107 protein-coding genes and 1 riboswitch (2 of these 108 only partly in view) are annotated in these 115,343 nt (G+C 39.4%); of the genes, 54 read left to right on the forward strand and 53 right to left on the reverse strand.

Going from position 1 to position 115,343, the window contains the following annotated elements:
• From L0668_RS07175 to L0668_RS07195, 5 genes are all read right to left on the reverse strand, one after another.
• Positions 1–759, reverse strand: partial view of an alkaline phosphatase D family protein gene (locus L0668_RS07175; RefSeq protein ID WP_235311413.1) — the 5' portion only. Its footprint begins 279 nt before the window's first position; 759 of the gene's 1,038 nt are visible here — the first part of the coding sequence; its start codon is at positions 757–759; the stop codon falls past the left edge of the window.
• Between the two features lie 8 nt (positions 760–767).
• Complete coding sequence (locus L0668_RS07180; RefSeq protein ID WP_235311414.1) at positions 768–1,886, reverse strand: alkaline phosphatase family protein; 1,119 nt, start codon at positions 1,884–1,886, stop codon at positions 768–770.
• 80 nt (positions 1,887–1,966) lie between these two features.
• The gene (locus tag L0668_RS07185) at positions 1,967–4,294 is read right to left on the reverse strand and encodes a TonB-dependent receptor (RefSeq protein ID WP_235311415.1); all 2,328 of its coding nucleotides are present in this window, start codon (positions 4,292–4,294) and stop codon (positions 1,967–1,969) included.
• Positions 4,295–4,482: 188 nt separating this feature from the next.
• A complete protein-coding gene (rraB, locus tag L0668_RS07190; protein WP_235311416.1) occupies positions 4,483–4,848 on the reverse strand; it encodes a ribonuclease E inhibitor RraB in 366 nt (121 codons plus the stop codon).
• Between the two features lie 9 nt (positions 4,849–4,857).
• On the reverse strand, positions 4,858–5,577 hold the full coding sequence (locus L0668_RS07195; RefSeq protein WP_235311417.1) for a 1-acylglycerol-3-phosphate O-acyltransferase: 720 nt from the start codon (positions 5,575–5,577) through the stop codon (positions 4,858–4,860).
• A gap of 164 nt (positions 5,578–5,741) precedes the next feature.
• Between L0668_RS07195 and L0668_RS07200 the strand changes: the two genes are divergently transcribed.
• Positions 5,742–6,881, forward strand: a complete 1,140-nt coding sequence (locus L0668_RS07200) for an HD domain-containing phosphohydrolase (protein WP_235311418.1) — start codon at positions 5,742–5,744, stop codon at positions 6,879–6,881.
• A gap of 75 nt (positions 6,882–6,956) precedes the next feature.
• On the opposite strand, the gene L0668_RS07205 is transcribed toward L0668_RS07200, so the two are convergent.
• On the reverse strand, positions 6,957–8,516 hold the full coding sequence (locus L0668_RS07205) for a sulfatase family protein (protein WP_235311419.1): 1,560 nt from the start codon (positions 8,514–8,516) through the stop codon (positions 6,957–6,959).
• A 188-nt stretch (positions 8,517–8,704) separates the two neighbouring features.
• Between L0668_RS07205 and L0668_RS20695 the strand changes: the two genes are divergently transcribed.
• Together L0668_RS20695 and L0668_RS20700 are read left to right on the forward strand one after the other, a co-directional pair.
• Positions 8,705–9,250, forward strand: coding sequence for a sulfatase-like hydrolase/transferase (locus tag L0668_RS20695; protein ID WP_349815632.1), 546 nt, complete (start codon positions 8,705–8,707; stop codon positions 9,248–9,250).
• The gene (locus L0668_RS20700; protein ID WP_268820235.1) at positions 9,247–10,290 is read left to right on the forward strand and encodes a sulfatase-like hydrolase/transferase; all 1,044 of its coding nucleotides are present in this window, start codon (positions 9,247–9,249) and stop codon (positions 10,288–10,290) included. Before L0668_RS20695 ends, L0668_RS20700 begins: the two co-directional genes overlap by 4 nt.
• A 32-nt stretch (positions 10,291–10,322) precedes the next feature.
• Here the strand turns inward: L0668_RS20700 and L0668_RS07220 are convergent, their stop codons facing one another.
• Positions 10,323–11,855 carry a methyl-accepting chemotaxis protein gene (locus tag L0668_RS07220; protein ID WP_235311420.1) on the reverse strand — a complete coding sequence of 511 codons (1,533 nt, stop codon included), beginning with the start codon at positions 11,853–11,855 and terminating at the stop codon, positions 10,323–10,325.
• Positions 11,856–11,970: 115 nt separating this feature from the next.
• Positions 11,971–12,723 (reverse strand): sulfite exporter TauE/SafE family protein, encoded by a 753-nt coding sequence (locus L0668_RS07225; RefSeq protein WP_235311421.1) that lies wholly within the window; start codon positions 12,721–12,723, stop codon positions 11,971–11,973.
• Positions 12,724–13,289: 566 nt separating this feature from the next.
• Here L0668_RS07225 and L0668_RS07230 point away from each other — a divergent pair.
• Positions 13,290–15,728 (forward strand): DUF4982 domain-containing protein, encoded by a 2,439-nt coding sequence (locus L0668_RS07230; protein WP_235311422.1) that lies wholly within the window; start codon positions 13,290–13,292, stop codon positions 15,726–15,728.
• A 75-nt stretch (positions 15,729–15,803) separates the two neighbouring features.
• On the forward strand, positions 15,804–17,378 hold the full coding sequence (locus L0668_RS07235; protein WP_235311423.1) for a sulfatase family protein: 1,575 nt from the start codon (positions 15,804–15,806) through the stop codon (positions 17,376–17,378).
• 94 nt (positions 17,379–17,472) lie between these two features.
• On the opposite strand, the gene L0668_RS07240 is transcribed toward L0668_RS07235, so the two are convergent.
• Entirely contained in the window at positions 17,473–17,703 is a 231-nt protein-coding gene (locus L0668_RS07240; RefSeq protein ID WP_235311424.1) for a DUF1059 domain-containing protein, read from the reverse strand.
• A gap of 193 nt (positions 17,704–17,896) precedes the next feature.
• Positions 17,897–19,537: a cation:proton antiporter domain-containing protein gene (locus L0668_RS07245; RefSeq protein WP_235311425.1), complete on the reverse strand. Its 1,641-nt coding sequence runs from the start codon at positions 19,535–19,537 to the stop codon at positions 17,897–17,899.
• Between the two features lie 185 nt (positions 19,538–19,722).
• Here L0668_RS07245 and L0668_RS07250 point away from each other — a divergent pair, with 185 nt between their 5' ends.
• Positions 19,723–20,727, forward strand: coding sequence for a 2-hydroxyacid dehydrogenase (locus tag L0668_RS07250; protein ID WP_235311426.1), 1,005 nt, complete (start codon positions 19,723–19,725; stop codon positions 20,725–20,727).
• Between the two features lie 118 nt (positions 20,728–20,845).
• Positions 20,846–21,241 (forward strand): DUF3718 domain-containing protein, encoded by a 396-nt coding sequence (locus L0668_RS07255; protein WP_235311427.1) that lies wholly within the window; start codon positions 20,846–20,848, stop codon positions 21,239–21,241.
• Positions 21,242–21,359: 118 nt separating this feature from the next.
• Here the strand turns inward: L0668_RS07255 and L0668_RS07260 are convergent, their stop codons facing one another.
• The 3 genes from L0668_RS07260 to L0668_RS07270 are packed head-to-tail and all read right to left on the reverse strand — an operon-like array spanning position 21,360 to position 24,715.
• A complete protein-coding gene (locus tag L0668_RS07260; RefSeq protein ID WP_235311428.1) occupies positions 21,360–23,060 on the reverse strand; it encodes a GMC oxidoreductase in 1,701 nt (566 codons plus the stop codon).
• Between the two features lie 25 nt (positions 23,061–23,085).
• Entirely contained in the window at positions 23,086–23,736 is a 651-nt protein-coding gene (locus L0668_RS07265; RefSeq protein WP_235311429.1) for a gluconate 2-dehydrogenase subunit 3 family protein, read from the reverse strand.
• A gap of 46 nt (positions 23,737–23,782) precedes the next feature.
• The gene (locus tag L0668_RS07270; protein ID WP_235311430.1) at positions 23,783–24,715 is read right to left on the reverse strand and encodes a hydroxypyruvate isomerase family protein; all 933 of its coding nucleotides are present in this window, start codon (positions 24,713–24,715) and stop codon (positions 23,783–23,785) included.
• A 304-nt stretch (positions 24,716–25,019) separates the two neighbouring features.
• Between L0668_RS07270 and L0668_RS07275 the strand changes: the two genes are divergently transcribed.
• On the forward strand, positions 25,020–25,724 hold the full coding sequence (locus tag L0668_RS07275) for a DUF445 domain-containing protein (protein ID WP_235311431.1): 705 nt from the start codon (positions 25,020–25,022) through the stop codon (positions 25,722–25,724).
• Positions 25,725–25,758: 34 nt separating this feature from the next.
• Here L0668_RS07275 and L0668_RS07280 read toward each other — a convergent pair whose 3' ends face one another.
• From L0668_RS07280 to L0668_RS07290, 3 genes are all read right to left on the reverse strand, one after another.
• Positions 25,759–26,427 carry an RluA family pseudouridine synthase gene (locus tag L0668_RS07280; protein ID WP_235311700.1) on the reverse strand — a complete coding sequence of 223 codons (669 nt, stop codon included), beginning with the start codon at positions 26,425–26,427 and terminating at the stop codon, positions 25,759–25,761.
• Between the two features lie 138 nt (positions 26,428–26,565).
• Entirely contained in the window at positions 26,566–28,407 is a 1,842-nt protein-coding gene (locus L0668_RS07285; RefSeq protein WP_235311432.1) for an ABC transporter ATP-binding protein, read from the reverse strand.
• A gap of 163 nt (positions 28,408–28,570) precedes the next feature.
• Positions 28,571–29,749, reverse strand: a complete 1,179-nt coding sequence (locus L0668_RS07290) for an aldo/keto reductase (RefSeq protein WP_235311433.1) — start codon at positions 29,747–29,749, stop codon at positions 28,571–28,573.
• Positions 29,750–29,906: 157 nt separating this feature from the next.
• Here L0668_RS07290 and L0668_RS07295 point away from each other — a divergent pair, with 157 nt between their 5' ends.
• Positions 29,907–31,004, forward strand: coding sequence for a glycoside hydrolase family protein (locus L0668_RS07295; protein WP_235311434.1), 1,098 nt, complete (start codon positions 29,907–29,909; stop codon positions 31,002–31,004).
• A gap of 126 nt (positions 31,005–31,130) precedes the next feature.
• Here the strand turns inward: L0668_RS07295 and L0668_RS07300 are convergent, their stop codons facing one another.
• From L0668_RS07300 to L0668_RS07315, 4 genes are all read right to left on the reverse strand, one after another.
• Positions 31,131–31,544 carry an MAPEG family protein gene (locus L0668_RS07300; protein ID WP_235311435.1) on the reverse strand — a complete coding sequence of 138 codons (414 nt, stop codon included), beginning with the start codon at positions 31,542–31,544 and terminating at the stop codon, positions 31,131–31,133.
• An 81-nt stretch (positions 31,545–31,625) separates the two neighbouring features.
• Positions 31,626–34,139, reverse strand: coding sequence for an ABC transporter permease (locus L0668_RS07305; protein ID WP_235311436.1), 2,514 nt, complete (start codon positions 34,137–34,139; stop codon positions 31,626–31,628).
• A gap of 27 nt (positions 34,140–34,166) precedes the next feature.
• On the reverse strand, positions 34,167–34,847 hold the full coding sequence (locus L0668_RS07310) for an ABC transporter ATP-binding protein (RefSeq protein ID WP_235311437.1): 681 nt from the start codon (positions 34,845–34,847) through the stop codon (positions 34,167–34,169).
• 33 nt (positions 34,848–34,880) lie between these two features.
• Positions 34,881–36,218: an efflux RND transporter periplasmic adaptor subunit gene (locus tag L0668_RS07315; RefSeq protein ID WP_235311438.1), complete on the reverse strand. Its 1,338-nt coding sequence runs from the start codon at positions 36,216–36,218 to the stop codon at positions 34,881–34,883.
• A gap of 204 nt (positions 36,219–36,422) precedes the next feature.
• On the opposite strand from L0668_RS07315, the gene L0668_RS07320 reads away from it, so the two are divergent.
• The 3 genes from L0668_RS07320 to L0668_RS07330 all read left to right on the forward strand — a co-directional run bounded on the left by L0668_RS07320 (position 36,423) and on the right by L0668_RS07330 (position 41,525).
• Positions 36,423–37,826 carry a sigma-54-dependent transcriptional regulator gene (locus L0668_RS07320; RefSeq protein ID WP_235311439.1) on the forward strand — a complete coding sequence of 468 codons (1,404 nt, stop codon included), beginning with the start codon at positions 36,423–36,425 and terminating at the stop codon, positions 37,824–37,826.
• 40 nt (positions 37,827–37,866) lie between these two features.
• Positions 37,867–39,168 (forward strand): sensor histidine kinase, encoded by a 1,302-nt coding sequence (locus L0668_RS07325; RefSeq protein WP_235311440.1) that lies wholly within the window; start codon positions 37,867–37,869, stop codon positions 39,166–39,168.
• A gap of 122 nt (positions 39,169–39,290) precedes the next feature.
• On the forward strand, positions 39,291–41,525 hold the full coding sequence (locus L0668_RS07330; protein ID WP_235311441.1) for a TonB-dependent receptor: 2,235 nt from the start codon (positions 39,291–39,293) through the stop codon (positions 41,523–41,525).
• Between the two features lie 242 nt (positions 41,526–41,767).
• On the opposite strand, the gene L0668_RS07335 is transcribed toward L0668_RS07330, so the two are convergent.
• Both L0668_RS07335 and lspA read right to left on the reverse strand, forming a co-directional pair.
• A complete protein-coding gene (locus tag L0668_RS07335) occupies positions 41,768–42,505 on the reverse strand; it encodes a 3-keto-disaccharide hydrolase (RefSeq protein ID WP_370659890.1) in 738 nt (245 codons plus the stop codon).
• Between the two features lie 121 nt (positions 42,506–42,626).
• On the reverse strand, positions 42,627–43,130 hold the full coding sequence (gene lspA / locus L0668_RS07340; RefSeq protein WP_235311443.1) for a signal peptidase II: 504 nt from the start codon (positions 43,128–43,130) through the stop codon (positions 42,627–42,629).
• Between the two features lie 204 nt (positions 43,131–43,334).
• Between lspA and L0668_RS07345 the strand changes: the two genes are divergently transcribed.
• The 6 genes from L0668_RS07345 (at position 43,335) to L0668_RS20885 (ending at position 47,831) form a co-directional block, all read left to right on the forward strand.
• Positions 43,335–43,673: a P-II family nitrogen regulator gene (locus tag L0668_RS07345; RefSeq protein WP_235311444.1), complete on the forward strand. Its 339-nt coding sequence runs from the start codon at positions 43,335–43,337 to the stop codon at positions 43,671–43,673.
• Between the two features lie 69 nt (positions 43,674–43,742).
• Positions 43,743–44,951: an ammonium transporter gene (locus tag L0668_RS07350; RefSeq protein ID WP_235311445.1), complete on the forward strand. Its 1,209-nt coding sequence runs from the start codon at positions 43,743–43,745 to the stop codon at positions 44,949–44,951.
• A gap of 155 nt (positions 44,952–45,106) precedes the next feature.
• Positions 45,107–45,442, forward strand: coding sequence for a VOC family protein (locus L0668_RS07355; protein ID WP_235311446.1), 336 nt, complete (start codon positions 45,107–45,109; stop codon positions 45,440–45,442).
• Between the two features lie 17 nt (positions 45,443–45,459).
• A complete protein-coding gene (locus L0668_RS07360) occupies positions 45,460–45,837 on the forward strand; it encodes a hypothetical protein (protein WP_235311447.1) in 378 nt (125 codons plus the stop codon).
• A 36-nt stretch (positions 45,838–45,873) separates the two neighbouring features.
• Positions 45,874–46,359 carry a GNAT family N-acetyltransferase gene (locus L0668_RS07365; protein ID WP_235311448.1) on the forward strand — a complete coding sequence of 162 codons (486 nt, stop codon included), beginning with the start codon at positions 45,874–45,876 and terminating at the stop codon, positions 46,357–46,359.
• A gap of 104 nt (positions 46,360–46,463) precedes the next feature.
• Positions 46,464–47,831 carry a sensor histidine kinase gene (locus tag L0668_RS20885; protein WP_235311449.1) on the forward strand — a complete coding sequence of 456 codons (1,368 nt, stop codon included), beginning with the start codon at positions 46,464–46,466 and terminating at the stop codon, positions 47,829–47,831.
• 21 nt (positions 47,832–47,852) lie between these two features.
• On the opposite strand, the gene L0668_RS07375 is transcribed toward L0668_RS20885, so the two are convergent.
• The gene (locus L0668_RS07375; protein WP_235311450.1) at positions 47,853–48,389 is read right to left on the reverse strand and encodes a DUF4403 family protein; all 537 of its coding nucleotides are present in this window, start codon (positions 48,387–48,389) and stop codon (positions 47,853–47,855) included.
• A 17-nt stretch (positions 48,390–48,406) separates the two neighbouring features.
• Complete coding sequence (locus L0668_RS07380) at positions 48,407–49,000, reverse strand: hypothetical protein (RefSeq protein WP_235311451.1); 594 nt, start codon at positions 48,998–49,000, stop codon at positions 48,407–48,409.
• 597 nt (positions 49,001–49,597) lie between these two features.
• On the opposite strand from L0668_RS07380, the gene L0668_RS07385 reads away from it, so the two are divergent.
• Positions 49,598–50,407: a transporter substrate-binding domain-containing protein gene (locus tag L0668_RS07385; protein ID WP_268820239.1), complete on the forward strand. Its 810-nt coding sequence runs from the start codon at positions 49,598–49,600 to the stop codon at positions 50,405–50,407.
• 59 nt (positions 50,408–50,466) lie between these two features.
• Here the strand turns inward: L0668_RS07385 and L0668_RS07390 are convergent, their stop codons facing one another.
• Positions 50,467–53,655, reverse strand: a complete 3,189-nt coding sequence (locus tag L0668_RS07390) for a glycoside hydrolase family 15 protein (RefSeq protein ID WP_235311452.1) — start codon at positions 53,653–53,655, stop codon at positions 50,467–50,469.
• A gap of 332 nt (positions 53,656–53,987) precedes the next feature.
• Here L0668_RS07390 and L0668_RS07395 point away from each other — a divergent pair, with 332 nt between their 5' ends.
• Positions 53,988–54,947: an alpha/beta fold hydrolase gene (locus L0668_RS07395; protein ID WP_235311453.1), complete on the forward strand. Its 960-nt coding sequence runs from the start codon at positions 53,988–53,990 to the stop codon at positions 54,945–54,947.
• Here L0668_RS07395 and L0668_RS07400 read toward each other — a convergent pair.
• Positions 54,940–55,719 (reverse strand): DUF599 domain-containing protein, encoded by a 780-nt coding sequence (locus L0668_RS07400; RefSeq protein WP_235311454.1) that lies wholly within the window; start codon positions 55,717–55,719, stop codon positions 54,940–54,942. The two genes, L0668_RS07395 and L0668_RS07400, sit on opposite strands and share 8 nt — an antisense overlap.
• A gap of 210 nt (positions 55,720–55,929) precedes the next feature.
• Here L0668_RS07400 and L0668_RS07405 point away from each other — a divergent pair, with 210 nt between their 5' ends.
• From L0668_RS07405 to L0668_RS07430, 6 genes are all read left to right on the forward strand, one after another.
• The gene (locus L0668_RS07405) at positions 55,930–56,994 is read left to right on the forward strand and encodes a glycosyltransferase family 4 protein (RefSeq protein WP_235311455.1); all 1,065 of its coding nucleotides are present in this window, start codon (positions 55,930–55,932) and stop codon (positions 56,992–56,994) included.
• Complete coding sequence (locus tag L0668_RS07410; RefSeq protein ID WP_235311456.1) at positions 56,991–57,647, forward strand: glycosyltransferase family 29 protein; 657 nt, start codon at positions 56,991–56,993, stop codon at positions 57,645–57,647. The genes L0668_RS07405 and L0668_RS07410 overlap by 4 nt, the downstream gene beginning before the upstream one ends.
• 234 nt (positions 57,648–57,881) lie before the next feature.
• On the forward strand, positions 57,882–58,667 hold the full coding sequence (locus L0668_RS07415; protein WP_235311457.1) for an EAL domain-containing protein: 786 nt from the start codon (positions 57,882–57,884) through the stop codon (positions 58,665–58,667).
• Between the two features lie 419 nt (positions 58,668–59,086).
• Positions 59,087–59,719, forward strand: a complete 633-nt coding sequence (locus tag L0668_RS07420; protein WP_235311458.1) for a hypothetical protein — start codon at positions 59,087–59,089, stop codon at positions 59,717–59,719.
• 335 nt (positions 59,720–60,054) lie between these two features.
• A complete protein-coding gene (locus L0668_RS07425) occupies positions 60,055–60,927 on the forward strand; it encodes a hypothetical protein (RefSeq protein ID WP_235311459.1) in 873 nt (290 codons plus the stop codon).
• 597 nt (positions 60,928–61,524) lie between these two features.
• Positions 61,525–61,764, forward strand: a complete 240-nt coding sequence (locus L0668_RS07430; RefSeq protein ID WP_235311460.1) for a hypothetical protein — start codon at positions 61,525–61,527, stop codon at positions 61,762–61,764.
• A 199-nt stretch (positions 61,765–61,963) separates the two neighbouring features.
• On the opposite strand, the gene L0668_RS07435 is transcribed toward L0668_RS07430, so the two are convergent.
• The 14 genes from L0668_RS07435 to L0668_RS07500 all read right to left on the reverse strand — a co-directional run bounded on the left by L0668_RS07435 (position 61,964) and on the right by L0668_RS07500 (position 74,475).
• Complete coding sequence (locus L0668_RS07435) at positions 61,964–62,167, reverse strand: hypothetical protein (RefSeq protein WP_235311461.1); 204 nt, start codon at positions 62,165–62,167, stop codon at positions 61,964–61,966.
• 94 nt (positions 62,168–62,261) lie between these two features.
• Complete coding sequence (ureG, locus tag L0668_RS07440) at positions 62,262–62,876, reverse strand: urease accessory protein UreG (protein WP_235311462.1); 615 nt, start codon at positions 62,874–62,876, stop codon at positions 62,262–62,264.
• A 70-nt stretch (positions 62,877–62,946) separates the two neighbouring features.
• A complete protein-coding gene (locus L0668_RS07445) occupies positions 62,947–63,660 on the reverse strand; it encodes an urease accessory protein UreF (protein ID WP_235311463.1) in 714 nt (237 codons plus the stop codon).
• Positions 63,632–64,096, reverse strand: coding sequence for an urease accessory protein UreE (locus L0668_RS07450; RefSeq protein ID WP_235311464.1), 465 nt, complete (start codon positions 64,094–64,096; stop codon positions 63,632–63,634). Before L0668_RS07450 ends, L0668_RS07445 begins: the two co-directional genes overlap by 29 nt.
• Positions 64,097–64,158: 62 nt before the next feature.
• Positions 64,159–65,862, reverse strand: coding sequence for an urease subunit alpha (ureC, locus tag L0668_RS07455; RefSeq protein ID WP_235311465.1), 1,704 nt, complete (start codon positions 65,860–65,862; stop codon positions 64,159–64,161).
• Between the two features lie 2 nt (positions 65,863–65,864).
• Positions 65,865–66,170, reverse strand: a complete 306-nt coding sequence (locus tag L0668_RS07460; protein WP_235311704.1) for an urease subunit beta — start codon at positions 66,168–66,170, stop codon at positions 65,865–65,867.
• Positions 66,171–66,224: 54 nt separating this feature from the next.
• Entirely contained in the window at positions 66,225–66,527 is a 303-nt protein-coding gene (gene ureA, locus L0668_RS07465) for an urease subunit gamma (RefSeq protein WP_235311466.1), read from the reverse strand.
• Positions 66,528–66,563: 36 nt separating this feature from the next.
• Entirely contained in the window at positions 66,564–67,463 is a 900-nt protein-coding gene (locus L0668_RS07470) for an urease accessory protein UreD (RefSeq protein ID WP_235311467.1), read from the reverse strand.
• Positions 67,464–67,538: 75 nt separating this feature from the next.
• Entirely contained in the window at positions 67,539–68,234 is a 696-nt protein-coding gene (gene urtE / locus L0668_RS07475) for an urea ABC transporter ATP-binding subunit UrtE (RefSeq protein ID WP_235311468.1), read from the reverse strand.
• Positions 68,234–69,043, reverse strand: a complete 810-nt coding sequence (gene urtD / locus L0668_RS07480) for an urea ABC transporter ATP-binding protein UrtD (protein ID WP_235311469.1) — start codon at positions 69,041–69,043, stop codon at positions 68,234–68,236. The genes urtE and urtD overlap by 1 nt, the downstream gene beginning before the upstream one ends.
• Positions 69,040–70,215, reverse strand: coding sequence for an urea ABC transporter permease subunit UrtC (gene urtC, locus L0668_RS07485; protein WP_235311706.1), 1,176 nt, complete (start codon positions 70,213–70,215; stop codon positions 69,040–69,042). Before urtC ends, urtD begins: the two co-directional genes overlap by 4 nt.
• Positions 70,216–70,268: 53 nt before the next feature.
• Positions 70,269–71,951, reverse strand: a complete 1,683-nt coding sequence (urtB, locus tag L0668_RS07490) for an urea ABC transporter permease subunit UrtB (RefSeq protein WP_370659887.1) — start codon at positions 71,949–71,951, stop codon at positions 70,269–70,271.
• 213 nt (positions 71,952–72,164) lie between these two features.
• Complete coding sequence (gene urtA, locus L0668_RS07495; protein ID WP_235311470.1) at positions 72,165–73,448, reverse strand: urea ABC transporter substrate-binding protein; 1,284 nt, start codon at positions 73,446–73,448, stop codon at positions 72,165–72,167.
• 94 nt (positions 73,449–73,542) lie between these two features.
• Entirely contained in the window at positions 73,543–74,475 is a 933-nt protein-coding gene (locus tag L0668_RS07500; RefSeq protein ID WP_235311471.1) for a porin, read from the reverse strand.
• A gap of 887 nt (positions 74,476–75,362) precedes the next feature.
• Between L0668_RS07500 and L0668_RS07505 the strand changes: the two genes are divergently transcribed.
• A complete protein-coding gene (locus L0668_RS07505; protein WP_235311472.1) occupies positions 75,363–75,797 on the forward strand; it encodes a hypothetical protein in 435 nt (144 codons plus the stop codon).
• Between the two features lie 118 nt (positions 75,798–75,915).
• Here the strand turns inward: L0668_RS07505 and L0668_RS07510 are convergent, their stop codons facing one another.
• The 6 genes from L0668_RS07510 to L0668_RS07535 form a co-directional block, all read right to left on the reverse strand.
• Positions 75,916–76,185 (reverse strand): Txe/YoeB family addiction module toxin, encoded by a 270-nt coding sequence (locus L0668_RS07510; protein ID WP_235311473.1) that lies wholly within the window; start codon positions 76,183–76,185, stop codon positions 75,916–75,918.
• On the reverse strand, positions 76,166–76,438 hold the full coding sequence (locus L0668_RS07515; protein ID WP_235311474.1) for a type II toxin-antitoxin system Phd/YefM family antitoxin: 273 nt from the start codon (positions 76,436–76,438) through the stop codon (positions 76,166–76,168). The genes L0668_RS07510 and L0668_RS07515 overlap by 20 nt, the downstream gene beginning before the upstream one ends.
• Before the next feature lie 146 nt (positions 76,439–76,584).
• Complete coding sequence (locus L0668_RS07520; RefSeq protein WP_235311476.1) at positions 76,585–76,920, reverse strand: type II toxin-antitoxin system HicB family antitoxin; 336 nt, start codon at positions 76,918–76,920, stop codon at positions 76,585–76,587.
• Complete coding sequence (locus L0668_RS07525) at positions 76,917–77,171, reverse strand: type II toxin-antitoxin system HicA family toxin (protein ID WP_235311477.1); 255 nt, start codon at positions 77,169–77,171, stop codon at positions 76,917–76,919. The genes L0668_RS07520 and L0668_RS07525 overlap by 4 nt, the downstream gene beginning before the upstream one ends.
• Before the next feature lie 181 nt (positions 77,172–77,352).
• Positions 77,353–77,994, reverse strand: coding sequence for a 2-dehydro-3-deoxy-6-phosphogalactonate aldolase (locus L0668_RS07530; protein ID WP_235311478.1), 642 nt, complete (start codon positions 77,992–77,994; stop codon positions 77,353–77,355).
• Between the two features lie 17 nt (positions 77,995–78,011).
• Positions 78,012–78,920, reverse strand: coding sequence for a 2-dehydro-3-deoxygalactonokinase (locus L0668_RS07535; RefSeq protein WP_235311479.1), 909 nt, complete (start codon positions 78,918–78,920; stop codon positions 78,012–78,014).
• Positions 78,921–79,178: 258 nt separating this feature from the next.
• Here L0668_RS07535 and L0668_RS07540 point away from each other — a divergent pair, with 258 nt between their 5' ends.
• A complete protein-coding gene (locus tag L0668_RS07540) occupies positions 79,179–79,898 on the forward strand; it encodes a polysaccharide deacetylase family protein (RefSeq protein ID WP_235311480.1) in 720 nt (239 codons plus the stop codon).
• Positions 79,899–80,080: 182 nt separating this feature from the next.
• Here the strand turns inward: L0668_RS07540 and L0668_RS07545 are convergent, their stop codons facing one another.
• Positions 80,081–80,704, reverse strand: coding sequence for a hypothetical protein (locus L0668_RS07545; RefSeq protein ID WP_235311482.1), 624 nt, complete (start codon positions 80,702–80,704; stop codon positions 80,081–80,083).
• Positions 80,705–80,870: 166 nt separating this feature from the next.
• Here L0668_RS07545 and L0668_RS07550 point away from each other — a divergent pair, with 166 nt between their 5' ends.
• Complete coding sequence (locus L0668_RS07550) at positions 80,871–81,341, forward strand: YcxB family protein (RefSeq protein WP_235311484.1); 471 nt, start codon at positions 80,871–80,873, stop codon at positions 81,339–81,341.
• Positions 81,342–81,425: 84 nt separating this feature from the next.
• On the opposite strand, the gene L0668_RS07555 is transcribed toward L0668_RS07550, so the two are convergent.
• The gene (locus L0668_RS07555; protein ID WP_235311486.1) at positions 81,426–82,163 is read right to left on the reverse strand and encodes a substrate-binding periplasmic protein; all 738 of its coding nucleotides are present in this window, start codon (positions 82,161–82,163) and stop codon (positions 81,426–81,428) included.
• 61 nt (positions 82,164–82,224) lie between these two features.
• A complete protein-coding gene (locus tag L0668_RS07560) occupies positions 82,225–83,118 on the reverse strand; it encodes a LysR substrate-binding domain-containing protein (RefSeq protein WP_235311487.1) in 894 nt (297 codons plus the stop codon).
• A 106-nt stretch (positions 83,119–83,224) separates the two neighbouring features.
• Between L0668_RS07560 and L0668_RS07565 the strand changes: the two genes are divergently transcribed.
• From L0668_RS07565 to L0668_RS07590, 6 genes are all read left to right on the forward strand, one after another.
• Positions 83,225–83,368, forward strand: a complete 144-nt coding sequence (locus tag L0668_RS07565) for a hypothetical protein (RefSeq protein ID WP_235311489.1) — start codon at positions 83,225–83,227, stop codon at positions 83,366–83,368.
• 33 nt (positions 83,369–83,401) lie between these two features.
• Complete coding sequence (locus tag L0668_RS07570; protein WP_235311491.1) at positions 83,402–83,848, forward strand: GNAT family N-acetyltransferase; 447 nt, start codon at positions 83,402–83,404, stop codon at positions 83,846–83,848.
• 49 nt (positions 83,849–83,897) lie between these two features.
• Positions 83,898–85,256: a M24 family metallopeptidase gene (locus tag L0668_RS07575; RefSeq protein WP_235311493.1), complete on the forward strand. Its 1,359-nt coding sequence runs from the start codon at positions 83,898–83,900 to the stop codon at positions 85,254–85,256.
• A gap of 42 nt (positions 85,257–85,298) precedes the next feature.
• On the forward strand, positions 85,299–87,044 hold the full coding sequence (locus L0668_RS07580; protein ID WP_235311495.1) for a DUF885 domain-containing protein: 1,746 nt from the start codon (positions 85,299–85,301) through the stop codon (positions 87,042–87,044).
• Positions 87,041–87,697, forward strand: a complete 657-nt coding sequence (locus L0668_RS07585) for a platelet-activating factor acetylhydrolase IB subunit (RefSeq protein ID WP_235311497.1) — start codon at positions 87,041–87,043, stop codon at positions 87,695–87,697. The genes L0668_RS07580 and L0668_RS07585 overlap by 4 nt, the downstream gene beginning before the upstream one ends.
• A gap of 194 nt (positions 87,698–87,891) precedes the next feature.
• On the forward strand, positions 87,892–89,274 hold the full coding sequence (locus tag L0668_RS07590) for an MATE family efflux transporter (RefSeq protein ID WP_235311498.1): 1,383 nt from the start codon (positions 87,892–87,894) through the stop codon (positions 89,272–89,274).
• On the opposite strand, the gene L0668_RS07595 is transcribed toward L0668_RS07590, so the two are convergent.
• Positions 89,275–90,009: a transporter substrate-binding domain-containing protein gene (locus L0668_RS07595; protein ID WP_235311499.1), complete on the reverse strand. Its 735-nt coding sequence runs from the start codon at positions 90,007–90,009 to the stop codon at positions 89,275–89,277.
• 420 nt (positions 90,010–90,429) lie between these two features.
• On the opposite strand from L0668_RS07595, the gene L0668_RS07600 reads away from it, so the two are divergent.
• From L0668_RS07600 to L0668_RS07660, 13 genes are all read left to right on the forward strand, one after another.
• On the forward strand, positions 90,430–93,816 hold the full coding sequence (locus L0668_RS07600) for an ATP-binding protein (protein ID WP_235311500.1): 3,387 nt from the start codon (positions 90,430–90,432) through the stop codon (positions 93,814–93,816).
• The gene (locus tag L0668_RS07605) at positions 93,806–94,693 is read left to right on the forward strand and encodes a response regulator transcription factor (RefSeq protein WP_235311501.1); all 888 of its coding nucleotides are present in this window, start codon (positions 93,806–93,808) and stop codon (positions 94,691–94,693) included. Before L0668_RS07600 ends, L0668_RS07605 begins: the two co-directional genes overlap by 11 nt.
• Positions 94,694–94,822: 129 nt before the next feature.
• The gene (locus tag L0668_RS07610) at positions 94,823–95,719 is read left to right on the forward strand and encodes a LysR family transcriptional regulator (RefSeq protein WP_235311502.1); all 897 of its coding nucleotides are present in this window, start codon (positions 94,823–94,825) and stop codon (positions 95,717–95,719) included.
• A 230-nt stretch (positions 95,720–95,949) separates the two neighbouring features.
• Positions 95,950–96,079, forward strand: a riboswitch (guanidine-I (ykkC/yxkD leader).
• A 56-nt stretch (positions 96,080–96,135) separates the two neighbouring features.
• Complete coding sequence (locus L0668_RS07615; protein WP_235311503.1) at positions 96,136–97,188, forward strand: putative urea ABC transporter substrate-binding protein; 1,053 nt, start codon at positions 96,136–96,138, stop codon at positions 97,186–97,188.
• A gap of 93 nt (positions 97,189–97,281) precedes the next feature.
• Positions 97,282–98,106: an ABC transporter permease gene (locus tag L0668_RS07620; protein ID WP_235311505.1), complete on the forward strand. Its 825-nt coding sequence runs from the start codon at positions 97,282–97,284 to the stop codon at positions 98,104–98,106.
• 9 nt (positions 98,107–98,115) lie between these two features.
• A complete protein-coding gene (locus L0668_RS07625) occupies positions 98,116–98,886 on the forward strand; it encodes an ABC transporter ATP-binding protein (protein ID WP_235311506.1) in 771 nt (256 codons plus the stop codon).
• 2 nt (positions 98,887–98,888) lie between these two features.
• The gene (locus L0668_RS07630; protein WP_235311507.1) at positions 98,889–99,623 is read left to right on the forward strand and encodes an urea amidolyase associated protein UAAP1; all 735 of its coding nucleotides are present in this window, start codon (positions 98,889–98,891) and stop codon (positions 99,621–99,623) included.
• Positions 99,624–99,650: 27 nt separating this feature from the next.
• On the forward strand, positions 99,651–100,304 hold the full coding sequence (locus tag L0668_RS07635; protein ID WP_235311508.1) for an urea amidolyase associated protein UAAP2: 654 nt from the start codon (positions 99,651–99,653) through the stop codon (positions 100,302–100,304).
• Between the two features lie 86 nt (positions 100,305–100,390).
• The gene (uca, locus tag L0668_RS07640; RefSeq protein WP_235311509.1) at positions 100,391–104,053 is read left to right on the forward strand and encodes an urea carboxylase; all 3,663 of its coding nucleotides are present in this window, start codon (positions 100,391–100,393) and stop codon (positions 104,051–104,053) included.
• A 9-nt stretch (positions 104,054–104,062) separates the two neighbouring features.
• Entirely contained in the window at positions 104,063–105,853 is a 1,791-nt protein-coding gene (gene atzF / locus L0668_RS07645; RefSeq protein ID WP_235311510.1) for an allophanate hydrolase, read from the forward strand.
• A gap of 829 nt (positions 105,854–106,682) precedes the next feature.
• Positions 106,683–107,198 (forward strand): Pycsar system effector family protein, encoded by a 516-nt coding sequence (locus L0668_RS07650; RefSeq protein ID WP_235311511.1) that lies wholly within the window; start codon positions 106,683–106,685, stop codon positions 107,196–107,198.
• A 2-nt stretch (positions 107,199–107,200) separates the two neighbouring features.
• Complete coding sequence (locus tag L0668_RS07655) at positions 107,201–107,914, forward strand: adenylate/guanylate cyclase domain-containing protein (protein WP_235311513.1); 714 nt, start codon at positions 107,201–107,203, stop codon at positions 107,912–107,914.
• Positions 107,915–108,006: 92 nt separating this feature from the next.
• Positions 108,007–108,744 carry a hypothetical protein gene (locus L0668_RS07660; protein ID WP_235311515.1) on the forward strand — a complete coding sequence of 246 codons (738 nt, stop codon included), beginning with the start codon at positions 108,007–108,009 and terminating at the stop codon, positions 108,742–108,744.
• A 370-nt stretch (positions 108,745–109,114) separates the two neighbouring features.
• Here L0668_RS07660 and L0668_RS07665 read toward each other — a convergent pair whose 3' ends face one another.
• On the reverse strand, positions 109,115–110,182 hold the full coding sequence (locus tag L0668_RS07665) for a hypothetical protein (RefSeq protein WP_235311517.1): 1,068 nt from the start codon (positions 110,180–110,182) through the stop codon (positions 109,115–109,117).
• Positions 110,183–110,643: 461 nt separating this feature from the next.
• On the opposite strand from L0668_RS07665, the gene L0668_RS07670 reads away from it, so the two are divergent.
• Together L0668_RS07670 and L0668_RS07675 are read left to right on the forward strand one after the other, a co-directional pair.
• Positions 110,644–110,889 (forward strand): type II toxin-antitoxin system CcdA family antitoxin, encoded by a 246-nt coding sequence (locus tag L0668_RS07670; protein WP_235311518.1) that lies wholly within the window; start codon positions 110,644–110,646, stop codon positions 110,887–110,889.
• Entirely contained in the window at positions 110,889–111,188 is a 300-nt protein-coding gene (locus tag L0668_RS07675) for a CcdB family protein (protein WP_235311519.1), read from the forward strand. Before L0668_RS07670 ends, L0668_RS07675 begins: the two co-directional genes overlap by 1 nt.
• Positions 111,189–111,629: 441 nt before the next feature.
• Here the strand turns inward: L0668_RS07675 and L0668_RS07680 are convergent, their stop codons facing one another.
• Positions 111,630–112,088, reverse strand: a complete 459-nt coding sequence (locus L0668_RS07680; protein ID WP_235311520.1) for a transporter substrate-binding domain-containing protein — start codon at positions 112,086–112,088, stop codon at positions 111,630–111,632.
• Between the two features lie 20 nt (positions 112,089–112,108).
• The gene (locus L0668_RS07685; RefSeq protein WP_235311521.1) at positions 112,109–112,372 is read right to left on the reverse strand and encodes a transporter substrate-binding domain-containing protein; all 264 of its coding nucleotides are present in this window, start codon (positions 112,370–112,372) and stop codon (positions 112,109–112,111) included.
• A gap of 241 nt (positions 112,373–112,613) precedes the next feature.
• On the opposite strand from L0668_RS07685, the gene L0668_RS07690 reads away from it, so the two are divergent.
• The 4 genes in view from L0668_RS07690 to napA are tightly spaced (at most 11 nt apart) and all read left to right on the forward strand, a layout consistent with a single transcriptional unit that may run on beyond the window.
• Positions 112,614–112,757, forward strand: coding sequence for a periplasmic nitrate reductase, NapE protein (locus L0668_RS07690; RefSeq protein ID WP_235311522.1), 144 nt, complete (start codon positions 112,614–112,616; stop codon positions 112,755–112,757).
• Positions 112,758–112,766: 9 nt separating this feature from the next.
• Positions 112,767–113,294 carry a ferredoxin-type protein NapF gene (gene napF / locus L0668_RS07695; protein WP_235311523.1) on the forward strand — a complete coding sequence of 176 codons (528 nt, stop codon included), beginning with the start codon at positions 112,767–112,769 and terminating at the stop codon, positions 113,292–113,294.
• Complete coding sequence (locus L0668_RS07700) at positions 113,287–113,538, forward strand: chaperone NapD (protein WP_235311525.1); 252 nt, start codon at positions 113,287–113,289, stop codon at positions 113,536–113,538. Before napF ends, L0668_RS07700 begins: the two co-directional genes overlap by 8 nt.
• An 11-nt stretch (positions 113,539–113,549) precedes the next feature.
• Positions 113,550–115,343, forward strand: partial view of a nitrate reductase catalytic subunit NapA gene (gene napA, locus L0668_RS07705; RefSeq protein WP_235311526.1) — the 5' portion only. It continues 702 nt past the right edge of the window; only the first 1,794 of its 2,496 coding nucleotides appear in the window; it begins with the start codon at positions 113,550–113,552; its stop codon lies beyond the right edge, outside the window.

Consider the following 115,343-nt stretch of genomic DNA (forward strand, 5'->3'; position numbering starts at 1 on the left):
CTCATCTAATAAATCTAAAAATCGCTGCCTTTCTCGCGGAAAATTAGCCCAAGATTCCCATCCAGTAAATTCAGGTAAAAGCTGTAAACTTGAGGCCATAATTCGAATATCGGCTGGCTGCTGTAGCTGTTTTTCAAGCCATTGCCATTGGGACTCGCCTAACATAGAGGCTAACTTATCTTGCTGCGGCTCGTAAGGGCCTAGATTTTTTGGTGCTTTACTGGTTAGATAAGTTTGTTTGTCCACTGATTTTAGCTTAGTTCTATTCCAGCGTAGATCAGGCAAAATCACTTGTATACGCATAGGTGCTTGGCCAAAAATATAGCTAGTGTATATGCCGTCAGGTCGGGTACGCCTCAAGCTATTTGAAGGCTCTTTAAAAAAATCGAGCATGATTTGCCGTGACTTTTCTTTTGGCGGATATTCAAGACCCGCATCGTTTTCGCCAAAGTCATGATCATCCCAAATGCCTATCATGGGAGTGTTGACTAACATGGTTTGCATACCAGGTTTTTGCCACTGTTTGCTATACTTGGCCTGTAACTCGGCCATATCTTCGGTATCGCCGTATACGTTATCACCTAGCAACACCAACAAATCTGCTTGTTCAGCGTTCATTGCGTGCCAAATTGGCTGCTCTTTGTCTTGATGTAAACAAGAGCCAAACAAAATCTTAAATGGCTGATTACCTTTTGAAATAGCGGCTGAAGAAGTGAATAAAAATAAACTGCACAATAATAAAGTAAATATTCTTAACATTGGGCGACTTACCTTTTAATTACGGATAAAGGTTTACCCATGTCTTTTGCATATGACGGATATTCAAAATCCAACAACTGCAAAGCAGTGGCGGCTACTTGGTTAAGCTGATGGTTTTCGCCACCAGACACCTCCCCCTTGTTTTTGATATTAGGTCCTATTGCGGCAAACCAAACTTGCTCGGCTCCCACTATGCCTTCAGGATATTTATTTAAGCCGTTAAGGTAACCTTTTACGGCTTTAGGGCTAGCATGATGCTGCCAAGTTTCAGCATTTTCACCACGGCCATGATCGACAGTAATAACTAGGTTGGTATTATTTTTATACTGAGGAATTTGTTGTAACTGTTGCCATAAATTTTCAATAATTTGGTCGCTTCTTCTAGCGCCTTTTAAATACTCTGGATAATTTCCTTGATGGGCGTAATCGTCGGTTTCACCTAAGGCTAAATAAATTACTTTTGGCAAATGTGCATCTATGTATTCAAAGGCAAAGCCAGAAGTAAAAGCGTCTAGTCTAACGTTATGCCAAGGACTAGGTATCTGTTTTTGTAACTGATTTAACCATTTTGCTTTTTCAGACAAGTTAGGCCAATTGGCAGATTCAAAACCTGCATTAATCGGTAAACCACTTCTTCCACGGTTAATAATGGCGGGGAACACATCCCAACTGCCAAAGGCTGCCACTTTACCTTGATAACTTGGTTGTTGGTTAAGCCATTCTAAAATGGTCACATTAGGGTTGGGAATAGCCTTATTTGAATCAATATTTGGATCAGCTTTACCCGTTAATAGTTCGTTGTAACCTGGGTACGAAAACCACATGTCGTTAGTTAAAGACATGTTTGAATTAAGATCGCGATTACCCAATAGAATGCCGTTTTTGGCTATGCTATCCCACAAAAAAGGCATGAGTTTTGATCGTTTTATTTGTTTAGTTTCACCGCCAAATTCTACTGTTAGCTGTTCTTTTTGTTTTTTAAAGTCTGCTAAATTCAACACATCATCTTGGTATCCACGAAACACTTCTTGCCACCGTAAGCCGTCAATACTGACTATCACTAGGTTATCTGCAGCAAAAATTTTTGTACTGGCCAAGGTGACAAACATTATGAATAAATATTTCATGGTTCTCTTCTTTTTCTTTTAAAGGTAGATATAAAAAAGGCGAGCTTTTGCCCGCCTCAGATAAGATAAACTTAATTCAATTAGAATTTAGCCGTTACATTGATTGCTGCAGTGCGAGGTGCGCCAATCCAAGCGGATTGACCTGCAATACCACCTAAGTAACTTTCGTCAAACATGTTATTTACTGTAAGACGTACTTCTAAACCTTGAATACCTTTTACCGGTGAATCCACCGCTACACCTGCATATAAATCAGTCACAAAATAAGCATCAGCAATTTGGGTATTAGCTGAATCGATAAAACGTTCACCTACCCATTTAGTAGACAAACCTGCGAAACGTGTGTCTTTTTGCCAATCAAGCGATACAACCGTCATATTCTCTACTGAACCAAACACTGTATTTCCAGCAGGGAAACCAATTGAGCCTTCAGTATATTCAGAATCATTATGGGTAAAGGCACCATAAACTGAAATAGTATCAGTTAAGCTAATTGTTAAAGAGGCTTCAACACCGGTCGACTCAATACCACCTACGTTGACATAACTACCGTTAGTGCCGATTAGGTAATCAATACCATCTGGCGAGTCAGGTGCTATAAAGGTTAAGCGGTCTTCGAAAGTAATACTGTAGTAAGTTAGACTAGCGTTGACACTTTGCGATACAAAACGCAAACCTAAGTCGACGTTTTCTGCTGACTCAGGCGTAACTAAATCTAGGGTTGAAGCATCACGCTCTAATACCGTGTCTTTGATTGCGGCAAAATTTTCAGCATAACCAGCAAACAACTCTAATCCGTCTACCGGCATAGGCACAACCACACCAGCGGTAATTAACAGGTCAGAATCTGAAGAAACTTTGGCCGCATTATTTGCATCAAAGTTATCCACGCGCTCTAAATCTACTAAGAACTTTTTAGCGCCAAGACGCAGGTTAGCAAATCCCATGTCTAATTCATTTTCTAAATACAACATAGTGGTTTCAACTGGGAAAGTACGTTCGTATTGAACCCAATATGGTGTCTGGTCAAATTCAGCACTGGTGCGAGAGTCTAAAATTTTATGCCAATCACGAGATTCTTCGCGATTATAATCTTCATACCAAATGCCACCTCTAAGGGTGTTGTCCATGTCATTGAATTGGGTAAAGTAGGCAAAATCAGCGTTAAAGCCAACACGCTCTTTTTCATAATGAGTATGACGATAAGAGCCAACTGGCACAGCGCCAGCCGCGTAACAAGCTGGGTCGAAATGGGCATCTGCACCACCATATGGGAAAGTAATCGAGCTTTCACAACCAGCTATTGGTTCAACCGCCATACCCGCTTTATCTACAAAATATAATTGTCCAATGGCTGCACCGCCATATACAGTTGAACCAGTGGTTAATTCTGAGTGCGGAGCGTTAGTGCCATCGGCTTTTACATCAACAACATATTGCGGAACCCAGTCACCACGGCCTTCGTTATTGTGATAATAAAGATTGGCATTTAGCTCTAAGTTGTCACCTTTGTACTCGGCTGACACATAACCAAATAAGTTTTCACGTAAGGTTGACCAAGCTTGACGATAAACTTGGTCAACATAAGGAATGCCTACCCACTCACCTAATAAACCATCTGAGTCAGGATTTTGTTCAAATCCAGCCAAACTTACACGCTGATAGTTATCTTCGTGAGTATCATCCCAAGAAGCATAAGCCGTGACTTCAACATCGCCTACTAAGCTAACCACTTTAGCGGCTAAATGATCACGAGTATTTTCCGCTGTGCCCGTTATCCAATCACTATTTTGGCTATTTGATACACTGACCCAAGCGTAAGTATCTTTAGCTATTTCGCCGGTATCGTATCTAACGAAGAATTTTTGTGCATCAAAATTGCCCTGCGACCAACTTAGCGTGGTTTGTTCAGTGTCGTTTGGGGCAATAGTGGTAAAGTTTAATGTACCACCTAAGGCTTCATTTGAACGTGATGCAATATCACCTGTACCTTGAGAGACTTCAACCGCGCCTAAGTTTTCAGTATCAATATAACGATTCGCTTTAGCACCACCACCATAGTTAGAATTACCATTAGCAATGCCATCAACTGTGATACCAATTTGTTGTTGATCTAAACTCAGTTGAAAACCACGAATTGATACAGTAGTAGACCAATCGTCAGAGCCAAAGGTATCACCTTCGTTAATTAACACACCAGGCAAGTTATCAATAACGGCCAATACACTAGTCAGGTTGCTTTGCTGCTTGACCATTTCATCAGACGTCATGTTATTGGCGTAAGAAACGCTTTTACCCACCACAGTGATGGCTTCCATTTGTGCTTCAGCTTCTTCAGCATTTACGAAGTTAACAGCAGCGCTCAAGGCAATAGATATGGCCAAAGCTAGTTTAGTTTTACAGTTCATTTGTGTTGTCCCATTAGGTTTTAGTAATGGGGCGATAATGTGCACTGGTTAGATGAAACTGACGTGTAACTTTATTGACACTTGGATGATGGTTTTAATACAGATTTAAGTCTTTTTTGTGACGTAACAAATTTTAGATGGTAGAAAGAACCTCCAGTTTAGACTAACTGGAGGAACAAATGACGAGACTATTCTTGCTCAATAAAATAAGTGCCCCAGCCGTCGTAATGTACTTTGTGTTTTTCAGCAACGGCAAACAATTTATCTGTATCTTGATTGATCAACAGTGGCTCTAACATGCGCTCTACTACTGCATCAAAACACCAGACTTCGCCACCATCGTCTAACTCTAACTCTTCAGCATCGCCTACTTCAAAACCTGCTTTAAATGCGTCAACCGCAGCTTTTTCTAGGGCTTCAAAATCAGTACTAGCAAAATGATATTCAATAATATGTGCTTGCGACACATCACTACCATCTTCTTTTAAGGCATCGATAGTTTCTTGATTAAATTCATACCATTCAACCAACTCTGGATTAATTTTTGTGCTCATATCTTTACCTTAATTAGCTCGATCAGTTAATTCTTGATTTAACTGGTTTATCTTGTTTTTCATTTTAGCATGGAAATGTTGTATATTTTCTTGTGTAGACAAATCTGAATGTAAACTTTCTGGTTCGCTCACATCAATGATAAGTGTGCCGTTTGACCAACGGTTAAGCTTAATTTTATTGTTTAATTCGCTCACGGCGACTACCACTAACTTTGCTTTGGTTGCTTTTGCGATTCGAAAAGCACCTGATTTAAACGGTAATAAACCGCGACCATAACTTCTTGTTCCTTCAGGAAAAAACCACACTGATAGTGAACGTTTTAACATTTTATGTGCAGTTTTTTTAAGAGTATCGCTAGAGCTTCCTTTATTTTTACGATCAATCAGAATATTACCCGACAACCAATAAAGCCAACCAAAAATTGGGATCCACACTAAGCTTTTCTTACCAACTGACACTGTGCCCTTTACGACCGCAGCACCTACAGTAATTAAATCAAAACTATTTTGATGATTAGCTATAAATACATAAGGCTCACCTGATTTAACACTTTGTGGCAATCTAAGGTCAATTTTAAGCCCTAAAAAATACGACATAGTAGAATACAATCTTGCCGCCATATACACATTATTGCGATGGAAAGGGCGCAAAATACACAAGCTTAATAAAACAATATTTATCAATAAAAAATATACAAATATCGTGACTATTCTAATTAAAGCAATCACAAAATATCCTATCAATGACTCAAGCGGCAGAGTATACGTGTTTTTCTATGATCTAAAAAACTAAGACTCACTGTTTAGCGAAATATTTATCTTAAAATCAATGAATAAATAAATATTTTAGCCGATACTAAACCAATAACCTTTTCTAAAAGACACTCAATTATATGCAAATATTTAAACATGAAGATCTAGATGAAGACATTCTCACCGACTTGTTGGAAGAAATTAACGAACTTTATGAAGCCAGTGAACAAGTATTAATTGAGTTAGAACTCAAACCTGAAGATAACGAATTACAACGATCTCTATTCCGCTCTATTCATACTATTAAAGGCGACTTAGGTTTAGTTAATTTTTCACCACTCATTCCACTATTACAATATTCAGAAGACCTTCTAGATTACTTGCGTAAAGGCCAAATTAAATACACCAGTAATATGAGTGATCTAGTTTTACTAATCATGGATAGAGTCAAAGTATTTGTACAAGGCTGTATTCAAAATGGACAAGCTGAATATGACGCAGAGCTATTTGCTAAACTAGTTGAGCAAATAAAACGTATCACCCCAGACAATCCAGATAAACATGAACGCCTATTAGGGGAGGCAGCGCAGTTATTAGATCCTAGCTTAGATATAGGTCTAGATGATGAACAAACAACAGAAGACAAACCTGTAGAAGCCCCAGCAAGTATTGCCACCACAGGCATTCCAAAATCCACTACAGACCAAGAACGTATAGATTTAGTATTCTTTCGCGAGTTAATGAAACCCATTGAAAAACGTTCCATGTACTGGGAAGGCCGTGGTGATCGCATTGCTAAACTTGCTGGTTACATTAATAAAATTGCAGGCTCTCCAGTCAACGAAGTGCAGTTAGCCGTTGCATGTTATATGCATGACTTTGGAATGGCATTTATGCCAGTAGATATATTGCATAAAAAAGAAAAATTAGCCGACAATGAATTTAATTTAATGCGTTCGCACGTATATAAAAGTGCTCGTTTATTAGAAAATTTAAACCAATGGAACGAAGCTCGCAAAATTGTCATGCAACATCACGAACGTATAGATGGTTCTGGATATCCACTTGGCCTCAAAGAGGATGACATATGTGATGGCGCTAAACTTCTGGCTATTTTAGACACCTTTGATGCCATCACTCACGCTAGAGCCCATGAAGGGCATCTACAACGCCCTAAGAAAAAAGCAGTGATTGAAATAAACCGCATAGCTAAAGGCCAATTCAGTACAAAATGGATGCAAGCCTTTAACTCAGGCATGGCAGCTGTGTTAACTAAATAATAACTGGATAGTGTCTATATACATTCCAAACTGGACATAACAAATAACTCTTTGTCCAGTTCATAAATTCACTAGTTAACGTGTTGTTTTTGCTTCCAGTTGCTGTAACTTAGCTTCCATTATTGCCACTCTATCTGCATATATAGAGGCCAGATTAGTTTGTTCACTCGGATCCTTTGCTAGGTTAAACAATTGAGGTTTACTTGATGTGCCAGTTTCTAATTGTTTACGCTGCCAAGTGTATTGTGCTCGTTTCTCACCGTTTATCATAGGACGTATGTATTTCCATTGTCCGTCTCGTAAACTTAAAGTTGCAGATTCTTCAGCTAGTTCTTGTCGCCCCCCTTTATCAGCATTTAACCAAGCTTGAGTGTGAATTTCGCTGTCAATGGCTTCGTTATCAGCTAAATCAATATCTAAGTAATTAGCTAAAGAAGCATAAATATCAATTTGACTCATTAGCGCATCACTCACGCCCGGTTTAACTTGATTTGGAAAATGTACAATAGTGGGCACTCGAGTACCTGCTTCATAGGCACTGTATTTACCACCACGATATATGCCGTTTGCTTGGTGTTCACCGACTAACTCAATAGCCCGGTCTTCATATCCATCAGATAAAACCGCACCATTGTCGCTGGTAAAGATAATAAGAGTGTTATCTAGCACACCTTTAGATTTAAGCTGATTAACCACTTGGCCTGTGATCCAATCCATTTGTACTATTGCATCCCCTCTTAACCCCATATCACTTTTACCTTGGAATTTTTTATTGGGTAAGCGAGGTACATGAATATCGTGGAAAGAGAAAAACAAGAAAAATGGCTTGTCAGAGTTATTAGCAATAAAGTTATTCGCTTTATTAGTAAAGACTTGATAAAAATTTTCATCTACCCATTCAGCACTCTTTCCGCCAGCCATCCAGCCCATGCGACTAATCCCATTAATAATCGTTTTGCTATGGCCATCGTCTGATGGTAATTGGCGCACTAACTCTGGATTTTCATTACCAGTAGGCCGATTTCCGATTTTATTTTTATAATTGACGCTGATAGGATCATCTTTGGATAAATTCAGTACGTGATGATTCTGCATATATACGGTTGGCACTCTGTCGCCCGTGGCAGGTAATAAAAAGCTATAATCAAACCCAATTTCCAAAGGTCCTGGTTTAATAGCTTGATTCCAATCCACATTGCCATTACCTAAACCTAAATGCCATTTACCGACCACGGCCGTTTTATATCCTGCTTTTTTAAGCATACGAGGTAAAGTTGGTTGGTCGATGCCAATTAATAGTGGCGCATCACCTTTTAAAATCCGCGCGTTTTTACGAAAAGCATGCTCACCGGCCAATAAAGAATAACGAGACGGCGTGCAAGTTGAGGCTGAGGTATGTGCGTCAGTAAAACGAATACCATTCTCGGCTAAGGCGTCTACATTAGGTGTTTCTACTCCCTTAGCCCCATAAACACCTAAATCTCCGTACCCCAAGTCATCTACATAAAAAATCACCACATTAGGTTTAGTTGCTAAAGCGGAGTTTGCTGGGGAGTCAGGTTGAGTTGGTTGTTCTATTTGACCACAGGCGCTTAATATAAAGGCGGATAACAGGCTAACTTTACAGAATTTCATGATCATAATTAATTTTTTATATTAGAAAGTGAATTGACTGGTCGCTTACTGAAACACTCATAGACCAACTTGGTGTATAACTGGCAATCAGTCTAGCCAACTTACACATAATTTACATTTAAACTATACATTTAATATTTAAACAAAGTTATCCTATTACATAAAGTCGGTTTCTAATAGGTGAATAAGTGAAAAATCTATTTAAATGGTGGCAATTAAATTTAATAATCGCGACTTTGATCTTAAGTAGTTGTCATAATTTTCCTCTTGAGCAAAGTTCAGCTAATTCAACAAAATTAACTGCCGGCCCACAGCCAAACATAATATTCTTTTTTACTGACGATCAGGCATATGACACCATTCGTGCTTTTGGAAATCCAGACGCCATCACCCCCAATATAGATAAACTAGCCAACCAAGGCCTTGTCTTTAGTCGTCATTACAACACCACTTCAATTTGTATGGCCAGTCGAGCCAGTGTTATGACCGGCATGTACGAGTACAAACATGGTACTAATTTTCAACATGGCCCCATGGCTAAATCTATTTGGCAAGCGTCATACCCTATACTGCTCAAACAAGCAGGTTATCAAGTAGGCTTTGCTGGAAAGTTTGGCTTTCCAGTAGCAGATATGTCGATTCATCCATTGAACGATGAAGAAGGGAAACTTGCTCAAGACGATTTTGTTTTTGGGCAGGTGGCCCAGGGCAGACCCATTATAAAACGGCTTTGAATCCGACCATTAGTAGATATGCCAAACAATATCCGCATTCAAGTTTGGCCTATGGCGCAGCCAGTATTGACTTCATTCAAGAGTCGGTCAAAGCAGAGAAACCTTTTTCCATGAGTGTATTTTATAAAGCCCCACATAGGCCTGTTTTACCCGACCCCAAGTTTAATCATGTATACAAAGATACCGTTTTTAGAAAGTTACCCAACTATGGCCGAAAGGCTGGAGAACACTTTTCACAACATGTGAAATTTGGCCGCCAATATCCTAGATTCGAAGAATGGGGCTATGCCAATGAGCAAACCTACCAGCAAGCTTTAAGAAAGTATCACCAGCTTATTCATGGCATAGATCAATCCATAGGTTTGGTTTTAGATGAATTAGAAAAGCAAAATATTGCTGACAACACCGTCATTATTTTTGCCTCAGACAATGGTTATTTTAATGGCTCTCATGGGTTAGGTAGTAAAGTATTACCATATGAAGAAGGTGCCCGGGTACCTTTAATTATTTATGATCCACGAATTAAACACAGCGGTAAAATGCGTATCACCCAATCTCTCACAGGTGGGGTAGATATCAGTGCAACTATCTTAGATCTTGCTAATGTAGAAAAACCAAAAACTTGGGATGGAGTGAGTTTATTACCTATATTGCAGGATAATAAAAAACAGGTTCGTACAAGTTTGCCACATATTCAAGTGTGGGGCCCAGAGCCCACACGTAATCTAGCCTTATTAGATGGAAGATATAAATATATTTACTGGTATTACCAAGATGAAGCTCTTGGCCTAACACCTACAGAAGAGTTATATGATCTACAAAATGATCCATTTGAATTAACTAACATAGCAAATCACAGTACCCACAGTCAGACTCTAAAAAACATGCGGAAACTGTATGATCAGCAGATACAGCAGTGGCAACACCAAACATTAAACTACAACGAATATGCTGAATATGGCCACTTGCTAAATCGAGATTTATCTTGGAGTGAAAAACTCAAAATTTTACAAATTAAGGGGATTGCCGATAAAAGTTGAATCGGCTTACCCTCTATGGCTACAGGCTTAGGTTAACCAAAAGTTGAACCTAAACTAGTTAATAATTTGGCTCTTTCCTCAATTTTTAAGGACTCTTCTTCAACAATTTCGGCTTGACGTAAATTATTATCAGAAACCTCTTTTACATTAACAATATTTCGACTAATTTCTTGAGACACAGCGCTTTGTTGCTCTGAGGCGACAGATATTTGAGTAGTAAGATCAGAAATTTCAGAAACCACTTCATACACTTGGTTCACTATATCTCTAGTACTTTCGGTATCAATTACGCACTCGTCTGCAGCCGCTTTTCCATCCAAAAGAGTCTTTGACCAAGTGGTTAAAGTGGATTGAATTTCTCCCACTGAAGACTGAATTTGCTCAGTAGCAGCATGGGTTCGACTAGATAAAGCACGTACTTCATCTGCCACCACAGAAAAACCTCGGCCATGTTCCCCAGCACGAGCAGCTTCAATCGCTGCATTTAGGGCCAATAAGTTAGTTTGGTCAGCAATACCTTGAATTTCTTGCATAATACCATCAATTTTTTCAGCTTCGGATGCCAAATTACTGGCTGTATTGGCCGACGTAGAAACATCATGCGCTAAAGCAGACACTTTGGACATTGTAAGAGTCATTGAATCAGTCGCTTGTTTACAATCTTGATGAACTGCAGATACTTTTGAAGAGGCGACAGCTGTATTATTAGCAACCTCTGAATTTGTAGCTACCATTTGCTCTACTGCGACAGAAACTTGATTTAATTCATCTGCCTCCTGCTCAACACCGGATTTAGCTTGTTGAGAAACCTTTTTTAATAGCTCACTGCCAACTTGTAATGCTGCTGTACTATCTATTACTCGACCAATAATAGTTTTAATCCGTCCTTCTTGCATTTTTTTCATAAAGTCCACAATACTTTTCTGTCCACTTCCAGAAAAAACCGTACGTGAAAGACTGTCGTATTTTTTTTGTTCTTGTCCAATATACTGACGCAATGACACCAATTCATCTTTAAAAATAAGGAAGGGTAACAATACAATTAAAAACGATAACCAAGAAAAACTTAAGGAAGCAACAGACAACCCCAAACCTAGAGCAATAAATAAAATATTTTTACTCTTTTGGTTACTATATATTGAGGTTTTGATATCACCTTCGTTAGCTTGAGCATACAACTTCTCAGCTCTTGCTCTATATTCAGAACTTAATATCGTCCGAACAGATTGGTACCCCAATAATTCACCATTTTCATATAAAGGAGTAACAAAAGCATCAACCCAATAATATCTACCGTCCTTACAGCGGTTTTTGACTGCTCCACGCCATGCTTGTTTGGCTTTCAACTTAGTCCACATATCAGCAAATGCAGCCTTTGGCATATCTGGATGCCTTACAATACTATGATTTTGCCCTTCCAGCTCTTCTAAACTAAAACCGGCCACACGACAAAAAGCATCATTAGCATATTTGATTACACCTTTTGTATCAGTTACTGAAACCAGTTCTTCATCAGAAGAGAATTTTACTTCTTCGTTAACTAGGGTTTGAGGGGCTCGTGACATTACAAAAACCTTAATAATAGTAGGTGTATATTTCATACCAGAATAGACTCTGGTAATCAAAATTCAAGTGCTTAATATCAATCCTGATAAATCATTTAAATATTATCGACTTAAGTTAAATATTCATTAATACTGCAGCAACAGCAGTCATGCCAATTACAAACCAACGATATTGTTTATCTGGAATACGTTTAACAATATAAATACCACACACAGCCCCCACTGCGATAAACGGCAAACTGAGTAAATTTAGCAAAAAGGAGTTTTGATCGATACTTTCCCAGCTATAAATATGGAATGGCACTTTAAATAAGTTAATGATCAAGAAAAACCAAGCAGCGGTGCCAATGTATTCATTTTTAGGTAGGCGCATACTCAACAAGTATAATCCCATAATTGGCCCAGCAAGATTGCCAATCATAGTACTAACTCCGCCTAACAAGCCCATCAGTACGGCAAACCACAAAAAATCTGGGATCGCTTTTTTATCGGCTTTTTCCATCACTATCATCACAAGCAGGCTCACAAAAATGATCACACTCATGATCATTCTAAAAACATGATCATCCACTAAATTTCCCAACCAAGTACCTAACAGCACACCTACTGCAGCAGACGGAAAAAGTTTAATTAAATAGTTCCAATTTGCATGTCTGTGGTAGTACTTTACTGCACACAAGTCAGCCATAATTAACATGGGTAGCATTAATCCAGCTGATGCTTTACCACCAAAAATAACGGCTAAAACAGGCACAGCTAACATTGAAATACCATGTACTCCGGTTTTGGCCATGCCCACAAAAAATGCCACTAAAAATACAAAACTTAGAGTTTGATACGACAGGGAATAATCAAAAAGCTCGAACATAGATACAAGGGGACCTATAGGGTTTAAACGCCTAACTAAATGAGCATATTACACTATTCCATCTCACTATGGGACTGCTCAGAAAGGCAAGTGAGTAAGGTAAAATAGCATTAAACTGATGCGGTATTTAGTCAAACACTCTCCATATCAGTTTCAGTTGAGCGGAACACTCTATTAAATAATATAATACAACAAATAAAAATATAACCAGAAAAAGTGCTGTAAACCAGCCAGGATAAAACCTAATGCATTGATATATAATAAAAATAATTTCATTGGCTAAGTATGTTTAGCTTGTTAATGATATAAATTAACAATCCATAACAAATATTAACAATATTTTTTGTACTATTTATCCATGAAAAACATGTCACAATTTTGTTAAATAGCTTGCTATTCAATAAGTTAAACCTATCATATACAACAAATTAAAATTATATATAAATTAACAATCCAGTTTTGAGACGATTATCTTTATGAATATTTTCCGTACTTTTCAGGGTACAACAATAGCTTCGATTACATTGTGCAGCATCTTATCTATTCTTTCTCCGAAGGCCCTAGCTGTGAGTTATTATCAAGCAGACAAACTAGGCCAAAAACAAACCTTTAATCACAACTGGTTATTCAGCAAGGGCAAACAAGTCGATGCTGAAAAAACAGCATTTGACGACAGCAGTTGGCAAGCGGTTAGCTTACCTCACGACTGGGCAATTGAAGGCCCATTTGAAAACAAATACAACGCTCGAAATGGCGGTTTACCTTTTCATGGTGATGGTTGGTACCGGAAATCATTTAAAATATCTGCAGCAGACAAAGATAAATTTGTATCCGTAACATTTGATGGCGCTATGTATGATGCCCATGTTTATATTAATGGCGAGTTTATAGGACGTCGTCCTTTTGGTTACTTGGCGGTGAATTACGACCTCACTCCACATCTGAACTATGGCGATAAAGAAAATGTAATTGCCGTATCACTTTCTCCTAAGGATTTATCCACACGTTGGTACCCAGGCGCAGGTTTATATCGCCACACATGGTTAGAAATAAACGATCCCGTACATGTAGCTAAATGGGGAACATACGTTACCACGCCAGAAGTCACACGTGAAAAAGCCACCGTAGATTTGGAAACCAAAATCAATAATTTTGGTGGTCAAGCAAAATCAGAATTACAGACACAAATTATTGCAGCTGATGGTACTGTGGTTTTAAATGCGTCTAAAAATTTAGGTAAGTTAGCCAAAGGTACTAAAACAGTTAATCAGAGTTTTACCATCAATAACCCTATTCTTTGGGACACTGAAAATCCTCATCAATATAAAATATTATCCAGCATTATTAAAAATGGTGTGACGGTAGATCAACATACTACCCCTCTTGGTGTGCGTCATTTAGAATTTAAACCTGACGATGGGTTTTGGTTGAACTGGCGCCGCGTACAAATTAATGGCGTGTGTTTACATCATGACAATGGCCCAATTGGCGCTATTGCTAACCGCCGAGCCATTCAGCGTAAACTAGAAATCATGCAGTCTATGGGCGTTAACTCAATTCGTACCTCACACAACCCTCCTTCCCCCGAAATGGTAGAGCTGGCAGATGAAATGGGCATATTAATGCAAGTTGAATCCTTCGACGTGTGGGGCATTCAAAAACAATCAGTACACAATGGTTACCAAGTATTCTTTGACGAATGGCATGAGCGCGATTTAACCGACATGATCATCCAATACCGAAATAACCCCTCTGTTTACATGTGGAGTATTGGTAACGAAATAATGGAGCAAAGAGAAAAACACGGTGGTGCAGTAGCTGAAATGTTAACAAAAATTGCCCACAAAGTAGATCCTAGTCGTTTAGTCAGTGCTGGTTTTAACAATCCGCCTGGTGCAATTAAAAATGGATTAGCTGCTGCTGTAGATATTCCTGGTTTAAACTACAAACCTTTAAGTTATGCACAACGTCACAAAGATCACCCCACCTGGCCACTTGTAGCTAGTGAAACCTCGTCTATTACAAGTACTCGCGGGGTTTACCATTTTCCTATCGAGAAATACAAAACCCATGATTCTCGCCATGTAACTAGCTACGATATTATTGGCCCACCTTGGGCATATCCACCAGAAATCGAATTTGAATACTTAGCCAAAACACCAGCAGTGATGGGTGAATACATGTGGACCGGCTTTGATTATTTAGGCGAGCCGACTCCCTATGGTGGTAAAGATCATAGTGGTGACGGATATTGGAATGCCGATTGGCCTGTTCGCAGCTCTTCCTTTGGCGCAGTAGATTTAGTGGGCTTTCCAAAAGATAGGTATTATTTATACCAAAGTCAGTGGACAACTAAACCTATGGTGCATGTTTTACCTCATTGGAATTGGCAAAACAAAATTGGTGAAGTTATTCCAGTCATGGCCTACACCAACGCCGAACAAGTTGAATTGTTCGTAAATGGTAAATCAATGGGCCGTAAAACCAAAGGTGTCGATAAAGCCGATTTACCAGTTAACTTCTTACGTTGGGAAGGTGAAAAACGCGAAAACTATCAATCAGGGTATCGCTTACGTTGGGACGTAAAATATCAGCCCGGCGAAATCAAAGTAGTGGCTTATACCAAAGGCAAAGTGGCAGCCGAGCAAGTAGTTAAAACCGCTGGATTACCCGCACAAGTAGAATTAATTCCAGATCGCACTGAAATAGACGCAGATGGTCAAGATTTGTCTTACATCACAGTGTTGGTAAAAGATAAAGATGGCAATATTTGTCCAACAGCAGATAATCAAATCCGTTTCTTCGTAGAAGGAGCTGGTGTAATAGAAGCGGTTGGTAATGGCAACTCAGCTACTGTCGCTCCCTTCAAAGCCGACTATCGCCGTGCATTTAACGGTAAAGCTATGTTAATTGTACAAAGTAAAAAGGGTGAGGTGGGTGATATCAATATTAGAGTTTACTCAGATCAACTTAAGAGCAAACCAATCGTGATTAAAGCAAAGTAATCTGATTTTTGGTTAAATAAATACTTAGCTTTTAATCTTGAAATGAAGAATTTAATTAAGGATAGAGCAAAAAATATGAAAAAAATAAAAATATCAGCACTCATCCCAATGGCATTAATGGCTACTTTGTCACTTATGAGTTGTTCAGTGGCTAAACAAGAAACAACTACTGCGCCAGTCGTAGACAAAGCGACCACCAGCAAAACATCTGACAAACCTAACATTTTGTTTATTTTTGCTGATGATCAATCCCCTAAAACGCTAGGCGCTTATGGTAATCAGCATATAAAAACTCCTAATCTTGATAAACTTGCCCAAAATGGAGTTAACTTTAACAATGCATACAACATGGGCGCATGGAATGGCGCGGTATGTCAGGCATCTCGTGCAATGCTTAACTCTGGCCGTTCGGTATGGCAAGCCCATAAAATGGATCGCCAATTTGCCCAAGGTAAAGGCGTTGAAACAACTTGGGCTAAGTTACTCGAAAAAGAAGGTTATGACACCTATATGGCAGGTAAATGGCACGTAGCTGCTAGCGCAGAAAAAGTGTTTCAAAATGCCAAACACGTTCGCCCAGGTATGCCGGATGACGCATACGACCATGCTAGTCAACAAAAGATCTACGATGACTTTATGGCGGGTAAAACTGACTATAAAAGCCCTGGCGACTTTTTACCGGTTGGTTACAACCGCCCATTAAGTAAAAATGATGACTCATGGTCACCCACTGACCCTAAATTCACTGGTTTTTGGAAAGGTGGCAAACACTGGAGCGAAGTATTAAAAGATGACACTCTTGGTTTTATTGAGCAAGCCAAAGCTAGTGACAACCCATTCTTCATGTACGTAGCGTTTAACGCCCCCCATGACCCTAGACAAGCTCCACAGGCTTATCAAGACATGTACGACGAAGAATCGTTACCACTCCCCTCTAATTGGGCTGACAACTACCCAGAAAGAGACTTTATTGGAAACAGCGCTAGATTACGTGATGCCGCATTGGCGCCTTTTCCTCGTACCGAATATGCCACTCGTGTGCACTTAAAAGAGTACTACGCATTGATCAGCCACTTAGATACTCAAGTTGGCGAAATATTAGCCGTACTAAAAGCCAGCGGCAAAATGGATAATACCTATATTATTTACACAGCCGATCACGGTTTAGCCGTAGGTGAGCGTGGTTTATTTGGTAAACAAAATATGTATGAAGAAAGTGTACGTGCTCCGTTTATCATTTGGGGACCAGGCATAGAAGGCGGCCAAACTGTCGATGCAGATATTTACTTACAAGACGTAATGGCTACCAGCTTAGAAATAGCCGGAGCTGAAAAACCTGACTATGTGTTTTTCAACTCAATCATAGATTTAGCTAAAGGTAAAACCACTAACAGCCATTACGACGCTATTTATGGCGCTTATATTGATAGCCAACGTATGATCAAAAAAGATGGTTTTAAACTACTGGTTTACCCACTTGCCAACACTATTAAATTATTTGATTTAGCAGCTGACCCTGACGAAGTGACAAACCTAGCCAACCAAGCTAAATATAAATCTAAAGTACGCAACTTGTTTGCTGAGCTAATTAAATTACAAGCTGATTTAGAAGATGAGATGGACTTAACAGCTATGTATCAAGCGTTGTAATAGCAACAAACTAAATCAAAGCGTGTGTTAATTTAGTTAACGCGCGCTGCTTAATCAGACTACTCTTTTAAGTTTATGGATTAAAATATTAATCCTAAGGCAAGGCATCAAACTCTGCACGTTTAGCATCCATAAATTCTTGCATAGCTTGAGGGTTGGCCATTAACGCTTGTACTTTTGCCATAGCGGCCATATGTTGCGGATCTTGCAGTTGGAACATTTGCATGCCATGTATTTTACTCTGAGTGACGATTTCTTCAAATGTTTCGGCTGAGAATGCTAAATCGCACACGCCACCTAATTGTTTACAAGTCATAGTTTTCATATTGGTTCCTTATTTATACTCAAGCCAGCAATTGAATAATTTGAGTGTACCAAATAAATGCAAGTTTCCCATTACTGTGCGTCTAATAAAATGTAAGTATCGTTGGATTTGCTTTGCCACCAGTTTTTAAAACAAATAAAAATTTTAATTAATGTGTATTTATCAAAATGATAGTGCCAATGGCGAACCATATTTAGCTTTTATTCTCTGTGCTCAAAACTTGGTTTAAGTTTGAATGTTTGACACTACTTTGCACTAACAATCTAGCCGTTTCTTGATAAGCATGCACAAAATCCGTAATGCCTATACCAGCAAGCGCTTCTTGCTCTGCTAAACTGGTTATTTTTACAATAACCTGAGCACTAGGGTGATAGGCCAACACAGCCTGACAGATAATCTTTTTAGTCAATAAACTGGTTACTGTGACTATCACACTCGCCGCTTGTTCAACTTTTAACGACTCAAGTACTGGACGCTTATCTAAATGCCCAAAGTAGGCTTTATAGCCTCGCTCTCGGGCTAACAATACATGCTGTAAATTGTCAGAAATAATCACAAAGTTAACATTCTGTTTAGTTAGTTCTTTGGCGACTATTCGTCCGGTAACAGCAAAACCACATATCACAGTGTGCTGACTTTGATTGATGGGCGAAATCTTGTCTGATTCATAAAATTCCTTAGCGAAATAGGAAGCCAACTTGTAAATATTATTCACCATAAATGGCGTGACTATCATAGACAATACAGTCACCAAGATTAAAAAACTGCCCAGTTCAGCTGATAGAATTTTTTCACTTAAAGCCAATGAGAATATAGCAAAAGAAAACTCTCCGATTTGGCACAAGGCAATGGCGGTTTTGACAGAATCACTTTTATTGGATTTACGTCTAATCAGCACAAATACAATTAGTGCCTTAACTAGCATGGCCAAGGCCAATACAGCTAATACAGCCAAAAACTCTTGATAAAAATACACAAAATCGATCTTGGTACCTATGGAGAAAAAGAAGGCCCCCAGCAACACATCTTTGTATGAGGCAATGTCAGACTCCACCTTTACATGAAAGTTAGTCTCGGCGATTATCATGCCGGCAATGAAGGCCCCTAATGAGTAAGTGAAACCCATATGGTGGGCAAGTAAAGAAGCCCCAATCACTATGCTTAATACTGAGCCTAAAAATAGCTCTTCTAACTTAGCATTAGTCGAAAAGTGCAATAACCACTCTATGATTTTTTTACCTAAGGTAAACATAAACACTATGACTAAAGTCGCTGAAATAAAGGTGTTGAGTAACACCTCACTCATAGATAATTGATCATTGGCTAAAAAGCTTATCAACAATAAAATTGGGATCACGGCTAAGTCTTGAAAAATTAAAATCGCCACAGACTTTTCGCCATAGGGGGTGACCACATCTTTAGACTTTTTCAAATAACTCAGCACTATAGCGGTTGAAGATAAACTAAATGCTAAGGCAATGATCATGGAAGATGTCGTATCAAGCGAAAAGCCATATTTCGCGATGACAAAAATAACCAAAGCACTGACTAAAACCTGCATACTGCCATTAAAAAAAACGATTTCTTTCATTTTTTTCAATTTATTAAAGGACAATTCCAGACCAATAGTAAACATCAAAAAGACTATGCCAAATTCACCAATTAAATCTAATGAATGTAAGTTTTCGCTACCATTAAAGTTAAACAAATTGCTAATAATTGTGCCGGTTATGATGTAACCGATGATGTGTGACACTGATAGTTTCTTAAATACAATATTCAGCACAGTGGCAATGGCCAAAGAAACAAAAATGATGAGTAAAATCGAGTCCATGAAATAACCTAAAATTGAAAAGTAAAAGGATAAAAAAGTTTACTTGGCCATTCTACCTAGGATTAAACCCGGACACATGTGTTAAATGGTATAAGCACAAAATTATTGCATTTGTAGATTGATATACAGAATAAAAAGCCGTTAAATAATGTTATCAAAACAACTCATATTAATTGGTTTTTGTCATGACTCAATCAAGCTCCAACAAAGTGGCATTTTTCAGCAGTAAAAGTTTCGACAAACAAGTATTTGCTCAATTTGAGCAAACTAAGCCGGTTATTGTTAGCCATATAGAATCGCGCTTGGAACAAACAACCGTTGCTCTAGCTGCTGGTTTTGACACTGTATGTGTGTTTGTAAATGATGACGTCAACACTCAAGTGGTAGAGCAACTCGCTGAGTTAGGTGTAAAACATGTCGCCCTGCGCTGTGCAGGTTACAATAATGTAGATATTACAACCTGCCACAAATTAGGCATAAGTGTGAGTCACGTACCGGTATATTCACCTTACTCAGTGGCGGAACATGCTTTATCTTTAATCTTGACCTTAAACCGCCGCACTCATAAAGCTTATAATCGAGTTAAAGAGGGCAACTTTGAGCTACAAGGTTTACTAGGGTTTACCCTACACAATAAAACAATAGGTGTGATTGGCACTGGCCATATTGGTAGTGCTTTTATTAATATTGTTGAAGGATTTGGTTGTAAAATTTTAGCCTACGACCCAACTCCCAACCCTCTAATTAAATCAAAAGTTGAATATGTAGACCTACAATATTTATTGACTCACAGCGATATTATTAGTTTGCACTGCCCACTTACCCAAGATAATTCCCATATGATCAATGTTAACGCCATCCAACAGATGAAAGATGGTGTGATGATTATCAATACATCTAGAGGGGGCTTAATCGATACCAGTGCATTAATCAAAGGTCTTAAAACTCAAAAAATTGGCTATGTAGGATTAGACGTATACGAAATGGAGTCGGAACTATTTTTTAGAGATCGCTCATACGAGGTGATCCAAGATGATTTATTCCAAAGATTATCCACCTTCCATAACGTTCTGATCACAGGTCATCAAGGTTTTTTTACCCAAGAAGCCCTAAATGAAATTGCCACTACCACCATCAACAACATTTGTGGTGTAACCGAAGGACAAACTAACCACGATAATTTTTTATAACTTTTCATACCTAAGTATCGATTTGTAGATTTTTTAAGCGGTAAAAAATTGCTTTAATATTTGTCAGAAGCAAAGTAAGGCTTTAAACCTAACCACTTAAATTACTGAGCATTTAACTATGTTGAAAAATATTAAATCATCTATCGCCATTGTCACCACTTCTTTCATTCTTGCTGGCAACGCCCAAGCAGATGTAGGAGAAGCATTACAAAATATCTGCACCATTGTAAAAGCGGATGATAAAGGCGAACTACGTAAAAAAATGAAAATGGTAGAGTCTGATTTTAGTCTTAAAATTAAAGATTATTATTCAGGTGTATCCTGTGGTGGTAACAGCTTAATTCGTACTGCTATGTTGAGCAATGCAATTGAAACAGGCACATTAATCGTGAAAAAAATGCCTAAAAGTGACTTAAGTGCACCAGAAAAAGATGGTAAAACAGTCGCTGTTTGGGCCGCTGAAAACGGCTTAGCTGACTCGCCTATCGCGGCTGTACTTAAAGACCGCATCTAATTATTAAAAGGGTATTTACCCTTTCGTCAAAGTCTACATGCTGGTTGACACCTTATGTTAATAATCGGTCAACCTTGAAAGCGGCCTCTTTTGAGGCCGTTTTTTATTCTACAAATATTTATATATTTCCTTGTTTTAACAATTTGACCGCGTGATCGACAGCTCTAGCAGTTAATGCCATAAAGGTTAGAGTTGGATTTACACAACTAGATGAGGTCATACAGGCACCATCTGTGACAAATACGTTCGGCGCTTCATGCACTTGATTCCATTTATTTAACACAGAGTTAGACGGATCATGGCCCATTCTGGCGGTACCCATTTCATGAATAGCCAAGCCTGGTAACATATCGCCCATATGGCTTTTTATGTCTGTTACTCCAGACGCTTTTAGCATAGCTTCACCTTCACGGATCATATCCACCACCAGCTTGTGTTCGTTATCTTTGAAACGAGCATTGAGTACCACTTGTGGAATGCCATAAGGATCAAGATCATCAAAATCTAAGGTCATTTTATTGTCTTTGTAGGGTAAACATTCAGCAAAACCATATAAAGCAATACGCCAAGGCCCAGGTGTTTGCACTCCCTGCTTAAACTTTTTACCAAAACCAGGTGTCGCCCCAGCTCGTTGCCCCCAGCCATCCGTAGTGGCTGCGCCTTGAAAATTGTAACCGCGCAAAAATTCAGCACCTTTGTCTGGAGTAGATTTAAGATTTTTAAAACGGGGAATATACAGACCGGTAGGTCGACGACCCTTTTCAATTTTTCCTACGAATCCAGGTACGTTTCCTGAAATACGTGTGCCCCAAGTGTGATCCATTAAATAATGACCCAATGCCCCCGATGAACCACCTAATCCCTTAGGTGCAGCTTTAGATCGCGAATTCATCAATATTTGGGTGGAAGCAATTGTCGATGCACATAAAAATACAATTTTAGAGCGAAAAATATGTTCTTGTTTAGTTTCACTGTCTATTACTTTTACCCCAGTCACTCTTTGTTTTTCACCATCATATTCTAACGAGGCCACTACAGAGTTGGGGCGAATACTCAAATTACCGGTGCGCTGCGCGGCAGGCAAAGACACACTCACCGCAGAATAATAACCGCCAAATGAACAGCCAGTATTACATTGATTTCTTAATTGACAACTTGTTCTGCCTTGTTCGGGGCGAGCCTCAGTGGTATTAGCACTACGGCCAATAATCAAATTACGTTCTGGGAAGTTTTTTTCAATTTTACCTTTAACAAACTTTTCAGCCACATTCAGATCCAAAGCTGGGGTAAAAATGCTGTCTGGCAATTGAGGTAAATTTTCAACTGAACCTTGCACCCCTATATATTTTTCAACTTTGGCATACCAAGGTTCAATATCTTTATAACGAATTGGCCAATCAATTCCATGACCATCATTTTTATTAGCCTCAAAATCTAGATCACTCCAACGATAAACTTGGCGGCCCCATAGGTTAGACTTACCTCCTACTGTTCCTGGTCTCACCCAAATAAAAGGAGTTTGGGTATCGGTTTTATATGGGGCATCTTTTTCTTTAGCAAAGAAGTGCTCATTACTATCATAAACATAGTTATGATAAGTTCCGTATTCTTGCTTTCTTCGAGCATAGTCTGCACCATTAGTATGGCTGCGCTCCCAGGGCTTAATATGCTCAGTAATATATCCAGTTTGGTGGGTCATTTTTCCACCTCTTTCAAGTACTAACACCTTAAGCCCAGCTTCACATAAATCTTTTGCTGCCCAGCCGCCACTGGCACCAGACCCCACTACTATGGCATCAAATTCGTTATTCTCGCTCATCACACATCCTTAAAGTCTTGGAAGCTTAATTAGTAAAATGTTTACCGTAAGTGGCAAAATCAGCATCGCCAATGTATTCACCCGGTACTGGGTCATAAATGAGTGCTTGAGTTGCCCCAATCTCAGATGTGTAATAAGCCAACACAGTTAAATTCTTAATTTGTGAAAAGAAACCATTTCCTGCTCTATGCCTGTCTCCCCAAGGTGCCCAATCCTGCGGGGTAATCGCCACTCTTTGGCTATGACCACCTTTTTCCCCATCACTTATTGCTCCTAATACATTTTGCTCTGCATCTTCTAATGCGACGATTTGTTGCTCTTCTGAACAGGCTATAAAATCCTTGCCAAAAGACACTAAACAATGGTTATCCAATAATCTCATTCCATGAAACAAATATTTTTTGTCATAATCTGCATACCAATTAGAAACGAGAGTATCGATAAAATCAGGCACACCGGCTTCAATTGCGCCTGGCGTATCAGTTTGTGGAATGATCATCTCAGTCAACAACTCGATCATTTTTCGTTGTTTCGGGCTAAAAATACTTGGCCCTGTAAACAGGTGAGCTTGTTTGTTTGATGCTGAGGCATACGCATTCACGGCTGACAGCACAGGTGCACTCACTGCTGCCCCCATAACTGCCATAGCCTGTATAAGTAACTCTCTACGATTCATTTCGTTTTACCTTGAGTGGTCTTAAGTGTTTTTAAGTAACAACAAATTATACTGGGTCAGTCTTTTTATAAGCTTCAATTAAGGCTTTTTCACCGGCTAAACCTGTTCTAGATTTGCCATGTTCCATACCTACAATGCCATCGAATCCCTTTTTATGGATATGAGCAAAAATGTTTTTATAATTGATTTCCCCTGTAGTGGGCTCATTACGGCCTGGGTTATCTCCTACTTGGAAATAGGCTGTGTGATCCCACGCAGCATCAATAGTATTAATAATATTGCCGCTTTGAATTTGTTCATGGTAAATATCAAATAATATTTTACATTGAAGGCGGTTTACCGCAGTACATAAAGCATAAGCTTGGTCGACTGAGGTCAAGAAAATATCTGGATGGTTAACTCGAGTATTCAGGGGCTCCAACACCATGGTCAGATCATGCTTTTCAAAAATGTCACACACTCTATGCAAGAGTTCAATGATATTGGCCGTTTGAAAGCCCATTGGCATTCTAGGATCAACAAAGCCAGGTACGACAGTAGTCCATTTGGCATTGACTCGTTTGGCTGCTTCTACTTGGCTTTTCACTAAAGATAAAAACGCGTCCCTGGCACCTTGATCATTACCAGAAAACACAGGCTTAGTTGACCAAAAGTTTTTTGCCATTCCCGACACATATACGCCCATTTGCATATCATGCTTTGCTAAAGCTTTGCCAATTCGAATTTGCTCAGCCACTGGCACATTGGGTAATCCATTAAACTCCCAAGCCTTGAAACCTTGCTCAGCAGCAAATCGAATTTGATCGACTATATCCTTGCCAGCAGAGTGCTCAAAATGCCCATGGTGAGGAGCGTAATTTAATTGAAATGCATTTCCATGAGCAGCGTCAGTTGCTGCTGATTTAGCCAGAACATTGGCTGAAATTGCACTGGCTCCGACTAATGCGCCTGTGCCCACAACAAAATCACGTCTATTCATATTGCACCATCCTAAATCCCAATTAACAAAATCTATTACCCAAAAGGTAAATCTTCCCAACACAAAATACCGAACAACAAAGTAATTACAATTAATTAACAAGTTAAGGTTAACAGAATGCTAAATAACGCAAAGGTATTTTGATAAAGCATTTTGGATTGGGAGAATAAATTAGAGTTAGCTACATAAATTATTATCACTCAATCCCCTAGTGACAGTTTTATTATTGACTGTTCAGCAAATCTTGATATAAAGCCTGCATATGCATTAATGTAATCGAATCAATACTTTGGGAATCAACACTTTGAACAAAAACCTTATAACGAATGGTTTAGCTATTTTACTCATTGCCTGTGGTTTTATTTTAGAAAATCAGATTATCAAAACAGTTGGCCTGTTTGCTTTGTCTGGCGCCATCACCAACTGGATCGCCATTCATATGTTATTTGAAAAAGTGCCTGGCTTGTATGGCTCTGGGGTGATCCCAGAACGTTTCGAAGATTTTAAAGCTGGCATTCGTAATTTAATCATGCAGCAGTTTTTCACTGCAGAAAATATCCAACGTTTTTTAACTGATGGTAAACAGAGTTTAGATCTAAACTTAGCTCCTATTATTGATAAAGTAGACTTAGCGCCCACTTTTGACTCTTTGGTGGCAGTTATTCAAGCTTCTTCTTTTGGTCAAATGTTAGGCATGTTTGGTGGTGTTGAAGCCTTAGAGCCACTCAAACAGCCATTTATTGACAAAATGACTAACTCTATTAAAGACATCACTCAAGGTGAAGAGTTTGCAAAAATTCTTCAAGAACAAGTTCAACATCCTGAGATGGGCGACGATTTACAACAAAAGATCGCCAATATTGTAGAACAACGTTTAAACGAACTTACCCCTAAAATGGTCAAAGATATTATTCAACAAATGATCAAAGAGCATCTAGGTTGGTTAGTAGTATGGGGTGGTGTATTTGGCGGCTTGATTGGTTTTATAGCCTCCATCACTAATATTTAATAGCTAGTTTATTCGTAAATAATCAGTCACAAATTCAAAAAGGACAAGAACTTTTTATCGTCATAGGGTTTCGAGTAACAGGGTGTAGAAACTTAAGCTCTATGGCATGTAATAGCATTCTAGACGCCATAGCCAGTGTGTGCTCAGAGCCATACAAATCGCAGCCTAATATAGGATGTCCAAATCCTTGGCTGTGGATCCTAAGTTGATGGGTGCGGCCAGTGATAGGGGTAAATTCAACTCGTGTTCGATTAGGTGAATTAAGCCGCTCTAACACTTTAAAGTGACTCACCGCAGGTTTTCCTGTTTGCCGGCATACTTTTAAGCGTGGAAAATTGGCTTTGTCTTTTGAGATGGGTAAATCAATCTCACCTTTACTATTTTCAAGGTGCCCATTCAACATTGCTTCATACCGTTTAAGTACAGTTCTGTCTTGAAACTGCTTTGTTAGCTCTGCGTTAACACTTTTATTTTTAGCCAATAACAACACACCCGAAGTGCCAAAATCTAAACGGTGAACTAGAGTAATTTCAGGGTAATCCGGCACTAACCTGTAATGCACCGAATCTATATTCAACGGATTTTTACCGGATAAACTCAGCAATTTACTGGGTTTATTAATCAGCAAAATATGCTCATCTTCAAATAGAGTTTCTATTTTTTCTAAACATTCTGGCACAACAAAATCATCAAAAACAGGCATATTGGTTGTATCACTCAATTTAGCATTTTCTAAAAAAACAGCATAGTGACGAACGACTAGACACGAGCTTCGAGCTAAAAACTAACGATTTCGAATGCTCTTTACTCAAAGCTCGTATCTCGATGCTTGCAACTTCTTTTACTCCAACCCAATAAACCCACCGGTTTGATGCTCCCACAGTTTGGCATAAATCCCGCCTTTTTCTAGTAGTTCAGCGTGGGAGCCTGACTCTACGATACGGCCTTTATCTAATACCAAAAGGCGATCCATTTGTGCGATAGTAGATAATCTATGAGCAATGGCCAACACAGTTTTGTTTTCCATCACTTTATTTAAACAATGTTGAATGGCCGCTTCAACTTCTGAATCAAGTGCAGAAGTCGCTTCGTCTAATATCAAAATTGGCGCATCTTTGAGCATGACTCTAGCAATAGCAATACGTTGTCTTTGACCACCGGATAACTTCACCCCACGCTCTCCAACGTGAGCATCGTATCCGGTACGATTTTGCAAGTCAGAAAGGCTTTGAATAAATTCATGTGATTCGGCTTGTTTAGCCGCTTTTAACATGTCTTCTTCGCTGGCATCTAAACGCCCATACAAAATATTTTCACGCACTGATCTATGTAACAAAGAAGTATCTTGCGTCACCATACTTATATTTGCTCGAAGCGACTCTTGCTGTACTTGGCTGATGTCTTGGCCATCTATTTTGATAGAGCCTGTTTGAATATCGTAAAAACGTAATAGCAAATTGACCAAAGTAGATTTACCGGCCCCAGAGCGACCAACCAATCCTACTTTTTCACCTGGTTTAATTTGGATATTTAAATCTTTAAATACGGCAATGGGTAAATCACCCGCACCTTGATAAGCAAAGTTCACTTTATCAAAGTGAATGCCGCCACCTTGCATGTTTAACTTTTTAGCTTCTGGCTGATCTTTTACTTCAACCGGCACAGACAAACTATTAATACCGTCTTGTACGGTTCCTATATTTTCAAATAAAGATGAGACTTCCCACATCACCCATTGAGACATGCCATTTAAGCGCAAACATAAGCTAATGGTAATAGCGATTTCGCCAGGGGTCACTAGCTCTAACATCCATAAATATATCGCTAAGGCACTGATACTAAAAACTAATAAAGCATTACTAAACCAAACACATCCGTAAAGCACTGTGGCTAAACGCATTTGTGGATAGACACTTTGTAAAAATCCATTCATGCCTTCTTTGGCATATTCTGCCTCACGGCTGGTGTGAGCAAATAACTTCACTGTGGTGATATTGGTGTAGCTGTCAATCACTCGGCCAGTCATCATAGATCGTGCATCGGCTTGTTTTTGAGATACCCTTTTAAGTTTAGGGATCAGTACTCGTAAAATAATTAAGTACACAATAAACCAAATAATTAGCGGAGCCGTTAGGCGCCAATCCGCGCTAAAAACTAAAAATAAAATACTGACAAAATACACACTCACGTAAACCATAATATCTAAGGTTTTCATCACGGTTTCACGCACGGCTAGTGCAGTTTGCATAACTTTAGTCGCGACACGACCAGCAAATTCATTTTGAAAATACCCTAAGCTTTGGCCAATCACATATCTATGGGCTTGCCAGCGGATTTTCATGGGGAAATTTCCCATCAAACTTTGATGAGATACTAAAGACTGAGTGATCACCAAGATTGGTAACACCACTAACACCAAAGCTCCCATCCAAATCAATTGGGTTCTGTTTTCAGCAAAAAAGGTTTGGCGATCACTAGCGGCTAACAAGTCCACCAACTGACCTAAAAATCCAAATAAAGAGACTTCGAGTGCGGCAATACAGGCTGCTAGTAGCGATACTGTAAAAATTGCCGGCCACATACCTTGAGTATAATAACGACAAAAAGCCAAAAGAGTTTTTGGCGGTTGTGTTGGATGTTCAACCGGAAACGGATTGGTTAACCGCTCAAAAAATGAAAACATAATAAATAAACAACAAGCAAAAAATTAGCTGCATATGATAACTCAACTAATCGTTTGCACCTGTTAAATTTCAATACTTTTTACTGACGGGGTTTAGCCAGCCATAAACAAACCAATGAGGGGCATCACCAATCGTAAGGGCCAAAACATAAATAGCACTGCTTTATACAGACTCTATGTCTACTTTTCTGCCAACCGCTTTTAAATTATCGACTATCATATCTACTGTTGTCATTTCCGATACACAAGCTGACAAGTTGGGATTTTGTAACGCCCACAAATAAGCTTTAGAAAATTTAGACATGGTTTGGTCTGGGATCGCTGTGTTTAACTTATCAAGGCGCCATTGTGGCTGATCTTTTAACCATAATAATTTAGCCACTTTCATGGCGACCATTCCAATGCCAGCTTCTTTGGCTTTATACATTAAATTTTCTAGTGCAGCGTGATTAGCAATATTGTAGGCAAACATAGTCACGTCGTAATAATCCACTTCAATAGCTTTAGCCAAATGCCCAGCTACATCGTTATGAAACGACACCGCTGATGCAAGTATCAATCCTTTTTGTTTAAACTCAACAAATAGCTCCTGAAGCACCTCGTCGTCCATCATTTCAGGCATAGCAATACCATGAGGACAATGTAAAACATCCAGGTGATCGGTTTGTAATCGTTTGAGGGCACCTTCAAGTAACTTATAGGCATGTTGCTTAATTTTACCGCGCCACTCAGACTTAAAGCCATACTCTTGAAGCATCAGGTGCCGATAATAAGTCCTTGGAAATTGCGCTTCTTGGCCACCAAAATAATTCATATGATAGCCAGGTTTCATAACCGAACGTTGCTCAATCATGGCATTGGCTTTTTTAACTAACGCGTCTTTTTTACCTTGAGGTAAGCCTTTTTCGATCTCTCGAATAACCCTGTCGATATACCCATAATAAGCACTTAACTTAGTAGATAAAAAGACTTTGTCACGATTTCCTGACTTAGCAAAATAGTTGCCTACAGTTGTCTCTACTTGCCCTTGGCTATAGGCAGCCGCTGTATCTATATAATTAATGCCTTTTTCGATGCCAAAATCCATGACTGAGTCATAAGAGTCACTAGTAAAAGGGAAAGTGCCAATCACCAACTCTGAGACCATCATACCAGTTCTGCCCATCATGCGATAAGCAATGCCAGCTTGTTTGTTGCGCCAAATAGGCTTTATTTGGTCTAGAGGTTTAGCTTGTTTAGGGGAACTTGTTCCAGCCAATGAGCTAGGTGCTAAAGTCAATCCTAATGATGCAGCAGCTGTCTTTTTAAAAAAATCTCTTCGAGAATTTATTGGCTTAGTCATGACGTAGTTCTCACTGACTTAATTATTGATAACTGTGTACTTAATACCGTAAACTATGTGCAATGCATGATAAATAACACTTTTATAAAATTACTTATCGCATCGTATTTTACCAGTATACGAATTCAACTTGCTCGATACTATGGAACACTTATTAATGAAAAGTAGTCAAAGAAATCCATTTGTTCACTGCCGTTTTACAAGTCTTGTTTTATCCCTAACCTTGTTACTAATTACCATGGCAGTGAAGGCAACAGACACCGACGATTACAACTTGTCAGCAGCCATGCAACCGGTTGCCCAAGAAAATATTTTTCATGATGATGAATATTTCAACTGGGGTTCAACCATTGTTAAAGGCAAAGATGGAAAATATCATTTGTTTTACGACCAAATGCCTAAAAAGCATGGTTTTTATTCTTGGTTAACCGATGGCATTGTATCTCGTGCTGTTTCTGATAGCCCAACAGGGCCGTGGACAAAAGTTCAAGAAGTTATGGGTGGTAGAGGCGATGGTTATTGGGATCAATACACAGTGCATTGTACTAAAGTGTATGAATTTGACGGCAAATATTACCTTTATTATATGTCGACAAATTCAGGTATTACAGACTTAACCAAAGAGCAACTTCAAGAAGCACGTAGTTCTAATTGGAAGCCTGGTAATCTGAGAAATATGCTGCGGTTAAATCAACGTATTGGGGTGGCGGTGGCTGATAATATCCAAGGACCGTGGAAACGCTTTGCCAGACCAGTATTTGAACCTCAATTACCTATTGCCAATCAGTCAAATAACGTGACTGTGACTAAGCGCCCTGAAGGTGACTATTTAATGGTTATTCGCGGTGATCAACCGGATCAAAAACCCCATGAAATTATCCGAATGCAGGCTGCGTTATTAGCAGACAACCCGCTAGGCCCTTGGAAAATGCAACATAAGCCTGTGGTGATTAATTATAATTCAGAAGATCCGGAAGTTTGGTATGACGCCCAGCGTAAGCGTTATTATAACTTATATCATGCATTTGGTTATATGGGCATGTTAACCTCAACCGACGGTTTAAATTGGCAAAGAGCCAAACACTATAAAGTGGCTGATAAAGAATATGTCACCACCACAGGTGAAACCGTGGAAGTTCATCGATATGAACGAATGGGCATATATTCTGAAAACGGTAAACCGCTGGTAATGACAGCAGGAATATTTTTGAAAAACGGTGATACCCACTCATTGTTTATTCCACTTAAACAATAGCCCAGTGCGCGAGTCAACTGCACTTAATAGCAGCTCAGAGATGGTGGCATTCAACCATCTCTGACAATAAAACCTGTTTTAAATACAGTGGGTAATTATTTTGCTGTAATTGGTATTAATTAAACATTAAGAAAACTTACTCACAAACAACCCCAGCCAATACACACATATACCGATTTGAATTAGGAAAAATGCGAAGCGTATTTGCACCGCAAGTATGCTGGTTGAAATCAAATGAATACCAGCTTGGCCGATCCTCGCAGCTAATAACCACAATGCCAGCCCATCTGTGATCACAGCTGAATTGGTAGCTAGGGCTAAAAGTAATAAACCACCAATAAAGGGAAAACACTCTACTGCGTTTGCTTGTACACGAGTGAGCCTTTGACCAAAGTCTGGCACGTCAGAGCCATCAGGCTTAAATCCATTGGCTTTTTTAGTTCTGTTTAAAACCAAAGAGGTGCGGTATATGCCCAAAAAAACCAGTAAAAATACAATTAGACCTATGTAACTTAATAAAACAAAAATAGTGGTATTCATAAAGCGCTCGACTCAGTTAAAAATACCACTTTAACTTATACAATTAATTAGGCCAATTAATTACGCCAACTAAAGGCTGGGTTAATCTCGCCTTAATGCTTTGATAGGGTTGGCTTTGGCTACATGAGCAGCGTTCCCCCCCACTGTGATCCATGCCAACAACAATAAAGCCAGTCCCACAGTAAAACACACAGGCAGCAACCACAGGCTATTAATACGATAAGAAAAAGACTCTAACCAAGTTAACATGAGGTAAACTGACACAGGCCAAGCAATCAGGTTTGCCATTAAAACTGGCTTTGAAAATTGCCAAACTAACAGTGCCACTATGTCTTTGATGTTTGCGCCCATGACCTTACGAATACCGATTTCACGGGTACGCCTTTCTGTGGTGTAAGCCGCTAATCCATACAAACCTAAACAGGCAATGACTATGGCTAACATTGAGAACGCTGAGAACATTTTCACTTGAATATTTTCTTCAGCATATTGGGCCTTCATCATTTGATCTAAAAACTGCAAATTAATAGGCTGCATAGGCACGTTGGTTTTCCAAACTTGTTCTACTTTTTCCATTAACTGACTCACATTTGAAGTGTTAAAAGACAAACTAGCCACCCTTAATCGATTAGGGTTCATAGAATATACAGTGGCACGCACGCCAAACTTAATAGAACGAAAATAGATGTCTGGCACTACGCCAACAATGGTCATTAGATGTCCATTAGCCATGTTGGTGTCTAAGGTTTTACCAATAGCTTGTTGAGCTGAAGTGAATCCATATTTATCAATTGCGGTTTGATTTAAAATCACATTGGCGCGGCCTTTGTCCCCTTCTTTTCTGCCCTCAAATTGGATCATGTCGCTACCAAAGTCTAGGCTAAACAAGCGACCCGCAATAGGTTTCACCCCATAAGCTTCAAAAAAGTCGTAACCTATGTCATGGTAATTTAGCAATACAGAAGGATTTTCTCCGTTGACATGTTCACCATCAATTAAGGTGAAAGTGTTATTATTTTCATTGTCTTGAGTGGGCACTTCAGAAGAAAATACCACTGAATTTATCTCAGGTAATTTTAACAACTCATGTTTTAATCGATCACGGTTATCCCCAGCAGCCCTAACGTTGAGCACGAGTTTATCGTCACTGACATAACCCACATCTACAGATTGGGCGTATAAGGTTTGGCCATATATCACAGCTGTGCACACCACTAATGCAATTGACGTGGCAAACTGCACTACCACTAAACCAGTACGTAAGTTGGATGCAGTGGAGGATTCTCCACCTTTACTTGAGCGTAATAGATCAGCCGGTAAAAAGCGGGATAAGAACATAGCAGGATAAATACCCGCACCTAATCCAATCAGTAAACCAATTACCAGCAAACTCGCGATTAGGCTTAAGTCGGTAAATAACGCCAGCTCTAATTGTCTACCTAAGGCTAAGTTATACAGAGGTAAAACAAGCTCAACTAAAATCAATGCTAGGATCATTGAAATAAATACAAGGGCAATGGCTTCACTTAAAAATTGCACTACAACCTGCGAACGACTAGCCCCTAACACTTTACGCATGGCAACTTCGCGAGCCCTGTGACTGACTCGAGCGGTAGACAAGTTCATAAAATTAATACAGGCAATCAACAATATTAAACAGGCGACTATAGTGAAGGTGACGATAAGGTTATGATCCCCCATAGGTGTAAGATCCCCCATATTGCCAGCATCTTGTTTGGCTTTAAGGTGTAGATCTTCAAGCTGCATGAGCTTGTGTTTCATGTTGTCGCTGATTTGCGCTCCCGGTGCGAGTTCGCCAACATTTTTTAAATACATATCGAGTAATGGGCTTTCGTTGTTTACCCAATAAGTGATGCGCTCTTGGAGTTGCTGTATGCTAGTACCCACACGCATTTTGAAGTAGGTATACACATTAACGCTGGTCCAAGTGTTTAAACCAGCATTGTTTTCAATAATTTTTGGATCGACATAGGCCAACATACCAAGCTCAAGGTGAGTTTCGTCTGGCAAGTTTTTTATCACCCCAGTGACAGGCACAGGTGATGGTTCGGGGCCTACACAACAAACAGTCATGATTTCACCTACCACATCTGTTTTGCCGAAATATTTTATGGCGATGTCTTCGGTGATAATCAGATCATAGGGTTTAGTAAATGAAGTTTGCGCTGAACCATGTACAAAGGGCAAATCGAATACATTAAAAAAACTGCCATCCACTAAGGTAATTTGTTCCGCTAAAGCACTTTCTTGTTTACGCACCGTGGCGCCAAAATGAATTAATCTCACCCCCTCTTCCACTTCATTAGACGCATAATCTCTAATCGCCTCCATCATGTTGCCAGCAGAACGTACAGTTTCAAAAGGAGGGTTACCGCTAACGTAATAAGCCGAATGCATACGTACAATACGTTCACTATCGGGCAACCATTTGTCGAAGCCAGTCTCTTCTCGCACAAACAACATAATTAAAATACAGCTCATTAACCCTAAAGCTAAACCAGCAATATTGATCACCGAAAACATGCCATTTTTTATAATGTTTCGCCAAGCAGTGATTAAATAATTTTTAAACATAATTTTTTCTCGTATTTTGGCTTCAATCTATGCGGCGCGTACACTTTCTGTAACAACTTTACCGTCAAATAAGTTGATAGTGCGGTTAGCAAAATCAGCATGAGCCGGGCTATGAGTCACCATCACAATTGTGGTGCCTTTGTCGTTTAAAGTACGCAACATCTCCATCACTTCATGACCATGAGTACTGTCTAAATTACCGGTAGGTTCATCTGCTAAAATCAAACCTTGGTTTCCTACTACCGCCCTTGCCACTGCCACTCTTTGTTGCTGTCCACCTGAAAGCTGACTAGGCATGTGTTTCGCTCTATGGGCAATGCCTACCATATCCATCACTTCATCTACTTTTTCTTTGCGTTCTGAGGCAGGAATATTGTGATACAACAAAGCCAACTCGATGTTTTCGGCAACTGTTAGTTCTTCGATAAGATTGAAGTTCTGAAAGATAAAACCAATGTGGTGTTTACGTATAACCGCTAATTGTTTCTCTGAATAACCCGAAATCTGTTCATCATTAAAATAGTATTGGCCGTCACTAGGTGAGTCCAACATACCAATTAGGTTTAATAAGGTAGATTTTCCACAACCCGACGGCCCCATGATGGCCACAAATTCGCCTTGACCAATTTCAATATTCACGTTGTTTAAGGCCACGGTTTCTACATCATCTGTACGGTAAATTCTGGATAAATTGTGTAATTTCAACATGTGTGCTGTCCTTCTAAATACTGTTGTAAAAAATTAATTAAGTTTAAGTACTGTCATATCTTGGTAACTGGTATAAGGGCTAGTGATCACTTGTTCACCTTCATCTAAGCCTTCAATCACTTCAATAAAACGACTATTTCGTCGCCCCAACCTGACGTTTCGTTTTACCGCTTGCTTGCCATCTTGAGTGACCACAAACAACCAGTTGCCGCCAGTGTCTTGATAGAATGCGCCATTAGGGATCAACAAGGCTTGAGAGGCATCGCCTAAAGTTAACTTGGTTTGAATACTCTGGCCGCGACGAATATCGCTGGGTTGCTGAGCTACAAATTTAAAATCCACTTCAAACTGACCATTTTGCACATGTGGATAAATTTTCGAGACCACTAAGTCATAATCTTGATACTTGGCACTTTGCCCGATATCCACTCGTCCTAAGTAAAACTCGTCAATATAAGCTGTAACTTTGTAATCGTTTGGTGTATCTATTTGACCTAATCTTTCGCCCTTACCGATACTTTGTCCTACCTCAATATTAAAGCCCGACAAGGTGCCATTCACTGGTGATTTAACATTCATGTTGTCGAGGTTTTGTCTAGAAATGGCTAAGTTACCTTCTAAACGTTTAGTGGTGTCTTTTAGAAATATCAATTGCTCTTCTTGCATCTTGGTATCAGACTTTTGACTTTCTAGGGTCAAGGCTAATCGGCTTTGGTACCAGGCTAACGTATCGCGAGTATCGTCAAAGGCAGATTGACTTACAGCCCCTGTTGCCACTAAGGCTTGCTCTCTGGTTAACTGCCTAGTTAACAACTTTATTTGATATCTAATATCGACCAAATTACGTTTATGTTGTAAGCGGTTTTGTTCAAGGTTCAACTCTATACTGCGCATATTATTCAGTTGTTCGGCCACTCGCGCTTCATTTCCTAGTACACTAAGTTGTAGCGAAGCGTTAGATAACTCCACAATTAAATTGCCGGCTTGTAACGTGCTGCCATCTTCAACGAACACCCGCTCAACTCGGCCACCTTCCACTGCATCTAAGTACACGGTTTTGGCTGGGGTAATGCGCCCTCGTACCGGAATAAAGTCTTCAAAAGTACCTGCTGCCACGGTCGAAGTAGCAATGCGCTCTGGGTCAATCAATAAGGCTTTGCCTGTTGGTTGCTTAAAAAACCAATATAAAACCACTAAAGCTAAAATAACGACTAAAGGCCAGATGATCTTTTTCACAGGACTGGTTTTTGTCGCCACTTTACGATCCATGCCTGAACCTGAAACCGCCGCCCCTGATGCTGAACTCTTGCCAAGTGGTGTAACACTTACCTTTTCCACTGAATGTAACTTGTCTGTGTTATGTGATTTCAATGTTACTAACCTTACAAAGATTTAAACTGACGCTTGTTTAGTAAAACTACTACTCGTAATGCCTTTTACAAGTATCGTTCCACTTCTTACCTCATTGTTTTTATTAACTTTTATTTAAACCATCTGAATAAACACCAATTAAACTGTACGAATATGAACACTAGGTGTACGATATTCAACACTTGGTATTGAGAGCAGGCATACATGACTTCAACAGGACATGTGTTAGTAGTTGATGACGACTACGACATTCTTACCGCAGCAAAGTTATTGTTAAAACAACACTTTTCGCAAGTGACCATTTGCAATAACCCACACAGCATTCCGGATTTACTGTTAAAAAATCAGTTTGACGCTGTGATGTTAGATATGAACTTTAGCCCTGGTGAAAGTTCTGGCTCTCAAGGTTACAACTGGCTGAAAAAGATCCTAGAAATCAGCCCACAAATGGTGGTGGTCATGATTACTGCCCATGGTGGTATTGATGTGGCGGTTGAAGCCATGAAATTAGGTGCCACTGATTTTGTGACTAAACCTTGGCAAAATGAAAAGTTAGTAGCCACACTCACCACGGCTGTCATGTTAGGCCAAAGCCGAAATGAAGCTCAAACCCTAAGAGACACCAATCTACTTTTAGTTAAAGACACCAGCCAAACCAATCAGCACGTTTTATTAGGTACCTCTGGGCCAATGCAACAGGTTTATGAACTAGTTGAAAAGTGTGCTCCCACCGACGCAAACGTACTAATTTTAGGCGAAAACGGGACAGGTAAAGAATTGGTGGCTCGTGAGTTACACAAGCAAAGTCTTAGAGCAGATAAGGTATTTATGTCAGTGGATTTAGGCGCCATGTCTGAAACCCTATTTGAAAGTGAGTTGTTTGGACACAAAAAAGGCGCATTCACTGGCGCTCAACAAGAAAGAATCGGCCGATTTCAAGCGGCAAATGGTGGTACCTTGTTTTTAGATGAAATTGGCAACTTGCCACTCCATTTGCAAACCAAGTTGTTAACTGTGTTAGAACAACGAACTGTCACACCATTAGGTTCCAATAAACCTATTGATATAGATGTAAGGATCATCTCAGCCACCAACATCCATAAAACCACACTCAGTCAAGAGCAAGAGTTTAGGCAAGACTTGTTGTTTAGGTTAAATACAGTGGAAATCACACTGCCACCTTTACGTCACAGAATTGACGACATTCCATTAATTGCTAGACACTATGTAAGCTTATATGCCAAAAAATACAAAAAGCCGATAACAGACATTGAGTCTAGCGCTCTTAGTTTGCTACAAGATTACCCTTGGCCAGGTAATGTCAGAGCATTAAGGCATGCCATTGAACGTGCTGTAGTGTTAACCAGTCATAATCAATTAATCAGTACAGATTTTCAATTAGATAACCAAGTCTTGGCAAATAAAGATACTGTCAATCAAGTGCAAACCACAGCACCTGTCGAGATTGAACTCAATCTGGATAAAGTCGAAAAAAACACGGTAGAAACAGCCCTAAAACAACATAAATACAATATTAGCCATGCTGCAAAAGCCTTAGGATTAACACGGGCAACACTTTATAGAAGGATGGAAAAACATGGACTTTAAACGTTTCTCAATCCTGATCTTACTAAGATCAGGCCTGATTATGTTTAACTTAGTCGTGCTGAGTTATTTTGTTACTGCATCAGGCTATCATATGACAAGCATAGTGCTTGTAGCTTTGTTCTTTTTGCAGTGTGTTTTGCTCATAAAATTTATTGCCAAAACCAATCAAGAATTGACTCGTTTTTTAGATGCCATGCGATTTGCCGACTATTCACAACGATTTGAGTTAAACCAAATGGGCTCGGGATTTGCTGAGCTTGGACAAACTTTTGGGGAAATACTGACTAAATTTCAACAATTATCAAGCCAAAAAGAAACCCAACACAGACACATAAAAGCCATAGTTGAACATGTGCCTGTGCCGTTAATGAGCATTAATGCAAAAGATGAAATCAGTCTTTGGAATCATGCGGCGCGACAACTATTTGGTACCCACCCAATGACCAAACTGAGCGATTTACAGCTCTTAAGTTCAGACTTTCTAAAACATATTAAACAAGTCCAGCCCGGTGAAAAACGTATTGCTCAGGTATCGATTGATGGCATGCAACATCAACTTAGCCTAGCTGCTACCCAAATCAATTTACCTGACACCCACGAAAAATTAATCAGTTTGCAAGATATTCAAAATGAGTTAGAAGGCGCTCAACTGCAAGCCTGGCAAGATCTAGTCAAAGTGCTCACCCACGAAATTATGAACAGTATTACGCCCGTTGCTTCATTAGCTAACACAGCAGTGAGTTTAGTTGACAATACCAAAAGCAAAACTCAAGATTTACCTGAGTTACGGGAAGATTTAGACGACATTGGTGATGCCGTCAATACCGTCGCAAGGCGCAGTGACGGCCTGATCCAATTTGTCAGTAGTTATCGGAAACTGACTCAGTTGCCCACACCGCATAAAAAAATAGTTCGACTAAAAGACTTGTTTAACCAAGTGGCTCTGCTTGCAAGCCAAGATTGGCTGCAAAAACAAATTACCTTAGATATTCAAATCACCCCAAGCGAACTGGAACTCACTGCTGATGCAGATATGTTAAGCCAAGTTTTACTTAATTTATTAAAAAACGCCGAACATGCGGTTATACATAAAACCGACGCGAAAATAGAGATATCAGCCTACTTAAATCCTAGAGGGCATGTAGTAATTGAAGTGAGCGACAATGGCAGTGGCATCAACCAAGAAACCGAGCAAAAAATATTTATCCCCTTTTTCACCACCAAACCAAAAGGCTCGGGCGTAGGATTAGCCTTAACCAGACAAATCATGTTAGCTCATGGAGGCAACGTAAAATACAGCATCAATCAAAATGGTGGTGCTACTTTTAGTTTGAGGTTTTAATGGATTTTGTAATACGAGATTTAATTGGATACAAACTTAGATTGTTTATTGATTTATAAAGTAAAACTTTTCGACTCTTGTATTTCTGCTTATAAATAGTTAGCTATAATGAACTCAAATAATTGCCCTTTGAATTTATGACGTTTAACTTTTGTTATCGACTTTTAATATTAAGTGTTTTAGCCACTAGTTTTCACTTACAAGCATCTGAGATGGCGGAAAACACCGACAACTTATTTTCCATGTCACTTGAAGAGCTACTTAACATTGAAGTGGAAACGCAAAAAGTACCTGAGTCTTTTCAAAAAGTACCGGTTTCGAGCACCCTTTATACTCACGAGCAAATAGCAAACAGTCATATTGTGGATATTTACGACCTAGCAGAGTTTGTCCCAAACTTTTCGTTTCGACCTAGTTTTGGGAAATTGCTAGAGCGAGGTGTTACAAGAGGCGTAGCAAATATAACCGGTAATAACGTCACGGGAATATTTATTGATGGGTTGTCATTTTCTAACGTTGTAAGCAGCATTTCTTTGCAAGATTTTAAATATGTTGAGGTGATTAGAGGTCCGCAAGCCACACTTTATGGAAGAGATACTTTTGCGGGCGCAGTGAATTTGGTTTCAAAGGACCCTCTAGTAAACATATCAAAGGAATTATCTGTAACAGTTAGCGATCAAGGATTTTCCGCATTAACAGCTAGCTATGGTAAGCAATATTCTGATAGTTTTGGAATTCAAATAAACTTAAAACATAAACAAAATGCTGGTGACTACAACAACGAAACAGGTGACGGTGGTGGCAACCTTAATCAGCGAGAGCATCAATATGGGCATTTAGCATTAAGCTATAGCATGGGCGATTTTAAATGGCGTACTAATGCTTATATTTTTGCCGATAAGGACAGTAGCTTCCCAACGGTAATGCAATCCGCAGTTCAAAATAACTGTTATTTAGAAACACGCAGGCAATATTATTGTGGAATCCTAAATCAACCCAAATCTCAAGGTCAAAATAACACTTGGCTTAATGGGCAAGGTGGTTTATGGAAAGATGCACACTTGCTGACTAGCATTATGAATTTGCAGTTATCTCAACAACATGATGTGTCATTTAATTTTGGCCTATTGGACAATAAAATGAGTTATTTTGTTGATGGCGACTATTCTGATTATTCATTTTCTTGGATAGATGTAGAAAATGCTATGCAGACAAAAGAAGCTGATTTTAAATTACATAGTGTTTGGAATAAATCATTAGAAACAATAATTGGCTATACGCATTACGAGCAAGATACAAAAAGCAAAATCCAAAGTTTTTTAGATTTTTCTGGCACTGTTTCTCCTGCTTCAGACTCATCCAGTATAAGCAATGTTAACTATTCTGCTTTATATGTAAGGGCCTCTTATAAATTGAGTCAGGCTCAAGATATTATTTTGGATTTGCGTTTATCACAAGACGAGATTGGCTTTGTAGCAACTGAAAACTCTGGCATTAAAGACTTTAATGATAATAAATCTAAAATCACTTATCGCCATGAACTTCACACCAATAACTTTTGGTATATCAGCCTAGGCGAGGGTAATAAACCAGGAGGCTTTAATGTCAATTTATATGATAAAGAGTTTACAGATAGTCTGGACGCCGAATTGGTGAGGTCATATCAAAGTTTCGATCAGGAAAAACTATGGCAGCTTGAGTCCGGTTACAAAGGCTTGTCGGCAGATAAGTCAATATCCACCAAATTAAGTGCTTTTTATACCCACTGGCAAGATCTACAGACATCTCAAAGTATTACTTTCAAACTTGCAAATGATTCAGTTAAAACTGAAAGTGTTATCGCTAATAATGGTAAAAGCAAAAATTACGGCATTGAAACTGAGCTTATCTGGATGCCGAGTGAACTGACTAAGGTATGGCTAAGTTATGGATGGGTTAAAACCAGTTTGTCAGAAGCGTCAACAGCTGCGCAGTTTGAACTATTAGGTGATGGGGACGTAAGTGGTAACGTGGTTCCTAACGTACCTGAGCATACTTTAGCAGTGGGCATTAACAATCAATTTCAATACAATAAATGGTCAGTTTCTCCCTTTGCCAGCTTTCATTATGAATCACAAAGATTTGTCGCTGAACATAATCTGGCTATAGTGGATGATATTAGCAAATTGCGTATCGGTATCAATGCACAACGTAGCCATTGGGAGTTTTCCATGTTTGCCGAACTTGCGCAAAATAATGGATATATAGAATCTGCTGCCAGATTAGGCGACCCGCTTACGTTTTTCAGGTTACGCTCATTTGGGCTTACCTTAGCAGACAAGAATCGATTTTATACACGTTTAAGCTATACATTCTAAATGTAAATTGATCTTTCCCAAAACAGTGAGCGCCAGGATGGCGTTGATTGGTTGCTTTTGAAGCAGTATCAAGGGTTGTTTGTCCCGTAAAAAATTTAACCTTTTCATTTATTGTTATGTAGAGTAAACAGATAGTAATTAAGACTAACCGTACCTAATTTAAGATACGGTTGTCATAATCAATACTTTTACATGTATGCAAACTACGCCTGTTTGTGCTGATTTTAGCCGTTTGGTGAGAGTTACAGCTCTCTGACCCAAATGTTTTTAAAGCTTACGTAATTGCCGTGATCCTGTAAAAATATCGGTGCACAACCATGAGCACTATAGGAAGGTTGACCTCGGTAAGTTGTCCCACCTTGAATTTCAGTATGGTTTTGCACCAAAACACCATTGTGTAATACAGTGACATGAGCTTTGGATGTTAATTCTCCAGATTCACTAAACCGTGGCGCTTTAAAAATAATATCGTAAGTATTCCAGTGTGTAGGCGGCTTCATAGCATTCACTAAAGGTAAACTTTGCTTATAAACAGAACCCGCTTGGCCGTTCGAATACGTTCTATTTTCATAAGAATCTAAGACTTGTACTTCGTAGCGGCCTTGTAAAAATACACCACTGTTATTTTGCTGTTGGCCTTCTTTACCTGGTGTTTTTTCTGGTACGCGCCATTCTATATGCAGTTGCATATCACAAAAACTCTGTTTGGTGCTAATGCCGCCTTTACCTGGATTAACTGTCATATAGCCATTTTTAACCGTCCAAGGTGCTGGACCATCTTTACCTTTCCATGCTTCTAAATTGGTGCCATCAAACAAAACAATAGCATCAGAGGGCACTGGATCAGGGGTAACCACAGCAGGTACTGGCTCCCAAAACTCGGTTAATTTAGGATCAATTTGATTGTTATCTTGAGCCGTTGTTAAACTAGCAACAGCCGACAAACTAAGTACAGCGAATAACTTTTTCATAAATTTAATAAATTCCTAATGATTTTTTAACAGTTTACGCATCACGGCCAAACATATTAAGCCCTATAGAAAATTTAATGAATAAAACATAAATTTAGTGTCAAATTACATAACTAAAAATACTACGAATTTATCTTTTATCTTTTATCTTCTCAGGCTCTTCATTTTTTACGAACAACAAAATAAACACACCTAACATAATCGCCATGTCTGCTACGTTAAAAATACCTGTACGTAACGACCCTATGCCCATATTTAAGAAATCTATTACAGCACCGTTATTGGTTGCACGATCATAAAAATTACTAATACCGCCAGAGAATATTAAAGATAGAGCAATTAGGCCCAGTGGGGGCTGTGTTTTGGTTCTAAATATATAAACCAACAAGGCAAACAAAATAGCACCGACCGCGCATACAAAAATCCAAAACTTAGCCTCATCACTCATACCACTGCCTAATCCCAAAAACGCACCTGTGTTTTCGGCATAACCAATACGCAATGTGTCCCACCAATAACTATCCATTTTAAATTTTGGTAAATTGGTTGCCGCATACCATTTAGTGCCTTGATCAAGAGCCACACTGAGTAAAGTGATAAGACTTACCATCAACACTCGTTTTATCATTGTCATTTAATATTTAGCCTTATGGGAAGTAAAAATTAATACCTTTCATTGGGATTATTTCACGTTTTAGTTAAAAGAGTCGAGTTAGATCATAGGCCTATGATATTTAATAGTTAATTTCTAGCAATTGGCGAATGCTCATTTGTAAAAAGCATGTTAAATTGTTGGCAAATTAAAAATAACTCATGCCATAAAAATTAGGAGCACTAGATGAAAAAAGTTGAAGCAATCATTAAACCTTTCAAGTTAGATGACGTTAGAGAAGGGTTAACTGAAGTAGGAATTAATGGATTGACAGTTTCTGAAGTAAAAGGATTTGGCCGCCAAAAAGGTCACACTGAAATGTACCGTGGGGCTGAATATAACATTGATTTTTTACCTAAATTAAAATTAGAAATAGTGGTGAGTGACGATCAATTAGAACGTTGTATCGAAACTATTATCAGTAAAGCGAATACAGGAAAAATAGGCGACGGTAAAATCTTTGTAATGGATATTAGCCATGCTATCCGCATTCGTACCGGCGAAGAAGACGACGAAGCGGTTTAGTTTCTTAGAATAGAATTAACTCACACTCAACAATCCAAATAAAATACAAAAACTAAATTGGAGATAACAATGCAAGATATAAATAGCGCCGTAGAAACCTTGGTGCAAAGTTCAAACACTTATTTTCTGCTGATTGGCGCTATCATGGTATTTGCCATGCACGCGGGTTTTGCTTTTTTAGAAGTAGGCACAGTAAGACATAAAAACCAGGTTAACGCTCTAGTTAAAATCATCACAGATTTTGCTGTTTCTTGTGTGGCATACTTTTTTATTGGTTACTGGATTGCTTATGACACAACTTTCTTTAGCAGTGCCAGTGAACTTGCAGCCAATAATGGTTATGACTTAGTGAAATTTTTCTTTCTAATGACATTTGCCGCGGCAATACCAGCGATTATCTCTGGCGGTATTGCTGAAAGAGCCAAGTTTTATCCATTTTTACTAGCATCTGCGGTAATCGTGGCTTTTGTTTACCCGTTTTTTGAGGGCATTATTTGGAACGGCAATTATGGCTTTCAATCTTGGTTAGAAAGTACCACGGGTTACGCTTTCCATGACTTTGCAGGTTCAGTAGTGGTGCACGGTGTAGGCGGATGGTTAGCTTTGGTAGCCGTTTACTTTTTAGGTTTACGTAAAGGCCGTATTAAGGACAATAAGCTCATTGCTTTTGCTCCATCTAATATTCCATTTTTAGCCTTAGGTACTTGGATTTTATGTGTGGGTTGGTTTGGCTTTAATGTTATGTCAGCTCAAAGCATGGATGGTATTAGTGGCTTAGTAGCAATGAACTCGCTTATGGCTATGGTGGGCGGAATATTAGCTGCATTATGGGCAGGTAAAAATGATCCAGGCTTTATTCATAATGGTCCACTTGCTGGTTTAGTTGCTGTTTGTGCAGGCTCTGATGTGATGCATCCAATTGGTTCACTATTTGTAGGTTTAATTGCTGGATTAATTTTTGTTTTTCTATTTACCAAAATTCAACAAACCAAAAAGTTTGATGACGTATTAGGGGTCTGGCCTTTGCACGGTGTATGTGGTGCGTGGGGTGGTATTGCCGCAGGTATATTCGGTTTAGATATTCTAGGCGGCTTAGGTGGTGTGTCATTTACCGCTCAATTGATTGGTACCGCTGTGGGCATAATTGTGGCGCTAGTTGGGGGCGCAATTGTCTACGGTTTAGTTAACAAAATCACTACCATACGTATGACCGAAGAAGAAGAATATCATGGCGCTGACTTAAGTATTCATAGCATAGGTTCAGTTAACCAAGAATAATCAAGAATCGGAACATAGTAAGGGGCCTTGTGCGGCCCCTTTTCTTTTAGCCAAATACTTTTATACCAAAACTTAACCTCATAACTAAAACTTGATAAATATTTTTGTTGTGGCTACTTTGAAAATGACTCAGTTCACAGCGATAAGGTATCACCATGGAATTAGGCAGATTTTCAGTTAGTTTATCGGTAAAAGACATTGCAAAATCAAAGGCGTTTTATGAAGCCTTAGGATTTAAAGCGCATCCAGAATGTGGTTCAGTGCAAGACAAGTGGCTAATATTGGAACATGGGACCACTATTATAGGTTTATTTGAAGGTATGTTTGAAAGTAATATTTTAACGTTCAATCCTACCGATGCTCGCATCATCGAAGCGCATTTAGTCAAAAATGGGGTGGAGATGCAAACCTCAACTCAAGGAAAGACTGGGCCTGCTCATTGTGTGTTGCAAGATCCTGATGGTAATACCATAATGTTTGATCAATTTTAAAAAAACGGGAATAAAAGATGTCTTCGTTTAACTGTTGGAAGTGTGGCACTTCACAAGAAAACATTATTTTACCTATGTCCAGACGAGAAGAATGTAAACAGTGTAGCGCTGATTTTCATGTGTGTAATATGTGTGAGTTTTTCGATCTCAATAAAAACAGATGTGATGAAGAGCGAGCAGAACACATTTCAGATCCAGAACGGGCAAACTTTTGTGATTATTTCAAACCCACTCTCCTCAAAACTGTAAATTTAAAGCGATATAAATCTGACGCAGCTAAGGCCAAATTAGCCGAATTATTTGGTGATCCTATTCCAGCAAAAAAGATTGAAAATACGTCTTTATCTCCAGCTGAATTAGCCGAAAAAAAGCTGCGTGAAATGTTAGGTGGATAATCGAATTTTTGCTTAAAAGGTAGTAAACAAATACAAATGAATATTGAAATTAAAATTGCTGATTACTCAAATGAGCAACAAGGGCAAGATATAATTCACTTACTCAACGCCTACGCATTAGATCCTATGGGCGGTGCCGAACCATTATCAGCCTATACACAAAACAATCTAATCACCACTTTAGCAAAGCAGCCAAATGTTTTTAGTATATTGGTTTATGTCGATGATAAACCTGCCGGTTTAGCTAACTGTATTGAAGGCTTTTCAACCTTTAAATGTAGCCCACTAATTAATATACATGACCTAGTAGTTTTACAAGAGTTTAGAGGTTTAGGATTAAGTCAAAAACTATTACAAAAGGTCGATGAAACTGCTCTAAATAAAGGTTGTTGTAAAGTCACTTTAGAAGTACTAGAAGGCAATCATGCTGCTAAGCATGCTTACATCAAACATGGTTTTTCTGGTTATGAACTAGATCCAGAAAAAGGCAGCGCTATGTTTTGGCAAAAAATACTAACATAAAAGGAATACACTGCCTGAACAAAAAATACAAAGTGCACCTTGCACCCATTAATAATTATCGCTAATCTTTATTTAAAGGAACTATCATACGGATAAAAATTCAAGTGTTTAGGGACGTACCTTTAGCCAATAAAAAGAAACGAATTATCGAAGTCTTTTGGGGGATTCAGATTTGTCTTGGAGTGATTTTTTTAATCACGTTTAATGATTTATACGAGCCATTTACCTTACTTATTACTCTTTTTATTGGCCTGTTTTTTATTCCCTTTTTATTGGTTAAAAACAACAAAATAGTTGGCGCAACCAATAGCCTAATCATAATAGCAACCCTTCTGATGCTGTCCTTTGTTTGGCAAAATAGTGGGTTAAATGATGAAGTCATGTTGCTTTTCCCTTTGATCACAGCCTTTTCAATTTTATTTGGCTCAAGAAAACTACTCAGGATTGTGTTTGCAATTGTAGTTATCAACATCATTTTACTAGGCGTGTTAAATGAATATGGCATCATCCAGCATACTCCACCTGAAGGCGGTATTTTAACCGCAATTTTCACTCTAATAATCTTTGTTTTAATCACCTTCACATTAGGAAAGTTCGGTACAGATTTAAGCAATGCTCTAGAGAATTTAAATCAACATCAAAACAAATTAGAAGAAAACGTAGCTGAACGCACTAAAGAACTAGAAGTCAAAATAATTGAACTCAATATTGCCCATAAGCAATTAAACGAAGCAGAAAAAATGGCCTCCCTTGGACGTTTAGTTGCTGGAATTTCTCATGAAATAAATACTCCGGTTGGTGTAGCCGTAACGGCAGCTAGTCATCTGCAAGTAAAAACCCAAGAATTAGAAAAAAGAATTAGCCAAGGCAGTATAAAAAAATCAGAACTTGAGCAATTTATCGAAACCTCGATTCAAAGTAGCTTACTAATAAACTCGAATTTACAGCGGGCAGCAGACCTAATTGGCGACTTTAAAAACTTAGCCGTGCTAAATACTGCCAGCCGAAGAAGTTTGTTTTTATTAAAACCGGTAATGGAAGAAATCATTGCAACAGTTCAACCTGCAATACAAGAGGCAAAAGTCCAGCTTATTATTCATTGTAAAGACACGATTGAAGTTTTTCACGATCAAGGTGCATTGGCACAAATATTAATTAATTTGATAAATAATAGTTGTATCCACGCTTTCCCCAGCATCCAAAATGCCACAATTAAAATTGACGTAAACCAAAATGGTTCGGATATTAGCATTGCTTATTCAGACAATGGCATTGGATTAACAGACGAAGTCGCTGAAAAGATTTTCGAACCTTTTTACACTACTAAGCGCAATAAGGGCGGAACTGGGCTGGGTATGAATATAGTGTATAACTTAATTAAACAAACCTTATTGGGCTCAATTAAAGTCAAAAAAAATAAACCAAGCGGCACTATATTTCAGATTAACTTCCCGCAAAAAGCACCAGAGTAAATAACAAAACCAAATTAAAACTTATAAACTAAGCTGCTTAAAGATTGTTTGTAATTCTTGTTCTAATTGCTGCTGCCATTCTTGTTTCTCTTTGGTGACTATGGTCTTTAATAACGGAGTGATATTGACCTTAAGCCCTTCACAATCTAAAAATGATTGGGGTACAGGCACAGATATTTCAACCTTGGCAGAACTATTTTTTAGTTTGATTAGCGGCTCAAGGTCAATCCGAGTCTCAGTCAAAATATTGCTCGAACAATTGACGACAATTTGTGTACTCAAAAGTTGTTTGTTTATTTGGCCTTGTATTTTAACTTCAATGGGTACAGTTAAACTCATAAACCGAGCGGTACTGGTAAAAACTGCTTTACCTCGCTTATTAACGATTAAATCGTAAACACCTAACTCCCAAGCACGATCTTTTTCTGTGTAGAGTGTTTGCGGTAAATTACTTTCAACTAACGCCACAATTAACTCATCAGTGATACTGCTAGCATGGGTTACAGACATACCAAACCAGATCATAAAGCCAATAAAAAACCTACTAATTCTATGCATAAGCTAGGAACAGACCTTTAAGTAAATTCAATCAAATAACTATTTGTCGGCGATTCTACACAGAATTTCAGTGATGCAATACCACTTCTTACACTAAGCTTAATTTTACAAATACAGCCCTGATTTTTATCAGAAAAGTGTTTATATTTTTGCAACGCAACTTGTTTATTTTTTGCGTAAAGATACGAGAACGCTAACAACTCTTGAGAATAAGCCAAACCGGTGTAGTTAGGAGACAACCATTGAGATACATCAATTATCCATTTATCTTGATTCAGTAATTGAACTAGGCCATGGTCTTTAGTGAATGTTTCACTTACACACCACTGAATATCATCAAAATAAAGAGATAATTCAATACCATCGTCTAACTGTTCTGAACCACAATAAGTTTCAATTTTATTTAACAACAACTGTGTTTCTTGCAACATGTAACTATCTATTTTCTGCAATTTTGTCTTGGGCTTAATCAAATTAACGCTTTGCCCTTTTAATTGCGGAAAGAGGTTATTCAGCACCGCAGAATTTGCTCGTATTTTTTGGCTTTGGTTAAACATTCTTAATTTAGCTGTAGCCGGGACTTTGATTTCTAATAACGTTATATCTGACACGATTGAGCACGCTGTGATTTAAATTTGAATGAGAACTATAAAAGCAGTGTTTATGCCATGTTAATTTATTCCTTTAGATTCAATGCCATAGACAAATTATTGTAGGATATTTTTTAGCCAGTCGATAAATTGACATAAACTAGACACTGATCACTTTGCTTTAGGTCAACTGGCTGCGGGTGACCAAATTAGTTTTGAATTGATTAGGGGCCATTGATCTTTGGCGTATGATTTTGCAGCAAACTGTGCAGTATTCAAACAATGAAGCGCGAGTGGGGTGTAGTTGTTCTACATGAGTGAGTGCTGAAGCAGTATAAATGCCGCACAAACACTGCGTCATTTATTTTAAAGAAAGTAGGTCTGCCTAAACGAGTTTTATACACCAAAGATCAACAGCCCCCAGTATCGAACAAGCCCATCGACTATTAAAAAACCAACAGTAAAAAAGCCAGTTGGCCTATGTATTCGACTAAAGTTGAAGCATATAAACAAACACCTTAGATTGCTTTTTAATCACCTGTTAAATACACTTTTACCTTAGGTTTCTAAAATTGATAGCATTAGATGTTAATACGTGTTTATTGGATATTAATCTGCTTGTCAGTGTTTTTGGGTAACGTCACTCACGCACAAGATGTAATTTATTATGGAGGAGATAACCAAAGTTATAACTACCAAATGTTGCAACATGCGCTGTCTTATCAAAAAAGCGCTAATTATCTTGTAAAAACCTACTCAAGTTTTACCCCTAAACTACGTGCCTACATACAACTTTCTAATCAAGAGGGAATTGATGTTGTTTTTGGTGGAGCCACAATTGAACGAGAACGCCTTAATCACCCCATCAGAATTCCCCTGTTAAAAGGATTAAACGGCTGGCGCATCCCCTTAATTAATAAAAACAATCCCAGTTTATTTGCCAATTTGTCTTCGACAGAAGAATTTAAACAACTGCTTGCTGGTCAATTTCATTTATGGAGTGACGTTGCCATTTTACAAAGTAATAATATAAATGTGCATAAAGCCACTCATGCAGAAGGCATGTATCAGATGTTACATAAAGGAAGGTTTGACTACTTTCCGCGCTCTATTTTAGAAGTATGGTTTGACTTTGAAAGACACAAAGACCTAGATATCATGATTGACCAGCATACTTTGATCCATTATCCCTCTGCATATTATTTTTATGTTAACCATCAAAATACGGCACTAATCAAAGACATTACATCAGGGTTAGAGTCAGCCATTAAAGACGGTAGCTTTGATGAGCTATTTATCCAACACTATGGTGAAGTTTTACAAAAAGTAAATCTTACACCACGAAAGACTTACAATTTAGCCAACCCCAATCTACCGCCTAAAACCCCATTGTCTAGAAAAGAATTATGGTTGAATCTCGACATTTAACCGGTCAATAACATTTAACCGGTCAATGACATTCCACTGAATAATACCAATCGTCAGAACTAATCCGCTTCTTTTTCAGTTAACAGATGATTCAGAGCTGACACAATAAACGCAGTTGTTTCTTGTGGTGCTCTTTCATAAAAACATTGCCAAGCATCACTTTTGTAATCGCTGTAGTTATATTCCCGTGTTGGATACATTTCTATGTAGGCTAAATTCACCGCATGACCAATAGCCACATCCACCACAATTGCTTCGTCAATTATTAAGCTATTATTTTGCTCAAAAAAGCTAGCCATTACTTCTAGCGCTTCAATGCTTAATTGGCGGTACTCAGCTGAATGAATGTTATTTAACATATGCTCAGTTAATAACGCAAAAGCCGTTTCACCCGGTGTCATATCACTCAACACTAAAGCACTATTAATACGGTTTCGTTTATCCATTTTATTACCGATCACTAAACCAGTGGTGTGATGGAGTATTAACCAAATTCGGTTATTAAAATCAGCAGAACGTCTATCAATAATACCTTGATGTTGCCTCCAAGCTAGCCAACCACCCTCAGGTTTTGCCAGCTGCTCCAAGCCTAAATCTTGTTTCCAACTGAGTTTTTCATAATTACCTTTCACATGTAATTTTTCTACCCGCTGAGGCAAGTCAGATAAAGACTGATAATTTTGTAATACACCTTCAATTTTCTGTTGAATAGCTGATGGCGGCATGGCCATAAGTGAATCATAAGCCACGTCTGTCGGTACATTGTCTTTGCGTACAATTTGGCTGGTCAACAATATAATCAAATGACTAACCCGTATGGTCAACAATTCACTAAATAACTCTGGTTTAGATTTAATTAATAACCCTAAACAAAGTAAAACCTCTTGAGTCAGTATTTGATCCCGAACATCTTCGCGACAGTAAGTGTGAATTATTTGCATTAATTCATCATCCCCTAGTGGGCGGGTAATCAAAGAGTCATTACTGTATGAACGCCCAACTTGAATGATTTTTTGCGCCACTAAGATCGCACTTACAGCTAAACCTAAATCACCATCGGTTTTGCCTAATAAACCCGAAGACTGGCGTAATACAGACCAAATACGTAATTGCCCTGCATTACGATACACCTCTTCAATTAACTCTCTAATTTGATAGTTTTCCCCACCAATATTGAGTGTAAAATTCAGGCCATGTAAATTAACTAAGCTCGTTAACAGGGCAATTTGTTCGTGAATATTTTGACTAACACTTAAACGGATAACTAAATTATCAGTGTTAGTATTAAAGCCAATTTCAACACTTTGTGCCTGAGAAATGGGTTTTTGCTCGCCTGTGGTGGCTAAACAATCAAATTCAGTAAACAAACAAGCCAATGGCGCACTTGGTAAAGAATAACCGTGTAAGTCATCTATTCGCTCATGAGCTGCCATAGGACTGAGTTGTGCCAAGGTGCCTTGCAATACTGGAGTGTCATTGACTTCGCCAGCATGCACTTCCTTCATTAATTCAAAAAAGGAACTACGGTCTGCATCTAACATATTTCTGGTCAATAAAACGGTTACTATCGGACGACCGAGTTCGGTCCAATTTCGATATAAATATCTCAACTCACTTTTAAACCGTCGAATTAAAAACTCTAAATCATAACTAAGAAAAAACGATTGTTGAGTAAAAGATGGGGTTAAACATAATACTCGTTCTTGGTTCAATAAGTAAATGCGGCTAGTGGTTAAACTTTTTGGCATACGATTAATTCTGCCACTTAAACCTAAACTATCACACCGCCCAACTTGGGCATGTACACTAGCAATATCTTCAGGACGGCAAACTTTAACAGGCGCTATATTATCTAAACTTTCACTGCTGACACCATGACTAGCCAGCTCTTGTTGTAAAGCCTCATCTTCAGCTAAAAATACTAACTGCACTACAGGTAGGGTTTTAGGTTTGACATGACGACGACCTAAAGGATCAAGATCATTAGGTATTAACAAACCATCTTGTAACATGCCACCCAACAAGAACAAACTTTGCGCCCATACTAAGGGTACGTTTTCATTAGGTACACGATCTTGAGAGCCTGGGTTTTCTCGCTCTTTTTCAATATTTTCCAAGGGCACATAATACAACTCAGGCAATAACTGTTGGCCATCTTGTTCGACCAAAACCGCATCTAACCTTTCTCGGTAATGTTTAATTTGAACCTTGTCGTCACGGAATATCGCATCTAAATACAGGTATGAAAAAAACAACGGCCATTCAGACTCAATATGCTCAAACTGTTTCAGCTCTTGTTCTTCGTAATGTAAACGTCCTTCTACTTCTGGCTCTGTTTGGTGACCATCTCGTAAAAAGCGTTTTAGACCATATCGACCTTCTAACTTACTGATAATTTCGTTACGTACTTTGTCAGACAAGGTTTTATCAGCCACAGCAAATGCAGGAAAACCAATTACACTCAATAAAGCAGCATCAATTTCTTTGGTATTCGATTCTCTTGGCAATAAAGCACTTAAGGTAATATTGGCTTGAGCGATATTGTCAGGCACCACATGAATCACCGAGCTCTGGCCACCTTTTGCGCCATATAAATTAAAGCCAGATAGCGCTTCTAATGCCGCTTTCGCCATACCCAGTGAGCTTGAGTTTAATTCAACACTACCACTATTGGTTTTAGCCCCGCGCTCCCAAATGCCATAATCTGGTGTGCGATAAGCACGCTCAATGTAATACACTAAATTTTGGATAAAACAGACTTCTTCATGGGTCCAAATTAAATCTAACCCCGAACCAATCATTTGAGTTAAGGTCAACAAAAATACGGACGTAGCATCTATTTGCAAATGGCCCCATTCATCGTCAGCCACTACATTGTCACCTGTGCCTGTGTCATATTTGGCATGTAACGAATCCATGGGACTTCGGCTTTTCTTAAAAGCTTCAACTTTAGGTGATTGAGCCATCATAGAGCGTAATAAGGCTCGCATTAATTTAACCGTTCTTTGCTCAAGTTCATGGCCTCGACCGTCGTCATTATCCACCTGACGATAAGCTAAACCCAATCCCCAAACAGCTAAAATACTATATACATTGTCTCGTACCCAAGCATCTTGGTAATTACCGTGCACGGTAATGGCCGTACTAGCTGGTAAAAGCCCAGAAACAGGATGTTGCTTGTCTAAAATCACAGTCTTAATTTGTTGATAATATTTTTCTAGACTGGTGTGTAAATCAAGATTTTTCACTTATAAATCCTTATTAATTACATCTCATAACCGAAAGACAAAGGTGACACTAGGTTGAACGTAATATGCTTATTAACTATCTATCACAATTAATTCTCTTAAGCGAGATAGAAGCTTGCAAAAACCGAAAAAAACCTTACATGTTAATGAGTTGTTGCTTATTCAGGCGTAAATTAAGCCAAATATCTACATCTAACTTTGTCATGTTTTATTCATTAAACTTTCATACTAATGTGTAAGGTTTAACGGCTAAGTATTCGAAGATGATAGATTAATCTCTTTACCTAAATGCAAACCATTAAACTCGATAATGCAGACTATTAAACTCGCTAATGCAGACTATTAAACTCGCTAATGGCATTACCATTAGCTATCAAGACAAAGGTAAAAAATCTGCACCCACTATTATTTTGATAATGGGTTTAGGTGCACAAATGACAATTTGGCCAGACGAGCTTTATTACGGCTTAGTCAAAAATGGCTTTCGAGTGATCCGTTTTGATAACCGTGATGTGGGTTTATCTAGTCAACTAGATAAACTTGGAAACCCGAGTTTATTTAGAGCATGGGTAAGTAAGCGCCTACCTAGTTATGCAAACACGCCTTATAATCTAGAGGATATGGCCGGTGACGTGCTAGCTTTAATGGCTGGACTCAAAATAAAAAAAGCTCATTTAGTCGGCGCCTCAATGGGCGGAATGATCGCCCAAATCATCGCAGCTAAACATAAGAACAAGGTACTGAGTTTAACTTCAATTATGTCTAGCAGCTCCCATTCGAGCCTGTTTTCAAGCAATTTAAATGTGTTACTAAAGCTTGCCCAGCGCCCGAAAAAATCCAACCGTGAAGACGCTATTTTATATAATGTAAAAATGAACCGTTTGATTGGCAGCCCTGCTTACCCAACAGACGATTTAACCTTACACCAAAACGCAGTTCGCAGTATCGATAGAGCTTATAATCCAGCTGGTATCAAGCGGCAATTGGCGGCCATTACCGCCAGCGGTGACAGGCGGCATACTATGAAAAATATAAAAGCCCATACTTTAGTCATTCACGGCACCAATGACCCCATTATTCCAGTCTCAGGAGGCAGAAATACTGCAGCATTAATCAAAAGATCAAAGCTAAAAGTGATTGATGGAATGGGTCATGACTTCCCCACTCCTTTAATGACAAAAATGACGAAATGGATAAGTAAACATGCTAAAAAAGCCGATAAAAAGCGCTTAGATAAAAAACGCAAAAAACAGGCTGATATCAAGTGTATCAACGCCAGCTTGTCTAGCTGACGGTATTTTCATTATTTTTCGCAGGAGCCTTAACCTTTAATTCATAATCTCGCAGCTCTGGCGGGTAAGTATCACGCAATATTTCCAATACAGGTGATTTAAAATCTCTGACGTAAAGAATATAAGTCACCCAAACCGTTGCCACAATAAAAGCAACAGGGTGTAAAAACCAAGTTGAAGCAGCAATACCATAATAGTAGGAGCGAATACCTCGATTAAACTCGTTACCTGCACATGAATTAACTCGAGCCATACGTTTTGCTGTTTTTAATCTATATTCTTCCGATGGCATATTTTCTTGGTAAGGGCTGCCACCAATTAAAATGCATAAAAAGTTAAACTGCCTTAACGACCAAGTAAATTTAAAGTACGCATTAACGAATATAAATATCAATAAAATCAGTTTTAACTCAATCAAACTACTGGTCACCACTTGGGCAAAAGGCATATCTGCGGAAAAGCTCAAAAGCCTATCAACCGAGCCCACTAAAGCAAACAAACCAGCAATAATGTAAATTGTGGTAGAAGCATAAAACGACACACTCGACATCAAGTTATTTACCAATCCAGCACAGGCAACCGGAATCTCTCTGGCTGCAGATTCCATTGCCCACTGCAACCGATACTCATGAGTGATGCCAATCAGTCCTTTGCGGCCCATTGCACCTCGTTCCAATACAAAACGATAACCCATCCAACAACTAAGAAATAAAATCACTCCCGTGTAATCCACCCAAGACAAGAGTGCCAGAGTACTTAACAATGCATCCATATAGTTGAAAGCCCTAATTAATTGAAGCAACTAACATTCTACCTTGATTACTTATCAGCAACACAAATTTAAATCGGTTCATGCCGTAAACCATACAGCTGACGGAAATAAGACTTGCCTAAAATGACTTATTTATGTCACAAATCTTTCCTTTATCTGACATTCTGATAGTGCATATTAGCCCCATCTAAATTCAACTAATGAAGCGTAATGGGCCTTACAGATAACTTAATTAACGCTGAATTGAATAATATTCTGATACTTAGCCCTAACCTAAAACAGCGTTTATCAGGTGTCACTACCACTGTACTTCGGCTCACCCCAGTTATTGCTAAAAAGATGCAAATTAGCGTAACTGGACCTGCGCCATTAGAAGATCTGCCATATATTCCCTTATGGAAAATCCCCTTTTTATCCCGTACTCATTTCAGAGTCTGGCATGCTCGCCGTAACAACGAGATGATTTTAGGCTTAATACTTAGAGGGATATTTAGACTTAAAGTTAAGTTGTTGTTTACCTCTGCAGCCCAACGAGACCATAAACCATTTACCAAAAAACTAATTGCCAAAATGGATGAGGTGATTGCCACGTCACCACAAGCTGCAACTTACTTACAAAGACCTGCGGAAGTGGTCATGCACGGAATAAACTGCCAGTTATTTAAACCAGCAGCAAATCCTATGGAATTAAGACAATCACTTAATTTACCTGAAGGTTTGTTAATTGGTTGTTTTGGCAGAATTCGCCATCAAAAAGGCCAAGATCTACTGATCGAAGCCGCAGCACGTTTATTACCTACAAGACCCAATATTCACATTGTATTTTGTGGTCGCACCACGCCAGAAAATCAAACATATCAAGACGATCTAATCAATAAGCTCAAAGTTGTAGGTTTATCTGACAGAGTGACTTTTCTTGGTGAATTGCACTGGCACCAAGTCGTTCAACTTTATCAATCATTAGATATCTTTGTGGCCCCTGCTCGTTGGGAAGGGTTTGGATTAACTCCCTTAGAAGCCATGGCCTGCGGTGTCCCTGTTATTGCTGGCAAAGATGTGGGCACATTTTCTGAGCAAATAATCCATGGAGAAACCGGTATGTTATGTGAAAAAGACAATGTCCAAGCCATGACTTTCGCATTACAAACGTTATTAGACGACCCAAAAAGGTTAACTCAACTAGGTAAAAACGCTCGTGCGCACGTTAAGCAACACTTTTCCATAGAGCGCGAAGCACAAGCGCTAATCAATATTTATAAAAGGCTTTTATCATGATTTTTTTTGATCACTTTAGGTTCGGCCTAGCTGCCAATTTAAACCAAGATAGTTATTTAAATAAATTTAGCAGTAACCTTGCACAACTAAATCACGAACTAACTGGTAAAACCGTGGCTTTGGTTGGTAATGCTCGATCACTAGCTGATAGCCATTATGGTGCTGATATTGACGCTAATGATTTAGTTATCCGTATTAACCGCGCCCCTAGAACAAGTTTTGAATCCCACGGTGAGCGCACAGATTGGTTAGCCTTAGCCACTTCGATACAAAAACAAACTTTTGATGAACTTGACTGCCAGCGTTTACTTTGGATGTCCCATAAACGTAAACGGCTACGCAGTTGGATGGCCCACTCCGATGGGTTTTGTTTGTTCCCCAATGCACAATACAAACAACTAAAACAACAACTACAAGCCCCGCCGTCAACCGGTACTGTACTTATTAAATGGTTGTTGGAGTCAAATGCGGCCAAAATAAACTTATATGGTTTTGACTTTTTCTCTAGCTTATCTTTATCTGGACGAAGAACGGCTCAACAAGTCCCGCACAATTTTAAAGCAGAAAAATCTTATATCGAAAACTTACTAAAACAACATAAGCATTTACATCTACACAGCACAATACAAACTCAGATTAGGTTATTACACTAGAGCGTGCTGGACATTTGCGATCTAGGCACAAAGATAATTTTCGAAGTGATTTCTTTCATATTTATGCATATACCCTCTTTTCTTATCTAAAAATGGATTAAGTCACAATATTTTCTTTAATTAGCAATATGTTAGCTAATTTGATAAAAATGAGTAAACTATTAGAATAAACAGTTGAAAATAGAAATATACTCAAATGGCGAACTAAGACTCATACTATTCTAGGCAGGAGAAATGGAACAAGAAATTATGGTTTATGACAGATTCTCATGTGGAAACTGTGCTGATAGCAAAAGCCTTGGTTTTGATTTTACCATGGCATTTCAGCCTATTATTAATTGTAAAAATTATGAAATTTATGGATATGAAGCATTAGTCCGTGGTTTAAACAATGAATCAGCTTACTCGGTAATCTCTCAAGTTAACGATGAAAACCTTTATTTATTTGATCAACTATGTCGAGTAAAGGCTATTTCTTTAGCAGCTAAGCTCAATTTAGAGTCGATGCTTAGCATTAACTTTCTTCCAAATGCGGTCTATAAACCAGAGCGTTGCATACGTACAACTTTAGATGCAGCTAAAAAATATGGTTTTCCAGCTGACAGAATAATGTTTGAATTTACAGAAGTTGAAAAAATTAAAGATACTAAATTCATTAAAAGTATTGTTGAATATTACGAAAAATTAGGATTTAAGACTGCAATAGATGACTTTGGCTCTGGTTATGCTGGTCTGGGTTTGTTGGCAAATTTTCAAACCAACATTGTAAAACTGGATATGGATCTCATTCGCAACATCAATCAAGATGCAACTCGTCAATCAATAGTAAAAAATTGTTTAAACCTATTTCGAGATTTAAATATTACTCCACTAGCAGAAGGTATCGAAACCAAAGAAGAGTTCTTGTGCTTACGCGATTTTGGTATCGAATTAATGCAGGGTTACTTTTTTTCAAAACCAAGCTTTGAGAATTTACCTTTGGTAGATTTTGACGATATTAAACCTAAAGAAAAAATATAAACATATACTCACTCACGGTACATTACAAAAAAGCAGCAGCCTAGTTAGCAACTTTGAATTTTAGTCACTAGGTTGGCAAAACATTCACTTCGTTAACCTGCACCCGTTCAGTTTTTAACTCGAATCCCTTTGGGCTAAACTGCCACCATTACCCGACGTCAAGATCAAACTATACTTCCGTAGGCATCTGTTTTAATTAAGTTTATTAAAAATATTTATTATCATAGATGGCCTGTTAATTTCTTCTGTTAATTTGCATTAATTTATTTTCAAAAATGACAGGAAATTTTACAATTCCTTCCACCGCAAACTAAAAATAGCCATAACCAACTGATATATAACAATATAAATAATGGCCCTGGAATTGCTTAATACAATAATCCTGCTGTAGGAATAAAGAAGTATCTTAGGAGATCTAAATGAAAAATAAAATGTTTAATATGATGTTTACTTGTATGATTTTATCGGTTAGTTGTTTTACAAATGCCGGTTTAATTAGCACTTTTTATGCAAGCGATAATGGTGGTGATAACGGTGGAGCGGTTTATTTTGACCTAAACATTAACAATAATGATTTAATTATTACTGGCTTTGATATCAACTCCAGTACTACTAATTTTTTTAGTGACTTCGAAGTCTGGTTGTTAAACGGACTCACCTCTCAAGGTAATGAAACTTCTTCTAGTTGGGTAAAAGTAGCAACAGGAAGTGGTACCTCTGCCGACGAAGATAATGCAACAGCAGTTACGCTTTCTAATTCGTTCACTTTAAATGCAAATACTCTATTTGGCATGTCACTAGTAGCTGGTTCTAATACTTCCCATGAATATACTAATGGCAATGCTAGTAATCAAAATTATGCTAACACAGACCTATCTTTATCTTTTGGCTCTGCAACTAACTCTCCCTTCTTAGGTGGCGTGTTTACGCCAAGAGTTTGGAATGGCGCGATCAAATATGATATTGCTTCTAACGCAGTTCCCTCTCCATCAAGCATTAGTATTTTCGCATTTGGTATTTTACTTCTACTCGTTCGTCAACTTAAAAAGTAACGCCTTAGCAAACCTCAACTAAAAAGCACCACTAATCTGGTGCTTTAACTTCTGTTTGTAGCTTTGTCCTGAATTTGTTTAATCATCCTATTCAAAATCTATGGGGGCAGAGCAATTCGAAATATGCTTTTAACTTAGCAGCAATAACCGATGGGGCCACCCATTAGCCAGCCGATGTCAATAACGCGTCAGTAATTGGATCGCATTTGCAACAATAAAACTGAAGTTCCATCCCACACTGTTTTGAATTCGTTTTAAAAATAGACTTAATAAATCAATCTGTTAGCTTAAAAATACATAGAACAAAAATCATACAACAATAAGGCAGATTATACATGGATGTTAACTATTACTACTACACTCTAATGCTAATCCCTATGCTGGCTGGCCGGTCAATGATGACCATTTTTAGTTCAGCCGCAGTGGCAACTAAGGGGAAATATGAATACTTTGACGGTATAGATATGGTTGAAGTACTACCTCTAGCAACTCTCACTAACCTACCACACTGGGTAACCGATCCTAAATTTTTAATCGCTACATTTATTCTCGCCATTTTAGAAAAAAGAATAAGCCAATCGCCCTCTTTTCAAGATTTTTGGAACATGAATGAAGCTAAAATAAAAGGTATTTTAGCCGGAGTAATCGCCTTTGTTATGGTAAATGAAACTACTGACCAAATCATCAAAAGTGTCATAGCAACGTCAATTGAAGAGACCAATGTTATCCAACAGGCTGTATTAACCTTTGAAAATGCCTGGGTTGGCGTAATCGCTTTTTTTACCTGGTTACTCGCAGCAATAAGAAGTTCGGTTATGCTGTTTTTAATTGAAGCTGATCATGATGACAGTATAGGGTTTCGTAAAATGATCGGACGCCTTGAGTCTGCTTTAGGGATGTTTGGCCCTCTCATATTCATAATTATGCCCCTTGTGGCGCTCGCTTGTGCTGGATTTGCTGTGGCTATTGTAGCCTTTATTAAATATCGCGTGCGCAAATTAGAAAGAAAACACCACCAGTCTTGCCTTAGTTGTGGAAACGAAAACCATATGTCAGCATTTCATTGCGGCACTTGTGACTCCCCGCTAGAGAATGTAAAAGATGTGGGTTTCATAGGACTATCAAAAATGGATGTGCCTGCTGGAGATAAGTTAGTCCATAAACAAAAGTTATTAGAATCGAATCGATGTAGTTATTGCGCATCTTAAGGCAATAACAAAGGCATAACTAGCGAGTGTAAGAAATGCTCACGTCCATTATTTAAATCCAAACAAGATGCACAAACCTATTTAAATAACTTGGCAAAGAAAATACCACTTACCTTAGCCGTAACTTCCGCTTGCGGCTTATTTCCGATTGTAGGCTTAATTCCTGGAATAATATTCTATCGTTTGTATTTAATAGCAGGTTTAAAAGTTCACGTTAGCAACAAATCTAGTTTCGTCATTCGAATTTTGTTACGCATCTTTTTTATCATTCTCATTTTTTGGAACATGACCCCGTTTTTCGGATTCATATCAATCCCACTAATGGCCATGACGAACTACTTACTTTATTCAAATGCAATAAAGAAACAGATACGCGTATTCAAACCAAAACCTATAGCGGAATATAGCCAAGTACCTAGTGTGCAGTGATAGAAAATCTAACGCATTTAAATCATCAAAAATAAGTGCACTAATGCCAATCGGTATAACATAACTAGAAGTTTTAGCTTTTTAATCTACACTCGAATAGCAAAGTAAATATCTTTATGTTGCAACTTATGGAAGTAAACATTAATCATTATTAAAGGAAAATATAATATGGCTGCTGTAATCACTACAAAAGATGGCACGGAATACAAATGTTTAGGAGGAGATAAAGATGAAATGGCCAAAAAAGTAAATGATGGGGCTAAAATGATATTATGTGGTGGCAAGTGGATAGCTTCTAGCACCATTTCAACTATTAGTATTGAATCTCCAGAAGAACCAGATAAACCAAGATCAGCGCCAAGAGAGAGTGTATTGGTTCATCATAACCACTACTACACTAACTCTTAATGCTCCAACCTAAGAATCTAACTTAATATCTAAAAACTTCAGCTGTACGGAAAAATAAAATTAAAATCCTATGAACATATATCATAGGATTTTCATACTAAACGCTCATTATCATAATAGACGTATGCAGTACCTTCTAAATATTCGAAAAATCTGCCGAAATACTCTCCCGAGAATGAATCCAGCAATTAAGAAAGACTTAATCCTTCTTTTTATTAGCCTTTTTAACCTTCAACCAGCCGTATCCTTTAAACACAACCAAAGCTAACAAAGCGTAAAATGCGATGTGATAAGCCATATGGAATTCACCATCACCCAAAGCATGATCAACATGGGCCAAGGCTTGAAAACTTAATAAAATACTGCAAATAAACAGTGTGATCTTTGTCGTTAAATTTTTCATAAATGTGTCCTTTAAATAATCCTTAGTTAATAATAACAATCTGCATTCATAATTACTCCATCAAAATACAAATTACTGTTATAAACCTTTCTAATTAAACTCTAAGCATGCCTTCAGTTTCAATAAAGTCGATAATTTCAGGTAGCCCTTGTTTGGTTTTCATATTGCTAAAAATAAAACGTTTGTCGCCACGCATTTTTTTACTGTCTCTGTTCATAACATCAAGAGACGCTCCGACTAATTCAGCTACATCAATTTTGTTGATAATAAGTAAATCAGACTTAGTAATACCTGGGCCACCTTTGCGAGGGATTTTATCACCAGCCGACACATCAATCACGTATATAGTTAGATCCGATAGTTCTGGGCTAAAAGTGGCACTTAAGTTATCACCACCACTTTCCACCAATACAAAATCTAGATCGCCATGGCGTGTTTGTAATTCATCAATTGCGGCTAGGTTCATAGATGCATCTTCACGAATGGCAGTATGTGGACATCCACCGGTTTCAACACCTAGAATGCGGTCCTGTTCTAATGCTCCATGACGAGTTAAAAACTCTGCATCTTCTCGGGTATAAATGTCGTTGGTTACCACGGCCATATTGTATTTTTCACGCAGAGCTAAACATAACTCACGTAATAAAGCTGTTTTTCCTGAGCCTACTGGGCCGCCAACACCTATTCTTAAAACTTGTTTTTTCTTCATGTTATTCCAATTCTATTCTTTAAATTTCACTCTTTAAAACCATGGTAATCGTGTGGGTGTTCCGCATCTTTTATGAGCGAAATAACCGGGTATACTGGTTTTCGTGCCAAGCACTTGCCATAGCTAAATGAGGCAAACTGGCTCCAACTTCGTCATCTGCAACTGAATTTGCTTCATTCACCACCGACTCTACTTTTTCAGACAATTCAAACAGCAAGTTTTGGGCTTGAGTTTGACCTAAAGGCACAATTTTAGTGGCCGCAGCGACTTGGTTATCGATATAAGTCCAACAAAAACCACTTTGGGCCGCCAGTAAATCTAAGCCAAATGTATAGGCCGCAATAGTAAACGCACTAACAAAACTGAGTTCTGAATTTTGTAACAACCCCTGCTGTTTATCGGCTTGTAGACTGTCTAACTGATTTAATAGTCGCACCAAAGCTTTACCCATAGCCACATCAGCCATATGTAATTCGTAACTTTCGCGACTAGCTAGGAGTAAGTCATTCCAATAACAGAATTGTTTATCATCCCCTTCAATCAAGGCGCTGTATAAACGTTTGATAATAGCTAAATCTGTTTGTGCCAATGCCACAGATAAATTCAGTTCTATCCAACTATGGGTACTAGCTACATCATTAATCCAATCATTTTCAACCGCATATTCTAAACCTTGTGAAAAAGAAAACCCACCCACAGGCAAGTTAGCGCTGCACAACTGCAATAAGCGATTTAGTTTAAGTGCCTGATTAGAATTAGTGGGAATGGCCATGGCTATGTCCATGAGAGTGTCCGCCTTTGCCATAAGCCCCATTTTCTGGCTCAAAAATCGCGGGGGCATCGTCCACTACCAGACCGTAGTTTTCGGTTAATTCAGCTAATACGTGATCAGGTTTAAAACGCACCCATAATTCACCAACTTGCAACACAGTGTGGCGATTACCTAAGTGATAACAGACCTTGCTGAAGGTTAACCAATCAGTGGCAGTAGCTGTATTCACCGGCTCAGCCTGACCTTTCACTTCAATCAGTTTTCCACATTCTGTTTTTAACACTTCCCCCACCAATAAAGGGTGACCACGCTCCATAAAAATACCGATAGCTAAACCTTGATCGGTTTGACCTTTGATACGGGCTTTTTTGCGAGTGTCGTGATCTAAGGTTATCGATCCATCTATTGGATCATGGGTATGATCTAAACGTACATATGCTTGTAGCATGTTTTATTTAATTCCTAACTTACTATTCAATTCTTATAAACCTACCATTGCGCAAAGCACAATTAAAACAAGGTATAAAGTTGTGCTAATGGCAGTGAAGTCGCCGGCTCACAGGTGAGCAATTCGCCGTCTGCTGTTACTTCATAAGTTTGTGCATCTACTTTGATTTCAGGCTGCCAACTATTGTGGATCATGTCGTCTTTGCCAATATTACGGGTGTTTTTACAGGCTGCGAATTTACGGGTCATGCCTATTTTTTCAGGCACACCTTTATCAATTGAGGCTTGGGACATAAAGGTATACGACGTTTGCGCAGAAGCCGTACCGTACGAGCCAAACATTGGGCGATAATACACAGGCTGTGGTGTTGGGATAGACGCATTGGCATCGCCCATAGGGGCTGCAGCAATAAAACCACCTTTGATGATCATCGAAGGTTTAATGCCAAAAAATGCTGGTTTCCATAAAACCAAATCGGCTAATTTGCCTACTTCAATCGAGCCCACTTCATGGCTAATCCCATGGCTAATTGCCGGGTTAATGGTGTATTTGGCCACATAACGTTTTAACCTAAAGTTATCGTTACGTTCGGTGTCTGGTGCTAACGGTCCACGTTGTTGCTTCATTTTATGAGCAGTTTGCCAAGTACGGGTGACCATTTCGCCAACCCTTCCCATGGCTTGTGAGTCAGAGGCAATCATACTGATAGCGCCTAAGTCATGCATGATGTCTTCTGCGGCAATACTTTCTTTACGAATACGCGAATCAGCAAAAGCAACGTCTTCAGGAATACTCGGATCGAGGTGATGACACACCATCAACATATCCAAATGTTCATCAATGGTATTGATGGTATATGGACGTGTTGGGTTAGTTGAAGACGGCAATACGTTATTTTCGCCACAAGCTCGAATAATGTCTGGCGAATGTCCGCCGCCTGCACCTTCGGTGTGGTAGGTATGAATAGTACGACCTTTAAATGCAGCTAAGGTGTCTTCCATAAAGCCTGATTCATTTAGGGTATCGGTATGGATGGCCACTTGCACGTCATAACGTTCGGCAACCGATAAACAATTGTCGATAGCCGCTGGTGTTGTGCCCCAGTCTTCATGTAATTTAAGGCCACATACACCCGCTTCAATTTGTTCTTCGATGGCTAGGGGCAAACTTGCGTTACCTTTGCCTAAAAAACCAAAATTCATGGGGAAGTCGTTAGTGGCTTGCAACATTTTATGAATGTTCCAAGGCCCAGGTGTACACGTAGTAGCGTTAGTACCCGTTGCTGGACCTGTGCCTCCACCTATCATAGTGGTCACACCCGACATCAAAGCTTCGTCTATTTGTTGTGGGCAGATAAAATGAATGTGTGCGTCAATGCCACCAGCGGTAAGGATTTGTCCTTCGCCTGCGATGACTTCGGTACCAGGGCCCACTTCGATGTCTATGTTGTCTTGGATATCTGGGTTACCCGCTTTACCAATAATGGCAATACGCCCGTCTTTTATGCCAACATCAGCTTTAACAATGCCCCAGTGATCCAAAATGGTGGCATTGGTGATCACCAAATCCACAGTTTCAAAACAGGATGCTTGGCTTTGGCCCATGCCGTCACGAATGACTTTTCCGCCACCAAATTTGACCTCTTCGCCATATTCAGTGAAATCTTTTTCTACTTCTAGCCATAAATCAGTATCACCAAGACGTACTCGGTCACCTACTGTAGGGCCAAACATGTGCGCATAAGCATGTGTATCAATAGTTGCCATTTTTATAAATCTCCCTGAACATCACCACGAAAACCAAACACTCTGCGTTTACCTGCATAAGCCACTAGTGTAACTTCTCTTTCTTGACCAGGCTCAAAACGTACCGCAGTGCCAGAGGTAATATCTAAACGAAAACCTTTACACACTTCGCGATCAAAAGTTAACGCACCGTTGACTTCATAAAAATGATAATGAGAGCCAACTTGAATAGGTCTGTCGCCGCTATTGGCTACTGTGACTTTGATGGTTTCGCGCCCAACATTCATTTGGCGCTGCCCATGTTCTGTTTTAATTTCACCAGGGATCATCATGATCTCTCCTTAAACGACTAGCCTTAAAAGCCTTGTTCTAAACTATCAAGCTTAAACGATTGGGTTATGTACAGTGACGAGTTTAGTGCCATCAGGAAATGTGGCTTCAACTTGTACTTCAGCCACAAGCTCAGGCACACCTTGCATCACTTGGTCACGGGTAAGCAAAGTTCGTCCGTAGTCCATCATCTCAGCGACTGTTTTTCCGTCTCGAGCCCCTTCCATGATTTCCATAGAAATATAAGCCATGGCTTCTGGGTAATTAAGTTTCACCCCGCGCTTTAAACGGCGCTCTGCTAACAATGCAGCTGTAAATAACAGTAATTTGTCTTTTTCTCTTGGTAATAAATCCATAGTACTAATACTCGGTTGAATATTTAAACAACATAATTAAGTGTGCCATATACGTGGCACAACACCTTGTTTTTCTACGTATAGTGGTCTTAATTGTTGCCACAATAATATAAATATTTTTTTGCACTGCTCAGCATGTAACCCTAAATAACGAATAATCAATAACTGGTTAATATGAGTAACGCTAACTAACTCTTGCATTGAGGCTTTCTCGATTGTTTCTCTAAGCTGCTCGATGACTTCTGTTTGCTGAATTTGACTCACTTGTTCGCTAGGTGCATAAGCCAAAAAGGTAGCAAACACAGTTTTGTCTGCCAAGCCCGCAATGTGTTGTTGCACTTGATTGTTTGGGTTAGCAATATTGGGTTTAATAACAATTCGATCGTGATAAATTAATTTGTCATCACAATACACTTGATTCAGTTGACTAAACTTTCCTTGGCTAAAGGGCTGATTAGAACTAGGCAAACCCAAACAACTAATATCCCAGCCTAAATACACGCTGTCTGATTTTAGGTTAACCAGTACGTGATTAATGCCATGGGCACCTTGGTACACTATGGTTTCTAATGGGAAGTTTTCACACTTAGCTTGAGAGGCTAAATCGACTTGGGTTAACTGTTTTTGCTCAGGCAAACCAATTTCGGCATTGTCACGGGCACGATAAAAACGATTAGCACCTGGGGTGGTGATAAGTGTATGAGCTTTGGGTTCAAGGCTAATATCAACTTGCAAAATATCACCCGACACTATACCCGCAGGCGGGTGCAACAAATAAATATGTGCACAGTCTCGACCTTCAGGATAAAACGCTTTTTGAATACTAAGCGGGCCAACACGTTTAGTGCGGGCTAGTTGAGTGCCGTAAGCAGAATGGCTAAAAGTTAGACCCAACTGGGCTAACCATTCTCGTTTTTTAGCTTTTGTAATATTCATTAAACTAAAAGCTCATCACTAATATTTGTTCCACTGCACACCATTGACAAAGGTTACTCAATCGCCAAAACCTTTTTATACCGCTAAGTATTGGCCAACTAATTCATCGGTTAATTGTGCCATGGGACCCGACGACATAACATGGCCTTTTTCCATTAATATAAATTCTTCGCCAATAGCACGAGCAAAAGGTAGTTTTTGCTCAACCAAAATAATGGTCATGCCCTGCTCTTTATTCAATTTTAGTAACACATCACGAATTAATTGCACTATGTTCGGCTGAATACCTTCGTTAGGCTCATCCAAAATTAACACTTCAGGATTAAGCACCAAAGCTCGGCCAATGGCCAATTGCTGCTGCTGTCCACCAGATAAATCTCCGCCACGCCTATGCAACATTTCTTTAAGAACTGGAAATAGTTCATATACGTGTTCAGGAATGGTTTTACTGGTTTGACGTTTGCAGTTAAGGCTAACTTTTAAGTTTTCTTCTACGGTAAGCTGAGGGAATATATGTCGTCCCTGTGGTACATAACCTATGCCCATTTCTGGACGGGCTTCAACGCTGGCCTTGGCTGCGTCTTTGTTATTAATAGTTAAACTACCGCCACTAATGGGTAACATGCCCATGATGACTTTTAACAAAGTGGTTTTCCCCACGCCGTTACGGCCCATAATACAAGTACGTGAGCCCTTTTTGATATTCAGATTTAAGTCCCAAAGGATTTGCGTGCCGCCGTATCTTTGGTCAACTGATTTAAGTTCGATCATTAACCTTGCTCCTCACCCAAGTACACTTGGATCACTTCTGGATTAGATTGGATTTCTGACATAGTACCTTCTGCTAATACCGAGCCTTGATGCAATACCGTGACGGTACGCGCTATCGAACGCACAAACGCCATATCGTGTTCAACCACTACCACTGAATGCTCTCCAGCAAGAGAGGTAAGTAACTCAGCGGTACGCTCAGTTTCTTGACCAGTCATACCTGCTACTGGCTCATCTACTAACAATACTCTAGGTTTAGCAGCTAATAACATACCAATTTCTAACCATTGCTTTTGACCGTGAGACAAACGCCCTGCTGGGTAGTTACGCTCTTGGATTAAATTAATAGTATGTAAAATTTCAGCAATTCTATCGTTTTGTTCACCGTTTAATTTGTGGAACAAAGATGCCCAAATGCCTTTATTGCCTTTTAAACTCAACTCTATATTTTCAAATACTGAAAGTTGTTCAAATACAGTTGGTTTTTGAAATTTACGGCCAATTCCCGCGTTAGCAATTTCAGCTTCGTCTAGTTGTAATAAATCTACTTGTTGACCAAAACTGACTTTACCTGTGTCTGGCCGAGTTTTACCGGTGATCACATCCATTAAGGTGGTTTTACCTGCGCCATTTGCGCCTATCAAACAACGTAGTTCTCCGTCGTTGATGTATAGGTTCATGTCGTTTAAAGCTTTGAATCCGTCAAAACTAACGCTTACATCTTCAACATATAAGATCACACCATGGCGCGTATCGGGCTGAATATTTTCGGTTTCGGTAATCGGCGTACCTGTTTTATCGACTATCATGATTTCACCTCCGACCCTTTATTCTCTGTAGCTGAGTTATCTGTTGCTGAAGGCTCTGAGGCAGTAGCCTCCTCTTCGGGCGCGTTTTTACCTTTAAGTTTATCCATTATACCCGGCAACATACCTGCGATGCCTTTTGGCAATAACAAAGTCACTAATACAAATAAACCGCCTAAAGCGAATAACCATGCTTCTGGCATGATTGCGGTAAAACGGGTTTTGGCATAACTCACCACTATCGCGCCAATTAAAGCACCGTATAAAGAATTACGTCCGCCTACTGCTACCCAAATAACCATTTCAATTGAGTTAAGGGGTGAGAACTCACCTGGGTTAATAATACCCACTTGTGGCACATATAAAGCCCCAGCTAAACCAGCTATCATGGCCGATACTACATAAATCCATACTTTGTAGTCTTCTGGTTTGTAACCGACAAAACGTACGCGGTTTTCAGCGTCACGAATAGCGGTGACTACCCTACCCATTTTAGAATTTACTATGTAATGGCACACCACATATGCCACTGCTAAAACCAGTGCAGTAATAATAAACAAACCTAATTTAGTGCTAGGTGATTGTAATGAGAAACCCATTATTTCTTTAAAATCGGTTAAGCCATTGTTGCCGCCAAAGCCCATTTCGTTGCGGAAGAAGGCCAGCATTAATGCATAGGTCACAGCTTGCGTCATGATAGACAAATACACCCCACTTACACGAGAGCGAAACGCCAACATGCCAAATACATAAGCTAGTATTCCTGGGCCAATAAACACCATGGCTACCATCCACAACACGCTGTCAGAGCCCGCCCAATACCAAGGCATTTCGGTCCAGTTTAAGAACACCATAAAATCGGGTAAGTCAGGGTTACCGTATACACCACGGTCACCAATTTGACGCATTAAGTACATACCCATAGCGTATCCACCTAAGGTGAAAAACGCACCATGGCCTAAACTTAATATGCCGCAATATCCCCACACCAAATCAACCGCTAAGGCTAATAAGGCGTAACACAAATATTTACCAAACAAACTCACTGTGTAGTCACTTACATGTAGCGCAGAACCTTCTGCAAACGCTAGGTTACATACGCTCACATAAAAGGTGGCTAACAACAAAATGCCTATCACAACATGTAAATTTCTCAGACCAGATAATTTTGCCATCAAGCCAGTAGACGTCTCTTTCGTAGAAGAGTTAGTAGATATAGATGAAGTCATTAGTCTGCAGACCTCCCTTTTTGAGGAAACAGTCCTTTAGGACGTTTTTGAATAAATAACACTAAGCCGACTAACACAATAATGTTGGCTAATACTGACCCAGTAATAGGCTCTAAGAACTTGTTGATTGAACCCAGAGACATAGCCGCTACTAAGGTGCCCCATAAGTTACCTACTCCACCAAATACCACTACTAAGAATGAATCGATAATGTAAGCCTGACCTAAGTTAGGACCAACGTTAGTTAACTGGCTTAATACCACACCAGCTACCCCAGCAATACCTGAGCCTAAACCAAAGGTAATGGCGTCTACCCAATCACTTTTAATACTCAAAGCACGAGCCATTTCGCGATTTTGCGATACTGCGCGAACATGTAAACCTAAAGATGATTTTTTGAAGAAAGTTAATAGTGCAAAGAACACCATTAACGAAAATATGATGATATATAAACGGTTATAGGTAAGCGAAAACACAGGGTTAATTTGTAACGACCCACTCATCCACTCTGGTGCTGCTACTTGGCGGTTTAATGGTGAAAACACAGTTCTCACTAGCTGTTGCAAAATCAAACTTATACCAAAGGTAGCTAACAAAGTTTCTAAAGGGCGACCTTTCAAGAATCGAATGACACAACGTTCAATAATAATCCCTACTGAACCAGAGACCAAAAACGCTAACGGAATAGCGATAAACAGAGAGTATTCAATTAAGTGAGGCCAAATCAGCTGCACTACGTAAGTGGTGTAGGCACCCAACATGATCATCTCACCGTGAGCCATGTTAATCACGCCCATTACACCAAAGGTAATGGCTAAGCCAATTGCAGCTAACAACAACACAGAGCCTAAACTTAACCCAAAGAAAATGTTTTCAACCACGCCATAAAACTGGCGCTTACTTTCGATGGTATCTAGGGCATCTGTAATTGCTTTTTTCAACACAATTTGCTGCTGGTCGGTTGGCTTTTTAGGTAATACTGCCAATTGCTGGGTAAGCATGTTTTTGACTGCAGGCTCTAAACTGGTTTTTAATATTTCGACTGCTGCCAATTTCTGTTGATCATCACCTGTTTTTAATAATTGAACTTGTAAAATCACCTGCATAAGATGATTTACATCTTCATCTTTTTCTTCAGCAAGCAGTTCTTTAATGGTTTGAATAGCACTGTCGTTAGGTTTATCGATTAACTGTTTTAGAGCTTCGATACGCACACTTGAGTCTGGATCGGTTAGATCTAACTTGGCCAACACATCACGAATTTGGCCACGCAAACGGTTATTGGTTCTAATTTTTTTAATTTTACTTTTTGAAACAGTTTGCTGCTGCGCATCAGTTAATAAATAACTTAATACATATTTTTTATCGTCGTTCATTTGGGCACGCACAATCGCGAAACCAGAACGTTCATAATACAACTCACCTTCAAGTAAAGACTCTAATATCAAACGACTTTTAGGATCTTTAATCGCTCCTAGTTGTTTCACCAAAGGAGGCATTTTAGATAACTTAGCTTTGGGTAATTGTTTAGCTATATTGGATAATGCCAAGCTTGAGTCAGTTTGATTTGTATTGTCTTGGGCATAAGTGTGAGTGCACACAAATACACTTAATAACACTATGGCTAGTCTCAATACGATCAGCCTCATTGTAATCATTCTCAACGCGTTTATTCTCAACATAAGGTTTTCCTTTTTCCGTACTGCATCATTCATTTTTACCTTTGTTTTAAAGTTGAACAGGCAAATAAACTGCGTTTATTTAAAGTGTTACTTGCCTGTGGAACTTAAGTTTTTAACTTACTGGAGCTCTTGAACCAACTGGTTCAATTTAAAAACAACACCCCGCATTAAGCGGGGTGAAATGGTATAATTTTTTATACTAAGAATTGGTTTTTAGAAGTTTTGACCAGAACACTTAGCCGTTTTCACGTCAAAGTTTCCGCAACTTACTGGAGCAGTCCAATCAGAGATTAGGTTTTTAGAGCTAGGTAAAAAGTTGGACCAAGCATCACCAATTACTGTATCAGACGTTTCCCATACCACTTCAAATTGACCGTCTTCTTGGATTTCACCAATTAGTACAGGCTTAGATAAATGGTGGTTAGCGTTCATCACTGCAGTACCACCAGTTAGGTTAGGTACAGCTACACCAATAAGTGCTTGCTCAACAGCGTCAACATCTGTTGTGCCCACTTTCTCAACTGCTTTAGCCCACATTTTAAAACCAATATAGGTTGCTTCCATAGGGTCGTTCGTTACACGTTTGTCATCGCCAATGTATTTTTTCCAAGCAGCGATGAATTCTTCGTTTTCGTCAGATTCAACACTTTGGAAGTAGTTCCAAGCAGCTAAATGACCAACAAGAGGTTTAGTATCAAAACCAGATAATTCTTCTTCACCTACAGAGAAAGCAACAACAGGGATATCTTCAGCAGAAATACCTTGGTTACCTAATTCTTTATAGAAAGGAATGTTTGCATCACCGTTAACAGTTGAAACAACAGCTGTTTTCTTACCAGCAGAACCAAACTTTTTGATGTCAGACACAATACCCTGCCAGTCAGAGTGACCGAAAGGTGTGTAGTTGATCATGATGTCTTCGTCTTTAACACCTTTAGCTTTTAAATAAGCTTCTAAGATTTTATTAGTTGTACGAGGATAAACATAATCAGTCCCCGCTAGAACCCAACGAGTGGCACCGATATCATTCATTAAATAGTCAACAGCAGGAATAGCTTGTTGGTTAGGCGCAGCGCCTGTGTAGAAAACATTTTTAGATGATTCTTCACCTTCATACTGTACTGGGTAAAACAATAAACCGTTTAATTCTTCAAGTACCGGTAAAGCAGATTTACGAGATACTGAAGTCCAGCAACCAAAAATAACGTCTACTTTTTCTTTAGCTAATAATTCACGTGTTTTTTCAGCAAATAAAGGCCAGTTAGACGCAGGGTCAACTACTACAGGCTCTAGTTTTTTGCCTAGTAGTCCACCTTTAGCATTTTGTTCTTCGATCATCATTAGAACAGTGTCTTTCAGTGTCGTTTCACTGATAGCCATAGTGCCTGATAAAGAATGTAAAACACCTACTTTGATGGTGTCAGCGGCGATAGCCATTTGCGCTACCATGCTGCTAGCAATAATTGAGCTAGCAACAATCAGTTTTTTAAATTTCATGATTAAATCCTATTTATTTTGATTTAAAGAAGGGGAAATTCCCCTCCAAATTTTGAAAGCGTTATTTAGAAATGTCGTATTAGAAAGTCCAGCTCTAGAAAGTAACCAATGCTTCAACAGCGATCATGTCTGAATCGCCGAATATTTCATCAGAATTCATACGGTACTCAGTCACAATTAATAGGTTATCGTTAATCGCATAACTTGGAGAAATAGTGATGGCGCTTGCATCTTCAAGTAAAGTACCAACTGAGTCTTCTACTTCAAATGCATGGTAACGAACAGTTAGCGCTAGACCACTTTCAAAACCGTAGTTAGCCATTAACAAATAACCGTCTGCTTCACTTCCAGCACCGGCTGTGTCTTCAGAAGAGTTATACTCAGCTGCTAAAGTTAAGCTATCTACTGAGTAAGCCGCCCATGTGTTTAACATAGTGGTGTCACCGTCTACTGAGTAAAAACCTTTAACCGTAAAGTTTTCAGTTGGCATAAAAGCAACCATAGTTTCAATACCAGGATGCTCTGTATCAGTTGATTGAGGGCCCGCTAAATCATTTACAACAGAAACGGCAACTGCAAATTTTTCGCCGCTATAAAGTGCTGATACACCTTGCTGGTAATAACCATAGAAATATTTAGCATAACCAGTACCTGAGTATTGGAACAAGCCTGTAGGCTCTTCAGTTTCCCAACCTGAGTAACTTAAAAAGCGACCTGCTTTAATGCTTAAATTGTCAGAAACTGCGTAGCTAAGATAAGCTTGCTCAACATTGGCACCGTCAGTAGAGTTTTTGTATTCAACATCTACAGTGGCTGTTAATTTGTTACCGAAATCGTAGCCAATATTAAATTCTACTTGGTCAACACCAGATACACTTTCTGAACTCGCACCATCATAGTCTGTTGACACGTAAGACATATCTATAAAGCCGCCAACAGTTAGTTTGTCATCTGCTTGAGCAGTAGAAGTGACTAGAGCAAGTGCTAAAGTAGCTGCTATAGGTGTTAATTTTGTCATCTTGTTCATTCTTTCAGATCCTAGTAGTTAAATTTATTTCAAAAGTATTTGATTTATATGGTTATCTTCTCGGATAACTCTTGTCATTCTGCTTAAAAACTCACATTGCTGACCTAATTGCAGCTGGGATTAGTATGTCGATTTAAGGCAAGGGGGAGTATTCGCAAAAGCACGCAAGGCACTACGTAGAATTACGTAGTTTGGGTTTTTGATTGCAAAAGTTGAGTATGTGCTGCTCACACTGGGATTATTCACTTCGTGAACTGAGAGTTTTACGGCTACGCCGTAGGGCATACGCTACGCGTACTGAGATTATTCACTTCGTTCACCTTATGCTTCGCATTTGGCATCCATGCCTTTTTTCAAACGAAATCCATTTCGTCCAATCAACTTCTTTTATGAAATACATCCCTATATTTCACACTGCAGGCCAGCTAAAGCTGTTCCATATTTATCCTGTAAATATTGGTCAACAGCTAAAAGAAGTAAACAAGAAAAGCCGCGCTATAACCAAGTTCTTATACCTGCGCTACTTGCCAAATAAAGGTCGCAATAATCTGTTCCAGACAGGCATTGCTTAAATGACATCCCTGTCATTTATCCTTTATTTGACTGCGTTGCTCGGCAAACTTGGAGACGCGATAAAATCAAAAGCATGGCTGCGCCACCTACTTACTAATACTGTAAATAAACACACTAATATTGAATTTGTCCAATAAGAGCAGATCGTGGACATTTTGGGGTATTTCTCCATCTACCTTTTGCTTGATAAACAAAAAACAGTTATAAAAGAGGTATGTATAGGTCGTGTAAAAATATGGCCTGAATTATGTACGACATAATGGGGTGTTTAAACACGACGTTATGTCGCACACTAAGATGTTATGTGTCTTAATATGAACTTGCGTAAATTAAAAATAATATTAGCTTTTATTTCTAGTACATTCCTAATTACGGGGTTTGCTCAACAGCAAGAAGAAGAGCCAACTGTTATGATTTTCTCGGCTGATGGCAGGTATACGGGTGACAAAAGGTATGTTTCAGTTCGAGTGATTGAGTCTGAGATTGCACTTGAAGGCTTTAATTTGAAATATACCGGGACACTTTTTAACTCTGGGACTGACTCGCTTGATAAAATTCAACTAATTCTTGATCTTTACGGTGAGCATCCCCTCATTAAAGAGTCATTATCTCCTATATACCAGTGTAAAAAATCATTAGAAAATATCCTGCCGACAGAGGAGTCAGTTGATTTTTCTGGGCATTGTAAAATACCTCAGGTCGTTGCCGAAAATATTAAAAAACATAGGGTTAGCATTGGAAAGCAATAGACACATAACAAGTTGCCTAAGTTCGCCGCAAAAAAGCGCGGCTGGGACAAATACTCACTGGGCTCCGCCCAACAACGTTCGCATTTGCCCCTTGGCAAAGCGTTAGGGCTCCCTTGTATCAATGATCTTCGTAATGTCCACCAATAGCAAAAATATAAATCGATTTATCATCAAATTTATAAATTAATCGATCTCTTTGAGAGATACGCTTTGACCAAAAGCCAGTAAGGTTATGCCGCAATTGTTCGGGCTTCCCCATTCCTTTACTAGGATCGCCTCTCAGCATTTCTTTCAATAATTTACAAAGCGCTTTGTGTAACTTTCTGTCCTTCTCTCGTAGCGCTTCGTATACTTCCCAAGTTCTACCTTCAAATACCAGTGATCTCATTTAACTCTTCACTAGTTGGGGTATAACCGGTTTCCTTGTTGTGTGTTTCTACCGATTCAGAAATCTGTTTTAGTAGGCTACTATTTTGTAGCACGTACAGAGTTTCTTGCTCTCTTTCCCAGTCATCGGCACTCATTACCACAAAGGCTTCTCCCGCCCTACGAGTCACCTTTATAGGGACGTGGCTAGTAACCACTTGTTCTACAAACGTTTTTAGCTTTTCTCTAAACTGGTTTACGCTTACCGTATCCATATCTCACTCCAAATGTACTGGATTTCAGTACAAGTATAAGTAATACGCCCTAACAAAGCAATTTTAACCTACTTTCTATGCACTTTTTTCTCTGTGCACTCTGTGTTTCAAATGCATCTAACTTTTCAACTCACTTGTGAAAGTTATTACAAACTGGCTTCTCTATTGAGTGCTTCAGATGCCCACTGATTAATGCTTTTACCGCTTAATTCGGCAGCTGTTGCAACAGCGGCGTGAATTTCGGGGCGAATTCGTAACATTAATTTTCCTGAGTAAGGTTTTTGGGGAGTTTTACCTACGGCTTTACATGTTTCTAGATAATCTTCCACGGCTTCTTCAAATGCAGCTTTTAACTCAGAAACGGTTTCTCCATGAAAACCGATCACATCTTTTATTCCAGCGATATGCCCGATAAAACATTCATCATCTGAACTAAATTCAATACGAGCTGCATAACTCTTATATATCAATGAATTACTCATGGCTCTACTCCTAGCTGTTTGAGAAAGTTTCTGGCGTCTTTGACTTGATATGGTTTGGCTTCTTTTTTCGGGTGTGGCCTGTGAAAGCTGCTAATCACTCCATCTTTATAGAATCTCACCCTCGAACCATTTCCTTCAATTACATCTACCTCTAAAGATATAAAAAGAGATTCAATATCTTTCCATACCAGAGAGGACGACACTGGATCTTTGAATATGCTGATCAAAGTACGTTTTTGTTTTGAATTCATACAGAAAAGATATCACATTTTGATATCAAATCAAGGAGAGGTGAAAAATCAACCATCAATGCCAAAACGTGAGTGGCCTATTTGTTAAAGGCCTATAGTGACGCTAAAAAGCTTCATGAGGTGCTTGTCAAATAAGCCGCTCAATTTATCTAACAAACAAGATTGCCCCTTGCTACATTCATTAATTGCCCGCTAAACACGCCTGGTAAGAGTTGACATAATCTTTGGCATTTTGGCGAATTTGCTCATGACTCATGCCTGGTTTGTATAATGCCGAACCTAAGCCGAATCCGGCGGCGCCTATTTCTATGTAAGGTTTCATGCTATCAACCCTAGGTTCAATCCCGCCCACTGGGTAACATAAGGTGCCTTTAGGTAAAACTGAATTAAGCGCTTTGTAGCCGTCTAATCCAAGCATAGAAATAGGAAATAATTTAATACCTGTTGCGCCTGCTGCTAACGCAGCAAAGGCCTCTGTTGGTGTGACTATACCTGGGAATGTGGCACACCCCGCGGCTACCGACATTTTGATCACTTCGGTATTACAGTTTGGTGTCACCATTAGGTTTGCACCGGTTGCAATCACCTGCTCTGCTTGTTCTGCAGTCGTTACCGTACCAGCACCGATTAAGTTATTTTTACCGTATTCATCAACTAACATTTTAATACTGGTTAATGCATCAGGACTGTTCAAAGGGACTTCGATTAACGAAAACCCTTCTTCAACTAAAATTTTGGCAACGCCTAATACTTTGTCTGGTGTCACACCACGGATAATGGCGATAAGAGGCAATCGCCCAGTTAAATCAAACTTCTGTGTCATATTAATTCCGAATTATTTTAGTTCTGTAATTTTAGTTCCGAGACAAGATCGATAATTCCCGCTAAGAAACACTGGTTGCCGCTGACGGTTTCACTTTGTATTTGTAGTTCTTTACAAGCTAATGCGTACCGAGCACATAAACTTGAGCCACCGACTAAATAGACTTGCTTGCTTGTTAAGGCTTTTAACTCATGGCCAATTAATAAACCTGATAAATAATCGGGGATTTGTGCTTCGGTTAAGTTTTTAAATAACCTATTAGTCCAAGCTAAAAATATTCTATTCGTTAATTGGCCTGTTTGGCCATCAAGCACGCCTTTTAGAAAAGCTTGATCATCTTGAGGTGGGTTTTCTGGTAACGCTTTACCCAATAATGAGTGATTGGATAACACCGAATAAAACTCACCGGTTAAAAAGCTGGCAAAAGCAGTGATCTGCCCATCTACATAAGTCGCATGTTTGCTATGGGTTCCAGGCAAGATTGCATTAAATTTGTTGGTTTTCACTAATTTAGCTAAACCGAAAATCTGCACCTCTTCGCCGCGCATCACATCATAATTATCAGCTTCATAGTTGTGACACACGCCAGGTAAAATGGTTGCTTTTGGCCCCCAAGGTAGAGCAAAGCTATGGGCTTTTTTCACCAAAGCGCTAGTACTAGTTGGGGTAGCAGCATAATCCACATTTACCCAACCTTTTAACGAGCCAATCATACCGGCCATAAAAATAGGTAAGTGCTGATACTCAGTTAACCAAGCGGCCAATAGGTCTTGTAAGGTTTGGGCAAAATTGCCATCTTTAATTTGTAATAAACCGATTGGTGCTTCTTTGCTATCCAGCAGTTGATCGGCTCTATCCATGGCAAAAGCCCGAAAATTTGTACTGCCCCAATCTACTACTAAATAACTCACTGGTACTTTACTCATAAAATACAATTACCTAACTATTGTGCGATTTGATTGGGCTGTTTATCCAACTATCAGATAAATTTGAAATCACTAAGAATATAAATATCTCTAAATAATACCAGAGAGAGGTGGTTGCTCACAATAAATTATGTGTAATTTAAACAGAATCATGATCAGAAATTTGTTAGTATCTAAGTTGGGTGTATGGAATAGTTGGCTTTTTTGTAACCTACTCTCATAATAATAATGGCAGTTCAGACTATTTAAGGTTAGATAATGAACAAATGTATTCAATCAAAAATCCCAAAGCTTCTTGTAATACTACTAACTTTTATTATTAGTGCCTGTAGTCAAACTCCCGCACCTAAGCAAATATACCTTACTTATGATGATGGGCCAGATCCAAAATTCACACCTCGCCTTTTAGATGTACTTGAGAAACATGGCGTTAAAGCCACCATATTTGTAACCGGTGAAAATGCTGAGAAACACCCAGAGATTGTAAAAAGGGCATTTGATTCTGGGCATACTATTGGTAATCACAGTTATGCCCATAGACGCGCATCTGAAATGACTTACGACGAAATTGAACACTCCTACTCTCGTACCGATAAAATCATTCGAGGCATTACCGGCCAAGAAGACATTTTGTTTCGTGCTCCTTACTTGAATATTTCTGCCGAGAGTAAAGCTTATCTTTGTAAGGTAGGTAACAATAGCATGTATGTGGATATGGCCGGTATTGACTGGAAAACCCAAGATCCAGATACCATTATTGATAACATTTTGCATAAACCACGATATACAAAAACCAATGAAACTAACCCAGTAGTGTTGCTTCATGACAGTGGCCAAAATGATTTTGGCACACGCCAAGGCACAGTAGATGCAACAGACAAATTTATTCCCATGATGCGCGCCAAAGGATATGTGTTTGCTGATAGCCCACCTAGGCATAAATGGCAATTGTCGAAGGAAGATTGCGAATCTTTATAACTCTTACACCACTTGGCATACATAAGTAGTCACCCAGAAAGCATCCAACGTTTTTTTGATTAAGGCGTCTTTATAAAGTAATAATATTGCTACTGGAACTAGTCAAAAATAAAACAAAACAGCCAACTAATTTTAGTTGGCTGTAACCCAACTCTTTAAAAATACGTTAATCAAAAATAAGTTTAATCAATGGCGTACAAGCGCACATTATCAACTAATAACATGCCCGGTGCTTTATTCTTAATTCGATCTATATGAAAAGCTAAAGGTTTACCTGTTTTTAAGTGCTTTCCCTCAAGTACAGTACTCACCACTTGCCAACCATCTTGATTGTTAATAGGTCCACGTTTCCAGCCTGATCCACCTACTTGGTTAAACATGACGGCATGGCCTTGGATTAAATTTACATCAATTTCAAAACGATAATTTTTATTTGCATCGATTTGGTCGCGCAGGCGCCAAATGCCATATTGCAATTTCATATCGCCTTTTTGTAAGCCAATGGCTAACCCGCCCTTACCTGATTTAGCAGCTTCCTTCATTACTTCGAACTCAGCTTTACTGGCTTGTTCATTGTCTTGACGGGTAATTAATACTCTAGGATCTATGGCTTTTTCAAAGCCAGGATTGACATAAGCTAGTAAATTCTTAATCGACTTCTTGTTTTGCTTGTTCGTTTTTATTTTGTCGTTATTTACAGTTTTCTGGGTTTGTTTATTTGACTGAGTATCAGAAGTGGAGCTACAGCCAACCATTAAGCCAAACGCAATGATGGAAATTAAAGTCAATCGAGTGAGTATTTGCATTGTATATACCTATTGGAGTAATAATATTGTTGAAACCGCTACACCACTTATAAAATATGCAGTTTAAATATAAAATCACCAGTTTTATTACCACGCAGCAAGTAATACCAATTAAATCCAATAATCGTTACAATCCAGCCTTTACTAAAACCAAGTTTAGAATTCGATGCCTTTTAACTACACAACCACCTACACCTTAGACAAAAGCCATTTTAGCGAAACGTTTGATGAATCGGTAACAATAGATCCGTCAAAAAAGATCTATTTGAAATCAGTATTGTTAGGAATGTTTGGTGCAGCGCTGCTGCTTTTTACCGCACTAGACCCTTATGTTTGTTGGTTTGTGATCGCACTAGGTGCGTTAGAAGCCTTAAGTATACGTTTTCGCAAGCCATGGTGGTTGGCTAGACAAATGCTCAGCAAAGCGGCAAATACAGAGTTGACGTTAACCATAGATGAAGAGGGTGTGTGTACCAAATCTTTCTCGGTAGAAAGTAAGATTGCATGGGAAGACGTAACTAAAATAGAACAAACTGAACAAGGCTTTTTACTGTATCAAGAAAAACAAAAGTCCTATCTTTCAAATCGAATTCTATCCGATGATGCGCAACAATTTATAAAAGCTAAAGCCGTTTAATTTTTATTTTAAGGCTAATAGTAAATTATAATGATTTGCTCAATGGTGTGTTAGAAAAAGAGCAATCTTTTAAGCTAGATTCGCTCACCTGAGAGAGGGGCTGATGATTTCTTTTTCAGCAATATCAATAATGACAGCAAGCTCTCCACTATGCTTCATTTCACGCAAAACGCGGTCAATTTGGGAAACTAACTCTTTATGATCTTGATGAATATAATGAAATAAGTCTAACCTCGCTAATGGTTTATCTATTGCTTTTACATTATCAATATTGAGTTTTCTAATGGCTATTAATCCATCTATGGTATTGGTCAATGCCACATCAACCATGCCCCTAGCTAACAAACGCATCATTTGCTCAGTGGAATCGAGGTCGATTACATTTTCTAAACCTTCGGTAATATTGTTAGTGTGTTTAACCCCTCTTACTCTCACCACTTTATATTTTTTAAGATTGTCCTTTTCGGTGATATTTATACCACTGTCTTTTCGAACAAAAGCCATGGTTTCTAAACTATAGTAGGGCGTAGGTACACGAAGAGTTGTCGGGGTTTCAATACCATAATTATAAATTCTCATTATTTCACCATCGCTTTGGCCAGATTTAGCTTGAGCTTGGGCACGATTGCCTGGTAAGGGAGTGATAGAAATGGTGATTCCTAATTTTCGATAAACTTGGGGGAGCACTAGCCTACCAACTTCTTGTTCTACTAGGTTCTGAATAGACACAAAATGGTATTCTTTAGCCGAACATACGTTGGTAAAACAAGATAAAACCACCAAAATTTTAATTAAAAACTCAGTCATTAATAATCTGGTCATTCATTAATTCAAAACTCTATATTTGATTATGATGCATAATAGTCTTTAGTGCCAAAGCTAATTACTTTAACTCTTGCCTGAGCCACTCGGCAAATACTTTGATCCTGGCTATCCTAGGTGACTCGTCATCATACAATAAAGAGAAACATAACCCTGGTTCAATTTGAATATCAAAAGGTTTCACCAATGCTCCAGAATCTAAAATATCTTGCACCATGCAAGCTGAGGTTAAAAATATACCGTGACCACTTAACACGGCATTTATTCCCATTTCCCAAGTAGTGACTTCCATCCAGCTCATTTTTCCTGGTTGCATAGGCACCTTGGCAAGTTTGAACCAATCCTTCCAACTGAAACCTGTTCGACCCACACCAATGGCTTCCACCAACCAGCAATTACTTACCTGTTCAGGGGAGGTTAGTTGATGTTCTTCCAACACCCTAGCTGAGCACACTGCAAAAATAGGATCGTGCAATAAAATCTCTTGATGCACCTCACTTGTCATCACTTCGCCTTGACGAATAGCCACATCGATATCTGAATGACGCACATCTTCATATTGAGCTGAGGCCAGCGCGCGAACTTGAATATCAGGATATTGCTGTGAAAATTTCCATAACCTAGGCACTAACCAGCGAGAACAAAATGATGGTGATGCAGTAACAGTTAAGGTGCCTGACTCAGGCTCAATTTGGATGCGGTCAAACCCATCCGACAGTTGAACAAAAGCTCTAGCCACAGTATCTGCTAAGGTTTTGCCTTGCTTAGTTAACAACATGCCTCGGCCTTGGCGGGTAAACAAAGTCACACCTAAGTGTTGTTCTAAGTTGCGTATTTGCTGACTTACCGCTGCTTGAGAAATAGATAACTCTGCTGCCGCATCACTATAACTTTGATGTCGTGCCGCAGCGTCAAAACAACGTAATAGGGCTAAATGCCTTAATCTTTTATCCATAAGTTTTACTTATATTAAAAACAAAAATTGATCGTTCGTTTTTCCAGCTAATTAGTTGAAGAATATCCGTACTCATTTTCCAACAGACTATTTTAAGGAGCAGAAGATGAATACATTAATCCAGCATGAAAATGACAATATGGCAGATAAAAAGCAAAGTCACGCTAAAACGCTTAGGGCTAAAATTGAATCAGCTTTACAAAAAATTGGCCGAGTTTTAAATACCAAAGATCTTTCTAATTATAAGTAACACTAATATAAATTTAAAATAAAGGAATACCTAATGGCAATTATTATATATCAGGCCACACATCGCGATTTAATTGAGCTTAGCCAACTATTCGACTTGTACAGAGTGTTTTATCAACAAGACAGCAACCTTGTTTTAGCTAAACACTTCATTGAAGCTAGACTAGATAAACAAAACTCAGTTATTTTTGTGGCACAAGATTCACAACAGCAACTAATAGGTTTTACTCAGCTTTATCCCAGCTTTTCATCGGTTTCGGCTCAGCACACTTGGATTTTAAATGATTTGTACGTATTAGAGACACAGCGTAAGCAAGGTGTGGCCAAAGCCTTATTACAACAAGCCAAACACCATGCAAGATCAACTTATTCTGCAGGCCTTAGCTTAGTTACCGCACAAACTAATTTAGCTGCACAAAAGTTATATCAATCAGAAGGTTATAAAAAACTAGATTTCTATAATTTCTTTCTAGCTTGTTGAGTCATGAACTATAGTAGGATTAATTTACTCAATAAAAAATGGATTATCTATGACAATTAACAAACGGACGTTTTTAAAAGCCACGGGGGCTATGTTAGCTAGCCTACCTTTTACCGCTACAAGCCAATCTAATTCAGTTGTTAATCAAAATAAATCATTAATCGAACCGCGAGCTACAAAGCTAACCGACATAACCAAGGGTATAAAACCTATCTCGGTTGACGAACGTAAAACTCGAATTGCCAAAGCCCAATCATTAATGCAGCAAAATAACATTGCCGCCATGGTATTGGAGCCAGGTGCCAGCATGGACTATTTTACTGGTATTCAGTGGTGGCGCAGCGAACGATTAACCGCAGTAGTTATTCCCCAGCAAGGTGATATAGCCGTGGTTTGCCCATTTTTTGAAGAGCCCAGTATTCGCGAAACACTCGCAGTTGGTGATGACGTAAGAGTGTGGCAAGAGCACGAAAGTCCCTTTGTGAGAGTCAAACAAGTAATAGCTGATCGTAAAATTAAATTATCTAAAGGTACGATCGCCTTTGAAAGTTCTGTTCGATACTTTGCCCAGCAAGGGGTAATGAATGTATTAAATCAAATGCAGGATATAAGTGCCGACCCAATAACCCGTGGTTGTCGCATGATTAAAAGCCAGCACGAATTACAACTTATGCACAAGGCTAACGAAATCACCTTAAGAGCCTACCAACATGTGTGGGAGTTTCTAAGCAAACAAATGAGTTACCTCACTCGTACGCCTCCTCCGCCATTTTCTCCAAGGTTAAATCAAGAGTCGATTAAACGCATGATGGATGCCGCGCAAAAAAAATTGGGCGGCAGCGGCACATGGAATATGGTGTTGCTTAACGAAGCCAGTGCTTACCCCCATGGTACTAAACAAAAACAAGAATTGCGTGAAGGTTCAGTTATTTTGATGGACTGTGGCTGTAGCGTACATGGTTACCAATCAGATATTAGCCGTACATTTGTATTTGGCGAGCCGAGTAAAAAACAACAAAAAATCTGGAATACTGTACGCGAAGGTCAAAACGTTGCATTTGAAGCGGCACAATTAGGCAAAACGGCAGGCTCGGTAGATGGCGCAGTAAGGGCTTACTATGAGACTCAAGGATTAGGCCCTAATTATAAGCTACCAGGTTTATCCCATCGTACTGGCCACGGAATTGGCATGGAAGGCCACGAGCCAGTTAACTTTGTACGTGGAGAAACTGAAGCTCTCAAACCCGGTATGTGTTTCTCAAACGAACCTGGTATTTATTTACCCGGTGAATTTGGTGTGCGACTAGAAGACTGCGTTTATATGACCAATAAAGGGGTGCAGTGGTTTACCCATCCACCAGAATCACTAGCTTCACCTATTGGTAAATTGGTAAGCTTGCAGAGTTAGAATTAAAGTTAGGCCAAAGTGCCGTTTTTAAAAGAGATAATAATGAGATATTTCACAAAGTTGGCTGTTGTTATGACAGTCATGTCATCACTTGTATCGTCATACGTATTAGCAGATGCCAATTCTGACCTTACACAAATCATCGACCAACACTGGCAACATGCCAGCAAAGAAAAAGTGTTTTTTCGTACCGATCCTGATGGTTGGAAACCCAGTGGCAAATTAGCTGACTTTAGCCCTCAAGGCATACAACGCAGGCAAGATTATAACAACCTAGTACTCGACAAATTAAGTGAGTTAGACCCAACTAAGTTGAGCAAAGATCAACTTATGAATTTCCGCTTATTTAAGTACGAACGTGAAACCGAACAACAGAGTTATCTGTTCCAAGACAAATATTTTCCAGTCAATTTCTTAAGTGGCTGGCACACTTATTTTGCAGATGCTCCTGCCAATATGGCCTTTTTAACCACGCAAGATTATGACAACTTTTTAATCAGTCTGGCGGATTATCCAAGATTCAATAATGAAAAAATTGACCTGATGAAAGCGGGGCTTAAAGCTGGTTATGTACATGCTTGTAAAAGTTTCGAAAATTACCATCTGACCATCAGCAAACATATAGTGAAACAGGCAAAGGACAGCGCAGTATTTGACCCGTTCACCCGTTTTCCAAGTACCTTTAGCCAAGCCCAAAAGCAGGCATACACTCAAAAAGCAAGCCAGCTAATTACCCAAAAAGTAGTACCAGCTTATCAATACTTTTATGACTTTTTCACTCAGGAATATATTCCTAATTGCCGCCAAACCCCGGGCATAAGTAGTATTACAGGTGGCGAACAATATTATGCGTATGCGGCCAATTATTACACCACTACCGATGCGACACCTAAGCAGATCTATGACTTAGGATTGAGCGAAGTAAAACGTATTAAACAGGAAATGCAGGCCATAATAGAAAAAGTAGGTTTTAAAGCGACTTCAGATGAAAATAGCTATGCTGAGTTTTTACAATTTTTAGCTAGCGATCCGCTGTTTTATGCTCAAGATGAACAAGACGTTTTAGAAAAAACAGCCTTTATTACTCAAAAAATGTATGGCAAATTGCCCACCTTTTTTGGTCACTTACCACGTAATACCTTTACTATAAAAGAGTCGGCTAATCGTGGCGCGTTTTATATGCCACCACCAGATAACCGCACTCCAGGTACCTACTTTTTAATGACAGATCCAACACAACAACCGTTATACAATTTAGAAGCCCTTAGTTTGCATGAAGCAGTCCCTGGCCATCATTTACAGAACGCTATAGCTATGGAACTAGATGTTCCTGAATTTCGTCGTACTTTAGGACATTCAGCTTTTGGTGAAGGATGGGGTTTATACTCTGAACGTTTAGGTAAAGAAGCCGGTTTTTATCAAGACCCATACAGCGACTTTGGCCGTTTAGGTTACGAAATGTGGCGAGCTGTGCGTTTAGTGGTAGACACTGGAATTCATGCATTTGGTTGGAGTCGTATGCAGGCTATTGATTATTTAGCTGCGCACACTGCTCTTACCGAGAAATCTGTACGAGACCAAATTGACAGATATATTTCTTGGCCTGGCCAAGCTTTATCTTACAAAATGGGCGAGATTAAAATTCGTCAACTTCGTGCAAAAGCCGAAACTCAATTGGGCAACAAGTTCGATATTCGAGGCTTTCACGATACAGTTATTGGCCAAGGCTCGTTGCCTATGGCAGTACTTGAAGATGTAATCAACGATTGGATTGAGTCTCAACAATGAGTTTGCCTTTATCGGTTATACCCATTGAGCGCAGTGAAGACTGGTGGCAAATACGTCACCAGCAAAAGTTAGCTGAAAAACAAGGGTTAAACAATGACGTAGATTTGTTGTTTTTGGGAGACTCTATCACTCACTCTTGGGAAGACACAGGCGCTGATACTTGGCAAACACATTATGCCCATTTAAAACCATTAAATTTGGGCTACTCAGGTGATCGTACAGAACATTTATTATGGCGGGTACAAAACGGTGAAATAGAAGGCCTGTCACCCAAATTGGTGATCCTATTAATTGGCACCAACAACGCTGGACACAGAGTGGAATCAGCAGAAGATACTGCCGCAGGAGTGAGCGCAATTTTAGCTGAAATACGAAGCCGACTACCCGAGACTAAAATCCTACTGCTCGCCACCTTCCCGCGCAGCAAAAGTCCAAATGCGCCAATGCGTAAACGAGTTAATGCTGCCAATGCACTGACTCAACAATTAGCCGATGAAAAACATATTTTTTGGTTAGATATTGGCTCTGAATTTTTAACTGATGATGGTCTAGTGTTAGATACAGTCATGCCAGACTATTTACATTTAGCCCCAGCGCAGTATCAAGTTTGGGCACAAGCTATGGCAAATTCAATCAGTAGATTGATGGAATAAAATACGGCTCTTAGTTTCTAACATCCGGCATTCTTAATATTAATAATTACATAATGCTAATTAGTAAAATAGTGAACTAGTTATTTATAGTATGCTTTTGCTCGCAATCATTTGAGTCAATAACTGACTCAAGATTTAAGCAGCACATTACAGAATGTAAGATCAACTCTCCAAATTTAAAAAGTTATTCAACAATGTCAGAAACAACAGAAGCTCAGAAAAAAGGTTTATGGGGCATGAGTCGGCCAATGCTGGTTGAGCAAGGCCTGCAATTTAGTGTGCCATTATTAGATACGTTTTTTCTGAGCAGAATTAGTGATTCAGCGGCTTCTGCTGCAGGTGCAATGACACCTGTGTTATTTTTTTGCGGAAATATGTTGTGGGCGATTGTATTTGCCGGCGCTGCGGTTGCCAGTCAACGTTTAGGTGCCGGTAATCAAACCCGCACAAATGCCACTATTGGTATTTACACTATTTGGGCATTAATAGGCGGCTTACTACTCACCGGATTGTTATGGTGGGCTAGCCCATACGTAACCGAACTAATGGGGCTACCAGGTCAAGTTCAAACCAATGCTAATATTTATATGAGCATTATGTGCTGGTTAATGGTGGTATGGGCGTTTAAAGGAATATTTCAATCAATATTAAACCTTTACGGCAAACCCCAATGGAATATGTACGCTAACATAGTCTACTTCACGGCAAATGTGCTGGGCAATGGGATAGTGGTATTTGGCCTCTTTGGTTTCCCTAAAATGGGTATAGAAGGTGTCGCATGGGCCAGTGTGGTAGGTTCATCATTGGGTGTAGTAGTCAGTGGTTTAGCTGTTTTTTTAAGACTAAAGCTAGAATTACGTTGGCAAAATATTAAACTAGAATTTAAAAACGCTTCAAAAAACATAGGTCGCATCGCTGTTCCCAATGTGATTGAACCCTTATCTTTTGATACCAACATGATAGTCCTGAATTCAATGGCGGCCTCTTTAGGTACAGCTGCTCTGGCGGCTAAAGTCTATACATTCAATACCTTTATGTTGGGATTAATCACCAGCATGGCACTTAGAATGGCCACCGAAGTATTAATTTGCCAAAAGGTTGGTGCCAATCAATACGAGCAGGCTATACAACAAATGAAGCAGAGCTTAAAAGCCGCTCTTTGGGGCTCAGGAGCTGTTGTAATTGTGCTGTTCGCATTCCATCAACCCATAATGAATATGTATTCTGATAATGAGGTGGTGCTCGGCGCAGCGGTATGGATGTTTTTGTTGGCTGCACTTTCGGAACCGCCCCGTACCATTAATATTATGGTAGGAGGCGTATTGCGCGCAACAGGAGATGGATTTTTAATTTCCATAGTCGGCCCCTTATTCACTTGGATTGTCGCTCTGCCTGCCGCCTACTTAATGGCTTTTACTTTAGGTTGGGGCATATACGGTATTATGGCTTCTGCCATTTTAGACGAAGGAGTACGGGCTGGCTTCTACTGGTATCGCTGGAAACAAGGGCATTGGCAACATTCACATGTGAGCGCCCGAGAGTTACGTAATAGTAATAAGGTTAAGGAATCAGCTTAATTATTTTTTGGTCATACTAAAACGGTTAAGCAAAGGTAGGCTTTTCATTCGCTCTAGGTATTTTTTCGGTAAAGTGTTGTTCTGCATAGTTATGACAGTCATACCTGCTTGATTAATCAGAGCTGTCTCATGGGAGAAGTGTTTTTCAAATAATGCCGCTAACTCACCGTTTTGGGTTATTTTCTGCATACCTTGACTGAGTCTATCAATCACTTTTTTGTGTTTTTGATTTAAGTGAAATAAAACCGGGTGGGGGTAAAAAATCATATGATTTGGAGCTATGGTAAGGTTGTGGCCACCTTGTTTTCGACTCAAAGTTTGAAGGTCAATTTCTAATTTACCCAAAGGCAATAATTCAAACCGTTCATTTGACAGCATGTTAAACAATTTGTTTAACCGAGCTTCCACAACCTCAAAACCATTATCTTTATATATGGATACATCCATCCAACCGGGCCCTTGGCCTATAGTAAACCTGCGTAAGTCAGCAATACTAGTTACCAAATTTATGTTTTTTAGATTATTTTTGTGGATCACTAAACTGCGCAGTCCCAAGACGCCATTAAAAATTGGATATTCTATTATGCTTAAATGCTGATTAATAGGGTTGTATGGACTTGCCCACATAAAGATATCAGGACTTTCTTGTGCAATCTTAATTTGCCTTGCAATCGTGTATCCGGACTCTTCTGTGGTAATAGAGAAATCGCCATATTCACTTTTAGTTGACTGCAAAACTAGGGTTAAGACTTCAAGTTCGTAATCCGAGCGTAGTGGGAGTTGACTGTTAAAAAGAAAATTAAAATCATCCCCATAAGATTGAAATGAAATGACAACAGAGCTTATCGCCAACCATAAAGGGAAAAACGTTAATCTAACAGCACACCTGAATACACAAATAATCTTAAAAATAATCAACGCCTCATCACCCAACCTTATGCATAATTGACATAAAGTACAAAATGGATAGTAACAAGTATAATTGATTTGCTTGGTTTTTAGAATATACAAGCTCTAAACCTGAACCAGCGCCCTATCCTACGTAAATTTACCCATACCTCCTCTTTGAAAAAAGCTGTAGTATTCTCGCAGCGCTAGCTCCAATACGCACATAAATAGCTAGACCAAGACAATAAGAGCGATCAAAACCACAGTATGCAGTCAAACGAAAAAATATTAGCTACCCGGCGCACCTACAACAAGCTAGTTGCAAACGAAATGATGGAAGATTTCGCCCTGAGATTTACCGCTAAACGAGCTCGGGTTTGGTCATTAAATCGTATTGCCAATACTGCATTGGGCATAGTGTCATTTTTAGTATTAGAGGCTATAGGTGGGGCCATTACACTAAATTTCGGATTTGTTAATGCTGCATGGGCAATTTTGGCAGTGGTTGGAGTGATTTTTTTAACGGGCTTACCTATTTGCTACTATGCAGCTAAATACGGAGTAGACATAGATTTACTCAGTCGTGGCAGTGGCTTTGGGTATATCGGCTCAACCATAGCATCACTTATTTACGCGTCTTTTACTTTTATCTTTTTTGCCTTAGAAGCGGCCATTATGTCTATGGCTTTGCAAATATTATTCGGCATCCCTCTGGCCTTAGCCTACGTGCTCAGCGCCTTAGTGGTGTTGCCATTAGTCACTCATGGTATTGCTTACATTAGTCGTTTTCAGGTATGGACCCAACCCATATGGTTAGTGTTGCAGTTAGTGCCATTATTTTTTGTGTTCACCCATCCAGATAGTCAACTACAAGAATGGGTAAACTTTACCGGTACAAGTGGCGAGCAAGGCAGTAGTTTTAACTTGTTATTATTTGGAGGGGCTTCTGCGGTACTTTTATCCTTAGTCGCTCAAATTGGAGAGCAAGTAGATTTTTTACGATTTTTGCCTGAAAAACCTAAATCTAGTCAATGGAAATGGTGGGCAGCACTCATAGCTGGCGGCCCTGGGTGGATAATATTTGGCGCCCTTAAATTATTTTTAGGCTCATTTTTGGCTTTTTTTGCTTTGCAACAAGGCGTCCCCATAGAATTAGCCGATGACCCTGCGCATATGTATAACTTAGCCTTTAGTTACGTATTTGAAAACACCACCTTAGTGGTAATTGTGGCGTCTTGTTTTGTGGTGTTATCCCAACTTAAAATTAATGTAGCCAATGCATATGCCGGCTCTTTAGCTTGGTCCAACTTCTTTTCTCGGGTCACTCGTAATCACCCTGGCCGTGTAGTTTGGATGGTATTTAACGTGATGATTGCGTTACTGCTTATGGAACTAGGCATCTACCAAACCATAGAAAGCATGTTAACGGTTTATTCGGTCTTGGTATTGGCTTGGCTTAGTTCGGTGGTCGCTGATTTAATTATTAACAAACCCTTAGGTATCAGTCCTAAACATATAGAATTTAAGCGCTCCCATTTATATGACATCAACCCAGTAGGTGTGGGTTCAATGCTAATTGCTAGCTTCTTTGGTTTTACTGCTCACTTTGGCTGGTATGGCGAAACATTAAAAGCGTTAGGCTCTTTTGTTGCTTGTGGTTTACCTTTTATAACTGTGCCTTTAATAGGATATTTAACCAAAGGTAAGTTTTATTTAGTACCAAAACCTGCGGTTAACATCCCTAGTATTAGCAAATGTCATATTTGTGAAAATGAATTTGAAGTAGAAGACATGACGTACTGTCCTGCTTACCACAAAACAATTTGCTCTCTATGTTGTTCGTTAGATGTGCGCTGTGGTGATCAATGTCGCCCAGGGGCCACTTTAGCCAATCAATCTCAGCACTTTTTCAACCGATTTTTAACCACAGGATTATTGCGCACCTTAACCACACCCGTGGCTCAGTTTATCGCTGTAACAGCTGGCATGAGTTTAACCGGTGCAGGCATATTATTTTTAATTTACCTACAAGTTCCATTAGAAGACATCGAAATTAAACAAGTTTTCTCAGTGACCTTACTCAAAATTTTCTTTTTGTTGGTCATTATTATTGGAGTGGTCAGTTGGTTATTTATTTTAGCTCGTAATAGTAATCGCTCAGCCTTAAAAGAGCTACGTTCGTTAACGCGCACATTAGCAAAAGAAGTGGGGGCTCACGAAAAAACCTCTTTAGCGTTACAAAACGCTAAAGTAGTCGCAGAATCTGCAAATGAAGCGAAAAGCCGTTATTTAGCGGGATTAAGTCACGAATTACGTACACCACTTAATGTGATGCTGGGGTACGCTCAGCTATTAAGTCAAGACAAAGCGATACCCAGCCCACAACGGCATAACTTGAGTATTGTAAAACGTAATGGTGAACATTTAACTGACTTAATCGAAGGCTTATTAGAGATATCTAAAATTGAAGCGGGTCGTTTAACCTTACAAAAAGACGAGTTTAACCTTAAGGCCATATTGCAACAATTAGTTGAAATGTTTGAAATGATAGCCGCTCAAAAAGGCATAGAATTTCATTATAAACCTTGTGCTAACTTACCCGACTTTGTGGCGACTGATAAACAAAGGTTTAGACAAATTTTAATTAACCTTATTTCTAATGGCATTAAATATACCAATAAAGGCTCAGTTACTTTAAAAATTAGTTACCGTAATCAAGTGGCTAATTTTAGCGTTATCGACACAGGTGTGGGCATATCAGAAGCCAATCAAGAATTAATATTTAAACCCTTTGAACAAATACGCAACAACCACACTCAAGCAATTGGGGGAACGGGTTTAGGTTTAACCATTTCACGTTCATTAGCCGAATTAATGGGTGGCGAAATCACCTTAACAAGTACCCTAGGTAAAGGCACAACATTTAATTTGCGATTGATGTTAGTGGCGCTAGCTAATAACAAAAACACCCCAGAACACACTAAACAAAATGTAATAGGTTACACAGGTGAGAGCCAAGTAATTTTGGTGGTAGATGATGATCCCAATCAAAGACAGCTAATGTCAGATTTATTAAAGCCCATTGGATTTAATGTTTTACAGGCGGCTGATGCGTCAACAGGTTTTGGTATTTTGGCTAATAATAAAGTCGACTTAGTATTGTTAGATGTTCGTATGCCAGAAACAGATGGCTGGCATATGGTCGAACAAATACGTAAACAAGCATACAAAATTCCGGTGTTAATGATTTCGGCCAATGCTCGAGATGCCGACGCTAGCCTATCCGCCAAAGGTTACCATAATGGATACTTAGCTAAACCAGTCAATCTAGATGCATTACTAGGCAAAATTGGCGAATTGTTACCTGTTCAATGGCAATATTTAACAGATGAGTCAATATCACTCGCTGATCCAAAACAGGTTAATCAGTCAGAGGATGTGAGTGATAAACCTTTGGCAGGTGCAGAGCAATACCAAGCACTCACAGCCTTGGCTGAAATCGGATATTTATCTGGTTTTAATCAAGAGCTGGCCAAAATTACCGAAAAGTACACCATACCAGCCGATATACTTTCACAATTATCTGAGTATGTTGAATTGTGTAACTTCCCGCAGATAATTAAATTTTTAGAAGAGATTAGTCATGAGCAGTAACCTAGGCGATATCGTATTAGTTGTAGATGATTCCCCAGAGTCATTAGGCATGTTAAACGCAGCGTTAAACAGTCAAGGATACACAGCCTTAGTTGCGCTGGATGGGCTACAAGCTTTGGCAATTATCGAAAAAGTTCAACCTGCAGTAATACTGTTAGATGCTATGATGCCACAAATGGATGGCTTTGAAGCTTGCCACAAACTCAAACAACAGCTGCCTAATACACCGATTATTTTTATGACGGGCCTAAGTGACTCAGAAGATGTAGTGCGCGGTTTTGAAGCCGGAGCCATTGATTATGTGACTAAACCTATCTCACCTAATGAAGTCATTGCACGCATTAAAACTCACATCGAGACCGCAAAATTAGCCTTAAGTGCCCAAGAAGCATTAGATCATTCTGGAACCAATGTATTTTGTGTCAGCTCTCAAGGTAGGTTGTCTTGGGCCACACCTAATGTACATAAAATCATTGATAAAATTGCCAAAGACAACCCTATCCCTTGGGCCAATATTGCCACTGAATTGGAAGCCTGGTTATCCACAGACACCACAAAAAACTTAACCATTAACTGCTTTGAGCAACCTTTCGAAGTCTTTTACGAAAGCCAACAAGACGATAAACACCTATTACATATTGTTGCGAATAAAGAGAAAAAAACCGCCAAATGTTTACAAGATAACCTGCCAGTTACCAAACGTGAATCGGAAGTTTTATATTGGGTATCCTATGGGAAAACCAGTTGGGAAATTTCGCAAATTTTAGAGATGAGCCCACGCACAGTAAATAAACATCTAGAGCAAATTTATAAAAAATTGGGGGTTGACAATCGCACTTCGGCTGCGGCTATATCTTTACGTTTATTGGAGCATTAACCCTTAGCGTATTACCTGGGTTTGTTTATAAGCAAAGGTCTCATGAAAATTAAATTAACCTGCGTTTACTGACTTCACTTATTAACATTTTTAGCTAATACTAGTGCAAAATTTGCATCAGGAAAGCTAGTGCGACATTTACAAGATTATTTCTTTTTTAAAACCATTGCTGAAATAGGCTCGATCCGCAAAGCCGCCCAATCGTTAACTATTACTTCTACTGCCTTAAATCGCAGGATCTTGGCATTAGAAAGTGAATTAGGCACAGAGGTTTTTGAAAGACTACCAAAAGGGGTTAAGTTATCTGCAGCTGGCGAGGTATTTTTGCATCATGTGCGTGAACAACTAACTGACATTGAAAAAGTGAAAAGCCAAATAGCAGATTTACGTGGTGAACGCAGAGGGCATATTAATATTGCTTGCAGTCAGGCATTACTGCCGTTTTTTTTACCCAGCCAAATTCATCAATACCGAACTCAACATCCTCAGGTTACTTTTAATGTACAAAGACGAGATAGAAAAGCTGCGGAAAAAGAATTGGTTAATATGAGCGCAGATTTAGCAGTCGTATTTGAACCTGAATTATTAACAGACTTCCATATCTTGTCCATATCAAAGCAACCTTGCTACGCCATCATGTGTAACTCTCACCCGCTTGCTAATAAACAGCAAATTAAACTTAGTGAATGCCTAGAATATCCCCTTGCCCTGCCAACCAAAGAGTATGGCCTCAGACAAATATTGGATAGAAAAGCTAACAAAGCCATGTATCAATTAACGCCTGTCATAGAGTCAGACAGTTTTGAATTTTTACGTTACGAAGCCTCTTTAGGCCTTTGCATTACTTTTCAAATTGAAGTGGGCTTGCCTAAAGATCTAAGTTTTATGAATATGACAGCAGTAAAGATCGACGAAAATGATTTACCCCCAGGCGGAGTTTACGTTGGTCACTTAAAAGGTCGAACTTTACCAGTGGCTGCAGCTAGGTTCGCTCAACAGTTAGTCAATACTCTTGAATCAAATTGATTTAACCTAACTCCATATATTGAATTCAGTTTTTTAAGGCACATTCAACTTAAATCGCGCTCCATAACCACCATGTGCAAAATTTGCATCGCTTTAATGCAAAATTAGCACTATGCAATATCACGACTTACTGTTTTAATCTTAATGAAAGCTTGAGGCGAAGTATTTAACTACACATTTTAATATTCATAATATTTAAATGTGTCTCCTAATTAGTTCGACTTACAGTCTAAATAGATGACTAGGGTTCCGGTTTATTAAATAAATGTCTGGTCCGAGAGTTATCAACCCAGATTGTATTCTGTAATGAATATATTGCTTCTGCAAAGGGTTACACGGAGGGATAAAAGCCCGGGAGGTAGTTTAATACGCGCCTCTTGCTAATTTAACTTTGTGTAAACTTTTGGAGATGTCCCTTGAAAAAATTTAAAACTGCGCGACTACTAAGCATTGCATTATTTGCAATGACCTTGTTAGGTTCGACCAATACTTTTGCTAAAGATAAATTTTCTGTTTGCTGGTCTATCTATGTAGGTTGGATGCCATGGGATTATGGCGATTCATCTGGCATAGTGAAAAAATGGGCCGACAAATACGACATCGAAATCGACGTAGTACAAATCAACGACTATATCGAGTCCATCAATCAATATACAGCCGGTGAATTCGACGCTTGCACTATGACTAACATGGATGCACTGACCATTCCTTCTGCCAGCTTTGTAGATAGCACAGCTTTAGTAGTAGGCGACTTTTCAAACGGCAACGATGGCGTAGTACTAAAAGACAAAACCTCTCTAAAAGATATTAAGGGCCAACAAGTAAACTTAGTGGAACTAAGTGTTTCCCACTATTTACTTGCTCGTGGACTAGAAAGCATAGGCTTGAGCGAACGTGATGTAAAAGTCGTCAATACTTCTGATGCTGATATGGTTGCCGCATACACCACAGATGATGTGACTTCTGTGGTGACATGGAACCCTTTATTGTCTGAAATAGAAGCTATGCCTAAAACAACTAAAGTATTTGACTCTTCTAAGATCCCAGGAGAAATCATCGACTTATTAGTGGTGAATAGCAAAACACTAAAAGCCAATCCTAAACTAGGTAAAGCTTTGGTTGGAGCTTGGTACGAAATAATGAGTACGATGAAAGGTAACGATAAAGTATTAACTCAACTAGCAGTTGCTTCAGGTACTGACCTAGCTGGCTATAACGCTCAACTTGCTACCACAAAAATGTTTTATACAGCCAAAGAAGCCGTCGAATTTACCAATAGCAAACAACTTCCAAAAACAATGGAATACGTAGCTGAATTTTCATTCGCTCACGGTTTGTTAGGTGACGGAGCGCCTGATGCAGGTTTTATTGGTATCGAAACACCGGCCGGTGTTGTCGGTGACAAAAACAATATCCAATTACGTTTTGATCCTAGCTTCATGCAAATGGCAGCTGACGGCAAACTTTAATCCTCTATGGCAAGCAGTGATTCGAGATCACTACTTGCCAACTTCTTGGCATTAAATTTTAATTAAACTTGTCATTTTAGCTAGGGATATATCATGAAAAAAATCATGAACATCAAACCCACTAAGCCGTTGGCCGCTTTTTTGAGCCTACTGCCTTTTGTGATTATATTTTTTGTATATTTGACAGCATCGGGTGAACGGCTTGCTGAAAATCCCAATGACAAGTTATTACCAAGTTTCCAGCAAATATATAGTGCCATTGACCGATTAGCCTTTACCGAGAATAAACGGACCGGGGAATACCTATTTTGGCAAGATACGAGTGCCAGCTTATATCGCATATGTATTGGAATTGGCATCAGCTCTCTATTAGGTTTAATCGTTGGGTTATTGACTGGTCTTATCCCGTTAGCTAGGTCTGGTTTATCACCTTTAGTGACCTTTGTGTCTTTAGTTCCTCCTATGGCTATTTTACCTATTTTGTTTATTAGTTTTGGTTTAGGCGAACTAGCAAAAGTGATGTTAATTATTATAGGTACAGCACCCGTCATGATGCGCGATATGCAATCTCATGTTAGGCAACTTCCCGCTGAACAACTGATCAAAGCACAAACATTAGGCGCCTCAACTTGGTTGGTGAGCCTACGAGTAATTTTGCCACAAATACTACCTCGTCTGCTTTCATCTATGCGTTTATCACTTGGCGCTGCTTGGTTATTTTTAATTGCGGCAGAAGCAATCGCAGCCCAAGAAGGGTTGGGGTATCGCATATTTTTAGTGCGTCGTTATATGTCCATGGATGTCATCTTTCCTTATGTCATTTGGATCACATTATTGGCTTTTCTGATGGACTACCTATTACGTAAAACCTCAGAAAAAGCCTTTCCTTGGTATCACTCAAATGAAAGCGGCAAATAAGGATTTCTAATGAGTTTTATAACAATTAACAATGTGTGGAAATCCTATGGCGATAATCTAGTCCTTGAACGACTTAACCTAGAAGTCGAACAAGGTGAGTTTGTTTCCATGGTAGGCGCATCAGGTTGTGGTAAATCTACCTTTTTGAATATGTTGTTAGGTCGTGAACAGCCAACAAAAGGCAGCATAGTACTAGACGGCGAAACATTAAAAGATGAACCCGATGCTGATCGCGGCATAGTATTTCAAAAATACTCAGTGTTCCCTCATTTAACGGTTTTACAAAATGTGATGATTGCCGATGAATTTTCCAAGGCCAAAGTATTAGGCTGGACCTTTGGAAGCAGTAAAAAAGTAATCAAAGAGAAAGCCTTAGAATTTATTGAAGCAGTTGGCTTAACACCGGCTGTAAAAAAATATCCCCATGAATTATCTGGCGGTATGCAACAACGACTCGCTATCGCCCAAGCACTGATGAAATCACCAAAAGTGCTGTTATTAGATGAACCTTTTGGCGCATTAGATCCGGGGATTCGAAGTGACATGCATGAACTTATTCATGATATTTGGCAAAAGAATAAACTAACTATCTTTATGGTCACCCATGACATCAAAGAAGGCTTTGAATTAGGTTCGCGGCTGTGGGTGTTTGACAAAGTACGGAATGATCCACAAGCACCTAATGCTTATGGCGCACAAGTTACCTTTGACCTGCCTTTATCGGCACGAGCAAATAAAGAAGACCTAAACAAAATGATTGAAAAAGTGAGCAGTAACTAATAATGAGTAACGAAATTTCACATCCAGAAGTTTTATATAAAGACAGCCTGCCTGGTGGTAAACACTGGTCTATGCGTATGCGCCGTGGCACCAGTTTACGCCTAATTGACAAAGAAGGTGGGGCCAACTTAGGCATGTTGTTTTATAACCCCGAAAACTTATTGGAGCGTTACAACGCGCCAGATACATTAAAAGGTCAACATACCTTTAAACTCACCAAAGGCCATTGTTTGTATTCTGACATGGGACGTATTTTTTGCTCTATTACCGAAGACAGCTTGGGCTGGCACGACACAGTATGCGGTAACAGTAACCGTAAAATAGTTGACGCTAAATGGGGTCAAAAAGACTATCAAAAAGACAGAAACGATTGGCTGCAAAATGGCAATGACGCGTTTTTAGTCGAAGCCACCAAGTACGGTTTAGGCAAAAGAGACTTAGCCGCCAACCTTAATTTATTTAGTTGCGTTGCCCCTGATGACGAAGGCAATTTGACCTACCAAACCAATCACAGCCAAGCTGGCGACTTTGTAGTTCTGCGTTTTGAAATGGACACAATAGTGTTATTACACACCTGCCCTCACCCACTCAATCCAGCCACAGAGTATCCGTTTAAGCCGGTCGAATACCAAATATTCAAATCTCTCGAAGTAGGCAAAGACGATTTATGTAAAAACGCCTGCGCAGAAAACCAAAGAGGTTTTGAAAACAACCGTTTGTATTATTTGGGTTTATAGGCCGACTTTTAAAACAGGAATAGAAGAATGATTTTAGCAAGCCAATTACAAGCCGAAGATGCAGTGATCCGCGACATAGTTGACGCTGGAGATTACTACTTAAAAGTAGTCAAAAAAGGCCAAACCATGCGCATTTTAGATATTGAAGGTAACCAAGCTGCCGACACCTTATTTTATAACGCCAACGATATTAGCGAACGTTACAGTGCCATCGACACGGTTCGCGAACAAGGCAATGTCTATCTAACCGCAGGTAGCGTACTAATGACCAATGACTGTAATCCGTTATTAAAAATAGTCGCCGACACCTGTGGCCGCCACGACACCTTAGGTGGTGCCTGTGCCACGGAAAGCAACACAGTACGTTATGAATTAGAAAAAAAATGCATGCACGCCTGCCGTGACAGCTGGTTGTTGGCCATCGCTGAAAACGAAGAGCTGGGCATGGATAAAAGTGATATTACCCACAACATCAACTTTTTCATGAATGTACCTATCACGTCCGAAGGCGGCCTCAGCTTTGCGGACGGCATTAGTGGCGCAGGAAAATACGTTGAATTAGAGGCCATGATGGACACCATAGTGTTGATTTCTAACTGCCCACAATTAAATAACCCATGTAATGCTTACAATCCTACACCGGTTGAAGTATTGGTTTGGGATCAAGCCCAAAGCAACTAATAACAAACCACATTAACGGTAAATAGGACGACCTATTTCACTCAAAATAATCAGTGGGACGACCCACACTTTATGAGTCTTTGATTATGTTTAAGACAGTATTAATTGCTAATCGCGGGGCTATCGCCTGCCGTATTATTCGTACCCTAAAAAAACTCGGCATTAAAAGTGTGGCGGTATACGCCGAAGCTGATAGAGAATCATTGCATGTACGCCAAGCTGACCAAGCCTTTAGCTTAGGTGAAGGGGCAGCCAGTCAAACCTATTTAGATCAGCAAAAAATTATCGATATCGCTAAACAAAGTGGCGCAGATGCGATCCACCCGGGTTATGGTTTTTTAAGTGAAAACGCTGATTTTTGTGACGAATTACAAAACCACGGCATCACATTTATTGGCCCTAGAGCCCAACAGATGATCGACTTTGGCTTGAAACACCAAGCCCGTGATTTAGCCGAAAAAGCCGGCGTACCATTAGTACCTGGCAGTGGCTTATTAGCTGATTTAGACGAAGTTACCGCTTTTGCCGAACAAGTGGGTTACCCCGTTATGCTAAAAAGCACAGCAGGTGGTGGTGGCATAGGTATGCAACGTTGTGATAATCAAAGCCAACTAGAAAAAGCCTTTACCAATGTTAAATATTTAGGCGCGCAAAACTTCTCGAACGACGGGGTATTTTTAGAAAAATTCGTTCAACAAGCTCGGCACATTGAAGTACAAGTAGTGGGTAATGGTGCTGGCCAAGTAGTGACCTTAGGTGAGCGGGACTGCTCAAGCCAAAGGCGTAACCAAAAGGTAGTAGAAGAAACCCCAGCGCCTAATTTGTCTGACGAAATCAGGCAACAAATGTATGCCACGGCGAAACAACTTATGGCATCTATTAACTACCTAAATGCCGGTACTGTTGAATATATATTTGATCAAGATTCACAACAGTTTTACTTTTTAGAAGTAAACACTCGCTTACAGGTAGAGCACGGTATTACCGAACTATGTTTCGATGTAGATCTAGTGGAGTGGATGTTGCAGATTGCCTATGACGATACTCAAATTAAACAGGCTAGTCAGGGGTTATTCCAAGCAACAGATCTGGCCCCTATAGACAATTTAGTCAGCCAAGGACACGCCATACAAGCGCGAGTGTATGCTGAAAACCCAGCTAAGAACTTTCAACCTTCTTCAGGTTTATTGACCCAAGTGGAATGGCCTGAGCAAGATGTCACAGATTCAAACACATTACGTATTGATCATTGGATTGAAGCGGGCATAGAGGTGTCACCATTTTTTGATCCTATGTTGGCCAAAGTGCAAGTTAAAGCACAAAACAGACAACAAGCTATCCAACAATTAGACAATGCCCTTACCCAAAGTAAGTTATACGGCATCATCACAAACATAGATTATGTACGAGATATTCTGCAAACAGAGCTGTTTACAGACGGAAGAATATTCACTCGTAGCCTAGACAATATTCAAGCAAGTTTTGCTGGTTTTGAAGTGATCAAGCCCGGCACTATGACCACCATTCAAGACTATCCTGCTCGAACCGGGTACTGGAATATTGGTGTACCGCCATCTGGCCCTTTTGATTTTTACTCGTTTAATTTAGCTAACCGCTTATTGGGCAATAGCCAAGATGCGGCCGGACTCGAAATTACCATTCAAGGCCCTTCGCTGTTATTCCATCAAGCCAGCCAAGTGATAGTGTGTGGTGCTGAAATTGACATAACCCTTGATGAAAAGAGTTATGGCATGAACCAAGTAATAGACATTGCCGCTGGGCAAACTTTAAAAATTGGCTCGGTTAAAAATGCCGGAGCTAGAGCATATTTAGCCATAAGCGGCGGTATTCAATGCCCAGAATACTTAGGCAGCAAAAGTACTTTTACCTTAGGCCAGTTTGGCGGACATTGTGGCCGTGCGTTACGCACTGGAGACTTTATTCAGTTGCCCACAACAAAAGTTAGCAACAGTCAAAAACCTGTGTCGGCACCTACTGAGCTAGCCGCCAAGATTGATAAGAACTGGACTTTACGAGTGATGTCAGGCCCCCATGGTGCACCTGACTTTTTCACTGAGCAAGATATTCAAACTATTCATCAGCATGAATGGGAAATCCACTACAACTCAAGCCGTACCGGTATTCGTTTAATCGGCCCTAAACCAGAATGGGCACGAGAAACGGGTGGCGAAGCTGGTCTACACCCGTCTAATATTCACGATAATGCTTATGCTTTTGGTACGGTAGACTTTACCGGTGACATGCCGGTAATTTTAGGCCCAGACGGCCCAAGTTTAGGCGGCTTTGTTTGCCCCTTCACTGTGATATCTGCAGATTTGTGGAAACTTGGCCAGTTTAAAGGCGGTGACAAAGTCCGTTTTGAGGTTGTCGATTTAGCTGCTGCTAAGCACATAGAACAAAGCCAGAATGTACAGCTGCAACAACTATCGGTACAAGCCACTGATTACCAAGCCGTCGAAGTCAGTTCGCCGATTTTAGACACACTAGTAACCGAAGACGGCGAGCCTGATCTAGTGTTTCGTCAAGCGGGTGACAAGTTCTTATTAGTGGAATATGGCGAGCTGGTGCTGGATTTAGCCTTACGGGCCAGAGTACAAGCCTTGTTAACCAGTGTTGAAGCCGAAAGCATCCAAGGTATTTTAGAGCTCACTCCAGGTATTCGTTCACTACAAGTGCATTTTGATAACCAAGTGTTGGCAGTAACTGATTTAATCGCCACCTTAAAAACCTTAGATAAACAATTAGGCGATACCAGCCAATTACAATTTGATTCACGTATTGTGCACCTGCCTCTGAGTTGGGATGACGAAGCTTGTCAGTTAGCTATCGACAAATACATGCAATCTGTGCGTAAAGATGCCCCTTGGTGCCCGTCTAACATAGATTTTATCAAACGTATCAATGGCCTTAGTGACATTCAACAAGTACAAGACATAGTATTTGAAGCCAGTTATTTAGTGCTTGGCTTAGGAGACGTGTATTTAGGTGCACCAGTTGCTACCCCGCTGAACCCTTGCCATCGACTAGTCACCACTAAATATAACCCAGCCCGAACGTGGACCGCCGAAAACTCTGTGGGCATAGGCGGCGCGTACATGTGTGTGTATGGCATGGAAGGCCCAGGGGGTTATCAGTTTGTGGGCCGTACTGCACAAATGTGGAACCGCTACCGTCAAACCGAAGTCTTTCAAAACCCTTGGTTATTACGCTTTTTTGACCAAATTCGCTTTTATCCGGTTTCTCATGATGAGCTTGAGCAAATCCGTGCAGACTTCCCTATTGGTAAATGGCAGCCCAAAATCGAACAAACCTCAATCTCAATGCCCGAATTAGCCATTGAATGGTCCAAACAACAGCGGGATATAGATAAGTTTGTAGAGCAGCGCGAGCGTGCCTTTGAACAAGAAATGAATGATTGGAAAGCCAATGGCCAATTGGTATATCAAGCCGACGACAACATGGACGGTGAACAGGACGAACTAGTACTAGCTGAAGGCGAATTTATCATTGAGTCAACGGCAGCAGGTAGCGTGTGGTTAATTGAAACCGAACAAGGCAAAACCGTTGCCGAGAATGACAGCCTGATCATCCTAGAGTCCATGAAAATGGAAATTGGCATCACCAGCCCAGAAGCGGCAGTAGTCAGTAAAGTATTAGTAGAAGCGGGACAACAAGTTCAGGCTGGCCAAGCTCTGTTAGTGCTTTCTACAAAAACCAATCAAGAATAAGGGTTCATCATGACTTCATCTATTAACCTAACGATCAGCGCCTTACAGCAAGCTTATAAAAACGCTGACTTCACCCCGAGCTCCTTGATGGAAGAATTATTGGCGAAAGCCAAACGTTATCCAGAGTCTTGGATCCATTTATTATCGACAGAAGAAATCGCGCCATATCTTGACGCCCTTGAAAGCAAAAAGCCTGAAGACTGCCCATTGTGGGGCGTGCCTTTTGCCATCAAAGATAATATTGATTTAGCAGGCGTTCCTACCACGGCAGCCTGTGCTGAATTTAGCTATGTGCCTGAAACATCAGCTTACGTGGTACAGCAACTGATTGATGCGGGTGCTATACCGCTGGGTAAAACTAACCTAGATCAGTTTGCTACCGGGTTAGTTGGCACTCGCTCACCTTATGGCGCGGTACCTAACAGTTTTGATCCTGAATATATCTCTGGTGGTTCGAGTTCAGGCTCGTCGGTAGTCACCGCTACCGGAGTGGTCAGCTTTGCCTTGGGCACAGACACCGCAGGCTCGGGCCGAGTGCCTGCTTGTTTCAATAACCTAGTGGGCTTGAAGCCCTCAAAAGGTTTACTGTCGACCACAGGGGTAGTGCCCGCTTGTCGCAGTTTAGACTGTGTGAGTATTTTTAGTTTAACCGCAGAAGACGCACAAAGTGTGTTTGCGGTAGCCGCTGATTTTGATAGCACTGATGGCTTTGGTCGACCAAACCCTATCACTAATCAAGGAACGGTAAACTTTGCTGGACAATTTACCTTTGCTGTACCCCATGCCGATCAGCTGGCGTTTTTTGGCAGTGATGATTACCAACAAGGTTATCTTGATGCCATTAAACAATTAGAAGCCATTGGCGGAACAAAAGTAGAGCTAGACTTTGCCCCACTGCTAGACGCCGCTAAATTACTGTACGAAGGCCCATGGGTGGCCGAAAGATACGTAGCTACCCAAGATATTATTGCCAATAAACCAGAAGTCATGATGGATGTCACTCGCACCATAATCGGCGCTGGCGACAAACCGAAAGCCACTGATGCGTTTAGCGCCTTATATAAATTACAAGATTTAAAACAATTAGCCGACAAGCTGATGGCCAGTGTGGATGTATTTATGGCCCCCACAGCCGGTCGCCATTTTACCTTGGCAGAAATAGCTGAAGAGCCCATTTTACGTAATTCACAATTAGGCTATTACACCAACTTTATGAACCTATTGGACTTTGCTGCCATAGCTGTGCCCACTACCTTTACCAAAAGTAATATGCCTTTTGGGGTGACACTGTTCGGCCCAGCCATGAGCGACCAAAAGTTACTAACCTTGGCTAGTCGTTTACGTGAGCATAACCAACTACCTTTAGGTGCCACCAGCATAAAATACCAAGCTCAAGCCAGTAGTTTAAGCCCAAGCGCAGGTTACATTGACGTAGTAGTAGCAGGTGCTCACTTATCAGGCATGCCATTAAATTGGCAACTCACTGACCGCGGAGCAATATTTAAATCCACTGCCAGCACCGCAGCTAAATACAAAATGTATGCCGTGACAGGCGCGGTAGAACGCCCAGCGTTAATTCGTGAAAACACAAATGGTAGTGAATTTGCAGTTGAAATTTGGTCAATGCCCATCAGCCAATTTGGCTCATTTGTCCAAGGCATAGCCGCCCCTCTAGGCATAGGCCAAGTGGAGTTAGCATCTGGTGAAGTCGTCACGGGATTTATTGCCGAAGGGTATGCTGCCGAAATAGGCACTGATATTAGTGAGTTTGGGGGGTGGAGGGGGTATTGCGATAGCTAGTTTACTTGTACACTGCGCATACTTTATTCACTGCGTTCACCAAGCATGTGCTACGCACACAAAGCAAGCGCTGCGCTTATTGATGTGCTTCGCACACAGGGCATGGCTGCGCCATAGGGCATCGCTTCGCGACTGAGTATTCGTGATGCTCATAAAGCATGCGCTTCGCTTATGGCATCCATGCCTTTTTTCAAGCCGCATCCCTGCGGCCCGACTCACTTTTCTTCAACAGCCAAGAAAAGTAAGCAAAAGAGGCCGCGCTATAACCAAGTTCTAAAACCTGCGCGACTTGTCAAATAAAGGCCGCAATGATCTGTTCCCTACAGGCATTGCTTAAATGACATCCCTGTCATTTATCCTCTATTTGTCTGCGTTGCTCGGCAAACTTGGAGTCGCGAGAAAATCAAAAGCATGGCGTTGCCACTAAGATAAGAGTAAAAGCATGTGCTTCGCACACAGTGCAATCACTATGTTCATAGCGCATCGGCGATGCCGATTAAGATAAAACAAGAAGCTTCAATTCCGTCATTCCTGCATGCTTTTAGCAGGAATCCATTCTTTAGAAGTCACAAAGACTGTCCAAGTAAATAATGTAAGATTTACTGTTTTTTTACACAGAGCTGTCGAGTTTCCCCCATATTTAGAAAAATGCGCGAATCGTGCATTTTTACAGAGTAAAAAATTTCTAGATGAATAAAATTTTCTTTAGGTAGCAATGTGTTATGGAATTTGTTAAAAGTAGTAAAAATAAGAAAGTGCGCGACATGTAAATAGAAATATGCGCGGTTAGCGCACTATTAAGCGTTAGCCATTTGAACATGGAGAGCTCATGAACAAAGAAAGTATCGAAGAAAATAACCAATTGATCACTACGATTGAAAGGGCAGAAGAAGGATTATCGAGAGTTCTAGAATGGATTCGCTCGGGCGATTCCCGTCTTCGGTTCGTTTTACCTCTTGCTATTACAATGCTTGGTGTTATTTCAGCGTTAATTCCACCCCCATCTTCATGGACACTACTTGGAGGGATTTCAGCATCTTTCGCAGTGTTTTTTTTGGGCTTAAGTGTTGTGTTCTGTGCGTTTTCTTCATTTCCGAGGACATCGGGGCCACTTGGGTCAATGATCTATTTCGGCGGTATCATCACGCGCGATCTAAAGCAGTTTGATAGTGAATTTCGCAGCATGACAAATGAACAGTATTTAACTGATTTGCTCAATCAAATCCATAGAAACGCACAAATTGCTCAAGCAAAATTCACTTGGTTACAAAGGTCTATCGCTTGTCTTTTTTTCTCACTAGTCCCTTGGATTGTTGGTCTATATGAGTTCTATTCTAGGAGCTAATGATGTCGTTGTCAGATGATCTGAAGAAAGATGTTCAAAACACAATTAATCAGACATGGAATGTTAGAAAAGGTCAGAAAGTCCCAAGTTCAACAGAAGTAGCGCTTTCAGGCGGTGCGGTCGAACTTGACGCAACGTTCCTTTATGCAGACCTAGCAAGTTCGTCCAAAATTGCTAAAGAATTAGACCGAAGAGTAGCAGCTAAGATTCTAAAATCATTCTTAGCAACCGCTGCTAGGCTAGTTCGCCACAATGCTGGTTCTATTGTGAGTTTTGATGGCGATAGAATTCTTGGAGTTTTTATTGGAGATTCAAAAAATTCATCTGCAGCGAAATGTGCGTTACAGATTAAATATGCAGTTAAAGAAATTATCCGGCCGAAATTTGAAGCAAAGTACGAATCAGTACGTGACGCGTCTTTCACTATATCGCATGGTGTAGGTATTGATACAGGAACTGTATTAACTGTCCGCGCAGGAGCTCGAGGTGATAATGACCTTATATGGATAGGTCGTTCTCCAAATTTAGCTGCCAAATTAAGTGATTTAAGAGAATCTCCATATAATTCTTTCATTACAGCGTCGGTTTACAACACGCTTAACGATTCATCAAAATATAGTGGATCTGAAAAGAAGGATATGTGGGAAAGAAGAAATTGGGAGTTTTTGAATCAAACTATCCATATATATCGTTCTAGTTGGCAATGGGAACCATAAACCATGGCTAACAAACGCATGTTGTCGGACTGGTTTTCCGCTGCGCTCCAAACTAGCCACAAATGCGGGCGTTAATGCTTCAGGAGAATGTTGTGGAGTTAATTGAAGCATTTATTGCTTTTTCAAATGATAAATTCAGACCAATCCTTTTATTAATAGCATCGGTTTTCACAATATATTTTGCGTACAAAAAGATAGGCAACAAGGTTACTGCTAAATATACTGTCGGTACTTCGAGTTTTGAATCAGAGCGTATTACAGAAGTGGTTTTATCTAACAAAAGAGACAAGCCCGTAGCAATACATTCTATTCATGCTGTATTTGAAAATGATTTGTGGTTGCAATTAGATAAATATTCTCCGCCAGAAATATTGAAGCCCTTTGAATCAATTGCTCTTTCCACAAAGCCTTATAGCTTCTTAAGTGTTGGTGGTGATAAATTCGAACCTAACTATTTAGACGCGACAATTTACTTATTATCTGATGAAAAGACAATAAAGTGTGATTCGTCTATAACTAAAAACATACTAGATAAATATACAAAAATATCAGTTAACACATGTCAGTATAATGGTTTTGTATATGATGAAACTGTTGCATTTATATTGGTCTATATAATCAACGATGAGTTAAAAACTGCATTTATACATTCCTCTGGTTATATAGGAAATGAGTGGGGCTTTAATCCAAATCATTTAGGGCAAGAAGCTACCAAAAACAATCTTTTTGGTATGTTACATCATTATAATTTTAATAAAGTTTTTACAGCGTTCACGCTTTATAAAGTAATCTCACTTGGTAAAGTTGAAGCTGTCAGTGACGAAACTTAAATAGACACCAGCGCACTTACGTAGACACCCAGATAATTATAGAGTCATCCATATTAAGAGATAGTTTGAATTAAAATCATATAAAACAATAAGTTAAAAAGTAAGGATTGCTTACAATGTCGGCTGGTGAGTCAAATGGTGGATTACTTTTCGTTTGTAGGTCGCCCTTTAGGGCGTCAATTTAGCAATTATTATTGTCGGCTAGGTAAGCTGATGGGCTGAAGCCCAACCTACAGGTTCTTTACCTTTTTTGCTTGTTTCTGGCTCAATCTATTTAAATTCATAGCCCAGTGATTTAATGATAGAAAATAATTGTGCTCTGCGCTCAGTGTCTTCTGAGGTTTTATTTTCTTTAGCTACGCAGCCGCGTCTAATCTAAATTTAGGTTGTAGGTGGCATCTGGTTGGCACGTGAGTTTATTAGACCATGCTCGATGTACCTTGGTGCCATAAAAGACATTTTTCTTCTTTCTATACAAAACTCTAATTTGCATATCTTCGCCATACATTTTTGCCAAATTTAAGGTTCTCTCATAATTTTCGCCAGTCTTGACCGTTTTATTCTTAGTTGGCTTGGAATGCCACTTGCCTTCGCTGTAATCATGATAATCAACATCAATCACTTTTATTTTTTTCCCGCTAGAATTAGTGGCGATAATTTTAGCTTTTTTACAGGTTGCTCTTAAAATGGTTGAATTAACTCGATGTACAGTCCCTACATTAACCCCTACCCCAACGCCTGCAGAGGCCAAAAAACCTTGATAATCAGCATCACCTTGTAGGGAGCTCAGGTAAGCACCAGCCGTTATGCCCACACCCACCTCAATAGATCCTCCTATTAAATATGAGCTTGAATCTCCTGATACTATGGGTGAACGATACAAGGAAAATATAAGCGGTTCTAGGCCAAGATTTAGTTGTACGAACCCATCCACAGGTTTTGCGCTTGAACCATAAACCCTTGTTGGTGCATCACTATCGAATTCCCAAATAACGCCGCCATCTAAACCAAAACCAGCTTGCAAACCAAAAAAACCAATTCCACCAGAAGGGCCTATTCCCCAGCTCATGGATTTATAGTATTTCTCGTCTGTATTCCCTCCCTGACCTAGTACTATATTGTGCGTAGCACCTGTCAATTTATGCCCCTTGGGTGGACCACTTAATATCGATATATCTTTGGCGCTTAAACAATCATTAAGTATGTTGTTTACTGCAGCTGGATTTTTGGTCCCTATCGCTTTTAATAAAACTGATTGCCCAGACTTACTCACCAAACAAGTCGACATTTTTCGGATGACTTGAATATGCTGACTATGAGCCTGGGCGAGCATTTTTAAGTCAATATCTGACTTAACCTGAGCCGACACTAGCTGGCTTGCAAATAAATTGCTTAGTAAAAGTAAAATGCCCAAAATGGTTGAAGAGGATATGCTCATATATATTATATGTCGTGCTATCTAGTAAAAAAAGCTAGAGAATAAAAACGATAATTTAAATTAAATCAAAGTTTTATATTTGTACAGTTTTCACTCAAAAATCTATTAATTACAATGTCGGGTGGAAGGTCATATGGTGGATTACTTTTCGTTATAAGTTTCTCTTTAGGGAGTCAATTTAGTAATTATTATTGGTGGCTAAACAAGTCAATGAACTCAAGCTACAAGGTCTTTGTCTTTTCTGCTTGTTTCTGATTCAGTCAAATTAAATTCATAACCTTATTATTTTATTATAACGTCTTATTCCCTCTGTGCGCTCGGTGTCCTCTGTGGTTGTATTTTCTTTAGCGGCGAAGCCGTGCTTTTTCTTATAGTATTGTTACCACCTATACTTACACACTACATATACACCCATAGGTTGTGTATACTTAGCACTCAAATTAGAGAGTTGAGGAGTACCTATGTCACCAACTAATTATGCCCTTGCTGTTAAAAAACGAACTAATTTATCTATAAATGAATCATTATTATCCGAAGCTAAAAAGCTTGGAATAAACATATCTAGTTCAGCTGAAGCGGGTATCCAAAAAGCATTGTTAGAGCGAAAACAAGCCTTGTGGTTACAAGAAAATCAAGAAGCTATCGACAGCTCTAATGACTTTGTCGCAAATAATGGATTACCATTTGATAAGTTTCGAAACTTCTAATGAATAAGTTCGATGTTTACAGAAATAGAACTGGTGCTGGTTACATATTAGATGTTCAAACTGATTTGTTGTCAGGATTGAATACAAGAGTAGTAGTACCACTTATACAGTTAACCGATTCACCTAAGCCGGCAAAATATCTAAATCCAATTTTTACCGTTGATGGCGAGGAATTTGTCATGTTGACTCAATTCATAGCGTCAATTCCTGAATCAGAACTCAGCCAACCTATAGCTAACATCGATAATTGTCACCATGAGATAAACACTGCCCTTGATATGATTTTTTCAGGATTTTAAACATAATTAAAGCATTCAAATAAATAAGGCCCAATCAAATTAAATTCATAACCTATTAATTTTGTTATAAAGCCTTATTCCCTCTGTGCGCTCGGTGTCCTCTGTGGTTGTATTTTCTTTAGCGGCGAAGCCGTGCTTTCTTTGTGCTTCTTACGGAGGTGATTAAAGAGGGTGCTTACAGAGCCATCCACGTTAAGAAAAAATCTAATTAAAACCCTATAAAACAATGAGTTGAAAATATAAGAGTTACTTATAATGTCGGGTGGTGAGTCATATGCTGGTTTATTTTTCGTTTGTAGGTCGCTCTTTAGAACGTCAATTTAGCAATTACGATTGTCGGTTAGGCAAACTGATGGACTGAAGCCCAACCTACAACAGGCGCTTTATCTTTTTCTGCCGCGCACTACTCCAATCAATTTATTCTGCTTTTGTAAAACCAGGCTAATCAAAAACTTGCGCGGGTACGGGCAACCCATGCTTTTCAAAATATTGGTCCACTTTGCCAGTTTTTCGATATTCCAGCATCAGGGCGGATACTTTGGGGTGATACTTAGCTACTTTGGACTTTTTTGAAATGCTTATGTACATAGGATTAATAAAGGAATCGACTAATGATACTTTTTCAAAACGGGGACTAAATCGTTCTTGGTAATGATAGGCAGACGTTACTGCCGCATCTATTCTACCTAACTCTAACATTGCCAAAAGCTGTTCTGTTTTATCCACTAATATCAGTGTTTTATTATCTAACTTAGAAAAGGACGGGGAGTAAAAAACATTTCTAATAGCCCCCACTTTGGCTTTTTTTAATACTTCATATGTATCGATATCAGACTTAAACTTAGCCGATTTATAAAAATATAGATTCCTAGTTGGGGATGCATATTTAATGAGATGCAAATTCAATTCTCTATCTGGTGTTAGAGAGTGAATAAGTCAATATTGCCTTGTTTGGCTTCTCTCACCGAACGCCCTAAAGGCGGCTGTTGAAAACATCTTATGTCATATCCAAGCTTTGCAAAGATATCTATCGCTAAATCTGGTACAGCCCCAACGCACCTACCTTGATCAAAATATAACTCAGGTGGATAGTCGCGACAATATGCAGTGATAGTATCTGCCATTACACATAAAGGTAGCCCAGAAAATAGACACAGTAACCATATGGATACCCTCTTTTTCATATCAACACCACTTTACATTAGATGGTTTAAATTAGGTTTATATTTTAACCACTTTAACGCTAACAACCAATGTTATATCGAATGATATTAATCAAGAGTACCTCAATATTCTTATCCGATAAATTCGATATTAATTATTTTTATTTTGACTCCAATTCTGCATAAAAAATTTAATTAGCATTGCAAACCAATTACTGCTTTAATTAACCACATTAAAAACATGGTTATTTAAAGTATCTATATGAAATCAACAAAAAAAGAAGAGTTTAGGGCTTTTTTACTCATTGCAGTGTTTCTATTTCCATTCTTATCTGTGGTGATTGTTGGAGGTTTAGGTTTCACTATCTGGATCAGTCAGATGTTGTTTGGTTTACCAGGACAGTAGCTTAATAACATGTCAGTAGATTTTAAACGCCGTGCATTTTTTATGACGGGGCAAACTAAAAAAGTCAATTTAGACATTCACCTACCCTATTTAAAGGGGACTGAAGACTTTTTAGAAAAATGTACTCAATGTGCAAAATGTATTGAGCATTGCCCAGAGTCAATCATAATAAAAGGTGATGGTGGCTACCCAACAGTTGACTTCAAATTGGGGGAATGTACCTACTGCCAAAAATGCGCGGAGCATTGTCCTGAACCTCTTTTTGATCTAGAACAAGAACAAGCTTGGGATCTAAAACTAAACATAAGCGGCCAATGTTTTCCAGAGCGCAATATAGTCTGTCAAACCTGTCGTGATGAGTGTGAACCGCAAGCCATAAAATTTAATTTTAGACAAACCGCTATCCCCAAGCCCGAATTTGACGAATATTTATGTACTCAATGTGGAGCTTGCGTATCAAGTTGCCCAGCCAATGCAATTTCGATATTGCCAGCTCAAGCAATCAATGACCTAAAAAGTGAAATGTCAGATGAATGAGTATCACATCTCTAGTTTTATAGTGCGCTGCCATAAACAACACCTCATACGAAACGTCGAACAAATTAATCAACTTGAGGGGGCTGAAGTCCATGAAGTTGAATCTACTGGAAAGCTAATAGTGACAGTTGAAGGAAGCTCGCACCGATTTATTTCAAACATTACAGAAACAATCCGAGATATGCCTGAAGTATTAGATGTTGCCGCGGTTTATCACGAATACACATCAGATACCCAAATTTAAGGATCGATTAAATGACTCTCGATAGACGTGCTTTTATGAAAGCAAGTGCAGTATCTGCAGCGGCGACAGCTGCAGGCATGAACATTCCGATACAAGCGAGCAACCTAGTAACCGATAGCAAACTGACCAGTTTAAAATGGGATAAAGCCCCTTGTCGTTTTTGTGGTACTGGTTGCAGCATCAATGTGGCCACTTTAGATAATAAAGTCGTCGCTACCCATGGTGATATAAAAAGCCCAGTGAATAAAGGCCTAAACTGCGTGAAGGGCTATTTTTTATCAAAAATTATGTACGGTAAAGATAGATTACAAACACCAATTTTGCGCATGACCAATGGGAAATACGATAAAAATGGTGAATTTACCCCTGTTAGTTGGGATACCGCTTTTGATGTAATGGCCGAAAAATATAAAAAAGCCATGAAAGAAAAAGGGCCTACATCTGTAGGTATGTTTGGTTCAGGTCAATGGACTGTGATGGAAGGTTACGCTGCAGTTAAATTAATGAAAGCTGGATTTCGTTCTAACAATATTGACCCCAATGCCCGTCACTGTATGGCCTCTGCCGTGGGTGGTTTTATGCGTACATTTGGTATCGATGAACCTATGGGTTGTTATGATGACTTTGAAGCGGCCGATGCCTTTGTTCTGTGGGGCTCGAATATGGCTGAAATGCATCCTATTTTGTGGACACGTATAACCGACCGCAGATTAAGTGCCCCCCATGTGAAAGTAGCTGTGCTATCGACTTATACTCACAGGTCGTTTGATTTGGCTGATGTACCTATGATATTTGAGCCGCAAACAGATTTAGTGCTCTTAAATTTTATCGCTAACTACATTATTCAAAATGACAAAGTCAATTGGGACTTTGTCAACAAACACACCAATTTCGCCCGTGGAAATACTGATATTGGTTATGGCCTGCGTGACGATCACCCTAAACAAAAAGCCGCTAAAAATGCCGATAAAGCAAGTGGTTCAACACCGATTAAATTTGATGAATATGCCGAATTTGTAAGCGAATATACCCTAGAGTATGCTTCGCAAATCAGTGGTGTAGAAGAAAGTCGATTACTGAAACTAGCACAAATGTATGCTGATCCAAAAGTGAAAGTCATGTCTTTATGGACTATGGGCATGAACCAACATACTCGCGGTGTTTGGGCCAATAACTTGGTATACAACATTCACCTGTTAACCGGCAAAATATCAGAACCAGGCAATAGCCCATTTTCATTAACTGGCCAACCTTCTGCTTGTGGCACTGCCCGTGAAGTCGGAACCTTTAGCCACAGGTTGCCAGCTGACATGGTAGTCGCCAACCCTAAACACAGAAAATACGCTGAAAAAATTTGGAAATTACCTGAAGGTACCATTCCACCTAAACCTGGTTTTCATGCTGTTGAGCACAATCGAAAATTAAAAGATGGCGAGATGAATGTGTATTGGGTGCAATGCAATAACAATATGCAAGCTGCTGCCAACATCAACGAAGAAGGTTTACCTGGCTACCGCAATCCAGAAAACTTTATTGTGGTCAGTGATGCTTACCCAACTGTTACCGCACAGGCTGCGGATCTAGTTTTACCTACCGCCATGTGGGTAGAAAAAGAAGGAGCATACGGTAACGCTGAACGTAGAACCCAAACTTGGCATCAACTTGTGAGTGCACCAGGTGAGTCTAAGTCTGATTTATGGCAGCTAATGGAGTTTTCTAAACGTTTTAAAATAGACGAAGTTTGGCCAAAAGAGTTGCTCGACCAGTCACCTGAACACAAAAATAAAACCTTGTACCAAGTGCTG

The organism is Paraglaciecola algarum (assembly GCF_021532655.1).
GTDB classification, from domain to species: Bacteria; Pseudomonadota; Gammaproteobacteria; order Enterobacterales; family Alteromonadaceae; genus Paraglaciecola; species Paraglaciecola algarum.

Coding starts and splice junctions, on each gene's coding strand:
- L0668_RS07180 (WP_235311414.1), bottom strand. CDS start 1,886: ATGAAATATTTATTCATAATGTTTGTCACCTTGGCCAGTACAAAAATT.
- L0668_RS07185 (WP_235311415.1), bottom strand. CDS start 4,294: ATGAACTGTAAAACTAAACTAGCTTTGGCCATATCTATTGCCTTGAGC.
- rraB (WP_235311416.1), bottom strand. CDS start 4,848: ATGAGCACAAAAATTAATCCAGAGTTGGTTGAATGGTATGAATTTAAT.
- L0668_RS07200 (WP_235311418.1), top strand. CDS start 5,742: ATGCAAATATTTAAACATGAAGATCTAGATGAAGACATTCTCACCGAC.
- L0668_RS07205 (WP_235311419.1), bottom strand. CDS start 8,516: ATGAAATTCTGTAAAGTTAGCCTGTTATCCGCCTTTATATTAAGCGCC.
- L0668_RS07220 (WP_235311420.1), bottom strand. CDS start 11,855: ATGTCACGAGCCCCTCAAACCCTAGTTAACGAAGAAGTAAAATTCTCT.
- L0668_RS07225 (WP_235311421.1), bottom strand. CDS start 12,723: ATGTTCGAGCTTTTTGATTATTCCCTGTCGTATCAAACTCTAAGTTTT.
- L0668_RS07235 (WP_235311423.1), top strand. CDS start 15,804: ATGAAAAAAATAAAAATATCAGCACTCATCCCAATGGCATTAATGGCT.
- L0668_RS07240 (WP_235311424.1), bottom strand. CDS start 17,703: ATGAAAACTATGACTTGTAAACAATTAGGTGGCGTGTGCGATTTAGCA.
- L0668_RS07245 (WP_235311425.1), bottom strand. CDS start 19,537: ATGGACTCGATTTTACTCATCATTTTTGTTTCTTTGGCCATTGCCACT.
- L0668_RS07250 (WP_235311426.1), top strand. CDS start 19,723: ATGACTCAATCAAGCTCCAACAAAGTGGCATTTTTCAGCAGTAAAAGT.
- L0668_RS07255 (WP_235311427.1), top strand. CDS start 20,846: ATGTTGAAAAATATTAAATCATCTATCGCCATTGTCACCACTTCTTTC.
- L0668_RS07260 (WP_235311428.1), bottom strand. CDS start 23,060: ATGAGCGAGAATAACGAATTTGATGCCATAGTAGTGGGGTCTGGTGCC.
- L0668_RS07265 (WP_235311429.1), bottom strand. CDS start 23,736: ATGAATCGTAGAGAGTTACTTATACAGGCTATGGCAGTTATGGGGGCA.
- L0668_RS07270 (WP_235311430.1), bottom strand. CDS start 24,715: ATGAATAGACGTGATTTTGTTGTGGGCACAGGCGCATTAGTCGGAGCC.
- L0668_RS07280 (WP_235311700.1), bottom strand. CDS start 26,427: ATGCCTGTTTTTGATGATTTTGTTGTGCCAGAATGTTTAGAAAAAATA.
- L0668_RS07285 (WP_235311432.1), bottom strand. CDS start 28,407: ATGTTTTCATTTTTTGAGCGGTTAACCAATCCGTTTCCGGTTGAACAT.
- L0668_RS07290 (WP_235311433.1), bottom strand. CDS start 29,749: ATGACTAAGCCAATAAATTCTCGAAGAGATTTTTTTAAAAAGACAGCT.
- L0668_RS07295 (WP_235311434.1), top strand. CDS start 29,907: ATGAAAAGTAGTCAAAGAAATCCATTTGTTCACTGCCGTTTTACAAGT.
- L0668_RS07300 (WP_235311435.1), bottom strand. CDS start 31,544: ATGAATACCACTATTTTTGTTTTATTAAGTTACATAGGTCTAATTGTA.
- L0668_RS07305 (WP_235311436.1), bottom strand. CDS start 34,139: ATGTTTAAAAATTATTTAATCACTGCTTGGCGAAACATTATAAAAAAT.
- L0668_RS07310 (WP_235311437.1), bottom strand. CDS start 34,847: ATGTTGAAATTACACAATTTATCCAGAATTTACCGTACAGATGATGTA.
- L0668_RS07320 (WP_235311439.1), top strand. CDS start 36,423: ATGACTTCAACAGGACATGTGTTAGTAGTTGATGACGACTACGACATT.
- L0668_RS07325 (WP_235311440.1), top strand. CDS start 37,867: ATGTTTAACTTAGTCGTGCTGAGTTATTTTGTTACTGCATCAGGCTAT.
- lspA (WP_235311443.1), bottom strand. CDS start 43,130: ATGACAATGATAAAACGAGTGTTGATGGTAAGTCTTATCACTTTACTC.
- L0668_RS07345 (WP_235311444.1), top strand. CDS start 43,335: ATGAAAAAAGTTGAAGCAATCATTAAACCTTTCAAGTTAGATGACGTT.
- L0668_RS07350 (WP_235311445.1), top strand. CDS start 43,743: ATGCAAGATATAAATAGCGCCGTAGAAACCTTGGTGCAAAGTTCAAAC.
- L0668_RS07355 (WP_235311446.1), top strand. CDS start 45,107: ATGGAATTAGGCAGATTTTCAGTTAGTTTATCGGTAAAAGACATTGCA.
- L0668_RS07360 (WP_235311447.1), top strand. CDS start 45,460: ATGTCTTCGTTTAACTGTTGGAAGTGTGGCACTTCACAAGAAAACATT.
- L0668_RS07365 (WP_235311448.1), top strand. CDS start 45,874: ATGAATATTGAAATTAAAATTGCTGATTACTCAAATGAGCAACAAGGG.
- L0668_RS07375 (WP_235311450.1), bottom strand. CDS start 48,389: ATGCATAGAATTAGTAGGTTTTTTATTGGCTTTATGATCTGGTTTGGT.
- L0668_RS07395 (WP_235311453.1), top strand. CDS start 53,988: ATGCAGACTATTAAACTCGCTAATGGCATTACCATTAGCTATCAAGAC.
- L0668_RS07400 (WP_235311454.1), bottom strand. CDS start 55,719: ATGGATGCATTGTTAAGTACTCTGGCACTCTTGTCTTGGGTGGATTAC.
- L0668_RS07405 (WP_235311455.1), top strand. CDS start 55,930: ATGGGCCTTACAGATAACTTAATTAACGCTGAATTGAATAATATTCTG.
- L0668_RS07410 (WP_235311456.1), top strand. CDS start 56,991: ATGATTTTTTTTGATCACTTTAGGTTCGGCCTAGCTGCCAATTTAAAC.
- L0668_RS07415 (WP_235311457.1), top strand. CDS start 57,882: ATGGAACAAGAAATTATGGTTTATGACAGATTCTCATGTGGAAACTGT.
- L0668_RS07420 (WP_235311458.1), top strand. CDS start 59,087: ATGAAAAATAAAATGTTTAATATGATGTTTACTTGTATGATTTTATCG.
- L0668_RS07425 (WP_235311459.1), top strand. CDS start 60,055: ATGGATGTTAACTATTACTACTACACTCTAATGCTAATCCCTATGCTG.
- L0668_RS07430 (WP_235311460.1), top strand. CDS start 61,525: ATGGCTGCTGTAATCACTACAAAAGATGGCACGGAATACAAATGTTTA.
- L0668_RS07435 (WP_235311461.1), bottom strand. CDS start 62,167: ATGAAAAATTTAACGACAAAGATCACACTGTTTATTTGCAGTATTTTA.
- ureG (WP_235311462.1), bottom strand. CDS start 62,876: ATGAAGAAAAAACAAGTTTTAAGAATAGGTGTTGGCGGCCCAGTAGGC.
- L0668_RS07445 (WP_235311463.1), bottom strand. CDS start 63,660: ATGGACATAGCCATGGCCATTCCCACTAATTCTAATCAGGCACTTAAA.
- L0668_RS07450 (WP_235311464.1), bottom strand. CDS start 64,096: ATGCTACAAGCATATGTACGTTTAGATCATACCCATGATCCAATAGAT.
- ureC (WP_235311465.1), bottom strand. CDS start 65,862: ATGGCAACTATTGATACACATGCTTATGCGCACATGTTTGGCCCTACA.
- L0668_RS07460 (WP_235311704.1), bottom strand. CDS start 66,170: ATGATCCCTGGTGAAATTAAAACAGAACATGGGCAGCGCCAAATGAAT.
- ureA (WP_235311466.1), bottom strand. CDS start 66,527: ATGGATTTATTACCAAGAGAAAAAGACAAATTACTGTTATTTACAGCT.
- L0668_RS07470 (WP_235311467.1), bottom strand. CDS start 67,463: ATGAATATTACAAAAGCTAAAAAACGAGAATGGTTAGCCCAGTTGGGT.
- urtE (WP_235311468.1), bottom strand. CDS start 68,234: ATGATCGAACTTAAATCAGTTGACCAAAGATACGGCGGCACGCAAATC.
- urtD (WP_235311469.1), bottom strand. CDS start 69,043: ATGATAGTCGATAAAACAGGTACGCCGATTACCGAAACCGAAAATATT.
- urtC (WP_235311706.1), bottom strand. CDS start 70,215: ATGGCAAAATTATCTGGTCTGAGAAATTTACATGTTGTGATAGGCATT.
- urtB (WP_370659887.1), bottom strand. CDS start 71,951: ATGTTGAGAATAAACGCGTTGAGAATGATTACAATGAGGCTGATCGTA.
- urtA (WP_235311470.1), bottom strand. CDS start 73,448: ATGAAATTTAAAAAACTGATTGTTGCTAGCTCAATTATTGCTAGCAGC.
- L0668_RS07500 (WP_235311471.1), bottom strand. CDS start 74,475: ATGAACAAGATGACAAAATTAACACCTATAGCAGCTACTTTAGCACTT.
- L0668_RS07505 (WP_235311472.1), top strand. CDS start 75,363: ATGAACTTGCGTAAATTAAAAATAATATTAGCTTTTATTTCTAGTACA.
- L0668_RS07510 (WP_235311473.1), bottom strand. CDS start 76,185: ATGAGATCACTGGTATTTGAAGGTAGAACTTGGGAAGTATACGAAGCG.
- L0668_RS07515 (WP_235311474.1), bottom strand. CDS start 76,438: ATGGATACGGTAAGCGTAAACCAGTTTAGAGAAAAGCTAAAAACGTTT.
- L0668_RS07520 (WP_235311476.1), bottom strand. CDS start 76,920: ATGAGTAATTCATTGATATATAAGAGTTATGCAGCTCGTATTGAATTT.
- L0668_RS07525 (WP_235311477.1), bottom strand. CDS start 77,171: ATGAATTCAAAACAAAAACGTACTTTGATCAGCATATTCAAAGATCCA.
- L0668_RS07530 (WP_235311478.1), bottom strand. CDS start 77,994: ATGACACAGAAGTTTGATTTAACTGGGCGATTGCCTCTTATCGCCATT.
- L0668_RS07535 (WP_235311479.1), bottom strand. CDS start 78,920: ATGAGTAAAGTACCAGTGAGTTATTTAGTAGTAGATTGGGGCAGTACA.
- L0668_RS07540 (WP_235311480.1), top strand. CDS start 79,179: ATGAACAAATGTATTCAATCAAAAATCCCAAAGCTTCTTGTAATACTA.
- L0668_RS07545 (WP_235311482.1), bottom strand. CDS start 80,704: ATGCAAATACTCACTCGATTGACTTTAATTTCCATCATTGCGTTTGGC.
- L0668_RS07550 (WP_235311484.1), top strand. CDS start 80,871: ATGCCTTTTAACTACACAACCACCTACACCTTAGACAAAAGCCATTTT.
- L0668_RS07555 (WP_235311486.1), bottom strand. CDS start 82,163: ATGACCAGATTATTAATGACTGAGTTTTTAATTAAAATTTTGGTGGTT.
- L0668_RS07560 (WP_235311487.1), bottom strand. CDS start 83,118: ATGGATAAAAGATTAAGGCATTTAGCCCTATTACGTTGTTTTGACGCT.
- L0668_RS07565 (WP_235311489.1), top strand. CDS start 83,225: ATGAATACATTAATCCAGCATGAAAATGACAATATGGCAGATAAAAAG.
- L0668_RS07570 (WP_235311491.1), top strand. CDS start 83,402: ATGGCAATTATTATATATCAGGCCACACATCGCGATTTAATTGAGCTT.
- L0668_RS07575 (WP_235311493.1), top strand. CDS start 83,898: ATGACAATTAACAAACGGACGTTTTTAAAAGCCACGGGGGCTATGTTA.
- L0668_RS07580 (WP_235311495.1), top strand. CDS start 85,299: ATGAGATATTTCACAAAGTTGGCTGTTGTTATGACAGTCATGTCATCA.
- L0668_RS07585 (WP_235311497.1), top strand. CDS start 87,041: ATGAGTTTGCCTTTATCGGTTATACCCATTGAGCGCAGTGAAGACTGG.
- L0668_RS07590 (WP_235311498.1), top strand. CDS start 87,892: ATGTCAGAAACAACAGAAGCTCAGAAAAAAGGTTTATGGGGCATGAGT.
- L0668_RS07600 (WP_235311500.1), top strand. CDS start 90,430: ATGCAGTCAAACGAAAAAATATTAGCTACCCGGCGCACCTACAACAAG.
- L0668_RS07605 (WP_235311501.1), top strand. CDS start 93,806: ATGAGCAGTAACCTAGGCGATATCGTATTAGTTGTAGATGATTCCCCA.
- L0668_RS07620 (WP_235311505.1), top strand. CDS start 97,282: ATGAAAAAAATCATGAACATCAAACCCACTAAGCCGTTGGCCGCTTTT.
- L0668_RS07625 (WP_235311506.1), top strand. CDS start 98,116: ATGAGTTTTATAACAATTAACAATGTGTGGAAATCCTATGGCGATAAT.
- L0668_RS07630 (WP_235311507.1), top strand. CDS start 98,889: ATGAGTAACGAAATTTCACATCCAGAAGTTTTATATAAAGACAGCCTG.
- L0668_RS07635 (WP_235311508.1), top strand. CDS start 99,651: ATGATTTTAGCAAGCCAATTACAAGCCGAAGATGCAGTGATCCGCGAC.
- uca (WP_235311509.1), top strand. CDS start 100,391: ATGTTTAAGACAGTATTAATTGCTAATCGCGGGGCTATCGCCTGCCGT.
- atzF (WP_235311510.1), top strand. CDS start 104,063: ATGACTTCATCTATTAACCTAACGATCAGCGCCTTACAGCAAGCTTAT.
- L0668_RS07650 (WP_235311511.1), top strand. CDS start 106,683: ATGAACAAAGAAAGTATCGAAGAAAATAACCAATTGATCACTACGATT.
- L0668_RS07655 (WP_235311513.1), top strand. CDS start 107,201: ATGTCGTTGTCAGATGATCTGAAGAAAGATGTTCAAAACACAATTAAT.
- L0668_RS07665 (WP_235311517.1), bottom strand. CDS start 110,182: ATGAGCATATCCTCTTCAACCATTTTGGGCATTTTACTTTTACTAAGC.
- L0668_RS07670 (WP_235311518.1), top strand. CDS start 110,644: ATGTCACCAACTAATTATGCCCTTGCTGTTAAAAAACGAACTAATTTA.
- L0668_RS07675 (WP_235311519.1), top strand. CDS start 110,889: ATGAATAAGTTCGATGTTTACAGAAATAGAACTGGTGCTGGTTACATA.
- L0668_RS07685 (WP_235311521.1), bottom strand. CDS start 112,372: ATGAAAAAGAGGGTATCCATATGGTTACTGTGTCTATTTTCTGGGCTA.
- L0668_RS07690 (WP_235311522.1), top strand. CDS start 112,614: ATGAAATCAACAAAAAAAGAAGAGTTTAGGGCTTTTTTACTCATTGCA.
- napF (WP_235311523.1), top strand. CDS start 112,767: ATGTCAGTAGATTTTAAACGCCGTGCATTTTTTATGACGGGGCAAACT.
- L0668_RS07700 (WP_235311525.1), top strand. CDS start 113,287: ATGAATGAGTATCACATCTCTAGTTTTATAGTGCGCTGCCATAAACAA.